General features: G+C 33.4%; 84 protein-coding genes and 2 pseudogenes (1 of these 86 only partly in view). 66 read left to right on the top strand and 20 right to left on the bottom strand.

The window, feature by feature from the left end; genetic code table 11:
* On the top strand, positions 1-638 hold the 3' end of the coding sequence (gcvPA, locus tag ACFWM3_RS10355) for an aminomethyl-transferring glycine dehydrogenase subunit GcvPA (RefSeq protein ID WP_056475079.1). The gene continues 748 nt to the left of window position 1, outside the view; 638 of the gene's 1386 nt are visible here — the last part of the coding sequence; the start codon falls outside the window, past its left edge; its stop codon occupies positions 636-638.
* Entirely contained in the window at positions 610-2067 is a 1458-nt protein-coding gene (gene gcvPB, locus ACFWM3_RS10360) for an aminomethyl-transferring glycine dehydrogenase subunit GcvPB (protein WP_390311287.1), read from the top strand. The genes gcvPA and gcvPB overlap by 29 nt, the downstream gene beginning before the upstream one ends.
* A 108-nt stretch (positions 2068-2175) precedes the next feature.
* On the opposite strand, the gene ACFWM3_RS10365 is transcribed toward gcvPB, so the two are convergent.
* Positions 2176-3732 (bottom strand): bifunctional metallophosphatase/5'-nucleotidase, encoded by a 1557-nt coding sequence (locus tag ACFWM3_RS10365; protein ID WP_390311330.1) that lies wholly within the window; start codon positions 3730-3732, stop codon positions 2176-2178.
* A gap of 766 nt (positions 3733-4498) precedes the next feature.
* Between ACFWM3_RS10365 and ACFWM3_RS10370 the strand changes: the two genes are divergently transcribed.
* The 3 genes from ACFWM3_RS10370 to ACFWM3_RS10380 all read left to right on the top strand — a co-directional run bounded on the left by ACFWM3_RS10370 (position 4499) and on the right by ACFWM3_RS10380 (position 7633).
* On the top strand, positions 4499-5863 hold the full coding sequence (locus ACFWM3_RS10370) for an aspartate kinase (RefSeq protein ID WP_390311288.1): 1365 nt from the start codon (positions 4499-4501) through the stop codon (positions 5861-5863).
* 76 nt (positions 5864-5939) lie between these two features.
* Complete coding sequence (locus tag ACFWM3_RS10375; RefSeq protein ID WP_390311289.1) at positions 5940-6434, top strand: Lrp/AsnC family transcriptional regulator; 495 nt, start codon at positions 5940-5942, stop codon at positions 6432-6434.
* Positions 6431-7633, top strand: coding sequence for an aminotransferase (locus ACFWM3_RS10380; RefSeq protein ID WP_390311290.1), 1203 nt, complete (start codon positions 6431-6433; stop codon positions 7631-7633). The genes ACFWM3_RS10375 and ACFWM3_RS10380 overlap by 4 nt, the downstream gene beginning before the upstream one ends.
* 40 nt (positions 7634-7673) lie before the next feature.
* Here ACFWM3_RS10380 and ACFWM3_RS10385 read toward each other — a convergent pair whose 3' ends face one another.
* The 8 genes from ACFWM3_RS10385 to ACFWM3_RS10420 form a co-directional block, all read right to left on the bottom strand.
* Positions 7674-8429: a sirohydrochlorin chelatase gene (locus tag ACFWM3_RS10385; RefSeq protein ID WP_390311291.1), complete on the bottom strand. Its 756-nt coding sequence runs from the start codon at positions 8427-8429 to the stop codon at positions 7674-7676.
* Positions 8430-8461: 32 nt separating this feature from the next.
* The gene (cobA, locus tag ACFWM3_RS10390) at positions 8462-9247 is read right to left on the bottom strand and encodes a uroporphyrinogen-III C-methyltransferase (RefSeq protein WP_056475097.1); all 786 of its coding nucleotides are present in this window, start codon (positions 9245-9247) and stop codon (positions 8462-8464) included.
* A gap of 16 nt (positions 9248-9263) precedes the next feature.
* Positions 9264-9482 carry a DUF3906 family protein gene (locus ACFWM3_RS10395; RefSeq protein WP_056475100.1) on the bottom strand — a complete coding sequence of 73 codons (219 nt, stop codon included), beginning with the start codon at positions 9480-9482 and terminating at the stop codon, positions 9264-9266.
* Positions 9483-9498: 16 nt separating this feature from the next.
* Positions 9499-11121 carry a nitrite/sulfite reductase gene (locus ACFWM3_RS10400; RefSeq protein ID WP_390311292.1) on the bottom strand — a complete coding sequence of 541 codons (1623 nt, stop codon included), beginning with the start codon at positions 11119-11121 and terminating at the stop codon, positions 9499-9501.
* An 11-nt stretch (positions 11122-11132) separates the two neighbouring features.
* A complete protein-coding gene (gene cysC / locus ACFWM3_RS10405) occupies positions 11133-11729 on the bottom strand; it encodes an adenylyl-sulfate kinase (RefSeq protein ID WP_056475104.1) in 597 nt (198 codons plus the stop codon).
* Positions 11730-11741: 12 nt separating this feature from the next.
* Positions 11742-12893: a sulfate adenylyltransferase gene (gene sat / locus ACFWM3_RS10410; protein WP_390311293.1), complete on the bottom strand. Its 1152-nt coding sequence runs from the start codon at positions 12891-12893 to the stop codon at positions 11742-11744.
* Positions 12894-12972: 79 nt separating this feature from the next.
* Positions 12973-13674: a phosphoadenylyl-sulfate reductase gene (locus tag ACFWM3_RS10415; RefSeq protein ID WP_390311294.1), complete on the bottom strand. Its 702-nt coding sequence runs from the start codon at positions 13672-13674 to the stop codon at positions 12973-12975.
* A gap of 120 nt (positions 13675-13794) precedes the next feature.
* Complete coding sequence (locus tag ACFWM3_RS10420) at positions 13795-13938, bottom strand: YezD family protein (protein ID WP_056475111.1); 144 nt, start codon at positions 13936-13938, stop codon at positions 13795-13797.
* Between the two features lie 339 nt (positions 13939-14277).
* On the opposite strand from ACFWM3_RS10420, the gene ACFWM3_RS10425 reads away from it, so the two are divergent.
* From ACFWM3_RS10425 to ACFWM3_RS10435, 3 genes are all read left to right on the top strand, one after another.
* Positions 14278-14703, top strand: a complete 426-nt coding sequence (locus tag ACFWM3_RS10425; protein ID WP_335486216.1) for a divergent PAP2 family protein — start codon at positions 14278-14280, stop codon at positions 14701-14703.
* Positions 14704-14839: 136 nt separating this feature from the next.
* A complete protein-coding gene (locus ACFWM3_RS10430) occupies positions 14840-17071 on the top strand; it encodes an MMPL family transporter (protein WP_390311295.1) in 2232 nt (743 codons plus the stop codon).
* 164 nt (positions 17072-17235) lie between these two features.
* Entirely contained in the window at positions 17236-17871 is a 636-nt protein-coding gene (locus tag ACFWM3_RS10435) for a peptidylprolyl isomerase (RefSeq protein ID WP_390311296.1), read from the top strand.
* Between the two features lie 89 nt (positions 17872-17960).
* On the opposite strand, the gene ACFWM3_RS10440 is transcribed toward ACFWM3_RS10435, so the two are convergent.
* Positions 17961-18284 carry a rhodanese-like domain-containing protein gene (locus ACFWM3_RS10440; protein WP_082459617.1) on the bottom strand — a complete coding sequence of 108 codons (324 nt, stop codon included), beginning with the start codon at positions 18282-18284 and terminating at the stop codon, positions 17961-17963.
* Between the two features lie 175 nt (positions 18285-18459).
* On the opposite strand from ACFWM3_RS10440, the gene ACFWM3_RS10445 reads away from it, so the two are divergent.
* From ACFWM3_RS10445 to mntR, 3 genes and pseudogenes are all read left to right on the top strand, one after another.
* Entirely contained in the window at positions 18460-19293 is an 834-nt protein-coding gene (locus ACFWM3_RS10445) for a lipoate--protein ligase family protein (protein WP_056475122.1), read from the top strand.
* Positions 19294-19390: 97 nt separating this feature from the next.
* A pseudogene (locus ACFWM3_RS10450) lies at positions 19391-19680 on the top strand (spore photoproduct lyase family protein); the annotation flags it as partial.
* Positions 19681-19928: 248 nt separating this feature from the next.
* Positions 19929-20366 (top strand): transcriptional regulator MntR, encoded by a 438-nt coding sequence (gene mntR / locus ACFWM3_RS10455; protein WP_390311297.1) that lies wholly within the window; start codon positions 19929-19931, stop codon positions 20364-20366.
* An 11-nt stretch (positions 20367-20377) separates the two neighbouring features.
* Here the strand turns inward: mntR and ACFWM3_RS10460 are convergent, their stop codons facing one another.
* Positions 20378-20773 carry an SA1362 family protein gene (locus ACFWM3_RS10460; protein WP_390311298.1) on the bottom strand — a complete coding sequence of 132 codons (396 nt, stop codon included), beginning with the start codon at positions 20771-20773 and terminating at the stop codon, positions 20378-20380.
* Between the two features lie 118 nt (positions 20774-20891).
* The gene (locus ACFWM3_RS10465) at positions 20892-21821 is read right to left on the bottom strand and encodes a DUF1385 domain-containing protein (RefSeq protein WP_390311299.1); all 930 of its coding nucleotides are present in this window, start codon (positions 21819-21821) and stop codon (positions 20892-20894) included.
* A gap of 205 nt (positions 21822-22026) precedes the next feature.
* Here ACFWM3_RS10465 and ACFWM3_RS10470 point away from each other — a divergent pair, with 205 nt between their 5' ends.
* The 29 genes and pseudogenes from ACFWM3_RS10470 (at position 22027) to spo0A (ending at position 47932) form a co-directional block, all read left to right on the top strand.
* Complete coding sequence (locus ACFWM3_RS10470) at positions 22027-22644, top strand: YqhR family membrane protein (RefSeq protein WP_390311300.1); 618 nt, start codon at positions 22027-22029, stop codon at positions 22642-22644.
* Between the two features lie 89 nt (positions 22645-22733).
* Positions 22734-23192, top strand: a complete 459-nt coding sequence (aroQ, locus tag ACFWM3_RS10475) for a type II 3-dehydroquinate dehydratase (protein ID WP_056475134.1) — start codon at positions 22734-22736, stop codon at positions 23190-23192.
* Entirely contained in the window at positions 23179-24240 is a 1062-nt protein-coding gene (locus ACFWM3_RS10480; RefSeq protein ID WP_390311301.1) for a M24 family metallopeptidase, read from the top strand. The genes aroQ and ACFWM3_RS10480 overlap by 14 nt, the downstream gene beginning before the upstream one ends.
* A 149-nt stretch (positions 24241-24389) precedes the next feature.
* The gene (gene efp, locus ACFWM3_RS10485; protein ID WP_390311302.1) at positions 24390-24953 is read left to right on the top strand and encodes an elongation factor P; all 564 of its coding nucleotides are present in this window, start codon (positions 24390-24392) and stop codon (positions 24951-24953) included.
* Between the two features lie 81 nt (positions 24954-25034).
* Positions 25035-25523, top strand: coding sequence for a DUF456 domain-containing protein (locus tag ACFWM3_RS10490; RefSeq protein WP_056475142.1), 489 nt, complete (start codon positions 25035-25037; stop codon positions 25521-25523).
* Between the two features lie 359 nt (positions 25524-25882).
* Positions 25883-26164, top strand: coding sequence for a YqhV family protein (locus ACFWM3_RS10495; protein ID WP_286131759.1), 282 nt, complete (start codon positions 25883-25885; stop codon positions 26162-26164).
* 16 nt (positions 26165-26180) lie between these two features.
* Positions 26181-27101, top strand: coding sequence for a stage III sporulation protein AA (spoIIIAA, locus tag ACFWM3_RS10500; protein WP_056475145.1), 921 nt, complete (start codon positions 26181-26183; stop codon positions 27099-27101).
* Positions 27102-27614, top strand: coding sequence for a stage III sporulation protein SpoIIIAB (gene spoIIIAB, locus ACFWM3_RS10505; protein ID WP_056475148.1), 513 nt, complete (start codon positions 27102-27104; stop codon positions 27612-27614). It begins immediately after the preceding gene.
* 12 nt (positions 27615-27626) lie between these two features.
* Positions 27627-27830, top strand: coding sequence for a stage III sporulation protein AC (spoIIIAC, locus tag ACFWM3_RS10510; protein ID WP_088072847.1), 204 nt, complete (start codon positions 27627-27629; stop codon positions 27828-27830).
* A gap of 26 nt (positions 27831-27856) precedes the next feature.
* On the top strand, positions 27857-28246 hold the full coding sequence (spoIIIAD, locus tag ACFWM3_RS10515; RefSeq protein WP_056475648.1) for a stage III sporulation protein AD: 390 nt from the start codon (positions 27857-27859) through the stop codon (positions 28244-28246).
* A gap of 21 nt (positions 28247-28267) precedes the next feature.
* The gene (spoIIIAE, locus tag ACFWM3_RS10520) at positions 28268-29437 is read left to right on the top strand and encodes a stage III sporulation protein AE (RefSeq protein WP_056475150.1); all 1170 of its coding nucleotides are present in this window, start codon (positions 28268-28270) and stop codon (positions 29435-29437) included.
* A gap of 8 nt (positions 29438-29445) precedes the next feature.
* Positions 29446-30063, top strand: a complete 618-nt coding sequence (spoIIIAF, locus tag ACFWM3_RS10525) for a stage III sporulation protein AF (RefSeq protein ID WP_390311303.1) — start codon at positions 29446-29448, stop codon at positions 30061-30063.
* 6 nt (positions 30064-30069) lie between these two features.
* Positions 30070-30762, top strand: a complete 693-nt coding sequence (spoIIIAG, locus tag ACFWM3_RS10530) for a stage III sporulation protein AG (RefSeq protein WP_082459600.1) — start codon at positions 30070-30072, stop codon at positions 30760-30762.
* 21 nt (positions 30763-30783) lie between these two features.
* Entirely contained in the window at positions 30784-31386 is a 603-nt protein-coding gene (locus ACFWM3_RS10535; protein ID WP_056475155.1) for a SpoIIIAH-like family protein, read from the top strand.
* A gap of 768 nt (positions 31387-32154) precedes the next feature.
* On the top strand, positions 32155-32640 hold the full coding sequence (gene accB / locus ACFWM3_RS10540) for an acetyl-CoA carboxylase biotin carboxyl carrier protein (protein ID WP_390311304.1): 486 nt from the start codon (positions 32155-32157) through the stop codon (positions 32638-32640).
* 43 nt (positions 32641-32683) lie between these two features.
* Entirely contained in the window at positions 32684-34033 is a 1350-nt protein-coding gene (gene accC / locus ACFWM3_RS10545; RefSeq protein ID WP_390311305.1) for an acetyl-CoA carboxylase biotin carboxylase subunit, read from the top strand.
* Positions 34034-34048: 15 nt separating this feature from the next.
* Positions 34049-34447 (top strand): Asp23/Gls24 family envelope stress response protein, encoded by a 399-nt coding sequence (locus tag ACFWM3_RS10550; protein WP_056475162.1) that lies wholly within the window; start codon positions 34049-34051, stop codon positions 34445-34447.
* Positions 34448-34630: 183 nt separating this feature from the next.
* Positions 34631-35197: a GNAT family N-acetyltransferase gene (locus tag ACFWM3_RS10555; RefSeq protein ID WP_390311306.1), complete on the top strand. Its 567-nt coding sequence runs from the start codon at positions 34631-34633 to the stop codon at positions 35195-35197.
* Positions 35198-35580: 383 nt separating this feature from the next.
* A complete protein-coding gene (gene nusB, locus ACFWM3_RS10560; RefSeq protein ID WP_088011434.1) occupies positions 35581-35961 on the top strand; it encodes a transcription antitermination factor NusB in 381 nt (126 codons plus the stop codon).
* A gap of 37 nt (positions 35962-35998) precedes the next feature.
* Positions 35999-36874, top strand: coding sequence for a bifunctional methylenetetrahydrofolate dehydrogenase/methenyltetrahydrofolate cyclohydrolase FolD (gene folD, locus ACFWM3_RS10565; protein WP_390311307.1), 876 nt, complete (start codon positions 35999-36001; stop codon positions 36872-36874).
* A 36-nt stretch (positions 36875-36910) separates the two neighbouring features.
* A complete protein-coding gene (gene xseA, locus ACFWM3_RS10570) occupies positions 36911-38257 on the top strand; it encodes an exodeoxyribonuclease VII large subunit (RefSeq protein WP_390311308.1) in 1347 nt (448 codons plus the stop codon).
* Between the two features lie 5 nt (positions 38258-38262).
* Positions 38263-38490: an exodeoxyribonuclease VII small subunit gene (locus ACFWM3_RS10575; RefSeq protein WP_082459601.1), complete on the top strand. Its 228-nt coding sequence runs from the start codon at positions 38263-38265 to the stop codon at positions 38488-38490.
* 1 nt (position 38491) lies between these two features.
* Entirely contained in the window at positions 38492-39379 is an 888-nt protein-coding gene (locus ACFWM3_RS10580; RefSeq protein WP_056475177.1) for a polyprenyl synthetase family protein, read from the top strand.
* Between the two features lie 366 nt (positions 39380-39745).
* Positions 39746-41626: a 1-deoxy-D-xylulose-5-phosphate synthase gene (gene dxs / locus ACFWM3_RS10585; protein ID WP_056475180.1), complete on the top strand. Its 1881-nt coding sequence runs from the start codon at positions 39746-39748 to the stop codon at positions 41624-41626.
* 15 nt (positions 41627-41641) lie between these two features.
* On the top strand, positions 41642-42469 hold the full coding sequence (locus ACFWM3_RS10590; RefSeq protein ID WP_390311309.1) for a TlyA family RNA methyltransferase: 828 nt from the start codon (positions 41642-41644) through the stop codon (positions 42467-42469).
* Between the two features lie 387 nt (positions 42470-42856).
* Positions 42857-43309 carry a transcriptional regulator AhrC/ArgR gene (ahrC, locus tag ACFWM3_RS10595; protein ID WP_056475186.1) on the top strand — a complete coding sequence of 151 codons (453 nt, stop codon included), beginning with the start codon at positions 42857-42859 and terminating at the stop codon, positions 43307-43309.
* A 32-nt stretch (positions 43310-43341) separates the two neighbouring features.
* On the top strand, positions 43342-45072 hold the full coding sequence (gene recN, locus ACFWM3_RS10600; RefSeq protein WP_390311310.1) for a DNA repair protein RecN: 1731 nt from the start codon (positions 43342-43344) through the stop codon (positions 45070-45072).
* A 310-nt stretch (positions 45073-45382) separates the two neighbouring features.
* Positions 45383-46492, top strand: a pseudogene (gene spoIVB / locus ACFWM3_RS10605) (SpoIVB peptidase); the annotation flags it as partial.
* A 651-nt stretch (positions 46493-47143) separates the two neighbouring features.
* Positions 47144-47932, top strand: coding sequence for a sporulation transcription factor Spo0A (gene spo0A / locus ACFWM3_RS10610; protein ID WP_056475196.1), 789 nt, complete (start codon positions 47144-47146; stop codon positions 47930-47932).
* Between the two features lie 748 nt (positions 47933-48680).
* On the opposite strand, the gene bacA is transcribed toward spo0A, so the two are convergent.
* Both bacA and ACFWM3_RS10620 read right to left on the bottom strand, forming a co-directional pair.
* The gene (gene bacA / locus ACFWM3_RS10615) at positions 48681-49481 is read right to left on the bottom strand and encodes an undecaprenyl-diphosphate phosphatase (protein ID WP_056475200.1); all 801 of its coding nucleotides are present in this window, start codon (positions 49479-49481) and stop codon (positions 48681-48683) included.
* A gap of 229 nt (positions 49482-49710) precedes the next feature.
* Complete coding sequence (locus tag ACFWM3_RS10620; RefSeq protein WP_390311311.1) at positions 49711-49878, bottom strand: YycC family protein; 168 nt, start codon at positions 49876-49878, stop codon at positions 49711-49713.
* Between the two features lie 83 nt (positions 49879-49961).
* Between ACFWM3_RS10620 and ACFWM3_RS10625 the strand changes: the two genes are divergently transcribed.
* A complete protein-coding gene (locus tag ACFWM3_RS10625; RefSeq protein WP_390311312.1) occupies positions 49962-50696 on the top strand; it encodes a glycerophosphodiester phosphodiesterase in 735 nt (244 codons plus the stop codon).
* Between the two features lie 97 nt (positions 50697-50793).
* On the opposite strand, the gene ACFWM3_RS10630 is transcribed toward ACFWM3_RS10625, so the two are convergent.
* Positions 50794-51042 (bottom strand): DUF2627 domain-containing protein, encoded by a 249-nt coding sequence (locus ACFWM3_RS10630; protein WP_114346315.1) that lies wholly within the window; start codon positions 51040-51042, stop codon positions 50794-50796.
* Positions 51043-51229: 187 nt separating this feature from the next.
* Between ACFWM3_RS10630 and ACFWM3_RS10635 the strand changes: the two genes are divergently transcribed.
* The 13 genes from ACFWM3_RS10635 to ACFWM3_RS10695 all read left to right on the top strand — a co-directional run bounded on the left by ACFWM3_RS10635 (position 51230) and on the right by ACFWM3_RS10695 (position 65248).
* The gene (locus tag ACFWM3_RS10635; RefSeq protein WP_390311313.1) at positions 51230-53302 is read left to right on the top strand and encodes a sigma 54-interacting transcriptional regulator; all 2073 of its coding nucleotides are present in this window, start codon (positions 51230-51232) and stop codon (positions 53300-53302) included.
* Positions 53303-53511: 209 nt separating this feature from the next.
* The gene (yqiS, locus tag ACFWM3_RS10640) at positions 53512-54417 is read left to right on the top strand and encodes a phosphate butyryltransferase (RefSeq protein WP_390311314.1); all 906 of its coding nucleotides are present in this window, start codon (positions 53512-53514) and stop codon (positions 54415-54417) included.
* Between the two features lie 30 nt (positions 54418-54447).
* Positions 54448-55542, top strand: a complete 1095-nt coding sequence (gene bcd / locus ACFWM3_RS10645; RefSeq protein WP_056475213.1) for a branched-chain amino acid dehydrogenase — start codon at positions 54448-54450, stop codon at positions 55540-55542.
* 117 nt (positions 55543-55659) lie between these two features.
* Positions 55660-56760: a butyrate kinase gene (gene buk, locus ACFWM3_RS10650; RefSeq protein WP_335475190.1), complete on the top strand. Its 1101-nt coding sequence runs from the start codon at positions 55660-55662 to the stop codon at positions 56758-56760.
* 19 nt (positions 56761-56779) lie between these two features.
* Entirely contained in the window at positions 56780-58201 is a 1422-nt protein-coding gene (gene lpdA, locus ACFWM3_RS10655) for a dihydrolipoyl dehydrogenase (protein WP_098428782.1), read from the top strand.
* Positions 58202-58297: 96 nt separating this feature from the next.
* Positions 58298-59302 carry a thiamine pyrophosphate-dependent dehydrogenase E1 component subunit alpha gene (locus ACFWM3_RS10660; protein ID WP_098232832.1) on the top strand — a complete coding sequence of 335 codons (1005 nt, stop codon included), beginning with the start codon at positions 58298-58300 and terminating at the stop codon, positions 59300-59302.
* Between the two features lie 16 nt (positions 59303-59318).
* On the top strand, positions 59319-60302 hold the full coding sequence (locus tag ACFWM3_RS10665) for an alpha-ketoacid dehydrogenase subunit beta (RefSeq protein WP_025671106.1): 984 nt from the start codon (positions 59319-59321) through the stop codon (positions 60300-60302).
* A 27-nt stretch (positions 60303-60329) separates the two neighbouring features.
* The gene (locus ACFWM3_RS10670) at positions 60330-61664 is read left to right on the top strand and encodes a dihydrolipoamide acetyltransferase family protein (protein ID WP_390311315.1); all 1335 of its coding nucleotides are present in this window, start codon (positions 60330-60332) and stop codon (positions 61662-61664) included.
* 317 nt (positions 61665-61981) lie between these two features.
* The gene (locus ACFWM3_RS10675) at positions 61982-62458 is read left to right on the top strand and encodes a GNAT family N-acetyltransferase (protein WP_390311316.1); all 477 of its coding nucleotides are present in this window, start codon (positions 61982-61984) and stop codon (positions 62456-62458) included.
* A 219-nt stretch (positions 62459-62677) separates the two neighbouring features.
* Complete coding sequence (locus tag ACFWM3_RS10680) at positions 62678-63928, top strand: MDR family MFS transporter (protein WP_056475233.1); 1251 nt, start codon at positions 62678-62680, stop codon at positions 63926-63928.
* Between the two features lie 117 nt (positions 63929-64045).
* Entirely contained in the window at positions 64046-64294 is a 249-nt protein-coding gene (locus tag ACFWM3_RS10685; protein WP_390311317.1) for a hypothetical protein, read from the top strand.
* Between the two features lie 91 nt (positions 64295-64385).
* Positions 64386-64697, top strand: coding sequence for a hypothetical protein (locus ACFWM3_RS10690; protein ID WP_390311318.1), 312 nt, complete (start codon positions 64386-64388; stop codon positions 64695-64697).
* Positions 64698-64810: 113 nt separating this feature from the next.
* Positions 64811-65248 carry a BrxA/BrxB family bacilliredoxin gene (locus tag ACFWM3_RS10695; RefSeq protein ID WP_056475242.1) on the top strand — a complete coding sequence of 146 codons (438 nt, stop codon included), beginning with the start codon at positions 64811-64813 and terminating at the stop codon, positions 65246-65248.
* Positions 65249-65348: 100 nt separating this feature from the next.
* Here the strand turns inward: ACFWM3_RS10695 and ACFWM3_RS10700 are convergent, their stop codons facing one another.
* Positions 65349-65546: a hypothetical protein gene (locus tag ACFWM3_RS10700; protein WP_056475245.1), complete on the bottom strand. Its 198-nt coding sequence runs from the start codon at positions 65544-65546 to the stop codon at positions 65349-65351.
* Positions 65547-65701: 155 nt separating this feature from the next.
* On the opposite strand from ACFWM3_RS10700, the gene ACFWM3_RS10705 reads away from it, so the two are divergent.
* The 7 genes from ACFWM3_RS10705 (at position 65702) to ACFWM3_RS10735 (ending at position 72519) form a co-directional block, all read left to right on the top strand.
* Entirely contained in the window at positions 65702-66184 is a 483-nt protein-coding gene (locus tag ACFWM3_RS10705) for an NUDIX hydrolase (protein WP_390311319.1), read from the top strand.
* 452 nt (positions 66185-66636) lie between these two features.
* Positions 66637-67392: a transporter substrate-binding domain-containing protein gene (locus tag ACFWM3_RS10710; protein ID WP_390311320.1), complete on the top strand. Its 756-nt coding sequence runs from the start codon at positions 66637-66639 to the stop codon at positions 67390-67392.
* Between the two features lie 97 nt (positions 67393-67489).
* Positions 67490-68830, top strand: coding sequence for an aspartate aminotransferase family protein (locus tag ACFWM3_RS10715; RefSeq protein WP_390311321.1), 1341 nt, complete (start codon positions 67490-67492; stop codon positions 68828-68830).
* 79 nt (positions 68831-68909) lie between these two features.
* A complete protein-coding gene (locus ACFWM3_RS10720; protein ID WP_056475253.1) occupies positions 68910-69569 on the top strand; it encodes an amino acid ABC transporter permease in 660 nt (219 codons plus the stop codon).
* Positions 69562-70284, top strand: a complete 723-nt coding sequence (locus ACFWM3_RS10725; RefSeq protein WP_390311322.1) for an amino acid ABC transporter ATP-binding protein — start codon at positions 69562-69564, stop codon at positions 70282-70284. Before ACFWM3_RS10720 ends, ACFWM3_RS10725 begins: the two co-directional genes overlap by 8 nt.
* Positions 70285-70627: 343 nt before the next feature.
* Entirely contained in the window at positions 70628-70972 is a 345-nt protein-coding gene (locus ACFWM3_RS10730) for a DUF485 domain-containing protein (RefSeq protein WP_056475258.1), read from the top strand.
* Positions 70969-72519 (top strand): solute symporter family protein, encoded by a 1551-nt coding sequence (locus ACFWM3_RS10735; protein WP_390311323.1) that lies wholly within the window; start codon positions 70969-70971, stop codon positions 72517-72519. The genes ACFWM3_RS10730 and ACFWM3_RS10735 overlap by 4 nt, the downstream gene beginning before the upstream one ends.
* 68 nt (positions 72520-72587) lie before the next feature.
* Here the strand turns inward: ACFWM3_RS10735 and ACFWM3_RS10740 are convergent, their stop codons facing one another.
* Entirely contained in the window at positions 72588-73112 is a 525-nt protein-coding gene (locus tag ACFWM3_RS10740; protein ID WP_056475263.1) for an acyl-CoA thioesterase, read from the bottom strand.
* A 253-nt stretch (positions 73113-73365) separates the two neighbouring features.
* On the opposite strand from ACFWM3_RS10740, the gene ACFWM3_RS10745 reads away from it, so the two are divergent.
* Together ACFWM3_RS10745 and ACFWM3_RS10750 are read left to right on the top strand one after the other, a co-directional pair.
* Complete coding sequence (locus ACFWM3_RS10745) at positions 73366-74325, top strand: aromatic acid exporter family protein (RefSeq protein ID WP_390311324.1); 960 nt, start codon at positions 73366-73368, stop codon at positions 74323-74325.
* A gap of 13 nt (positions 74326-74338) precedes the next feature.
* Complete coding sequence (locus ACFWM3_RS10750; protein ID WP_056475269.1) at positions 74339-74854, top strand: L,D-transpeptidase; 516 nt, start codon at positions 74339-74341, stop codon at positions 74852-74854.
* Positions 74855-74924: 70 nt separating this feature from the next.
* Here the strand turns inward: ACFWM3_RS10750 and prli42 are convergent, their stop codons facing one another.
* Together prli42 and ACFWM3_RS10760 are read right to left on the bottom strand one after the other, a co-directional pair.
* A complete protein-coding gene (gene prli42 / locus ACFWM3_RS10755; RefSeq protein WP_156339731.1) occupies positions 74925-75017 on the bottom strand; it encodes a stressosome-associated protein Prli42 in 93 nt (30 codons plus the stop codon).
* Between the two features lie 197 nt (positions 75018-75214).
* Positions 75215-76873 (bottom strand): M4 family metallopeptidase, encoded by a 1659-nt coding sequence (locus ACFWM3_RS10760; RefSeq protein WP_390311325.1) that lies wholly within the window; start codon positions 76871-76873, stop codon positions 75215-75217.
* Between the two features lie 461 nt (positions 76874-77334).
* On the opposite strand from ACFWM3_RS10760, the gene mce reads away from it, so the two are divergent.
* The 3 genes from mce to ACFWM3_RS10775 are packed head-to-tail and all read left to right on the top strand — an operon-like array spanning position 77335 to position 80439.
* Positions 77335-77754 carry a methylmalonyl-CoA epimerase gene (gene mce / locus ACFWM3_RS10765; protein WP_390311326.1) on the top strand — a complete coding sequence of 140 codons (420 nt, stop codon included), beginning with the start codon at positions 77335-77337 and terminating at the stop codon, positions 77752-77754.
* Positions 77741-79282: an acyl-CoA carboxylase subunit beta gene (locus tag ACFWM3_RS10770; RefSeq protein ID WP_056475277.1), complete on the top strand. Its 1542-nt coding sequence runs from the start codon at positions 77741-77743 to the stop codon at positions 79280-79282. The genes mce and ACFWM3_RS10770 overlap by 14 nt, the downstream gene beginning before the upstream one ends.
* A gap of 38 nt (positions 79283-79320) precedes the next feature.
* Positions 79321-80439, top strand: a complete 1119-nt coding sequence (locus ACFWM3_RS10775) for a M20/M25/M40 family metallo-hydrolase (protein ID WP_056475280.1) — start codon at positions 79321-79323, stop codon at positions 80437-80439.
* 444 nt (positions 80440-80883) lie between these two features.
* On the opposite strand, the gene ACFWM3_RS10780 is transcribed toward ACFWM3_RS10775, so the two are convergent.
* Positions 80884-81480, bottom strand: coding sequence for a DedA family protein (locus tag ACFWM3_RS10780; RefSeq protein ID WP_390311327.1), 597 nt, complete (start codon positions 81478-81480; stop codon positions 80884-80886).
* Positions 81481-81624: the final 144 nt, after the last annotated feature.

Below are 81624 nucleotides of genomic sequence, written 5' to 3' on the forward strand. Positions count from 1 at the left end.
CTCCAGGTGAATTCGGAGCGGATATCGTTGCAGGTGATGCTCAAACATTTGGTATTCCAACTCAATTTGGTGGACCTCACTGTGGATACTTCGCTACAACATCTAAATTAATGCGTAAAATGCCAGGTCGTTTAGTAGGGCAAACTGTTGATGGAGAAGGTCGTCGCGGATTTGTATTAACACTTCAAGCTCGCGAGCAACATATCCGTCGTGATAAAGCGACTTCAAATATTTGTTCTAACCAAGCTCTTAATGCATTAGCAGCTTCTGTTGCAATGACAGCTCTTGGTAAAAATGGTGCTGTAGAGATGGCAATGCAAAACATTTCTCGTACTCAATATATGAAGAAAAAATTAATTGAAAACGGTATCTCGGTTGTATTCGAAGGTGCTGCATTCAACGAACTTGTAATAGATGTAAAACAAAATGTTTCTGAAATCAATAAACAATTATTTACTAAGAAAATTATCGGTGGTTATGACTTAGCAAAAGTTGAACCTACTATGGAAAATCATATGTTAATCGCAGTAACTGAATTACGTTCTAAACAACATATTGATACATTTGTAGAAGAATTAGCATTATTAGTAGACGGAAAGGGGATTCAACATGCTGAAGGATCAACCGTTAGTTTTTGAGATAAGTAAAGAAGGTCGTATTGCATATAGTCTTCCTATAATGGATGTAGAAGAAATTGATATTAATGAAGTTATCCCAAGTGCTTATATCCGTAAAGAAAAAGCGGAATTACCAGAGGTTTCTGAATTAGATTTAATGCGCCATTATACTGCTTTATCTAAACGTAATCATGGTTTAGATTCAGGGTTCTATCCACTTGGATCATGTACGATGAAATACAATCCAAAAATCAACGAAGCTGTAGCTCGTATTCCAGGTTTTGCGCATATTCATCCACTTCAAGATGAGTATACTGTTCAAGGTGCATTAGAATTAATGCATGAGCTTCAACAAGAATTAAAAGAAATTACTGGAATGGATGAAGTTACTTTACAACCAGCTGCAGGTGCACATGGTGAGTGGACTGGATTAATGATTATCCGTGCTTATCACGAAAGCCGTGGTGACTTCAACCGTACTAAAGTAATCGTACCTGACTCTGCTCATGGTACAAACCCAGCATCAGCTACTGTTGCAGGTTTCGAAACAATTACGGTTAAATCAAATGAAAAAGGCTTAGTTGACTTAGATGATTTACGTCGTGTTGTTGATGAAAATGTTGCAGCATTAATGCTTACAAACCCTAATACATTAGGTCTTTTCGAAGAAGATATTTATGAAATCTCTGAGATCATCCACGCTGCTGGTGGTAAAGTTTACTATGATGGAGCAAACTTAAATGCTGTATTAAGTAAAGCACGCCCAGGAGACATGGGATTTGACGTAGTTCACTTAAATCTTCATAAAACATTCACTGGTCCTCACGGTGGAGGAGGTCCTGGTTCTGGTCCTGTTGGAGTTAAAGCAGATTTAATTCCTTACTTACCAGCACCAATCGTTGAGAAGGTTGGAGATGAGTACGTATTAAATTCAGACCGTCCAGAAACAATTGGTCGTGTTAAACCTTTCTTCGGAAACTTTGGAATTAATGTAAGAGCATATACTTATATTCGTTCAATGGGTCCTGAAGGATTAAAACAAGTAACTGAAGATGCGGTACTAAACGCTAACTACATGATGCGTCGTTTAGAGCCTCATTTCGATCTACCATTCGATCGTCATTGTAAGCATGAGTTCGTTTTAAGTGGAAAACGTCAAAAGAAATTAGGTGTTCGTACTTTAGATATTGCTAAACGCCTATTAGACTTTGGTTACCACCCACCAACAATCTACTTCCCATTAAACGTGGAAGAGTGTATCATGATCGAACCAACTGAAACAGAATCGAAAGAAACTTTAGATGCGTTCATCGATGCAATGATTACAATTGCTAAAGAAGCTGAAGAAACTCCAGAAATCGTACAAGAGGCTCCACATACAACTGTTGTAAGTCGTCTTGACGAAACTTTAGCAGCTCGTAAACCTGTATTACGTTATATTAAAGCATAAATAAAAAAAGTTCCCTCATCGAAGGGAACTTTTTTTATGGTCGAACTTCTGAGTAGTATTATAGAATCATATCAAAATGAAACTCGTGTTTTTAAACCTTCTAAAAATCTATTTAATCCGATTAATCCGACCATCAAATGCCTGGACCAATGGTAACTTTTGTTCCTTCACATAATCTTCAAAAGCATCAAAATCTGTTGGACCTTCCACTTTATTTTTCCCTGTTAGTAATACCGAGAAATTGTCACCGCCATTGGCAAGATAGCTATTTGTAGTAACAGTATAACTAGTTTGTGGATTAATTGGAGTACCATCTGTATGCATGATATTAATAACTTTTTGCCCAGAATCCTTCGTACTATCCCAAGTGTATTTTAAGCCTGATATTTGTAGCATTCGAACACTTCCATTTTCCTGCCATTGCTGATTGAGAAGTTTCCGAATTTGTTCACCAGATAATGTCATTTTAACGAGTTTAATTTTAAATGGCTGGATCGTGAACAAATCATTCAAAGTTACATCCCCTTTTGGAAGATCAGCACGGATTCCACTAAAGTTCATAAATGCGAAATCGGACTTCATTGCAATTCGTTGTGAATCTGCAATCATATCTCCTAAACTAGATTCTCCATTATGATTCTTCTTACTTAAAATGTCGTTTGCAGCTTTTCCAACGACCTTATTTACGATCGGTTCAATTTTAGATTCATAATTTTGTATCATTTTCTTTATTTCAGGATCTGGTCTAATATCATCTTGATAGACCATCTTTATACTTGCCTTTTTGTTTATGATATCTTTCGAATTTGGATCAATTTTTAACTGAATATCGGAGAAAGCTGTTCCATAAGAGTAAGATTGGACAATCAGCTTTCCGTCTACTTCTTTGTTAAGAAAAGTATGTGTATGTCCAGAAATTATTACGTCAACTTCATCATCCATTTTTTTGGCCATTCTAACGATTTCACCTGTCGCATTTCCATTTGCTTTGGACTGATTTCCACCATTATGTGCCAGCACCACGATTGTTTTTACACCTTGTTTTTTAAGTGTTTTAACTGAATCATTGATTGCTTTTACTTCATCAATAAACTTTACGCCATCTGTTTTGTTTGGTGGTGCAATCTTCGGAGTATCTTTTATAACGACTCCGATAAATCCAATCGGAACGCCATTAATATTTTTTATACTGTATGGAGGCAGGATGGTCTTACCAGTTTTATCGTCGATTACGTTGGCACATATATATGGGAAATTTGCTCCGTTAAAATAACCAGTTTTTTGACTATTTCCACCTTGGATCAACCTCATCATTTCATTCACACCACGATCGAATTCATGGTTTCCTAGTGTCCCATAATCAAAGCCCATCTTGTTTAATACTTCAATTGTAGGTTCATCCTGAAGGAATGAGGATATTGGAGGACTTCCACCAACCATGTCACCAGCATGAACTAAAATAGTATTTTTGTTTTCCTTTTTCTTTTGATTTAAATATGCGGAAAGATATTCTACTCCGCCAACATTCCTGCCGTTAAATTTTCGGGTCGTATCTAATTGTCCATGAAAATCATTAATGCCAAGTAATTGTACTTGAATGAAACGGTTCTTATCTTTCTTGGTGTTAATAGGAATGTCTCTAGCAGCCGGATTACCAGAGACCATAAATACTCCTGCAGATAATGTAGTCGTAAGAACAAAAGCAAGAACTGCTTTTTTCAATGCGTTCCAATTCAATCTATTCGCCCTCCTAATTTGCTAGTAGGTTACTCACTAAGCATAGGGAAGGATTGTTAAAGCTACTTTACGCTAGTGTGAATTTTCAGTTAAATTTGAAAGCAGATTATAAAAAGAATGTTTGAAAGCTAATCAATCGCTAAGTCAATAACGAATCGTTAAGGTGGGACGATATCTGCTTCAAGTATACAAATTTCATAGTATTACTAGATTGATCATAAAAAGCTCCCTAATTGTTAAAATAGGGAGTTTTCTTATTGTCATTGCTATTTTTTGTTCGTTTTCTTGAATTATTTATTCAACATTTTTAAAATTATTTTTATTTGCATTTTTATACAATAATTTAAAAGACCAATGGTAAACAAGGTATAAAAGAAAATTGAAGAGAGGAGGAGGGACTAAAGAGAAATAGTGTCTTTAAAACTATTAGTATACCTTTATTTCTGCTTTCTCCATTTCATGCATATACCGCCTTGTTTATTTAAACCTAAACTCATCCCTAAAGAATCTACACGTTCTTAGTGCTATTCTTTTCACTAGATTGAATAAATACCCACAACAACATCAAATTCTTTTTGTAAAATACTAAAATTTCCCAAAAAACTTATTAATTGGTGTTGATTTTTTCTCGCATAAGGAGGATAATTGTAACATTATTTTTAACTGAAAATTAACTAAATTAGGGGTAATAAAAATGAAAATCGTAAAATTTGGTGGGTCTTCATTAGCCACTTCGGAACAAATTGAAAAAGTATTTCAGATTGTTACATCAGATGTTGAACGTAAAATTATCGTTGTATCTGCACCAGGCAAAAGATTTCCAGATGATATCAAAGTTACCGATTTACTAATTAGTTGCGCACAACTTGCCCTAGCAGGAAAGGATTATTCGAAAGAATTCAATCAAATTATTCAAAGGTATTCCGAAATTGCAAATGGATTAGGTTTATCTGAGGATATTATGAATGAAATTTCACTAGGTATCGAACTTTCGATAAGTAGTAAAAAAGATCATCCTGCAAGATATATGGATGCTGTTATGGCATGTGGTGAAGATAATTGTGCGAGATTAGTAGCATCATATTTTCAGTTAAAAGAACTTGAGGCAAGTTATATTAATCCAAAAGAAGCAGGTTTATTTGTTTCAAATGAACCAGGACATGCCCAAGTTTTAGCGAAAAGCTATGAGAACTTATTTGAATTGAGAAAGAAATCTGGAATTCTGATTTTCCCAGGATTTTTTGGATATTCAGAAGATGGACATATCGTTACATTTTCTCGCAGTGGCTCAGATATTACTGGTTCTGTTGTTGCCAACGGAGTTAAAGCTACTTTATATGAAAACTTTACTGATGTTGATGCAGTTTTTTCTGTAAATCCTACGATTATTCGTAATCCAAAGGAAATTAAGGAATTAACTTATCGAGAAATGAGAGAGTTATCATATGCAGGCTTTAACGTATTTCATGACGAAGCATTGATCCCTGCCTTTCAAGCTGGTATTCCTGTAAACATTAAAAATACGAATAATCCAATAGCTCCCGGTACACGAATCGTTAAGGAACGTACGTTATCAAACGGTCCTTTAATTGGGATCGCGAGTGATAATGGATTTTGTAGTATTTATATAAGCAAGTATTTAATGAACAGAGAAATAGGATTTGGGCGTAAAATATTGCAGATACTTGAGGATTATCAGATTTCATATGAGCATCAGCCAAGTGGAATCGACGATATTTCAATTATTATTCGCCAAAATCAATTACCAGTTGAATTAGAATTTCAAATTATTAAACGGATCCAAGATGAATTAGATGCAGACCATGTCGTCGTTGAAAGAGACCTTGCTTTGATTATGTTAGTAGGTGAGGGGATGCGTCATAATGTTGGTACTACTGCAAGAGCAAGTAAAGCTTTAGCAAATGCGGGAATAAATATTGAAATGATAAACCAAGGTTCTTCAGAAGTAAGTATGATGTTTGGAGTAAAATCATACGACGAGAAAAATGCAGTACAAGTTATTTATGAAGAATTCTTCTCAAAAGTGTCATCTAACTAAATTAATAAAATATAGATGAATAGAATGAACATCTAACGTAATTCCAGAAAATGGAATACATAAGGAGTATAAGAATATGACAGAAAAAGAAATACAATTACTTCAGTGTATTGAACAAAATGGACGCTTAAGTAATAACGTAATAGCAAAAATGATTGGAGCTACAGAAGAAGAGGTAGCTGATATATTAACAAAATTTGAAAACGATCGTATTATTCTTCAATACATTACGCTTATTGACTGGGGAAAGGTGCCAGTTCAAGAAAGTATAACTGCTATGATTGATGTAAAAGTAGCTCCAAAACGTGGGGTAGGGTTTGATGAGATTGCTGAAAAGATCTATTTATACCCTGAAGTTAAATCAGTTTATTTAATGTCAGGAACATATGACTTATCAGTTGTAGTTGAAGGAAAAACAATGACATCAATTGCTTCATTTGTATCCCAAAAACTATCGACTTTAGAATCTATATTATCAACGACTACCCATTTTATTTTAAAACGTTATAAACATGATAGTATCGTATACGGTCAAAAACAAAGTGATAAGCGCATGGTGATCACGCCATGAGTAAATTTAATTTATCAAATACAGTAACTACACTACAACCATCAGGGATTCGTAAGTTTTTTGATTTAGCGGCTAGTATGGATAATGTCATTTCACTTGGGGTAGGTGAACCTGATTTTGTCACGCCTTGGAATGTTAGGGAAGCTAGTATTTATTCGTTAGAAACAGGGCATACAGCATACACTTCAAATGCTGGACTGCTAGAATTACGTCAGGAAGTAAGTCGTTATTTTGCTAAGAAATTTGATGTGCATTATAATCCAGAAGATGAATTAATTATAACTGTAGGGGCAAGTCAAGGGATTGATATTGCTTTAAGAACAATTTTAAATCCTGGAGACGAAGTAATCGTTATTGATCCATGCTTTGTTTCATATGCTCCTTTAGTTTCACTAGCAGGCGGTGTACCAGTTCATTTAGCAACGACAGGAGAAGAAGAGTTTAAAATCAATCTTCAAGCGTTGAAGAAGAAGCTTACACCGAAAACAAAAGCGATCTTACTTTGTAATCCTAATAATCCAACGGGTACTTTACTGGAAAAAGAATTATTAGAGGATTTAGCCGTATTTGTTAAAAAACATAATTTAATTGTTATTTCTGATGAAATTTATGCTGAACTTGTTTATGATGGCGAATATACAAGCTTTGCAAATATCGATGGAATGCGAGACCATACAATTTTAATTTCTGGATTTTCTAAGACTTTTGCAATGACAGGATGGAGACTTGGAATTGTAGCAGCACCTTCGGACATTATTTCCCATATGCTTAAAGTTCATCAATATGCAATTATGTGTGCACCTACTATGTCACAGCATGCTGCAGTTGAAGCACTTCGAAATGGAGATCATGATGTAGAAGAAATGAGACGCAGTTATATGCAACGTCGTAATTATCTTGTGCAATCTCTTCAAGAAATTGGATTATCATGTCATCTTCCAGGTGGAGCTTTTTATGTATTCCCATCAATACAGAATACAGGCTTAACATCTGAGGAGTTCGCTGAACAATTATTATTAAAAGAGAGAGTAGCGGTCGTCCCGGGAAATGTTTTTGGAGAATGTGGTGAAGGGTATATTCGATGTTCTTACGCAACTTCATTAAATCAATTAATTGAAGCTACAAAAAGGATTGATCGATTTTTACAAACTCTTCCAACTTACCAACCAACTAATTTTATAAAAGTTGAAAGTAAATAAAAATAAAGCTCTTGTTCTCTATTTGAGGAAACAAGAGCTTTTATTTTATTGCAGTAATTAATTCCTTTGTTTGAGTTTCAAGTATTCTTTCAGTAAAAATTGATGTAATTAAGTCATCGTACCCTAAGGTATCACATAATATCCAGTTATGTTGCAATTCTACAGGTAGAGCTTTTATTTTATCTTGTAATTCATTCATAAGAGTTCCTGAAAAAAATAAATACGGAACGATTATTACCTGATGATTTTTTTCAGTCAATAGTTGATTCCAAGTTTCTTGAATCGACGGCTTTGAAACTGCCATAAAAGCGGGGAGAACAGGATACTTTAATTTTGCTTCAAGTAGTTTAACGATTGAATTGAAATCATCTATCGTTAATGGATCACTGCTTCCACGACCAACTAGCAGAATTTTAGTTGGCTTTATCAAATGCTTAACCTTTTCATTTATTCTTTTTTTGATTAATTCGATCATGTTTTTGTGAATTCCGATTGGAGTGCCAATCTTTATTTTTATGTGTGGATATTCATTTTGAAATTTCGCGACTTCAAGAGGAATATCCACCTTTGCATGATTTGCAGAAAGGAGTAAAACCGGCAATACAGTTACCGATTTTGCTCCTTTACGCAAACAATTCTCTAATCCTACTGAAATTGATGGTTCAGCGAGTTCAATAAAACTAATTTCTTGAATAGGGTAATCAATTTGTTTTTGTACTTTTTTAACAAATTGTATGGCTGAATGGACAGCCGATTTTACACGGCTTCCATGACAAACATATAAGATTGCATCCATTCTAAATCACCTCGTTTTTTCTAGGCGAGAATTTAAAGAGAGGAATAATTAATGTTTCTATGTTCATTCATAGAATTATAATTAGTCTCAAACCATTGTAATTGATGGTGTAAATTAACTACTTCTCCAACGATAATCATACTAGGATTGGATACTTTTTCTTTTTCAACGTCTGATATTACATTTTTTAATGTACTAATAATCGTTCGCTGTTGTTCAGTAGTACCATAATGAATCAGTGCAACAGGGGTGTCTTGGTGTTTTCCATTCGATATTAGTTGATGACGAATATATGGTAAGTTATTAACTCCCATATAAATTGCTAGTGTGTCAATGCCTTTAGCTAAAGAGGCCCATTTAACCGTATCCTCTTCTTTGCAATGACCTGTTACAAAAGCAAAGGAACTACTATAATCGCGATGGGTGACAGGTATACCAGCATAAGCTGGAGCTGCTATACCTGATGTAATGCCAGGAACGATTTCAAAGGAGACACCACGTTCTACAAGATAAGTTGCTTCTTCACCACCACGACCAAAAATGAAAGGATCTCCACCTTTTAATCGAACTACGTTTTTTCCTTTTTTTGCATACTTCACTAAGAAAGCATTTATTGTTTCTTGTTTTAATGCATGGTAGTTTGGGAGTTTACCAGCGTATATTAACTCGACAGATTCTTTTGCATACTCTAATAGCTCTTTATTAACTAGTCGGTCATATATAATGACATCTGCATTTTGAATGCACTTTAGTCCTTTTACTGTAATTAGATCAACATCCCCTGGTCCAGCACCAACTAAATAAACTTTTCCAATCATTCCACACACCTCGTCATCATCGTTTACTTAAAACTTCTATATCTAAAACAAATCCACCACTTTGACTTACTTTCTTCTTTTCATACATTAGTAGTTCTTTAACGTCCGGTTTTTTTACATAAAACTTTTCAAGTTCTGTATCAACAAGCTTAAATGCTTTTTCATCATCACTTGCTAATATAACAATAGGAACTATACGGCCTTCGATTGATGCTTCAAATCGATATAAAAACATATGTCACCGACTTTCTTTAAGATGCTTTTACAGTTTCAAGAATGGAAGTTAAATATGTTTGTAATTCTTCAATTCCAACTCTTGCTACATAATCTAAAAAGGCTTCTGAAGGGAGTTTATTTTCCTTAAAGTGCTGCAAGAATTTTTCTAATACTAGGTGAAGGGCAGGGGATTCAACCTTCCCTTTTAATTTTTCATTTAATTTACCACCGTTGGCTAATGTACCACCTACATAGATCTCAAAAGCCTCTACTAATTCTTTTTTCTCATTACGAGCCTTGATTCCTTGAAGTCCTATATCAGCGATTGCTCTTTGACCACAAGAGTTAGGGCAACCAACCATATGAATTCTAACAGGTACATCTAAAGTGATTTTTTCATCTAAATAAGAAGCTGTTTCCTTCATACGAGCTTTCGTTTCGACTAAAGCTAAATTGCAGTATTCATTTCCTGTACAAGCAACAGAATAACCAATAAATTTTGGCGGTATTGGTGTGAATTTTTCAAGTATTGGTTCTTTCAATAATTCATCAATATTTTCTGCTGGAATATTTGGCAAAATTAAATTTTGTGAATTACAATTGCGTATTTCACCATTACCGTATTTTTTTACAATTCTAGCTAACTCAAAAACTTCCTTAGAATGCAATCTTCCAACAGGGATACTTAATCCAACATAATTTAATCCTTCTTGCTTTTGTGGTTGTACCCCATAAAAATATCCTGCATTCCATGACTGTTCAAAGCCAGTTCCTTTTGTTAATAGCTTACCTGTATATCCTTCTAAAACTTCTTTAAACTTTTCTACGCCCCAATCAGCGACTAAAAACTTTAAACGAGAGTGATGGCGTTTCTCACGGTAGCCATAATCTCTAAAGATTGTTGTAACGGCGATTGCAACTTCCTTCACTTGATGTGGTAACAGGAATACATCCAGTTCTTGAGCTAAATGTGGAGCGGAAGATAGCCCGCCACCAACTTTTAAATGGAAACCAGAAGTTTCTTTGCCGTTAATTTCTTTAATAGCCGGAACAAATGAGATGCAGTTAATTTCTGCATTTGATGCATTATTTTTATTTGTACTGATTGACATTTTATATTTTCTAGGTAGATTAGAGAATTCTTCATTAAACTGAAAGAATTCATAAATTTCCTTCACGATAGGTGTAGTATCAAATAATTCATTTGAATCAATTCCTGCAAGTGGATTTCCAACGATATTACGTGTAATATCACCACATGCACCAGCACTAGATAGACCAACTTTTTCTAAACGAGTGAAAATATCTGGTATTTGATCAATTGTTAACCAATGAAATTGGATCGCTTGTCGGGTTGTAATATCATATACATCTCGACCATAATCACGAGCGATTTCTGCTAATGTTATAAGCTGTTCATGTGTTAATATGCCAGACGGAACATTAACTCGCATCATAAAATAGCCGGCTTCCTTTGGTTTTTGTAAATAGCATCCAGCCCACTTGAATATATCCCATTGATCTTTTGGAATTGATTCAAACCCATTTTTAGCATAGTAGGGGATGTCATCGTAAATTTTAAGTCCATCCTTAACGAGTTTCTTTTTTTCAGTTTCATTTAGCTTAAGATTGTCTTTCCATTTTTTCTCAAATGCCATCGAACATCACCTTACCCAATATAATTTTTACTCTTTAAAAATTGCAATATTGTTTCAACACATTCTTGTACAGATTGCTTATCAGTATTTAATGTAATTTCTGGATTTATTGGTGCTTCATACGGAGAGCTGATGCCCGTAAAGTTTTGAATTTCACCATTTTTTGCTTTTTTATAAAGTCCTTTCGGATCTCTACTTTCACAAGTTTCAACGGAGCATTCTACGTAAACTTCAATAAACTCATCTTGTTCGACTAATGACCGAACGATATTTCGATCAGCAATAAATGGGGAGATAAAAGCCGTTAAGACAATTTGCCCATTATCAACAAAGAGTTTTGCTACTTCACCAATTCGTCTTATGTTTTCAGTTCGATCATAATCAGTGAATCCTAGATCTTTGTTTAAACCGTGACGAATATTATCACCATCTAATACGTATTGTTGAACATTAAGATGGAATAGTGCTTTTGCAACCTCGTTAGCAATCGTCGATTTACCTGAAGCAGATAAACCAGTAAACCATAAAATACAGCTGTGGTGATTGTTTTTTTGACGACGGTCTTCTTTTGAAATACTAGCCTGATGCCAAACGATATTTTTAGACATTTAACTTTACTCCTATTCTACAGAAATTGATTCAGGTTCTTTTAAACCTTCAATTAGTACTTCAACAACTTCTTTTCTACTAAAAGCAGAAGGAGGAATTTCACCTTTTTTTAGCATTTCACGAACCTTCGTACCGGATAACGTTACGTGATGCTCGCTACTATGCGGGCATGTTTTGGTAGATGCCATATTTTCGCACTTTGAGCAATAGAAACTATTTTCAAAGAATAGGAGAGAGATACCTAATTCGTCTTGTGAAAACTTTTGAAAGATTTTTTGTGCATCATAAGTTCCGTAATAATTACCAACACCAGCATGATCACGACCAACAATAAAATGCGTGCATCCGTAATTTTTTCTAACAATCGAATGGAACACAGCTTCTCTTGGTCCTGCATATCGCATTGCGGCAGGGAATACGGCTAAAAATACACGATCTGTTGGATAATAGTTTTGGAGTAATACTTTATAGCTTTTCATTCGGACTTCTGCAGGAATATCGTCCGATTTTGTTTCTCCAACTAATGGGTTTAAGAACAAACCATCCACAATTTCAAGTGCGGTTTTCTGAATATATTCATGGGCACGATGAACTGGATTACGAGTTTGAAACCCAACTATTTTCTTCCAATTTAATGATGCAAATTTTTCTCTCGTTTCTTTTGGACTTAAATAATGTTCAGTGAATTGAGTACGATTAATTTGTCTAATAACAGTTACTTCGCCACCTAAATAAACATCACCACGAGAATACATTTTTGCTACTCCAGGGTGGTTTGTGTCAGTTGTACCATAAACAAACTGAGCCTCAAGTAATTTGTTAGGTGTATAAATATCATCAATCTTTAATAAGCCATATACATTATTTTCCCAAGTCAGTTTAACTAGTTCTCCTAGTTTTAGATTGCTAGCTAATTGTCCACTAACAGGAAGGGTAATTGGAATACTCCACACATTCCCGTCTTTTAATCTCATTGTGCTTACGACTTGCTCATAATCATCCTTTCCTAAATAACCAGTAAGGGGACTATAAGCTCCATTTCCAATTAACTCTAGATCACTTAACGCAATTAAATCTAAAGGAATTTCCTTCAAACCATCTTTAACAGTAACTTCTGGATTAAAGCGATTAATTAAGACACCGCCATGAGGGGCTAAACTCATTTCTAAACACTCCTTCAATTTTCCTATTTTAATAGTTAGTAAGAATAAACTTTCATTTTTTAGCATCTATTATAGACAACTAATCATGTAACCCACATTCAGTTTTTTGTGATCCAGACCAACGACCAGAGCGACTATCTGAAGAACTTGAAGCAGGTAATGTACATACCTCACAACCAATACTCGGGTACCCTATATCGTGTAAAGGATTGTACGGTAGATTTTTGTAATAGACATATCGCCAAACTTCCTTCCAAGTCCAATGGATTAACGGACAAATTTTAATTGAGCTGAACTTATTATCTAGATTAAGAAATTCTGTTTTTTGTCTTGAAGGAGATTGTTCCCTTCTTAAGCCAGACACCCAAGCTGGAGCCCCCTTTAGAGCTTCTTGAAGCGGTAGGATTTTGCGAATATTACAGCACTTATTCGGTTCACGTTTCCATAACTCATCTCCATGAATACTAGCTTGCTCTTCTAAAGTCAGACTTGGTGTTTTCTTTTCTATTTGTAAGCTTGGATATTTAGCTTGCACGCGGTCTATTAATTCATAAGTTTCCTTGAAATGTAGGCCGGTCTCTAAGAAAACAACCTTTGCATCAGGTTTTACTTTTGAAATTAAATCAATTAATAAGATTCCCTCAACTCCAAAGCTGCAAGCATAAACTAGGTCATCACCATAGGTTTTGTAAGCCCACTCTAGTACTTCAAGTGCACCTTTTGTTTCATTATCAATCGAAAAGTCAGGAATGCCTTTCACGTTCCAATTTTCAAATCTCATTTTCTTTCCTCCAATTGACTATTGAAGCCAAGTTATCCTAAAAAGAAAAGGCAGCTCAAATCTACATTTTCATACGTAGACTTGAGCTGCCTCTAGTTTTTCTAGTCAGCAGGAACATATTTACTTTAATCGTATTTTTTCTTGCTTTTCTACTTGAATAATTCTCCCATCTTGAACGACTAATGTGATTGTTCCAAATCTTAAACCATTAAGTAACGATTCCACGACCTCAATGATGGGTTTTAAGTCGTTGGTTTGGCTCATGAGCTTCCTCCTAGAATTTAATTACAACTAAGTCTATCAGAATTATATGGATTGTCAATTTCAAAAATGATAATTTATTAAAAATTTATATATTTCTTAATTTTGTATGATGTGATTAAAGTTCTCCAAGATATGTCAAATATATGGAAATTATTAGTAAAATCCATTATGATAAATAAAACAGTGAACTAATAAGATTGTTCCAAAAGTAAAACTCTGTTTTGCAATTTAATATTTAACAAAAATTATTTTGTTCTTATAAGCTATTAATGAATATACAATTATGTAAGAAAGTATAATAATGGAATAACAATTATTTACACCAAAAGGAGGCACGTTTTGACGATTCTTCATAACGAACCATTAATTTCAGCCGTAATAGCGTGGTTTATTGCGCAGTTTTTAAAAGTCATTATTCATTTATTTAAAGAAAAAGAATTTGATATATCTAAGTTTTTTGCTTCTGGTGGTATGCCAAGTTCACATTCTTCAACAGTTACTGGATTAGCATTAAGTGTTGGATTAACAGAAGGATTTGAAAATGTTACTTTTGCAATCTCCGCAATTTTTGCAACGATTATTATGTATGATGCTTCTGGTGTAAGATTGGCTGTTAGTAAACATGCAAAGTTATTAAATGATTTTTTTCATGGAAGAATTAAAAATTATAAAGCATTAAATGAACTTGTAGGTCATACTTCATATGAAGTTGTTGTTGGAGCATTAATTGGAATCATCATTGCAATCATAGTTTCAAGATTTTAACGCTCTAATATAAATCAAATTGATTTATATTATGGGCGTTTTTTTACATGTTTTCTGACTCAAAATATAAATCAATAGGCGAATTTACATCAGTTTGATAAGATATTGGTAGGATATGTAAATAAGGAGTGGAAAAATGAAAAGTACAGTAAGTGAAAATAGTGCTTGGAAAAAGGTGGGTCGAACGATTTATCAATTCCGATATTTTGTTATTGCAATTTTAGCTGTATTTTCAATTATTCTGGGTATTTATTCGAAGCATTTACCTGGCATTTTAGATGGAGATGGTTTTAGAACACCTGGAGAGTATGAAAAAGCTAAGAATGTACTTGAAAAAGAATTTGAACAATCGCCAGATTCACTCATCATTTTACTTGAGCGAAAAAAGGGTGCCACAAGCGCCGAATTCCAATCTGACATTGAACGGATTGTGAAGGAAGTTCAAAAAGAAAAGAATATAAAACAATTTCATGACCCTCTAACGAATCCGGGGATGAAAAAAGTTAATATTGCTTACACGTCTCTTTTATACAATGAGAAGGATCACGATAAGCTTGTTAATCTAAACAATAAATTTGCAAAAAAAGTAGAGTCATTATCAGATGATACAGTAAACGTAGGGACAACTGGATTTACAATCATTAGTGATGTAATGAATAAAACTAGTCAAGAAGACTTAAAGAAAGCAGAAATGATTGGTGTTCCGATTGCGTTTATCGTTCTATTTTTTGCGTTTGGAAGTTTAGTTGCATCTGCTATTCCAATCATAATCGGTATGATTAGTATTTTAAGTACATTTGGAATTCTATTCTTTATAGGTAAGCATGTTGATTTATCAATCTTTGTCTTAAATGTTGCACCAATGATTGGATTAGCATTATCAATCGATTTTGCGTTATTATTCGTAAGCCGTTATAAAACTGAATTACAAAATCATTCAACAGTGAAAGAAGCAATTAGTGTAACGTTTGCAACTGCAGGAAGAGCGATTATTTTTTCAGGTATTTGTGTATTTATTGGATTATCAGCCCTGTACTTCATAAATATTGATCTATTTAGAAGTGTAGCAATAAGTGGGGCAGTAGTTGTATTAGTTAGTTTGTTTTTATCATTAACTTTATTACCAGCAGTACTTTCAGCTCTTGGTAAAAATATTAATAAAGGTACGTTAAAATCGATTGCGAATCGAAGCCAAGACCAACAACAAGCAGTTTGGAGAAAATTTGCAAATTTCGTTATGAAAAGACCAATCATCATGGCACTAACATCATTAATCATTTTAGGTCTTTTCGTCATTCCAATTAGGGATGTGCACCTAAATATACCGACAATTGATGCACTACCAAAGGATGCAACGTCGCGAATTAATTATGAAAAATATCAAAAAGCTTTTCTTCCGGAAGCTCAAAAACACGGAACAATCTCAATTGTTTTAGAATCCAATACTGATTTTTTAAAGCAAAATAATGTTAATGCATTAGATAAAATACAGAAAGAGCTTGAAGATGACAAAAATGTTTATGAAGTTAAAAGTGTATTGAATGCAGTTAATTTAAACGCTCAGCAATTATTACCTGCTTTAAAATCCCCAAACGCATCAAAAATTCAGCCTGCGATTGATGCCTATATTAAAAAGAATAAAACTTATATTCAAGTATTCTTTAATTCTGATCCTAAATCAGAAAAAGGAAAGCAATGGGTAAGGGATTTTGAACATAAATATAATGGAAAAATTGAGGGACTTGATTATACTGTAGGTGGCCAAGTGAAATTTGAACAAGAATTATTTGATGAGATTACAGATAATATTGTATACGGTTTACTTGTGATTATGGTTAGTACTTTTATCATACTAATGATTGCATTTAGGTCCATTATCATTCCAATCAAAGCGATATTAATGAATATATTATCTTTAAGTGCAACGTTTGGAATCATTACTTGGCTATTCCAAGGTGGTAATTTTGGCCTACCTCAATCTGATATCATGTTGATTTTACCAGTGTTTGTCTTTGGATTAGTTTTCGGTTTAAGTATGGACTATGAAGTATTTTTAATGTCGAGAATGCAAGAGCTATATTATGAATCGGGAGATAATACTTATTCAACAAGAGAAGGATTAGTATCGACGAGCCGAATCATCACATCAGCAGCATCCATTATGATTGTTATTACAGGAGCATTTGCTTTTACGGATATGGTACCTGTTAAACAGATGGGAATCGGGATTGCTATAGCCATTTTCTTGGATGCTACAATCGTTCGCTTAGTTTTAGTTCCTAGCTTAATGCAGTTATTTGGAAAATGGAATTGGTGGTTTCCATTTGCAAAAAATAAAATTGAGGAACCAACTGAACGAGTTGGATAATTCAATTAAAGGAAACTGTTATTCAGTTCATATTTGAATAACAGTTTTTTTATATTTTAGTGAAATAACTCGGCCTGTGTAAAAATTCCCAATTTTTCGAAACTATAGATAATACATGGTCAAATTTGGTAAACTAAAGAAATGAAAGAGGGGGAGAAGGGAAAATGTTAAAAAGATCGATTAGAGCAATTTTAATAAGCTGTCTTGTATTAACGCTCAGCTTATTAGCAGCATGTGGAAACAATAATGAAAAATCTGCAAATGGTAAAAAACATGGGAAATTACCAATAGCAACGATAAAGGTAAAAGAATATGGTGTTATTAAAGCTGAATTATATCCTAATATTGCACCAAACACTGTAGATAATTTTATTTCACTAGCAAACAAAGGATTTTATAATGGATTAACATTCCATCGAGTTGTTAGAGACTTCGTAATTCAAGGTGGCGATCCTCAGGGAACTGGTGGCGGTGGTCCAGGATATGCAATTGATGGCGAATTTACATCAAACGGCTTTAAAAATAACTTAAAACATACAACAGGTGTACTATCTATGGCAAGAACTGGTGATCCAAATAGTGCTGGAAGTCAATTTTTCATAATGGCGAACGATACTCCTGACCTTGATGGACAATATGCTTCATTTGGTAAAGTGACTGAAGGAATCGATATTGTTAAGAAAATTGACGCAGTTGAAGTGGATTCAATGGAAAAACCTGTTACTCCAGTAATCATCGAGTCTATAAAAGTAGATACAAAAGGTGAGAAATACGCTAAACCAAAAACTCATAAAGAATAATGAGTTTTTGGTTTTAATGGCTCCTACATAAAACGCAAAAAACTACTTCACAAAAATGAAGTAGTTTTTTCATTTAAATTAAATGTGGATTATAAACCTTTTTTTATTTTACCAGACCAAAGTTTGTAGCCGCCTTTAAGTTGGTAAAGTTCTGTTACACCTTGTTTACGTAAAATACGTGCAGCTTGTCCAGGACGAACGCCCATTTGATCATATAAATATACTGCTTGGTCTTTACGAATTTCTTTTGAACGCGTTTTTAATTGTGCGAACGGAATATTACGAGCACCTAATATATGGCCGTTCTTAAAATCTTCTTGATCTCGTAAGTCAATTAGCTGAGCTTTACGGTAGCCAGCACGAAATTCTTCCTCACTTAACGTTTTAATTAAACGTTTTTGGTAGAAATACATAACTATTGAGTATACAATGATACCTAGTACGACAAAAATTATTGGTAAAAACTGACTCAAATTTTTCAACACCTTTCAATTACCTACTTATCTTATTATAATTCTCTAGTAGGATTGTGCAAGAAACTTTCATTAAAAAAGTAAAAAATTATCGAAAAATGAGGAGATTTTCAACATGACAAAGACAAAGTGGAATTTTATTAATAGCGGAGTAAAATCAGGTAGCTATAATATGGCTCTTGATGAATGTTTAATCAAGTGGCAAAGTGAAGAAGGTTTTCTTCCAACACTTCGTTTCTATGAATGGGAAAATCCTACTGTAACAATCGGATATTTCCAAAAAAACCAAGAAATAAGTTTAGAAGCATTAAAAAAATATAACGGTGATTTTGTAAGACGCCAAACTGGTGGAAGAAGCGTACTTCATCACGATGAATTAACTTATAGTGTAATTGTCCCAGAAAGCTACCCAAATATGCCGGTATCAGTTACAGAAGCATATCGAGTTATTTCAATGGGAATTTTAGAAGGGTACAAGCTACTTGGTTTAGATGCATCTTTTTCTGTACCAAAAACTGCTGAAGAAAAAAATCAATTAAAAAACCCAGCAAGTGCCGTTTGCTTTGATGCTCCATCATGGTATGAAGTTGTTGTAAATGATAAAAAAATTGCTGGAAGTGCTCAAACGAGACAGAAGGGCTCAATTCTTCAGCACGGTTCAATTCCTTTAAATATTGATGTTGATATGCTATATGACCTATATATTTTCTCTTCAGACGCAGTGAGAGATAGAATGAAAAAACGATTCTTAGATCGTGCAACATGGATCAATGCAGAAAGTACTACTCCTAAAACAATGGCTGACTTGTATGAAGCATTTGAAAAAGGCTTCGAAATGGGCTTAGATATCGAGTTGGTGCCTTATGAATTAACAGAGGCTCAAGAGAAGGAAGTACAGGAATTAGCTGCTACTAAATACAATACTGAGGAATGGAATTTACGTAAGTAGTTTTTTATTGAAAGCCTTTTTGGCTTTCTTTTTTTTGCATTGAGGAGGGCGAATAAAAGAAGAAGAGAGCAAATAAATCTGAGAGACTGCAAATTATGCAGGATATCCTTTTGGCTTTATTGTTGTGCTCCTATTTATATGCATGAAGATTGGGTAGTGGGCCATGAGGAGCTTTTTATTCGTTTAAAGGATGCATTAGGTGAATTGGCAAATGAGAAGATAATGTTTGAACTTATTCAACATCGTTTTACTAAGCCTGCCAAAAAAGTGATTTTAGAGAGGTATCCTCATACTAAACTTGAAATGGATGAAGAGAAAAGGAAATATAAATGGGGAAAATACGGAATTGGAAAATATGTTTATCAAAAAGAAGAAGCTGCTTCAATTTAAGAGACAATTTCTGGTTTTATAAAAAAGTATTTTCCTAATGGAGAAATTCAATATTTTAAATAATGAAGTGTATCTATTTCATAGGTACACTCTTATTATTTTCATCATACTCTTATACAGAATGACGATCTATTAACATTTAAATGAGTTCACCTTAATTGCACTTTTGGTTTATGTGTTGTATCATTTTATTTGATGCTTATTGTGACGGAATAAAGTTTGAATGACTGTATTGGAGGAAGATCATGCCCACACCAAGTATGGAAGATTATATTGAACAAATTTACCTTTTAATTGAAGATAAAGGGTATGCTCGCGTATCTGATATTGCCGAAGCATTATCTGTACACCCATCGTCAGTGACCAAAATGGTGCAAAAACTAGATAAAGACGATTACTTAATTTATGAAAAATATAGAGGGTTAATCCTAACACAAAAAGGTAAAAAGATGGGAAAAAGACTTGTCTATCGCCATGTATTACTTGAGCAATTCTTAAGAATTATTGGGGTAGATGAAAACTTAATTTATCAAGATGTTGAAGGAATGGAACATCATATGAGTTGGGAAGCGATTGATCGAATTGGAGAACTAGTGCAGTACTTTGAAGAAGATAAAAATCGAATCGAAGAATTAAAAAATATTCAAAAGTCGAATGAAACCCAATCGAATTCGAATAATTAAAAAGACCGTGCTTAGTAGGAAGCACGGTCTTTCTTTTTGCCCTTTTCACCCTCAATCACAGTTAAGTGACTTGCATCCTTTGTTCGTTTTTTTAACAAAGGTGTGGAGGTACTTTTTCTTGAAGTGGGCTTTGATTTGTTAATCGATTTTTTTAACGAGCTAGATTTTTGAGTGTTATATTTCTTTATAGTTTGTTTTGCAGCCTTACGATAGGAGTCCTGATGGCTTCTTTGGCTGTTTGAAGATGAAAAAACTCTATAAATAAAATAAATAATTAAAAGGATTAATCCAATAAACAAAAACCGTTGTAATAATTTTGCAGGATCGTTTATCAACTGAGCAATTAAGCCAAAAAGTGCTAATGCTATTATTCCATAAAATATTGATGAGTACACTTTTTGATTCACTTTAAGCACCTCCTAAGTGAAGAGTAAATTAGTTATTAAATGTATTAGAAAAATATTGTTTCTTATAGTTTATTACATTTTATCCAATAAGTTGATATTTTTTACAAAATTCTGTCAATTAAATCTTGTTATTTTTTTCCACTTCTAAAAGTCGGTTAAATGAAGCGATGGATACTTCAACTTGATCATCAGTCGGCTCTTTAGTTGTTAATAATTGAAGCCATAATCCTGGGTAACCTACCCATCTTAATATAGGAATATTTCGAACTTTATTTGTTAATTGTAGAACCTCAAACGAAACGCCTATAACAACTGGGATTAATAAAAGTCGATCCACAATTCTTAGCCAAAGTGGGCTTGTTGGAACTAAGAAGTATATGAACATACCAACAATTACAGTAAATAGAATAAAGCTACTTCCACAACGATAATGTAGTCGAGATTGTGATTGGACTCCTTCGATCGTTAAAGGAATATTGTTTTCATATGCATTTATCACTTTATGCTCTGCACCGTGATACATAAATACTCTTTTTATAAATGGAGTCAAGGAAACTAAGTAAATATAAATTAATAAAAAACATAGTTTTAAGACACTTTCTATTATGACTTGTTGAAAATCGGTTTCAAAAATTGGTTTCAATGTTGCAGCCAGAAGAACTGGTACAAGTGTAAAAATAACTTTACCAACTAAAAATGATAAAACGGCTAATAATGAAAGTCCGAGATAAGTTGCAAGCGTACCTTTTTGTTTTTCACGCTCAATTGCAATTTTCTCATCATCTTGTGGATCAATCCCGTATCTTTCAGTTGAGTAATTTAAATGCTTGGATCCATTAATGCTTGCTTGTATAATCGCGACTACACCACGGACGAAAGGGATTTTCTTTAATTTTTGCATTGTCCGATTTATATGTATCGGTTCTTCATAATATTGTATTTCTTCATTTGACCTGCGGATTGCAGAGACTGTATGTGTTTTGCCACCAAACATTACGCCCTCTACGACTGCTTGCCCCCCATAAACTGCTTTATTTTTCTCTCTCATGTTGCACCAACCTAAACTTGTTTTTTATCTATTACTATCTATTGTAAATGTAAGCATAATAATGGTGCAAGTAAGAAGTAGGAAAATGGTGTAATAATCGCAATATTTTTAATTTTCTAATAAAAATTTAGAATCACATTAAAGATTTCTTTGTTGGACATAATACTCAGAGATATTTAGCAATGTATGGAAAGGGAAATGATATATGCCAGATAAAGATAAAGATAAAGAACAAGAAAAGGAAATGCAGGATCAAGAAAACAATCAAAATCAAGATCAAAATCAGAATCGAAATCAGGATCAGGGTCAAAGTAAAAATCAAAATGAATACCTAGTGCAAGGTGGCGATGCTGATGCAAAAGAGAATAAGAACTTTAATAAGATTGCTAGTATTGGGTTTTTCGGTGGTATATTTTGGTCTACTGTTTTATTAGTTCTTAGTTATTTTGATTTTACTCAAATTGGTCCAAATTTTGTTTTAGAAAGAATCAAACTTGGAAAATGGGCAAATGGTTATATTGAAAACTTAATTTCTATAGTTGGTATAGGCATTATTTCGATCATTATTGCATTTGTATTTTATTTTATCGGTAGAAAATTTAACGGAGTTCTGCCAGGTATATTTTTTGGTGTGCTCCTTTGGGTTATTGTTTTTATTGTCCTTGGTAAATTAGCATTCGATTTAAAAGCAATTAAGAATTATTCGTCTGATACGACAGTTACTACAATCTGTTTATTCATTTTATACGGAACTTTTATTGCATATTCTGTTTCTTTTGCATTTCAAGAGCAAAAGGCATATTTGCGTGGCTATTCAAAATAGTCTGGCCTATGATAAAATAAACCTTGGGTATTCCAAGATATGTTTGTTTGGGATAAATATGCGAAAAATGATGGGTGGAGACTTTTAAAATGGCTAAGTTTTTGTTATTGAATGGACCTAATCTAAATATGCTCGGTCAGAGAGAAGTTTCTATCTATGGTTCAACTACATTAAAGGATATTGAGGATCATTTAGCATCGCTTGCACATGAAGATGGGGATACGATTGATTGCTTTCAATCGAATCATGAAGGTGAATTAATCGATAAACTGCATGCAGCAAATAATGTCTATGATGGGATTCTGTTTAATCCTGGCGCATTTACTCATTACAGTTATGCAATTCGTGATGCAATTGCAAGTATTACCGTGCCAACTATTGAAGTACACATTTCAAATATACATAAAAGAGAAGAGTTCCGACATACTTCAGTATTAGCTGCAGTAACTGTAGGGCAAATCGTTGGTTTAGGTGTGTATGGATATGATTTAGGTTTAAGTGCGTTAAAAAACATAAGTAGGGGAGAGCAAAACAATGGAAAAAATTAAAAAGTTACGTGAAGCTTTAGTAGAAAAAGGATTAGATGCATTATTAGTAACTAGTACATACAACAGACGTTACATGACGAACTTCACAGGTTCTGCTGGTGTTGCTTTAATTACTCAGGACAAAGCTTTATTCATTACTGATTTCCGCTATATTGAACAAGCTACTAGCCAATGTGAAGGTTATGAAATCGTTAAGCATGAAGGTTCAATTCCAGCTGAAGTTGCAGCTTTAACAGAGAAATTAGGCGTATCAAAACTTGGGTTTGAACAAGATCATGTTACGTTTACAGAATTTGGTTCTTACCGCAAAGTAGCAAAAGCAGAATTAGTTCCTGTAAGTGGATTAATTGAAAAATTACGCTTAATTAAAACAGATACAGAGATTTCAATCATTAAGGAAGCTGCTAAAATTGCAGAATCTGCTTTTGATCATATTTTAGGATTTATCCGTCCAGGTGTTACTGAATTAGAAGTATCTAATGAGTTAGAATTTTTTATGCGTAAATTAGGTGCTACTTCATCATCATTTGATACAATCGTTGCTTCTGGTACTCGTTCTGCCCTTCCGCACGGTGTAGCATCTGAAAAAGTAATTGAAACAGGTGATTTTGTAACGTTAGATTTTGGTGCATACTATAAAGGGTATGTATCAGATATGACGAGAACAGTTTCTGTTGGTGAGCCTCATTCTGATTTGAAGAAAATTTACGATATCGTTCTTGAAGCTCAATTACGTGGTGTTAACGGAATTAAAGCAGGAATTACTGGTAAAGAAGCTGATGCTTTAACTCGTGATTATATCACGGAAAAAGGTTATGGAGAATATTACGGACATGGAACTGGCCATGGTATTGGTTTAGAAGTACATGAAGGACCTGGCGTATCATTCCGTTCTGATACAGTATTAGAGCCAAATATGATCGTAACTTGTGAACCAGGTATTTATATTCCAAATCTAGGTGGAGTTCGTATAGAAGATGATTTAATCGTTAAAACTGGTGGTAACGAAAACTTAATGTCTTCACCAAAAAACCTAATCATTTTATAAGTTTTCATTAGATTAGAAAATAGAACTACACAAAAAGCGTATTTTACTTTATGATATAAAGTTGTAAAAGAAATTCATGGTAAGAGAAATGGTTCTTTTTTACACAATACATACTTATAGAACCATTTCATTTTTTAGGAGGATATTTAATGATTTCAGTAAACGATTTTCGTACAGGTTTAACAATTGAAACTGACGGTGGGCTTTGGCAAGTAATCGATTTCCAACACGTTAAACCTGGTAAAGGTGCTGCATTCGTACGTTCAAAACTTCGTAACTTACGTACAGGCGCTGTACAAGAAAAAACATTCCGTGCTGGTGAGAAAGTAGCAAAAGCACATATTCAAAACCGTAAAATGCAATATTTATATGCTAATGGTAACCAACATGTATTCATGGACAATGAGTCATATGAGCAAATTGAATTACCAGAAGCAAATATTGAACGTGAATTAAAATTCCTTAAAGAAAATATGGAAGTTTATATCATGACTTTTGAAAGTGAAATTTTAGGTGTTGAATTACCAAACACAGTTGACCTAAAAGTAGTTGAAACTGAACCAGGTATTAAAGGTGATACTGCTTCTAACGTTACAAAACCAGCTACAATGGAAACTGGTTTAGTAGTACAAGTACCAATCTTCATTAATGAAGGCGAAGTATTAATTATTAACACAACTGAAGCTAGCTACGTTTCACGTTCAAAATCTTAATTAAATGTAAAAAATGGAGGCACTTATTTAACAAGTGTCTCTTTTTCTTATTAACAAATTTAAATAAGTAAGGGTGATTAAATGGTTACATCAATTGTTCTTTGGACATTGATTATCATTTGTTTTGCATTGGCGTTTATTGCGCTAATCAAACCAATAATTCCAGGTGTACCAGTATTATGGGTAGGGTTTTTAATTTATTATTTTGGAATTAATAAAAGTAATTTAAATATGTCGTTTTGGATTATTATGCTGATTTTTACAGCTGTTATTTTTCTAGCGGATATTCTGGCTAATAAATATTTTCTTAAAAAATACGGTAGTACAAAAACTGGTGAAAGAGTAGGTTGTTTAGCTGTAATCGTTGGCTCGTTTGTTTTTCCTCCCTTTGGCTTAATTATTGTCCCATTCGTTTCTGTATTTATAGCTGAGAAATTACAAGGGAAGAATACGAAAGATTCGATTAAATCTGCATGGGCGACAGTTGTCTCATTTATTAGCAGCTCATTAGCAAAAGCGGTATTACAAGTTATTATGGTTATAATCTTTTTCGTTTATATGATATTTTAATTTGCATTAAAGAAAGTATGGTCATGTTAATTTCCATTACAGGATGCGCGCTTTCCATGGGGCCGGACCTTTAGCCTTCCGGTATCTCACATAGGGGTCGAGCATCTTTTTCATTCCAAACAACTTATTAAAATTGATAAATTAATCTATGAGTAAGTAATTTTAAGGATTAAGCCTAAATAGTGACTTATGAACCCTTTTAATCCAATATTGACTATGTAATATGCAAACAAGCTAAGAGAGAAGTTATACGACTTCTCTCTTTTTTTGTGCTTTCTAATTAATGTTTGTCTTCTGAAATGGACATGTTCAGCATATTAGTAATAAAAAAGAATGAAAAAAGGAAAAGGTGTGTAGCTATGAAGGATTGGATTGATTCAATGGATCGAGCAGTTCTAAGTATGGGAATGCTCAGAGTTTTTGGTGGAAGTGTAGAATTGATTGCTGCTTTTACAATTTTATATTTAAACGACATTAAGAAGGCATTAGCAGTAAATAGTGTTTTGGCAACAGTTGGACCTATTATTCTCATTTCAACAATGGCTATTGGGATTATAGGTGTTGCATCTAAATTAGATCCTATTCGATTAGTTTTAGTAGTTTGTGGTGTGTTTTTAATCATGTTGGCAGTTTTTAAATGATAGGATGTGACCTTTTATGGAAGAGGTTTTCAATGTATTGCCTACATTAATTAAAGAAAAGCTACAGCGTTCATATGGAGACCTACAACAAGTAGAGGAATTAAGGTTAAGGATCGGGCGTCCAGTTGAAGTAATTTCTAATAATCAATCAAATTTTATACCTTATATCCTAACAGAAGAAGAAGGCGGGCAGATTCTTGGGAAGCTAAGTCAATTTTCAATTTATACGATTGAGGAAGAATTGAAAAAAGGCTATATCACAATTAAAGGTGGTCATCGAGTCGGGTTAGCTGGTCGCGTTGTAACTGAAAACGGAATGGTTAAAATGATTCGAGATATTAGTTCTTATAATTTTCGTATTGCAAAAGAAAAAGTAGGAATAGCTAATCCATTTGTAAAGTATGTTTATGAAGGAAGATGGAAAAACACTATGCTGATTGGCCCGCCACAAGCAGGGAAAACAACATTACTTAGGGATTTTGCTAGAGTGGTGAGTCAAGGTGATGCCATGAGGGGAATAAGGCCTGGGAAGGTCGGTATTGTTGACGAGCGATCTGAGATAGCTGGTTCAGTTAAAGGGGTACCTCAATATACATTTGGTGAAAGAATTGATGTATTAGATGCATGTCCAAAGGCTGAAGGAATGATGATGCTTGTAAGGTCGATGAGTCCTCATGTCATTCTTGTAGACGAAATTGGAAAAAAGGAAGATGTAGATGCGATTTTAGAAGCAATCTTTGCCGGTGTTCAATTAATAGTGACCGTCCATGGCTATTCACTAGATGAAATAAGAAAACGCCCTTCTCTTTTGCCTTTGTTTCAAAATGGGACATTTGAACGATTTATCGAAATTTCAAGTTTTCCTTCACCTGGTACTGTTACAGACATTAAAAATAAGGATTGCTCTAGTTTATTTCATCCAAGGGCGGTGTTTTAAATGAGGTGGATTGGAGCGCTTGTTATCATTTTTTCAACAAGCTGGCTTGGATTTTATTTTGCACGTAGATTATCAGAACGGACAAAAGAATTAAGGGGCTGGAAGTTGGCTCTTCAATCTCTTGAGGCAGAGGTAATGTATAGTCAATTGCCACTGCAAGAAGCGTTTAGAAGAATTTCGAGTCAATTAAAAGGACCGATTAATAGCTGTTTACAAGATTTTGCAATTCAACTTGAAACGAGTGCATTTTCAGCGAAAGAAGCCTGGGAAAATTCATTAATGAAATATGCTAAAACTGTCTCGATTAAAGAGTCTGACATACAAGTATTATTACAGTTTGGTGAGACGATTGGTATGCATGATAAATATTCACAACAAAAACAAATCATTTTAGCATTAAAACATTTGGAAAGAGAAGAGCAAGAAGCAATCGATTCGCAGGGCAGTTATGAACGAATGTCTAAAATGCTAGGAGTTTTAAGTGGAATATTAATCGTTATATTACTCTTGTAGGAGGGATTTAGATTGATTACAAATTATGCCCTTATGTTTCAAATAGCTGGGATTGGAGTAATTGCTGCAATTATCCATGCGGTTTTAAAAAAAGCCGGACAAGAAGAGTTTGCTACATGGACGATTATAACTGCATTCATTATCGTATTTCTTCAAGTTATCACAAAAGCTGGTGATCTATTTAATAAAGTTCGGGATGTATTTCTATTTCATTAGATTAGGGGTGAGAGTCTTTGGAAATCATCCAAATTGTCGGCATTGGGTTAGCTGCCACATTTGTCATTCTTTTATTAAATCAATTTAAAATGAATAATTTTACTTTAGCAATAACTGTTTTTATAAGCTGTGTATTATTTTTATTTTTATTGGATAAGGTGCAATTCTTATTGGAACAAATTCAAAAGCTAGCAAATCAGGCGAGTATTAAAAATGTGTATGTTGAAACTTTATTAAAAATAATTGGGATCGCATACATAGCTGAATTTGGAGTTCAAATTACGAAAGATGCTGGCCAAGGAGCAATTGCTTCCAAGATTGAATTAGGGGGCAAAGTACTTATTTTGGTTCTTGCAATACCGATTTTAACAGCTTTAATAGAAACAATTTTAAGTTTTTTACCAAAAATTTCTTAGATGTAAGGAAAGGAGGACATTATGTCAAAAAGGATGAAAGTTTTTCTTCTTTTCTTTGCTCTCTTTTTTTTAGTACCAAGAATTGTACAAGCTGCTCCTCCACCTGCTGAAATAGTAAATGAACAAATACAAAAGTTAGGGATCGATGATGTGCAACAATATTGGGATGAAGTAGTTCATCAATATGGTGGTTTTTTACCCGAGAGTCAAAAAGGGGACTTTATCCAATTTATTAAGGGAGAAAAGAAATTTTCATTACAAGAATGGTTTATTGCATTTGCTAAATATATATTTTTTGAGTTATTAAGTAATGGAAAAATATTAGGGATCTTAATTATGTTAGTTATATTTAGTTCTTTACTCCAATCATTACAAAATGCATTTGAGAAGAGTACGGTCAGTAAGATTGCAGATAATGTTGTTTTTCTAGTATTAGTAGTTTTTGCATTAAATAGTTTCTATATTGCTACGCAGGCCACCCAAGATGCAATTACAGTCATGATTGATTTTTTACGAGCATTAATACCTATTTTACTAGCTTTGATTGCGACATCAGGTGGTGTCATATCTGTTGGCGTTTTCCATCCAATCTTAATATTTTTAATGCATACAAGCGGATTACTAGTGACGTATTTTGTACTACCTTTAATTCTTGTATCTACAATTTTAAGTATTGTAAGCATTATCAATGATGAGTTAAAGGTAACAAAATTAGCTTCTTTAATAAGAAATGTTGCTGTAGGTGTACTAGGAATCTTTTTAACTATTTTTTTAGGCGTGTTAAGTGTACAAGGTTTGACGACTGCAGTATCGGATGGGGTAGCAGTAAAAACAGCTAAATTTGTGACAAGTAATTTTATTCCAGTTGTTGGTAAAGTTTTTGCAGACGTTACAGATACAGTTATTAGTGCATCTTTATTGTTAAAAAATACAGTTGGGATTGTAGGTTTAGTTACTTTATTAGCAATCGTTGTATTCCCAGCTATTAAAATATTGGTTTTAGCTTTAATTTATAAATTCTCAGCGGCGATCTTACAACCAGTTGGAAGTAAAAATATCATTAGCACGATTGATACGATCGGAAAAAGTGTAACTTATTTATTTGTTTGTTTATCAATCGTTTCATTAATGTTTTTCTTAAGTATGACTTTAATAATAGCGGCAGGAAACATTGTCGTCATGTTTAGGTAGGTGAGAAAATGGAATTCTTTATACACTGGGTTTCAAATATTATCGTCTATATATTAGTTGCAACCGTCATTATGATGTTAATTCCAAATACCGGCTTAGCAAAATATGTACGATTTGTAGCGAGTCTATTATTAATTGTCATGATGCTCCAACCAATTTTTCAATTATTCAGAGTAAATATACAAGAAGTGCTAGCAGGGTACCAGTCTAAAACGTATGAAGCAAATGGCGAAATAAAAAATGAAATAAATAATAAGAAAAATGAAATACAAGAAGCAGAACGTGCATATATATTAAAACAAATGGCTGTCCAAATGAAAAAGGACGCTGAAAAAAGCTTTTCAAAAGAATTTGAACAGGTCATTACAAATGTGGATTTACAAGTTAAAGATGGAGTTACTACAGTAAAAACAGCACAAGATCTATCTAAAGTAATCGTTTACGTAGGCCCTAAAAAAGATGAGACAAGCAATGTAGAGCCTGTTCAAGAAGTATCAATTAATTCCGATCAGCCTGTTCAGACAGACGATGAAAAAATTAAACAACAAGAGTTACAAACTTTTTTAGCAAATAAATGGGAGCTTGAGGACAAGCAAATCGAAGTCAAAATGGAAGGAGGGGAGTAATGACAAATGAAGAAAAAGATTCCACCAATAAAATTAGCAGACTTTCTAAAAGGAAATGGCGATGACAAAACCTCTTCTGACAAAGAAAAAAGTCCATTTAAACTAACGAGAAAATATGTACTAGCTCTACTGGGACTCGGGATTTGTTGGATGATTGCTAGCAATCTATTTGCTAATACAAATCAAAAAACGAATTCAATGCTTTCACCTATTTCGACAGAAACGAGTGGAACACCAAAAAATAATGAAAAAGCTGTTGAGACTCTTGGAAGTGATGGTGGAAAATCATCATCAAACAAAATGGAAGAATATGAAACTAAATACGAACAGCAGCTAACAGAAACATTAAATAATATGGCTGGTGTAAGTAATGTAAAAGTAGTAGTAAATCTTGAAGGTAGTGGAAAGAACGTTTATCAAACAAATAAAACGAATCGTACTCAAGAAACTGAGGAAACAGATAAACAAGGTGGAAAACGAAATATTGATGATCAATCACAAGAAGAGCAAGTAGTCATTATTGATAACGGTGATAAACAAGAACCTGTTGTAGCCGAAACTGAAATGCCAAGAATTAGAGGTGTACTCGTTATTGCTAAAGGCGCTGAAAACCTTGAAGTAAAGTCAATGATTCGAGAAGCTGTAACGCGATTACTTGATGTACCAAGCTATCGTGTCTCTGTACAACCAAAAAAATAAGAGGAAGAAGGTAAAATTTAAATGAAAAAACAAACGATTTGGTTATTAACAATGTTAAGTTTAGTTGTTGTATTATCAGTTTATTATGTTACGACACCTGATAATTTAAAAACAACAAGTTTTATGAACATGAATAACAATACAAATACAGATTCATTAGACTCAACTCCTAAAGATACTAAGAAGACAGATTCTAATACTGATTCTAAAACAAATACTTCTAAAACAAATACTTCTAAACAAAACGGTAAAGAAACTGCTTCTCAAGAAAATTCTACTAGTGAAGTATTCTTAAAACAGCGTATGGAACAAGAAGATCAAAGAAGTCAATTAATTGATGAATATAAAGCTACTGTTGACTCAGCAACTGCATCAGCAAAAGAGAAGAGTGATGCATTCACTAATATGAATGAACTTCAAAAATTAACTGCATTAGAATCAGATGTAGAATCTATGATTAAAGAAGCTGGCTATAAAGATGCACTAGTTCGTTCTGACAAAGATGAAGTAAAAGTAGATGTAACGTCAGCAAAACCAAGCAGAAAAGCAGCGAATGACATCATTCAAATGACAAGAAGTGTCTTAGGTGAAAAACTAGTAGTTGTAAAATTCCAAGTTAAATAATTTTTTGAACAAAGCCAGTAGAAGTTTACTCTACTGGCTATTATTTTTTTTAAAAAGGAAGCCCGCGTGAGGTTGATTTCCATTACAGGATGCTCGCTTTTTCGTGGGGCGTGACCAGAGCTTCTCTAACATTAACTATATGGCAAAGTATTAGGGGTATCTCAAGAGAACTATTCATTTATAGTTTAGAGTATTGATTTATTTTTTTATAAATTAGGAGAGTTTTATGTGATTTAGTATGAGTTGGAGCACATTTTGCTAGTTTTTTCGTTTTAAAGTATTTATATATTGTACAATTTTTAGGCATAATACCCTAACCAGTATAAGTAAATATTAATTTTATTTGCGATTCTCTTGGATTTAATTGCAGTTTTGCTAATTTTAATTGCGATTTTCAGATTTATTTGCAGTACACTGTTTTTTGCAAACTCTTCAATATAGTTGGACTTCTTATTTGCCTTTTGCAGGGCTATTTGAACGAGGTTCCCATCAACTTTGACTTTTGGAACGTCCCATTTCATTTTTTTTAATATGCTTATTAATAATTAATGTGAATTTTAGGATTATTCCTAATTCCTACGCACTTTCTGTCTTTGGTTTTCCCTGTTATAATAGTTTATATTGAATTATTTTTGGTAAGGAATAATAAATAAATAATCCTTGTAAAATAGCTAAAAATAATTAGGAAATACTTAGGTTAAAATAATTTGTTGAAAAGTTTAGTATTAGGTTATAAGATTAGACTATATGTCTTAAGGGGTGAACAGAATGAAAATTCATGAAATTAGAGAGTTAATTAAGTTAATCGATCAATCAACAATAAATGAATTCGAATTTGAGGATAATGGTGCTATCGTTAAAATTAAAAAAGGTGGACAAACAACTGTAGTTACATCTACACCAGTTGTACACCAAGAGCTAGCTCCTGTTGTTACATCTGCTCCAGTTGCAACTTTAGAAAGACCAGTTGCTGCAGAAGTTGCTGCACCTGTAGTGGAAAAAGAAGATACAAGTAACTTACATAAGATTACATCACCGATGGTAGGTACATTCTACGCATCTCCATCTCCTGATGCTAAAGAATACGTATCAATTGGCGATCGTATTAAAAATGATTCAATCGTTTGTATCGTTGAAGCAATGAAGCTATTTAATGAAATTGAAGCCGAAATTGAAGGCGAAATCGTTGAAGTACTTGCTAAAAGTGGTCAATTAGTAGAATACGGTCAACCATTATTCTTGGTAAAGGCCTAAGTATCTACAAAATTAACAGTACTTTACTAGAGAAGGTGAAGAAATGAAAAAGGTTTTAATAGCGAATCGAGGAGAAATCGCCATTCGTATTATTCGAGCATGTAAAGAATTAAATATTGAAACAGTTGCTATTTACTCTGAAGGAGATAAAGAAGCATTACATGTTCAAATGGCTGATGAAGCTTATTGTGTCGGTCCTAAATTATCAAAAGATAGTTATTTAAATATGACTAATATCATTAGTATTGCAAAATTAACTGGATGCGACGGAATCCATCCTGGTTATGGTTTCTTATCAGAAAATGCTAGTTTTGCAGAATTATGTACAGAGTGCAATGTGAAATTCATTGGACCAACGGCTGATTCTATTTCTAAAATGGGTACAAAAGACGTTGCTCGTGAAACAATGAAAGAAGCAGGTGTACCTGTAGTACCTGGTTCACAAGGTATTATTCAAAGTATTGAAGATGGTAAAAAGATTGCTGCAGAAATCGGCTATCCAGTTATTATCAAAGCTACTGCTGGTGGCGGAGGTAAAGGAATCCGTGTAGCAAAAGATGAAAACGAACTTGAAAAAGGTATACAAATTACTCAACAAGAAGCTCAAACAGCTTTCGGTAATCCGGGTGTGTATCTTGAAAGATATATAACAGATTTTAGACATGTTGAAATTCAAGTTTTAGCAGATGAGCATGGTAATACGATTCATCTTGGCGAACGTGATTGCACAATTCAGCGTCGTCTTCAAAAATTAGTAGAAGAGGCACCATCGCCTGTTTTAGACGAAGAAACTCGTCAAAAAATGGGTCAAGCAGCTGTTCGTGCAGCTGAAGCAGTAAATTACTGGGGTGCTGGTACTGTTGAGTTTATTTATGAACCACATACTAAAAACTTCTTCTTTATGGAGATGAACACACGTATTCAAGTTGAACATCCTGTAACTGAATATATTTCTGGTATTGATCTTATTAAGCAACAAATATTAATTGCTAAAGGTCATCCGTTAAAAATAACTCAATCAGACGTATCTTTAAAAGGATGGTCAATTGAATGTCGTATTAATGCAGAAAATCCAGATAAGAACTTTATGCCGTCTCCTGGTAAAATCATTACGTATTTACCACCAGGTGGTCCGAATGTTCGTGTTGATTCTGCTGTATATAGCGGGTACACAATTCCGCCATATTATGATTCAATGATTGCGAAAGTTATCGTGCATGGCAAGACAAGAGAAGAAGCAATTGCTATAATGATAAGAGCACTTGAAGAATTTGTGGTAGAAGGAATTTACACAACAATTCCATTCCATTTAAATTTATTGCAAAATGAAATCTTCGTAAAAGGGAAGTATAATACTAAATTCCTTGAGGAGCATGCGCTTGTTAAAGGATAAAGTGGAGGGATCTGTATGAACGAAAATCAAATTTTAGAAATGGGTACTGCGACATTAGGTCGAGTAGAAATCGCACCTGAAGTAATCGAAGTAATTGCTGGTATTGCAGCTGCTGAAGTTGAAGGTGTTTCAAGCATGCGTGGAAACCTAGCATCTGGTATTTCTGAAATTATCGGTAAGAAATATCATGGTAAGGGTGTCCGAGTTGATTTATCAGAAGATCGAATTACAATCGATGTATACATTCTAGTTAAATTTGGTAAGTCAATCCCAACTGTAGCAGGTAATGTACAAGACAATATTCGTCAAGCATTATTAACGATGACAGGTCTTGAATTATCTGAAGTAAATGTTCACGTAGTAGGAGTTCAATTCGATACGAAACCTGAGCAAGAAGCTCCAATTGAACTTTAATATTTTAAAAAGAGTCTCTATCTAATAGGGGCTCTTTTTTTGTTTTGCTAGATAAGAAGTTTGTTTTATGCAGTTCATTCATTTTGGTTTATTCTTCGTCCAGTTCTTATGTAACTGCTTTTATGGAAATATTTTGAAATGCGTTAAAATTTATTTGTAAATATAATAGAAATAGGTGACAATATGAACTTAAATTTGAGCACAAATAGAACAATCTTACGTGAATTTGTTGAAAGTGATTGGCAGGAAGTACATAAATATGCATCACAATTAGTTGTATGTCAATTTCAGCCGTGGGGACCGAATACTGAAAGTGAGACGAAGGAATTCGTTCAAACTATACTAGGAGATATGAAACAAATAAATAGGACTCGATTTGCATTTGCAATAATAGAAAAGGAATCTGGTGAATTAATCGGATCGATTGAGTTTAATATTAGGGATGAAATCAATCAAATAGGTGAAATAGGGTATATAATTCATCCGAACTATTGGGGCATGGGATTTGCTAGTGAAGCTACTAAAGAAGTAATATCATTTGGATTTAAAAATTTTAAGCTCCATCGAATTTTTGCTACATGTGATGTTAGAAATATTGCATCAGCAAAAGTACTTGAAAAATGTGGCTTAAATTTAGAAGGTAAAATGCGTGAAGATTTATTATTAAGAGACGGCTGGAGAGACACTTTTTTATTCAGCATACTGGAACATGAATGGCTTAGGAGTCAGGAAGGACAGGGAAGACAATAAAAACTGGTAATAGTTAGAAAGTTTTTTTATGTTCTTAAAATCTTTTACAATCCCATTAATCCCGTATTTTCTTAAACTTCCTTTTTGAATGTTCGTGTTTTGCTGTATAAATATTATTTTAAAGTAAGAAAAAGGAAAAATATTTAAAAAAACACAAACATTGTTCTGTTATTTTATTGGATTTTAAGTTAAAATGTAGAAAACAGTTTAAAGTATTGAGTTTGCTTAGAAACGTTAATAATAATAAAAATTAGAGTTAATACAGACAGTCGTTGGAACTTATTAAAAAAAATGGTAAAATAACGTGTTACTATACAAAATTAGAATTCGTTATTACCTATGCAACGAATGATGAATTTAGCTTAAAGGAGTTTATTATTTTGATGAAACGTAGAAAAGCAAGGGAACTTGCATTACAAACATTATTCCAAATGGATTTAAGTGAAGCAAATGCTTCAGATGCATTAGAGCATGTATTAGAAGAAGCTGAGGAAAAACAAGATGCATTTTTAGATGCAATTGTAACAAATTTTGTTAGTCATAAAGAAGTGATTGACGAACAATTAGCTTCAAATATCGAAAGCTGGACGATTGATCGTTTAGGTAACGTTGATCGCAATATCCTTAGAATCGCTCTAGTAGAAATTAATTACTTAGAGGATGTTCCAAAAAGTGTAGCAATCAACGAAGCGATTGAAATTGCTAAAGTTTACGGTGATGATGATTCTAGTAAATTTATCAATGCGGTATTATCAAAATTCTAAATAGATAGATTGTTTATATGCATAGGGGGAAACTAAAATGGTAGCAACATTAATTAATGGTAAAGAAATTTCAGTATCAATTCGTGAGGAATTAAAGAATGGTGTTTCAGAATTAAAAAATCAAGGTGTTACACCAGGTTTAGCAGTTGTTTTAGTTGGAAATAATTCTGCTTCAAGAACATATGTGAATTCGAAGCATAAAGCATGTAATGAATTAGGAATGTATTCTGAAGTAATTGAATTACCTGAAACAGTTACTGAAAATGAGTTATTATCCGTTGTAAACAAATTAAACGATGATCAGTCAATTCATGGTATTTTAGTTCAGTTGCCATTACCTGCTCATATCTCAGAAAAGAAAGTAATTGAAACAATTTCTCCATTAAAAGATGTTGATGGATTTCATCCAATTAATATTGGAAGAATGATGACGAATCAAGATTCATTACTACCTTGTACTCCTTTTGGTATATTAAAATTAATAGAAAATACAAATATTCCGATTAGTGGTAAACATGTCGTTGTTATTGGACGTAGTAATATTGTAGGGAAACCGGTTGGACAACTATTCTTAAATGAAAATGCAACGGTTACTTATACACATTCACGTACAACTAATCTAAAAAATATTACAAAGCAAGCTGATATTTTAATTGTTGCTATTGGTGTAGCAAAATTAATTACAGCTGATTATGTTAAAGAGGGAGCAATTGTAATTGACGTCGGCATGAATAGAGACGAAAATGGCAAATTATGTGGAGACGTAAATTTTGAAGATGTTAAAAATATTGCTGGTTATATTACTCCGGTACCAGGTGGAGTAGGACCAATGACAATAACAATGCTACTTCATAATACGTTAAAAGCAGCTTCTCAAATTGATCATAAATTAAATTTGAGTACTAACCTTTAATCATTTTGCTTTGTAAGAATGAAAGAAGGGCTATGCATGACGGAAAAGCTACCAGTTACTGTTACCGCATTAACTAAATATTTAAAAGCAAAATTTCAAGCGGATCGTAATTTGCAAAATATACTTCTCCGTGGAGAAATCTCAAATTTTAAACGTCATTCATCTAGCGGTCATTATTACTTTACGTTAAAAGATGATGGTGCTAGAATTGCAGCGGTCATGTTTCAATCCTATAATGCAAATATCGCATTTCAACCAACCGATGGTATGCAGGTTATCGTACAAGGTGAAATAAATGTATACCCAGGATCTGGTAGCTATCAAATCTACATAAGAGACATGCAACCTGATGGTGTTGGCGGTCTCTTTGTAGCTTATGAACAATTGAAGAAAAAACTATTAGAAGAAGGACTCTTTGATCAGAAATTTAAGAAAAAGATTCCTTCTTTTCCTAGTGTAATCGGGGTTGTTACTTCACCAACCGGTGCGGCAGTTCGAGATATTATTACAACGATTCAACGAAGATACCCGATTGGGAAAATTGTTGTCATTCCGACTCTTGTACAAGGTGAAGGGGCGAAAGCGTCGATTGTGAAGTCAATTGAAACTGCTAATAGAATGAAAGAAATAGATGTGTTAATAGTCGGACGAGGCGGAGGATCAATAGAGGAACTGTGGGCCTTTAACGAAGAGATAGTAGCGAGAGCAATCTTTGAATCAAGAATTCCAATCATTTCCGCAGTGGGTCACGAGACTGATACGACAATTGCGGATTATGTCGCTGATCTGAGGGCACCTACACCAACGGCTGCAGCAGAATTAGTTTCGTTAAGTCAAAGAGAAATACTTGAGCAATTCACTGTTCGAAAATCAAGACTTAATAAAGCGATGGATACGATTATTGAACGAAAACAAGCGCAACTAAAGGCAGTTCAAGATGCTTATGTTTTTAGATATCCTAATTCACTATTCCATCCAAAACAAGAGCAATTTGACCGGATTAACGAGCGTTTACATACATCAATAAAAGAAATTGTTAAGTCTAAAATAAACAAGCATAAAGAACTAAATTCGTCACTACTAATACATCATCCAAGTAATAGAGTTCAGCTTGAAAAGCAAAAGCACCAGCAATTACATATGGCTTTGCAAAAAGAATTTAATCGGCTAGTTACCCAGAAGAAATTTGAAATGGAAAGAATACTTCATACACTTGATGCACTTAGTCCGTTAAAAGTTATGGCTAGAGGTTATTCATTAGCATATAAAAATGATAACGAATTGATGAAATCGGTTAAACAGGCAAAAAGCGGAGACCGATTCCAATTACAAATGACCGATGGGAAATTAAATTGTGAAGTACTTGAAGTAAAAGGAGAGTGAATCAATTGTCACAAAATGAGCGTTCTTTTGAAGAAGCAATAAAAGAAATTGAAGTGATCGTACAAAAATTAGAGCAAGGTGACGTACCACTTGAAAAAGCGATCGAATACTTTCAAGAAGGTATAAAGCTATCTCAAATTTGTCAAGAGAAGCTTACAAAAGTTGAAAAACAAATGACTTCTATATTAAATGAACAGGGTGAACAAACTCCTTTTACTGTTGAGGAGGAATAATATGAACACTTTCAAAGATTTTATGGAGTATTCCAGTAGAATAGTAAATGATGAAATGATTAAATCGGTTGAAAGATTAAAAGCACCAGAAAAATTAAAAGAATCTATGTCCTATTCATTGCAAGGTGGAGGGAAAAGAATTAGACCTCTTTTACTTTTCGCAACTCTAGATGCATTTGGTAATGACCCATTAATAGGGATAAAACCTGCATGTGCTTTAGAAATGATTCATACTTATTCATTAATTCATGATGATTTACCATGTATGGATGATGATGATTTTCGAAGAGGAAAACCGACAAATCATAAAGTATTTGGCGAAGATCTTGCGGTATTAGCAGGTGATGGCTTATTGACATACGCATTTAAATTAATTACAGAAATGAATGATTTTCATGTGTCTGATCAAGTGAAAATACAATTAATTAGTGAGTTAGCTATTGCTGCAGGTCCTGAAGGTATGGTTGCCGGTCAGGTAGCAGATATGGAAGGTGAAAGTAAAGAGCTTAGTGGAGAAGAGTTGCAATATATCCATGAAAGAAAAACGGGTAAGATGCTAATGTATCCAGTAATTGCAGGTGCAATTATTTCAAAAGCAACAGCAGAACAATTATCTCACCTAACGCAATTTGCTTATAAACTTGGTATCGCATTTCAAATACAAGATGATATTTTAGACGTAATAGGTGATGAAGAAGTACTCGGTAAGCCAGTTGGTAGTGATATAGAAAATGATAAAACTACCTATGTAAAGTTATATTCTGTCGAGGGTGCTAAAGAAAGGCTTCATACTTTTATTACTGAAGCTAAACAACATGTTCGAGCATGTGGGATTAAAGATGATTACTTAATCTCAATTTGTGATTTTGTTGAAAATCGTAGTTTTTAATTATCTTTGATTATGTAATTAATTCCATGACCATTGAATAGATTTATTCATTTATGTATAATGTAACTACTTTATAAACGTGTTAATGTTGTTAATAAAATATACAGAAATGTAGGCCGTTAACACATATGTGCTAGCGGCTTTCTTTTCATTTTGCTTAAAAAATATCGATAATTTTATTCTATAAAAATAAAAAACATTAAACAGATTTTAATAAAAATGGTATTATGATACATGGTGTTAAGAGTTAGTCATTTAAGAAACTAGCGTTTAACTACAAGTATGGTAAAATCATTTTATAGATAAAATTACATAATAATGAATTATTTATATAGATTTAACATCTAGGAAGGTGAGTGATCCAAGATGGATCTTACGACAATTGAAAATCCGTGCTTTTTAAAAAATAAAACGAACGGTGAATTAGAAGTATTAAGTGAAGAAATTCGTAAATTTCTTATACAACAGCTTTCTGAGACTGGGGGTCATATTGCCCCAAATTTAGGAGTTGTTGAATTAACGATTGCATTACATAAAGTCTTTGATTCGCCTAAAGACAAATTTTTATGGGATGTAGGACATCAATCATATGTTCATAAAATATTAACTGGTCGAGCGAAAGAATTTACAACACTAAGACAATTTAAAGGATTATGTGGCTTTCCTAAACGAAATGAAAGTGAGCATGATGTATGGGAAACTGGACACAGCTCGACTTCACTATCTGCGGCAATGGGGATGGCTATTGCTAGAGATATAAAAAAAACTGGTGAATACATTATTCCGATTATCGGAGATGGTGCATTAACTGGTGGGATGGCACTTGAAGCAATGAACCATATTGGTCATGAGCAAAAAGATGTCATCGTTATTTTAAATGATAATGAAATGTCTATAGCTCCGAACGTAGGTGCTTTACATAGCATTTTAGGAAGACTGAGAACAACTGGGAAATACCGTTGGGCTAAAGGTGAACTTGAAGGTGTGATCAAAAAAATTCCTGGAATCGGAGACAAACTATCAAGTACATCAAAAAAATTAAAAGATAGCCTTAAATACTTAGTTACACAAGGGATGTTTTTTGAGGAAATGGGATTCACTTATTTTGGACCAGTTGATGGTCATAATTTTGAAGACTTATTTGAGTCCCTTGAATATGCTAAGAAAACTAAAGGCCCGGTAATAGTACATGTTCTAACGAAAAAAGGAAAAGGATACAAGCCAGCAGAAAGTGATGATATTGGAACTTGGCATGGCACAGGTCCTTATAAAGTAGAGTCTGGTAAGTTAATTAAGCCGGATAAAGCACCACCAGCATGGAGTAAACTTGTTAGTGATACTGTATTAAAATTAGCTTTAAAAGATGAGCGAATCGTAGCGATTACTCCAGCGATGCCTGTAGGTTCAAAATTGGAAAACTTCCAAGCTCAATTACCTGACCGAATTTTTGATGTCGGTATTGCAGAGCAGCATGCGGCAACAGTAGCAGCTGGATTAGCAACGCAAGGAATGAAGCCGTTTTTAGCAATTTATTCAACATTCCTTCAAAGAGCATACGACCAAGTATTACATGATATTTGTAGACAAAATTTAAATGTATTCATTGGAATCGATCGTGCAGGTTTAGTAGGTGCGGATGGTGAAACTCATCAAGGTGTGTTTGATATTGCCTTCCTACGTCATATACCAAACTTAGTTTTAATGATGCCTAAAGATGAGAATGAAGGCCAACATATGGTAAACACTGCAATTCAATACGACGATGGCCCAATTGCGCTGCGTTTCCCTAGGGGGAATGGTATAGGCGTACCAATGGATGAGCAATTAAAAGAAATTCCGATTGGATCATGGGAAGTATTAAAAGAAGGTTCTGATGCAGTTATCTTAACTTTTGGTACAACAATAAAAATGGCACTAGATGCAGCGGATGAGTTAGAGAAGGAAAATATTTCTGTTAAAGTAGTAAACGCAAGATTTATTAAACCGATGGATACTGCAATGTTAAATGATATCTTTAAGGACGGAAAACCGATTTTAACAATCGAAGAAGCAGTATTACAAGGCGGTTTTGGAAGTGCTGTTTTAGAATTTGCAAGTTCAAATAATTTTCAAAACGTCCGTGTAGAACGTATTGGTATACCGGATTTATTTGTTGAACATGGTGATGTTGATAAATTACTTGATGAAATTCATTTAACAAAAGATGAATCGGTTAAGAAAATCCGTGAAATGGTTTGTAATAAATAAGAGGATGACATATAAATGGCAAAAAAGGAACGAGTAGACGTACTTTTAGTAGATCGTGGTTTAATCGAAACACGTGAAAAAGCTAAACGAGCAATTATGGCAGGACTTGTCTATACAAAGGAGCAAAGATTAGATAAGCCTGGTGAAAAAATAGATATTGAACTCCCTTTACAAATTAAAGGTGAAGTTATGCCTTATGTGAGCCGTGGAGGGTACAAATTAGAAAAAGCGATCAACACATTTGATCTATCAGTTAAAGATAAAATTATGATTGATATTGGATCTTCAACAGGTGGATTTACAGATTGTGCCCTTCAAAATGGGGCAAAAAAATCATATGCACTTGATGTTGGATACAATCAACTTGCTTGGAAATTAAGGCAGGATGAACGTGTTATTGTAATGGAACGAACAAATTTTCGTTATGTTAAACCAGAAGATTTAATTGAAGGGTTACCTCAATTTGCTTCAATTGACGTATCATTTATTTCGTTACGTTTGATTTTACCAGTCCTAAAAACATTATTAGTACCTTCAAGTGATGTTGTCGCGTTAATTAAACCCCAATTTGAAGCTGGTAGAGAGCAAGTTGGTAAAAAGGGTATTGTACGCGATCCAAAAGTGCATGAACAAGTTATTGAAATGATGACCGATTTTGCGCTTCGCCAAGGATATGATATAAAAGCTTTAACTTTTTCTCCTATAACTGGTGGAGACGGTAACATTGAATTTTTAATTCACCTTCATTGGGAAGGTTCAAAGGAAATTGGAAATAGCGAGTTAAATCGATTACCAATGGAAATTGTAAATGAAGCACATAGTGAATTAAAGAAGGTAAAATAATAAAAAGGAAACCAAATAGGTTTCCTTTCAATTTGTAGACAAAGTTCTAAAAACCTGATTTTCAGACTGATTGCAAGCGCTTGTCTTTCGAGGCGCGAAGCCCGGTGAGGAGCGGAGTTACCCTGGACGGTAATGAGCACCGCAGACGGGCGAAGCAACGAAGAAAGCGAGCGTTTGTCAACAGTCTGAAAGGAAACCAAATAGGTTTCCTTTTCTCCTTTTTCAAATTAAGAAATTAGGATTCGAACATAATAAAAAAGAAAAGAAAAAATATGCTCAAAAAATGCATTTTATGAAAACGTTTAAAAAAATATATACAATAACCAGTAGATTAGTTAAGATAAACTTTAAGTAAGATATTTGTCGGAATTTGCAAAGAGGTGTATTATGAATAAAGGTCAGCGTCACATAAAAATACGAGAAATTATCGCAAAAAATGAAGTCGAAACACAAGATGAATTAGTACAATCACTAAGAGACTTAGGGTTTAAAGTAACCCAAGCAACGATTTCACGTGATATAAAAGAACTACATCTAGTAAAAGTACCGTTATCTGATGGTCGATATAAATATAGCCTACCTGCAGATCAACGATTTAATCCATTACAAAAATTAAAAAGACTTTTAATTGATTCATTTATTAAAATTGACAGTTCAAGCCATTTAATTGTAATGAAAACTTTGCCAGGTAATGCAAATGCAGTTGGTGCATTAATAGATCATTTAGATTGGTCAGAAATTATGGGTACTATCTGTGGTGATGATACGATCTTAATCATTTGTCGTACACCTGTAGATGCTGATGATTTAAAAGAAAAATTTATTGACATGCTTCAATAGGAGAATGGTTTTAAAAAGAGGAGAGAAACTCATTGTTATCTGAAATTATCATTAAAAATTTTGCAATCATTGAGGAAGTTTCCATTTCATTTGAAAAGGGTTTAACTGTACTAAGTGGTGAAACAGGAGCGGGGAAGTCGATCATTATTGACGCCATCGGTCTGTTACTTGGTGGTCGTGGATCTGCAGAATTCGTAAGATATGATACTGAAAAAGCAGAAATTGAAGGCTTATTTCATATCGAAAATGAGAATCATCTAATTTATTCTAGATGCAGAGAATTAGGCTTTGACATTGAAGATGAAATGATCATCTTAAAAAGAGATATTACTTCATCTGGTAAAAGTGTATGCCGTATCAATGGGAAATTAGTGACAACTTCTATACTTAAGGAAATAGGTGGCTTACTTGTTGATATTCATGGGCAACATGAGAGCCAAGATTTAATGGACCAAGAGCATCATTTACCGATGTTACAACAATATGATGAGAAAGCAATTGCTCCTTTGAATACTGAATATCAAAATATATTTAATAACTATACAGACTTAAAAAAACAGTTAAAGCAATTAACTGAAAACGAACAACAAATGGCTCATCGGTTAGATCTAATTCAATTTCAGCTAACAGAAATACAAAGTGCGAATTTGCAAGAAAATGAAGACGATCAATTGATGGAAGAAAGACTCAAAATTTCAAATTTTGAACGCATATATAAATCTTTAGTTGAAGCATATCAAGGTTTATCACAGGATGGATCAGGGTTAGATTCGGTCAGGTCGAGTATGTATTCTTTAGAGTCAGTAGCGAATATTGATAATGACATTAAAGAAATGCATGAAGGAATCAGTAGTAGCTATTACCTATTAGAAGATATATCGTATCGATTACGTGATTCCATTGAACAAATGGAATATGATCCAAATCGATTAAACGAAATTGAAACTCGTTTAAGTGAGATTTCTATGTTAAAAAAGAAGTATGGCCATAGTGTTGCTGATATCTTAAAATACGCAGAAAATATCGAACAAGAGTTGGATACTATTCAACATAAAGATATGCATATAGAGAAGTTACAAAAAGACTTAGATAATGTAACAATCAAGCTAATTAATGCGGCTTCGGCTCTTTCAAATAAAAGAAAAGAATTAGCAATCAACTTGACTGCTGATATACATAAAGAATTAAAAGAGCTTTATATGGATAAAACAACCTTTGAAATTATGTTTGATGTTGAAGAAGGACAAGAATCAGATCCGAATGTAGATGAAAAACATATTAGATTTAAAAAAGATGGATTTGATTTTGTTGAGTTTTATATTTCAACAAACCCAGGTGAGCCTTTAAAGCCATTAGCAAAGGTTGCTTCTGGTGGAGAACTTTCAAGGATGTTCTTAGCATTAAAGAGCATTTTCACGAAGCATCAAGGGATTACGTCAATTATATTTGATGAAGTTGATACAGGGGTTAGTGGAAGGGTAGCACAAGCAATAGCGGAAAAAATACACAAAGTATCGATAGATTCTCAAGTGCTTTGTATAACTCACTTACCACAAGTTGCTTCTATGGCAGATACGCATTTATTTATCGCCAAATTAATTGATGGAAATCGAACGAAAACTTCTGTTACACCATTACGGAATGATCAAAAAATTAATGAAATTGCACGAATGATCGCTGGAGTTGAAATTACAGATGTAACGATTCAACACGCTAAAGAATTGATCGATCAGGCAGCTTCTGCAAAATACCAATCTCAATGAACGTAAAAGAGAATGTTTGATGATAGAATTTTTTTTCTATACATTAAATATTCTCTTTTTTTTATGGGAATTATTGATAAATTAGTAATTGGAAAATGCTAAATGAAACATACTAATACAACATTATACGTTAAAGAATCTATCATATTTTTACAATCATATTTTGCTTTTACAAAGCTAACATTAACTACATAGCCACGAATTAAAAAAAATGAAATTTGGCGCTAAGGAGAGTGATTCGCTTGTGAAAAAAATAAATGTTCAACGAATAATAAAAATTCTTCTCCTTTTATTTATAGTTGGTATTGGCGTGTTTAATATAAATCAAAATAATGTATTTTCATCTACCATAAAAAATAAAGATCAACAAGAAATTGTTAATGTAGCACTTGGTATGAATGAATTACCAAGTAAAAAGGTGGATGTAAAAGTATTAAACAGTTTAAGAATAATACCAGGAGGACAATCAATAGGAGTAAAACTTAACTCAGTAGGTGTTTTAGTAGTTGGACATCATTTAGTAAATACTAATTTAGGACAAAAGTCTCCAGGTGAAATTGCCGGTATTAAAGTTGGAGACATGATTATAAAAATGAATGGTAAACAAATCGAAAAAATGTCTGATGTATTACCATTTATTCAAAAAGCAGGAAAGTATGGAAAGCCTATAAAAATCACTGTAAAACGCGAGGGTAAGTATTACACAAAAATGTTACAACCTATTCGTGATCAAGGTCATAATAGCTATCGAATTGGATTATATATAAGAGATTCGGCGTCTGGTATTGGCACGATGACATTTATTGAACCTAATTCATTAAAATATGGTGCACTAGGACATGTTATCTCTGATAGTGATACGAGAAAAGCCATTGAAGTAGAAGATGGGCATATAGTCTATTCAACAGTTACTGCAATTGAAAAAGGTGCAGATGGTTCACCAGGAGAAAAAATAGCGCATTTTGCACTAGATCGTGGAACAATTGGTAATATCACTTCAAATAGTCCATTTGGAATATTCGGTAAGGTTAACAATAAAATTGACAATGGGATCATGTCTCAACCATTACCCATTGCATTATCAAATGGAGTGAAAAAAGGTCCTGCTAAAATACTTACCGTAATACATGATAATAAAGTAGAAGCATTTGACATAGAGATAGTAAGTAGTATTCAACAAAAATTCCCATCAACTAAAGGGATTATTTTAAAAGTAACTGATAAACGTTTACTTAAAGAAACAGGCGGGATTGTACAAGGAATGAGCGGCTCACCAATCATTCAAAATGGAAAATTAATCGGAGCAGTTACACATGTTTTTGTAAATGATTCCACTAGTGGATATGGAGTTCATATTGAATGGATGCTTGATGAGGCTAAGGTACCGATTTATGATTATCAAAATAAAAAGGCTTCTTGATTTAAAAAATACACCTATCAAATTATGTAGGTGTATTTTTATGTGTTTTAGTTTATTTCCCTTACAGCATAATCGATTTCTGTGAGACGATCATTAAGGGGCTCAGGAGGCCTCTATTGCAGCTCCTACAAGTGTTAAATACCATCGTTCAAAGTAACTTACTCATTAAATGAAGAGCACGTAAAGGCACTTTAAAATACCCTTTTGTGAATTGGTTTATAGCATAAGATAACAATTTATATTTCAGTACTGAAAAATACACATATTAAATTTTGTCGTGTATTTAGTTAAAATTAAGTCAAAATAGGAAAAAAATGGTAATATACTATTAGCACAAAGAAAAATTAAAAAAATTTTAATGTAGAGGATGATTGATATGACGGCTAATGTTACAGAATTGTAAATTTATATTAAAAATTATAAATTTACATACTATTTAATTTTTTATATAATGAATTATATGTATAATTCGACTTAATACATAGTAGTTTTTAAACCAATCGTCGAATGCTAGAAGAAATTGAAGAAAACTATCTATATTAATAAAAATATTCAGAATTTATAATAAAAACAGGAAATAAATTTTTATTGTCGAAATTATCGGTAATAAGTAATGAAAATTCACTATAGAGGATGTAGGGAGGAACGGGCGTGGAGAAAATTAAAGTATTATTAGTTGATGATAATAAAGAACTTGTTATTATGTTAGAAAACTACATTAACGCACAAACAGATATGGAAGTGGTTGGTGTTGCGTTTAATGGACAAGACTGCTTACCTCTAGTGAAAGATAAAAAGCCAGATGTACTAGTCTTAGATATTATTATGCCTCATTTAGATGGATTAGCGGTTTTAGATCGTTTACGCGCTGGCTTAGTTGAAAAAATTCCAAACGTTATTATGCTAACTGCATTTGGTCAAGAAGATGTTACTAAAAAAGCTGTTGATCTTGGTGCATCATATTTTATCTTAAAACCATTTGATATGGAGCATTTAATCAGCAATATCCGTCAAGTAGTAGGAAAGGGTAGTTCGGTAACTAAACGTAATTCACCTTCTCTAGTTTCAAATTACGAAAGCAAGCCACGTAACTTAGATGCTAGTATCACAAGTATCATCCATGAAATTGGGGTACCTGCACATATTAAAGGATATATGTACTTACGTGAAGCGATTTCGATGGTATACAACGATATTGAGCTTTTAGGTTCAATTACAAAAGTTTTATATCCAGATATCGCTAAAAAGTTCAATACAACAGCTAGCCGAGTTGAACGTGCAATTCGACATGCGATTGAAGTAGCATGGAGCCGTGGAAATATCGATAGTATTTCTACATTATTTGGTTATACAATTTCAATGTCAAAGGCAAAACCAACAAATTCAGAATTTATTGCAATGGTAGCTGATAAATTACGTTTAGAGCATAAAGCTTCATAATTTATTTTTATTATTAATTATTTAAGAAAAATTCAATCCCGATTAGCTTCTGACAGTGATTCCACAGACATTTCTCTTAGCGAATAACTTCTTACGAGATCTTCGGTATTTTTTCGCATTAGCAATTATACTTTTTCAAAAGAAAACGTTGTCTTTAGTAGACAACGTTTTCTTTTGTTGTTGAAAATGAGTTTATCGATTTATTCCCAAATTTTCGTAAAAGCTGTTAGTTCAATAAGCTCTATAACAACGAAATTCAAAATTTTACTTTGAAAAAATGTAAAGTACGTTTCCGTTGTTTTTTCTATCTAATAAAAAATGGTTTGCGTAATAATTTTTATTATGCTATAATATTTACTGCGCCACTGAAACATTTAGAAAAACGATATTATTACTACGAAATTTGGAAGAAAATTGGACGTATTCCATGACGCGTCAGCTATTTCAACCTTGTTTAAAATTAGTAGTAGTGTCTGTTAGTGAAGATTGTTGTGAAACAAGCTGCCTAATGGAACGGCCCTGGAGCCGAATTGCGAAAGAGAGGTAGGGCTTTCGCCAATAGACAACAATTTTTAAATTTAAATAACTAACATATATATTACAAAGGCTATTCGTATACGTTGTACGAATAGCCTTTTTCCATTTGTAAAATAAGCTGATTAAAATGGAGACTAGAGTATTGTTGTATACAGCAATAAAAAAATAGGACATCCCTTTAATGGTTGTCCTATTTCTTTATAGTTTTTAATTAGAATATAAATACAATCGTGAAAACAATTGCTACAATAAAACGATAAACTGCAAAACCTGTTAATTTTACTTTCTCTAATAATTTTAGGAAAGAAACGATCGCAAGTAGTGCTACAACGAACGCAGTGATGAATCCAGTTGCGAATAATGGTAAATCTGAAGCACTTAAAATATCGATATTTTTAATTAGATCTAATCCACTTGCAGCGATCATCATCGGTACTGCTAAAATAAAAGTAAATTCTGCAGAAGTTTTTCGATCTAAACCAAATAATAATCCCCCAGCTATTGTAGAGCCTGAACGTGAAAATCCTGGCCATAGAGCTAACATTTGAAAGCATCCAATAATAAAAGCTTGTTTATATGAGATATGATCTAAATCGGATGATTTAGGTTGTTTAGAGACTTTTTCAGCAACAATTAATAAAATACCGCCGGCTACTAATCCGATTACAACAGTTTTAGGTGAGAATAAAACATCTTTAATGAAATCATGGAATATAAGCCCAACAATTCCGGCTGGAATAGCACCGATAATAATATGAATTAAGTTGAGGTTCGTTTTTCTATAACCATCTGATTTAACTCCTAGTACTGACCATAGTCGTTTCCAAAAAACAACCACTACTGCTAGAATTGAACCAAGTTGAACAATTACTTCAAAAAATGAAGCCTTCTCACCCGTGAAATTTAATAAATCAGCAACTAAAATCATATGACCAGTAGAAGAAACAGGTAAAAATTCTGTTAATCCTTCTACCATCCCCATGATCAAACCAATTAACCAATCAGGTAACATTTAAAAATACCTCCATAAATACTTTTCGTTATAAAATATACACAATACATTACATTTTACTTGAAAACTTATTAATATGAAAGGAAGTTTAAATTAAATTTAGCTCATAATTGTTAATTATTTGTACAATTTTACATAAAAGTGTAATTTAAAGATAGAATTAAGAAAAAAGGTGCATAAAAAAAGAAGTAGAAAAACTACTTCTACCTTCTTTATTTATGCTAAATTACTATTTAGATTGGTTATCCTCAGATGCTTCTTCGTTTTTAGTCGAATCTAATTCCATCAACTTTTTCATTAATATATGCTGTGGCATATGCATAATTTGTTCTAAAGGAACGTTTAATTTCTTAGAAAGTAAAATTGCCGTTTCGGGCGAAATTTGCAATGGTCGCATAATAATCCTCCTTAGTTTCGTAAAATTAGTATACAATAAGAAAAAGAAGAAAGTACATATTTTCTCACATAGGGGGAATTTCAGTGGTCGATATTATTGGTCATAGAGGTGCTGCAGGAACCTACCCAGAAAATACAATGGTTTCTTTTATGGCATGTGAAGATTTAGGGGCAGACGGAATTGAATTAGATGTACATTTATCAAAAGATGGTGAAATTGTTGTTATTCATGATGAAACAATAAATCGTACAACTAACGGTAAAGGTTTCGTAAAAGATTATACTTTAGCTGAATTAAAGCAATTTGATGCTAGTTATCGATTTAAACGCCAATTTAAAGGGTGTACGATTCCAACCTTAAAAGAAGTTTTTGATTGGGCAAAAGGAAATAATTTTAGTATCAATGTTGAACTCAAAAACGATAAAATCGAATACCATGGACTTGAGGAACGTGTAATAAATTTAATCCGTTCATATGAATATGAAAAAAGAATCGTTTTATCTTCCTTTAATCATAAAAGTATGCTTAAATTCCACTTAATGGCACCAGACATTGAAACCGCAGTTCTTTTTAATAGAAGAAGTAAAGAGCCATGGAAAATTGCTGAAGATTATAAAGCAAATGCAATTCATCCTAATTATCGCATTATTACTGATGAACAAATAGAAGAAACAATGGAACATCACATAGCTGTAAGACCGTATACAATTAATGAACCATCTGTTATGAAACGGTTATTTGAAGTCAAGTGTACGGCGATTATTACTGACTATCCAGAGCTTGCTTTCCAAGTCAGAAGTCAGCTTCTTAGCAAATAAAAAAAGTGCTTACATTAGCACTTTTTTTGTTTTGTTATTTATCTTTTGGTTTTAATGAGTCCCCGCATAAGCAAATGTTACTTTACGCTCACAAAAATTATCTTTTTAAAAATTTACCTTGGACTTTGTTTCGTTTACGATCTCTAAATAATACAAAGCTTCCGACTAAATAAAAACCGACACCTAATGAAACAAGTCCGATTAATAATTGCAATGGAAGATTCGGAATCCCAAAAGAATGGATTAGAAATACCGTATCACGAAGTAATTTAATTCCGATAACTGCTAAAGCTATTGGTACAACAATCACAACGAATGCTAACATACGTGTAAATGATTCTTTCATGTTAATTAATTCCTCCGATAAAAGTAACAATAAAGTATAAAATTACGAAATTCTCTTTCTTCATAATCTTATACAAGTATAGTGTTGTCAAGACTTATAAAACATTTGAAATAGACGAAAGAATAACTTTATATATATAATAGTCTAATGTGTTTAATAATTTGTTGAAATTAGTAGGTGAACTAAGATGAAACAAAACGTAATGATCATCGGAATGGGAACAGGTGGTACAGCTGTATTAAAACTTCTATCACATTCTGATTTATTTCATGTTGTTGCAGTAGTAGATATGATAAAAGAGGCTAAAGGTTTAGAATTTGCTAAAAGCTTACATATTCCAATACTAAAGGATTGGAAGTCGAATTTAAACGATGAGATTGATGTTGTCATAAATACTACTGGAGATGAAACGATATACAAGGAAATAAACGAGTATAAAGCCAAGCATACTATAGTCATTCCAGGTTCAGTTGCAAAAATGATATCTGATCTTGTTCAAGAAAAAGAATCACTTTTTAATTTAATTAATAATAAAAAAAGACAACAGGAACTAATTTTGGACAACACTCACGATGGAATGATCGTGGTTGATAAGTGGGGAAAAATACTTTTATTTAATCGCTCTGCAGAAAGAATGCTACATACTGATAAAGATACTGCGATCGGTAGGTATATATTGGACGTTGTTCCGACTAGTAAATTACCTCGAGTTCTTCAAACGAAAAAGAAGGAAATTAATCAAGAGCATATTTTAATAAATGGAAGTAAGATTTTTACGACTCGTATTCCAATCTTTCGAGAAGATGGTGAACTTGAAGGTGCAATTTCTGTTTTTAAAGATGATACTGAGGTAATCGATTTAGCAGAAGAGGTTACTAATTTAAAAGAAGTTTATAGCATGCTTGAAGCAGTCATTCAAAGTTCGGATGAAGCCATTTCAGTTGTAGATGAAAAAGGTAATGGAATTATTATTAATCCGGCATATACAAGATTAACTGGTTTTTCGCGTGAACAAGTTCTTGGTAAACATGCAACAATCGATATTGCTGAAGGTGAAAGTGTTCATTTAAAAGTGTTAAAAACAAAACAAGCAGTTCGTGGAGTACGCATGAAAGTCGGAAAGCAAAATCGTGATGTACTAGTAAATGTAGCTCCTGTAATCGTAGACGGAAAATTAAAAGGCAGTGTTGGGGTAATCCATGATGTTTCTGAAATTTCACAGTTAACGAATGAACTACATAGAGCACGTCAAATTATTAGAACATTAGAGGCGAAATATTCATTTGAGGATATAGCTGGTGAATCAGAGGGGATCAGTTTAGCAATCATGCAGGCTAAATTAGCTGCGAGCACTCCTGCTACCGTATTACTACGTGGGGAATCTGGAACTGGTAAGGAATTGTTTGCTCATGCGATTCATAATGAAAGCGATCGCAAATATAATAAATTCGTTCGAGTGAATTGTGCTGCGATTTCTGAAACTTTATTGGAAAGTGAATTATTCGGTTATGAAGAAGGTGCTTTTTCTGGCGCAAAACGTGGTGGGAAAAGAGGACTTTTTGAGGAAGCGAATAATGGTAGTATTTTCTTAGATGAAATCGGAGAATTATCACCTGCGATGCAAGCCAAACTATTAAGGGTCCTACAAGAGAAAGAAATAAGACGTGTTGGTGGGACAAAATCGATTCCTATTAATGTGCGAGTGATTGCTGCGACAAATGTTCATCTTGAGGAAGCAATTATTGAAGGAAAGTTTAGAGAAGACCTTTATTATCGTTTAAATAAGCTTCCTATTATTATTCCTGCATTAAAAGATCGAATTGAAGATATTTTACCAATTGGTGAGAGACTATTAGCAAAAATAAATCAAGATTACGGTCGAAATGTTGAAGGGATCTCATTATCAGCATTAAATAAATTAAAAAGTTACAATTGGCCAGGTAATGTTAGGGAATTGGAAAATGTGTTAGGAAGAGCGGTTATATTCATGAAATTTAATGAAAAACAAATCTTACCTGAACATTTATCTGCGATCGTACAAGTTAAGCAAGAACAAACTGTTAATCATAAAGAAGTTCATATTGAAGAAATAAGCTCCCTTGATGAAATGGTTATAAATTATGAAGGTGAAATTATTGAAAAGATATTAATGAAAAATAATGGTAATAAAACAAGGTCAGCAAAAGAGCTTGGAATATCAGTAAGGAATTTGTATTATAAATTGGAAAAATACCACACTGCAAAAAATAGCACGCAATAATTTGCGTGCTATGAATATTTTTGCATACAATTACTGTCATTTTTCAAAATATTGTTGTAGAATAGATTTATTGGTGTTACTAGTACCTGGTACTAGAATGTTGGTAATGTAAGGCTTTTCAACTATTTTTAAAATAGTTCTATCCTTTTTTGAAAGTTGGCACGCTAATTGCTTTATATAGTGCAAGGGGATGAAAGGAAGGGCTTTCAATGAATTTAACAGATATAATGTTACGTGCGAAAAATCATTCTAGGCAAACTGTTGCTGTAGCTGTTGCTGAGGACTTCGAAGTAAAAGAAGCAGTTTCAATAGCGTTAGATAATGATTTAGCAAATTTCTTACTTTTCGGAAATGAGCAAGCTATCTATGAAATGTATGAAGATTTATTAAAAAACGAACAATTTGCAGAAAGAATAAAAATTGTTCATTCTCATTCAAACAAAGAGGCTGCTAAAAATGCAGTTGTAGCTGTTCGCTCTGGTGAAGCTTCAATTGTAATGAAAGGTAATCTTTCATCTTCAGTTCTTCTAAAAGAAGTATTGAACAAAGAATATGGTTTAAGAGATAAAAGTGTTTTATCACATGTTGCAATATTCGACGTACCAGGTAGAGAAAATGCAGTAATCATAACGGATGCTGCGATGAACATAGCACCTACGTTAGATCAAAAGGTGAAAATTATTGAAAACAGTGTTGAAATTGCAAGGAAAGTAGGATTAGAAACCCCTAAAGTTGCTGTACTGGCAGCTGTCGAAGTAGTAAATCCTGCAATGCAAGCAACGCTAGATGCAGCAACACTAACTGTCATGAATACAAGAGGACAAATTAAAAATTGTATTGTTGATGGACCATTAGCGCTTGATAATGCCATTTCTGTTGAAGCAGCAAAACATAAAGGCTTAACTGGAGAAGTTGCTGGGCAAGCTGATATTTTATTAGTTCCTACAATAGAAACTGGAAATATTTTATATAAATCTTTAGTCTTTATGGCAAACTCAGAAGTGGCTGCACTTATTGCTGGAGCAAAGGCACCGATTGTTTTAACATCGCGTTCTGACTCTGCAATGACAAAATTATATTCATTAGCATTAGCTATATGTAATTCTAAAAACTAAACTTACACAATTTAAGGGAGCTGTTATTACATGGAAATCTTCAAATACTTAGAAACTTATGATTATGAGCAAGTTGTTTTCTGCCAAGATAAAGAATCAGGATTAAAAGCAATTATTGCAATCCACGATACTACATTAGGTCCAGCTTTAGGTGGAACAAGAATGTGGACTTACGAATCAGAAGAAGCAGCAATTGAAGATGCTCTACGTTTAGCAAAAGGTATGACTTATAAAAATGCTGCTGCTGGCTTAAACTTAGGTGGAGGAAAAACTGTAATCATCGGTGATCCACGTAAAGATAAAAACGAAGCAATGTTCCGTGCATTTGGTCGTTATATCCAAGGCTTAAATGGTCGTTATATTACTGCTGAGGACGTAGGTACTACTGTAGCAGATATGGATTTAATCCATGAAGAAACTGATTATGTAACTGGTATTTCACCATCATTCGGTTCTTCAGGTAATCCATCTCCAGTTACTGCATTCGGTGTATACCGTGGTATGAAAGCTGCTGCAAAAGAAGCATTTGGTACTGACAGCTTAGAAGGTAAAAAAATTGCAATCCAAGGTGTTGGTAATGTTGCTTACAGCCTTTGCGAGTACTTACATGAAGAAGGCGCTCAATTAATCGTAACTGATATTAATAAAGAAGCTGTACAACGTGCAGTAGAAGCATTTGGTGCTACAGCAGTAGATCCTGATGATATTTATGGAGTAGAATGTGATATTTATGCGCCATGTGCTTTAGGTGCAACAATTAACGATAAAACAATCCCACAATTAAAAGCTCGAGTTATTGCAGGTTCTGCAAATAACCAATTAAAAGAAACTCGTCATGGTGATTTAATCCATGAATTAGGAATCGTTTATGCTCCTGACTATGTAATCAATTCTGGTGGAGTAATCAACGTTGCTGATGAGTTATATGGATATAACTACGACCGTGCAATGAAAAAAGTTGAAGGCTTATATGATAACATTGCAAAAGTTATCGAAATTTCTAAACGTGACGGTATTCCAACATATTTAGCTGCAGACCGTTTAGCTGAAGAGCGTATTGCTACAATGGCAAAATCTCGTAGCCAATTCTTATCAAATGGTCACAACATTTTAAGCAGAAGATAATTGACTAAATAAAATTTAATTAACATTCCTTTATTTTTTAGATGGAAAGAAAGAGTGAAGTAATAGTACCTCTTTCTTTCTATCTATAAAGGTAAGGTAAACTTAGAAGGGAGAGTGTTGACAATGCATCGTATTTTAGTAATTAATCCTGGCAGCACATCCACAAAGGTTGGTGTATTTGATGATGAAAAACCAATTTTTGAACAAACAATACGCCATGACGATGAAGAATTAAATAAATACAAAACAATAATTGATCAATATGAATTTAGAAAAAATGTTATTTTAGAGGTATTACACAAAGAAGGCATTAACATTTCAAAATTAAGTGCTGTATGTGGTCGAGGTGGACTACTTAGACCAATCGAAGGTGGAACTTATGCTGTAAATGAAATCATGTTAGAAGATTTGAAAATTGGCTATAGTGGTCAGCATGCTTCAAATCTTGGTGGGATCATTGCTAATGAGATTGCACAAGGATTAAACATACCAGCATTTATCGTTGATCCAGTAGTAGTAGATGAATTAAATCCGGTTGCAAGAATCAGCGGACAATCACTTATGGAAAGAAGAAGTGTTTTCCATGCTTTAAACCAAAAAGCTGTAGCACGAAAAGTGTCAAAACAGTTAGAACAGTCATATAACGATTTAAACCTTATTATCGCCCATATGGGTGGAGGTGTGAGTGTTGGTGCTCATAAAAAAGGACGCGTAATTGACGTAAATAATGGTTTAGATGGTGAAGGACCTTTCAGTCCAGAGCGAGCTGGAACTGTACCAATTGGCGATTTAATAAAACTTTGTTACTCTGGTGACTACTATATTAACGAAGTTCAAAAAATGATGGTTGGTCAAGGTGGATTAGTTAGCTATCTTGGAACGGCTGATGCAATTAAAGTCGAAAACATGATTGAAGATGGTGACGAAAAAGCTGCTTTAGTATATGAAGCAATGGCTTACCAAGTCGCAAAAGAAATTGGAAGTGCAGCAGCTGTACTTGAGGGTAATATTGATGCAATTATATTAACTGGTGGAATTGCTTATAGTGATTTTATTGTTAATGAAATAACAAAAAGAGTTAAATGGATGGCACGTGTAATTGTTTTACCAGGTGAAAATGAACTTCAAGCTCTTTGTGAAGGTGCACTTCGCGTACTTCGAGAAGAAGAAGAAGCAAAAATCTATCCTGGAGAATTTGCAGTTAAATCTTTAGTATAAATGTGAGGAGAATTTCATCATGGCAACAGAATATGATTTAGTCGTACTCGGTGGCGGTACAGGTGGCTATGTAGCTGCTATTCGTGCTTCTCAATTAGGATTAAAAGTAGCAGTAGTAGAAAAAAATAAACTAGGTGGAACTTGCTTACATGCAGGCTGTATCCCAAGTAAAGCATTATTACGTAGTGCAGAAGTTTTTTCAACTGCTAAGAAAAGTGAAGAGTTTGGTGTTGAAACATCAGGCGTAACATTAAATTTTAGCAAAGTACAACAAAGAAAAGAAAATATCGTTGCCGGGCTTCATAAAGGTGTTGAACACTTAATGAAACAAGGGAAAATTGACGTATACGACGGTTTAGGACGTATTTTAGGTCCTTCAATCTTCTCTCCAATGCCAGGAACAATTTCAGTAGAAATGAACGATGGTAGCGAGAACGAAATGCTAATTCCTAAGAACGTTTTAGTCGCAACTGGTTCAAGACCAAAGTCTTTACCTGGATTAACTATTGATGGTGAGCATGTAATGTCATCTGATGAGGCGTTAAAAATGGAGTCACTTCCTGCTTCAATTATTATTGTTGGTGGCGGTGTAATTGGTATTGAATGGGCTTCAATGTTAGCAGATTTTGGTGTTGAGGTAACAGTAATCGAGTATAGTAAAACTATTTTACCTTTAGAAGACGAAGAAATTTCTAAAGAAATGACTAGATTATTAAAGAAAAAAGGTATTAAATTAGTTACTGATGCGAAAGTTTTAGCTGAAACTTTAGTAATCGATAATGGTGTAAGAATTAATGCACTTCATAAAGATACTGAGAAATCTTTCACTGCTGAAAAAATGTTAGTATCTGTTGGTCGTCAAGCGAATGTTGAAGGTATCGGATTAGAAAATACTGACATCGTAGTTGAAAATGGTTTTATCCAAACAAATGCTAATTACCAAACTAAAGAATCACATATTTATGCGATTGGTGATGTAATTGGTGGCCTACAATTAGCACATGTTGCTTCAAGAGAAGGTACAATTGCAGTTGAGCATATTGCAGGTAATTCACCACTTCCATTAGATCCAACAATGGTAAGTAAGTGTGTTTATAGTAATCCGGAAGTTGCATCTGTTGGTTTAACTGAGCGTGAAGCAAAAGAAAAAGGCTACACAGTTAAAAAAGGTAAATTCTCGTTCCGTGCAATTGGTAAAGCTTTAGTTTACGGTGAGCATGATGGTTTTGTTAAAATAATTGTTGATGAAGAGACAAATGATCTTCTGGGTGTTCATATGATTGGACCTCATGTAACTGATATGATCTCTGAAGCTGGTTTAGCACGAGTATTAGATGCAACTGCATGGGAAATTTCTCATACAATTCACCCACATCCTTCATTATCAGAAGCAATTGGTGAAGCAGCACTTGCTGTAGAAGGATTAGCAATTCACTCTTAATTTAAAATAATGAAATGTAGAGAGTAAATCTCTACATTTCATCACTATAATGATTTAAAACGCTTCCACATCGTATGTGGTAAAAGGGGGATATTTATGGAAAAGGTTACAACTTCAAACCGTCATGAACAGCTTGGTTTATCAAATGATGACGTTCTTAGTATGTATGAAACAATGCTAATGGCGCGTCGTATTGATGAGCGTATGTGGTTATTAAATCGTGCTGGTAAAATTCCGTTCGTTATTTCTTGTCAAGGCCAAGAAGCAGCTCAAGTTGGATCAGCTTACGCATTAGATAATACAAAAGATTACGTATTACCATACTACCGTGATATGGGTGTTGTTTTACAATTCGGAATGACAGCAAAAGAATTAATGCTTTCTGGTTTTGCTAAAGCAGAAGATCCAAACTCTGGTGGACGTCAAATGCCAGGTCATTTTGGACAAAAGAAAAATCGTATCGTTACAGGTTCATCTCCAGTTACAACTCAAGTACCTCACGCTGTTGGTGTTTCTTTAGCTGCAAAAATGGAAGGTAAAGATATCGTTTCTTGGGTTTCATTTGGTGAAGGTTCTTCTAACCAAGGTGATTTCCATGAAGGCGCAAACTTTGCTGGTGTACATAAGTTACCAGTAATTTTCATGTGTGAAAATAACAAATATGCTATCTCAGTACCGATTGAAAAGCAATTAGCATGTGAAAAAGTATCAGATCGTGCAATTGGATACGGAATGCCTGGTTTCACTGTTGATGGAAATGATCCATTAGAAGTTTACCGTGTAACAAAAGAAGCAGTTGACCGTGCTCGTCGTGGAGAAGGTCCAACATTAATCGAAGCTGTATCTTATCGTTTAACTGCACACTCTAGTGATGATGACGATCGTATTTACCGTTCTCGTGAAGAAGTAGAAGAAGCAAAAAGCAAAGATTGCTTATTTACATTTGCTAAATACCTTCATGAAGTTGGTGTGTTAACAGAAGAAATAGAAAAAGAATTAGATACAAAAATTCGTGCGATTGTTGATGAAGCAACTGACTACGCAGAAAACGCTCCATATGCAGCACCTGAGCATGCATTGAAGTTTGTTTACGAAGAATAAGAGGGGGTAGGACAATATGGCAGTAATGTCTTATATAGATGCAGTAACTTTAGCGTTAAAAGAGGAAATGGAACGCGATCCAAAGGTATTTGTATTAGGGGAAGACGTTGGATTAAAAGGTGGAGTATTTAAAGCGACTCATGGTCTGTATGATCAATTTGGTGAGGATCGTGTATTAGATACACCACTTGCAGAATCTGCAATTGCGGGTGTTGGTATTGGTGCTGCAATGTACGGACTTAGACCAGTAGCTGAAATGCAATTTGCTGATTTCATTATGCCTGCAGTAAACCAAATTATTTCTGAGGCATCAAGAATTCGTTATCGTTCAAACAATGACTGGACTTGTCCTATTACGATTCGTGCTCCTTATGGAGGCGGTGTACACGGTGCACTTTATCACTCTCAATCTGTTGAGAAGGTATTTGCAGGTCAACCAGGTTTAAAAATTGTAATGCCTTCTACTCCTTATGATGTTAAAGGATTATTAAAAGCAGCAATTCGTGATAATGACCCAGTAATTTTCTTTGAACACAAACGTGCTTATCGATTAATTAAAGGTGAAGTACCTGAAACTGATTACGTACTTCCAATTGGTAAAGCTGATGTAAAACGTGAAGGTGAAGATATTACAATCATCACTTACGGATTATGTGTACACTTTGCACTTCAAGCTGCAGAAAAGTTAGCTCAAGATGGCATTTCTGTACATGTTTTAGACTTACGTACAATTTATCCATTAGATAAAGAATCTATTATCGAAGCTGCTTCTAAAACAGGAAAAGTTTTATTAGTAACTGAAGATAATAAAGAAGGAAGTATAATGAGCGAAGTTGCAGCAATTATTGCTGAAAATTGCTTATTTGAATTAGATGCGCCAATCGCTCGCCTTGCTGGCCCTGATGTTCCGGCAATGCCTTATTCTCCTACAATGGAAAAATTCTTCATGGTTAATCCAGACAAAGTAGAAAAAGCGGCTAGAGAACTTGCAGCATTTTAATGGCACTGTTTGAAAAAGGGGGACATAATGATGATCGAAAATATTAAAATGCCTCAATTAGGTGAAAGTGTAACAGAAGGTACAATTAGTACTTGGTTAGTAAAAGTAGGGGATCACGTAAATAAATATGATCCACTTGCTGAAGTTATGACAGATAAAGTTAATGCTGAAGTACCATCTTCATTTTCTGGAGTGATTAAAGAATTAATCGCAAATGAAGGGGAAACTTTAGCTGTTGGTGAAATCATTTGTACGATTGAAGTTGAAGGAGCTTCTGGTGAAGTAGCTGCTACAACAATCGAAGAAACTAAACCAGCTGAAAAAGCTGCACCTGTAGCACCAGCACAAACTCCTGTAGCTGCTGCACCGGTTCAAACTATTGATAAAACTGATGAGTCTGGTAAAGTACGTTTTTCTCCAGCTGTACTTCGTTTAGCACAAGAAAATAATCTTGATCTTTCATTAATTCCTGGTACAGGAAATAATGGTCGAGTTACTCGAAAAGACGTTTTAAATGCAATCGCAAATGGTGTACCTCAAGCGGCACCAGCACCTGTTGCAGTTGAAACTCCTGCTCAACCAGTTGTAGCACAAACTGCTCCTGCTGCCCAAGTAGTTAAAGCACCTGCTGCAGCACCAGCACCTGTTATTCCTACAGCAGTTGGTGATATTGAAATTCCAGTTACAGGCGTACGTAAAGCAATTGCTTCAAATATGTTACGTAGTAAACATGAAGCTCCACACGCTTGGATGATGATCGAAGTAGATGTTACAAACTTAGTAAATTACAGAAACAGTCTTAAAGATTCTTTCAAGAAAAAAGAAGGTTTCTCTTTAACATTCTTCGCATTCTTTGTTAAAGCTGTAGCGCAAGCACTTAAAGAATACCCAATGATTAATTCAATGTGGGCTGGAGACAAAATCATCCAAAAGAAAGATATTAACTTATCGATCGCTGTTGCAACAGACGATGCATTATTTGTTCCAGTAATTAAAAATGCTGATGAGAAAACAATCAAAGGTATTGCACGTGAAATTACAGAATTAGCTACAAAAGTTCGTACTGGTAAATTAAAATCAGACGAAATGCAAGGTGGTACATTCACAGTAAATAACACTGGATCATTTGGTAGTGTTCAAAGCGCGGGTATCATTAACTACCCACAAGCTGCAATTTTACAAATTGAAAGCATCGTAAAACGTCCAGCTGTAGTAAACGGTATGATTGGCGTTCGTGATATGGTTAACCTATGCTTATCACTTGATCACCGTGTACTTGACGGATTCATTTGTGGTAAATTCTTAGGAAGAGTAAAAGAAATCCTAGAAAATACAACAAAAGAAAATACGAACGTATATTAATTCTTAAACGAAAGAGGTTGTCTTAAGGTGGCAACCTCTTTTTTTATGTTTAAAAATAGATTTGTTGCTGAGGTAGTGAAAATTAAAATCAGAGTAAAAATTAGTGATGAAATATGCTAATTATCTATAAAAATAGACACATAAAATCACGCATAATGAAAAACGCCACCGAGATACCCCTCAACCATGCAAAGGTAATAAAAAAGGACATATGTGTTTCCTCTTTCCTGAATTTATAAAATGCCCTTTTGTAATGACCTGTGATAAAATTAAATAATTATAAAATTCTGTATTTTATTAAAAAAGGGGTGGGCATTATGCTAGTTGAGCAAAACGGCTATTACATATCAACTAATAAAGAATTATTAAACAGAGAAGTTATTTATCATTTTTTAGACAAAGATTCATATTGGGCAAATGAAATTCCTTATGAGTACATTGAGCGATTTATCAAAGGATCTTTCTGTTTTGGTGTTTACAAGGGGAGTCCAGGAGAAAATGAACCAACACAAGTAGGCTTCGCTAGAGTAGTTTCAGATGGCGTCACATTTGCTTATTTAGCAGACGTATTTATTCTCCCAGAATATCGTAAACAAGGCTTATCAAAATGGCTAATGGAACAAATCATGAGTTATGACAAACTCTCAACTGTACGAACATTCATGCTTGGTACAAGAGATGCTCACAACTTATACCGCAAATTCGGCTTCGAAGTGATTGATAATAGTAAAAACCGATTCATGGCTATATTAAAAGACAATCTTTATCGTGATACGAAAATCAATAGGGAATAGGATGTCATTCCTCTTCTCTATACCCCTTATGTCTCCATGCAATACCATTTCCTAAAATAACTTTAGCATTGGCTTTATTAGAAGCTTTCCCCCCTTTCCTAAGTCTTTTACGCAACCTCCAGTTCACTTTTAGGTCCCTGAACTAAAACCTTTACAAACTGTAACATTTGTAAGATAATTTACAAATATGTGACATCTTAGAGAAATAGGGGGGATAAGATGTTTAAAAATTTATCTGCCGTACATCCTGTTGCTTGGAATATCGTTATAGGAACTTTATTCGTTAGGTTTGCTAGCACAGTAAGTATGCCGTTTTTAGCTATTTATTTAACTTCAGTTAAACATATCTCACCTGCAATGGTTGGGCTCATGTTAACAGTTTCATCTTTTTTAGGGGTACTTTTCAGTTTCATTGGAGGAACTCTTTCTGATCGTATTGGAAGAAAAACTATTTTATTATCGAGTATTTTCTTATGGTCTATTACATTAGTTGGTTTTGGACTAGGAAATTCTTTCGTCTGGTTTTTCGTGCTGAACTCGATCTTAAATATTTGTTCATCATTTTTCGAACCTTCTTCAAGAGCATTACTTTCTGATTTAACCGACGAAAAATCAAAACTGTTAGTCTTTAATTTGCGCTATGCTGCGATTAATGTTGGAGTTGCAGTAGGTCCTTTAGTTGGTTTATATCTAGGAAGCTCTAAAAGTACATTGCCATTTGTATTATCTGGAATTGTGTACTTTTTTTATGGTTTAACATTATTATTTATGTTATCAAAATATAAAATTGGAGAAGGAAAGTCTGCTTCAACAACTAACAAAGTTACGATGAAGGCGTCGTTTTCAATTTTACGTAAGGATATCATCTTTGCTTTAACGATTCTAACAATCTGTTTTTATGGGCTTGGTTATTCACAAAGCTTTTCAACAATGTCTCAATATTTCGCGAATGCACCACAGTTTCATAATGGAGTTAAACTGTATGCGTATTTAACAACAATCAATGCAGTAACTGTAGTAATACTTCAATTCCCAATTGTAAGTAGAATGAAGAATTTTTCACCTACTGTATCTATGATGATTGGAAATGTGATTGTTAGTTTAGCGGTTGCTGGATTTGGGTTATTTACTAACTTTTTCTTATTAGCAATCGTAATGATTGTGTTAACTGTAGGAGAAATATTTGCATTTACATTTACAGATGTATTTGTCGATCAGCTTGCTCCTGAAGAATTAAAGGGTACTTATTTTGGGGCAATGGGATTCTCAAAGCTTGGCTTCGTTTTCGGGCCAGCGCTTGGTGGAAGTTTATTAGCTTACTTCGGATATGAAAATGGCGGCCGTGGTTTTGTTATTATTAGTGCAATCGCTTTTATAAGTTTTCCAATGATGTATTTTGTAAATCGACTTTTTCAAAAAAGAAATGCAGTCAAGGTTGAATCGGATACAAAATTAACGGTTAATTCTTAAAAGAACGCAAATAAGCGTTCTTTTTTTGTTAGAATAAATATTTTTTCCATTCATTTCCAGTAACTAATTGTGATACATTTAAAGTAAGAATAAAAATAGCGAGGATGGGGAGTTATTTTGAATAAATATGGTAGGCTTTCTTTAATGATGGTTGGTATCAGTATAGTTATAGCTCTTTTTATCCATGATCACACTCAACAACTAGGCATATTCCTTTTATGCTTTTTAATCTTATCAATAACAGGGGTAATTTTTGCATTCCTCTCAAAAAAACTTACAAATATTATTCTTGGCGTCGTCTTAAATGTTGTCACATTTATTTTTTTCTTCTTATTAGTATTGGCGTTCGGTATTGGTGAAGCTTAATTATTAGAGTTTTTTCATTTCATACTAAAAAAGTATGCTTTCGTTCATTTCCTCATATATTTGTATAAACAAACGATATGGAGGGAGAGATATGGACGAACTTCTTTTTGATCAGTTTAAGTTATTAAGTTGGGACTGTATAATATTAGAAGGTGCTAGTGAGCAAGAAGAAGAACTAATGAAAAATGTATTATCCACGTTACATTCAGTCGGATTAAAAAATAAGATTGATGCAAAAGTTTTATTTATTGCAGGAAATGTGGAAAAGATTGATCAGTTTGTCATAAAAAATCCATTCGTAACCGTAATAAGAGTTGTTGAAGAATTAAATGAAGATTACCAATACGCCATATCTACTTTAGCTCATTTGCCGAATGTAATCGTAGAGTTAGTGAGTGATTAATTAATGCGTTAAAAAGATTCATTTGAAATAATAAAACTAACAGGTTCAAAAGCTTGAATTAATAGCCGCTTAATTGGTAAGATGAAAAAAAGAGCATGTAAGGAGTAGATGAAATGAATATGAATTTTAATTTTTTTATGAATGATGTTGTCCATACTGCACGTCAAGAAATCGTAGCGGCTGGTTATGCAGAGTTAAAAACACCTGAGGACGTCGAGCAAGCACTAGAAAAGAAAGGCACTACACTTGTAATGGTAAACTCAGTATGTGGTTGTGCTGGTGGTATTGCGCGTCCTGCAGCAGCACATTCAGTGCACTATGATGCAAGACCAGACCAATTAGTAACTGTGTTTGCAGGGCAAGATAAAGAAGCTACTGCGAGAGCACGTGAATATTTTACAGGTAAAGCACCATCTTCTCCATCGTTTGCACTTTTAAAAGATGGTGAGCTTGTTGCGATGGTTGAGCGACATGAAATCGAAGGCCATGATCCAATGCAAGTTATTCAAAAACTTCAAAATTACTTCGATCAATTTTGTGAAGAAATTTAAATAAAAAAGTACAAAAATTTATGGGGGAAATTCCATAAATTTTTGTACTTTTTTTGTGCATAATAATATTATTATGTAAACTGAAATGAAATGAACCGTTCTAATTAATGGATAGTTTGTAAATAAAATAAAAAATAAAAAAGAAAGATAGTGCAGCTAAGGAGCATGTAAAAATTAATAGCATTAATGCATCCTTATATGCTGTTTCGTCATATTTTACTCGAAAAGCGAAAGATTCTAGTTTATGTTTTTTGGATTTTCTATATTGGTTTAAATCGATAATATTTGATTGATCCACAACACACCTCTCCTTTGTAGTACTAATATATTATTTAAATTTTAAAATATTCTAAAAAATTAGTAAAGTTGTTTTACAAACAAATAAATAGCAAATTATGCCATAATTAATAGAGATAAAATATACTAATATGCTTGAAAGGTAAGTGGGAATTTGTGAAATATACTTTATGCTTTATCAAACGAAATGATGAACTATTAATGTTAAATCGTATAAATGCTCCTACAATGGGAATTTGGAATGGTGTTGGTGGAAAAATAGAAAATGGGGAAACAATCGAAAGATCAGTGCAAAGAGAGATTGCAGAAGAAACTGGAATTCATATTGAGTTGAAAGATATTACTTATAAAGGGAAAGTGACCTGGCATGAAGAAGATGTGGATTTCGGAGGTATGTATGTATTTCTGGCCGAGGTTTCTAATAACCTAAAATATGATACGCCTTTAAAAACAGATGAAGGAATTTTAGATTGGAAAAAAATAGATTGGGTAATAGATGAAAAAAATCAAGGAGTAGGAGAGTGTATTCCATATTTTCTTCCTATACTATTAAAAAACGAGCGGAATCATCATTATTCCTTTTATTATAAGGAGAATAAGGTTGTTAATGTAGTAATAGAAGAGGAAGTTTTAATATAATAAAATAATTTATAAATGAATAATGTAATCATTTTTATGAAAATACCATTTCCATAATGGTATTTTTTTTATGAATAAGCATGAAAACGCTTAAATTTGGGGGAATTTATGTTTTTGGTAATTTAAAATGCAGTAATATGCGAGATTTGTCGAAAACTTTTTGAATGATTTGAAAAGTGTAATAACAATACTATCATTCACCTAGATGAATAAATATATAAACATAATGAATATTAATGAAAAAAAATTTTAAATAATATCCTTGTAAAATTAGGCTGTATCTAATTTTTTTGTCGAAAACCTGAAAAATATAGTTGCATATTTATTAGTATGTGTTAAAATTCATTTTGTGGAATAATTATTCATTCGAAAAAAATGGTTGTTTAATAGAATACTAAAAAGATAATATAAATAATAAGTTTGAATTTTTAAAAAATTAGGGGGAAGCATTAATGAAAAAATTAGTCGGAGTTTTAGCTGCATCAGCATTATCAATTGGAATGTTATCTGCTTGTAACAAGTCAGATGATAAAACCTTAATCTTAGGAACAAGTGCGGATTATAAGCCTTATGAATTTATTGACACTAAAGAGGATAAAATAGTCGGGTTTGATGTTGATTTAGCTAAAGCGCTTGGTAAAAAAACTGGTTACACTATTAAAGTTAAAGACATTGATTTTAATTCATTAATTACTGCGATGAATGCAGATAAAGTAGATTTTATTATGGCAGGTATGAAAAAGACACCTGAGCGTGCGAAAAATGCAGATTTCACTCAACCATATTTCACTGATCAAAATGAAATAGTTGTAAATAAAGATTCAAACATTAAAAGTGTTAAAGATTTAAAAGGAAAAACAGTCGGTGTACAAGCTGGTTCAATTCAAGAAACAAAAGCAATTGATGTTTCTAAAAAAGTTGGATTTAAAGTTGAAAACCGTAACCGAATCCCTGAGATGGTAGAAGAATTAAAAGCTGGAAGATTTGATGCTGTTGTTATCGAACAATCTGTAGCAAGTGGCTATTTAAATAAATTACCTGAAATGCAAGGCGAATTAATGCAAGATTTCTTTGAAACATCTGGTTCAGCAGTAGCTCTTCCAAAAGGTAGTAAATTAACACCTAAATTTGATAAAGCACTAAAAGAATTAAAAGAAGATGGAACTATTGATAAATTAGTTAAAAAATGGTTCGGAGAATTGAAGTAATACGTAAGTTTTTAATAGATTAAAAGATAAAGCTATAGGGTATGGCAGAAGATATTGAAAATGATAAGTTTTGTTGTAATCAGGGGAGGAATTATTGATGGAGAGAGATTGGAGTCACTTATTAGAAAAAATGCCTTTACGTCTTGCGCCAAGCATGGCAAAGGATCATCCTAACTTACCGGTTGTAAAGGAAGAAGGCTGTTACTACTATGGTGTAGATGGTAAGGAGTACTTAGACTTTACATCTGGCATTGCTACTACAAATGTTGGGCATCGTCACCCAAAAGTAGTACAGGCAATTAAAGATGGTGCTGATTCTTTAGCTCATGGTCCGTCGGGTGTTATTATTTACGAATCGATTTTAAAGCTAGCAGATGAGTTGGCTGAAATTCTTCCTGGTAACTTAGATACTTTCTTTTTTGGTAATAGTGGAACTGAAGCAATTGAAGGTGCTATTAAGTTAGCTAAACATGCTACTAAACGTCCATATATTGTTTCATTTATTGGTTGTTTCCATGGCCGTTCTATGGGAGCATTAAGCGTTACGACATCAAAAAGTAAGTATCGAAAATTTTTACAACCAACAGGCTCTTATCAAATACCGTATGCAAATGTTTCAGAATGCCCTGAAGGTTATGATGAAGAACAATATGTAGTAGAACAATTAGAAAAAGATTTTAAACGTTTATTTAATCATCAAGTAACACCAGAAGAAGTAGCTGCAGTTATTGTAGAGCCAGTTCTAGGTGAAGGTGGATATATAGTACCACCTAAAGCATGGTTAAAGAAAATACGAGAAATCTGTGATAAAAATAATATTTTACTAATTTTTGATGAAGTTCAAACTGGATTTGGTCGTACAGGAGATTGGTTTGCTGCACATACTTTTGATGTAACGCCAGATATTATGGCAATTGCAAAAGGGATTGCAAATGGTATTCCTTTAAGTGCGACTGTAGCATCAAATGAACTAATGAAACAGTGGCCACTAGGTAGTCATGGAACAACATTTGGAGGAAATCCAATAGCTTGTTCAGCTGCACTGGCTGTTTTAGAAATTATTAAAGAAGAAAAGCTTTTAGAAAATACGAAAGAAGTTGGAGCTTACGCTGTAGAAAAACTGAATGCACTAAAAGTAAAGCATCCGGTAATTGGAAGCATTCGCTCAATTGGGTTAATGATCGGCATTGAAATCATTAATCCCGCTACAAAAGAACCAGACGGTGATGGATTATTTAAAATTCTTGATCTGGCTTTGGAAAAAGGTGTTTTATTCTATTTCTGTGGTAACAACAGTGAAGTCATTCGAATGATTCCACCATTAACAGTTACGAAGAATCAAATCGATGATGGGTTAGCAATCTTAGATGAAGCATTAACTGAATATGAGCAATCCATTGGATATGAATTATATGAAACAAAGGGCATTGGTTTCTAAACCAGTGCTCTTTATCTAAACAGACTTTGTCGAATAAACTTGGCAATTTAAAAGACAAATAGTAAAGGAGTACTACAATATGAACTTAGATTTTTCTCAAATTGTCCCTTCAATTCCATATATATTGGCCGGATTAAAATTAACACTTCTAGTAGTTGTTTGTTCAATTTTATTAGGTCTTGTTTTAGCAATATTACTTGCATTAATGAAAATTAGCCGTGCAAAATGGCTAGTTGTAATAGCAGATTTTTATACATCAATTTTTCGTGGAACACCGATGGTTTTGCAATTAATGATTATTTATTATGGTTTACCACAATTAATTGGTGTCGATATCGAAAAGTTTCCTGCAGCCGTATTGGCCTTTGGATTGAATTCAGGAGCTTATGTATCAGAGATCATCCGTGCAGGTATACTAGCAGTAGATAAAGGTCAACAAGAAGCTGCATCAGCTTTAGGGATCCCTTATCGTAAAATGATGTCAAAAATTATTTTACCTCAAGCATTTAAAAATATTTTACCAGCTTTGATGAATGAGTTTATTACGTTAACGAAGGAATCAGCAATGGTAACAGTAATTGGTGCATCTGATTTAATGAGGAGAGCATTCTTAGTTGGTGGAGAGACTTACTCATTTATGGAGCCACTTATTTTTGTAGCTGCAATCTATTACATTATCATTATGATTTTATCACTTCTAGGTAAATCTGTTGAAAGGAGAATGCGTACAAATGATTAGAATTACTAATTTAAATAAAAGCTTTGGAAATGTTCATGTATTAAAAGGAATAACAACTATAATTGAGCAAGGATCTGTTGTTGCTGTAATTGGCCCATCTGGTTCTGGAAAGTCTACATTTTTACGTTGTATGAATTTATTAGAAACTCCTTCAAATGGTGAAATTTGGATGGATGATATTGAAATTACAAATCCTAAAAGTAATATAATGAAAATTCGTGAAGATGTAGGTATGGTATTCCAGCATTTTCATTTGTTCCCACATATGACAGTTCTAGAAAATATTACGTATGCTCCGATTAATGTAAAAGGTATGAGTAAGGCTAAAGCAGAAGAAAATGCGAAGGCTCTACTTGAAAAAGTTGGTCTTCTTGAAAAAGCAAACGTATATCCTCCTAAACTTTCAGGTGGTCAAAAACAACGTGTAGCTATAGCAAGAGCACTTGCAATGGAACCTAAAGTAATGCTATTTGATGAACCAACATCAGCTTTAGATCCAGAGATGGTAAAAGAAGTACTTGAAGTAATGAAATCATTAGCTCATACTGGTATGACAATGGTCATCGTTACACATGAAATGGGTTTTGCAAAGGAAGTTGCAGATCGAATTCTATTCCTAGACGAAGGAAATCTAGTTGAAGATGCAACGCCAATCGAATTATTTACAAAACCTAAAACAAATCGTGCAAAGTTATTCTTAGAGAAGGTTTTATAAGACATTTAATCACTTATAATATGAAGAATCCCTACTTTTCAGTTGAAAAGAGGGATTTTTTTATTGACAAAAAATTCTTTGATTTGGTTTTAACTTGTCTAATTATGTTTTCAGTTTGTAAGTCAGCGGAAGTTTTTTGTATTTCAAGTTGATCTTGAGTTTTAATTCTACAAAAAATAATTTAAAAATTAGAACTTGTTAATTCTTGTCTATCGAAAACATTTATTAAAGTGTTTCTAAATGAAATACAATTATCTTAGTTTCTGAATATTCTTTCATTTGTTTTTAGCAATAATATTTTCAAATTTATCAAGAAATAAAAACTTGAAAGGGGAGTATGATGATGGAATTGGACCAAAACTCTAGTACGAGTATGAGTGAAAGCAAATACTCGGAAGTTGCAAAATCTCATGAGTTTAAACAGTTACTGAAAGCAAAAAGAAAGTTTATCCTACCAATGTCTTTATTCTTTTTTTGTTTTTACATTGCATTACCTTTAATGACTTCTTATTCTAAAGCACTGAATACAAAAGCAATTGGGGAGGTCACATGGGCGTGGATATTTGCATTCGCTCAATTTGTTATGACATGGGTACTATGTATGATGTACAGTAAGAAAGCTGCATCCTTTGACAAAATGGCAGATCGAGTATTGGAAAAGTTAAATAAAGGAGGGGAGGAAATTTGAATACGACGGCATTTACTTTATTTTTAATTATCGTACTTGGAACGCTAGTTATTACATATTTCGCTTCTAAAAAAACAAAAGACGCGAAAGATTTCTATACAGCCGGCGGTGGGTTAACTGGATGGCAAAATGGATTTGCAATTGCAGGAGACTATATGTCAGCGGCATCCTTTTTAGGAATTGCAGGTGCGATCGCTTTAACTGGATTTGATGGATTCTTTTATAGCATCGGATTTTTAGTTGCATATTTAGTCGTTTTATATTTAGTAGCTGAGCCTTTACGAAATCTTGGTAAATATACGTTAGCAGATATGATTGCAGCGCGATTTGATCAAAGAAAAGTAAGAGGGGTAGCCGCGTTAAACACAATGACAATTTCAATCTTTTATATGATTGCACAACTAGTTGGTGCTGGTGCACTGATTAAATTATTACTAGGAATTGATTATACGACTGCTGTTTTAATAGTAGGTATATTAATGACTGTTTATGTAATATTTGGAGGTATGAGGGCTACTAGTTGGGTTCAAATTGTAAAGGCAATACTTCTCATGCTTGGAACATTAGTTATTTCAATCATCGTATTTGCTAAATTTAATTTCAACATTAATGAAATGTTTAGCCAAATGAGAACTGCAACTCCACTAAAGGACTCATTTTTAAATCCAGGTGTAAAATACACAAATGGATTAGACACAATTTCACTTAATTTAGCACTTGTTCTTGGAACAGCTGGATTACCTCATATACTGGTCCGTTTCTTTACAGTCCGTGATGCGAAAACGGCACGAAAATCAGTCGTATATGCAACTTGGTTAATCGGAGCATTTTATATTATGACGATTTTCCTTGGATTTGGGGCAGCTGCCTTTGTTGGAAATTCTGAGATTATAAAAGCAAATCCAGCAGGAAATATGGCGGCGCCACTTTTAGCTGAAGTATTAGGTGGTAACTTTTTATTTGCTTTTGTTTCAGCTGTAGCATTTGCAACTATTCTTGCAGTAGTAGCAGGGCTTGTACTAACTGCTGCATCTGCTTTTGCACATGATTTTTACAATGAAATTTTAAAACAAGGTAAAGCAACTGAAAAAGAGCAAGTATCAATGGCTAGATATGCCTCGATTGGTGTTGCTTTAATCTCAATCTTACTTGCAATATTTGCACAAACATTAAATGTTGCCTTTTTAGTATCTTTAGCATTTGCTGTTGCTGCAAGTGCGAACTTACCAGTCATACTCTTTACAATCTATTGGAAACGTTTTAATACGACGGGCGCAATTACTGGTATGTTAACGGGATTAATATCTGCCATCATACTAGTAGCAATAAGTCCTAATATTTGGAGTCCAATTGAAGGAAAAGCCATTTTTGTTGGAGAACCATTAATAAATTTAACGAATCCAGGGATTATATCGATTCCTTTAGGATTCATAGCTGCATATTTAGGCACAGTTCTTTCAAGTAAAAAAGAAAATGAAGCTAAATTTGATGAAATTCTTGTGAAGTCTAATACCGGCCATGGTGTATCTGGTATTTCTACGCATTAATCATAATTAGAAAAAAAGAAACTGAAGAAAATTCCTCAGTTTCTTTTTTATTTAGGAAACAAATTAATTTACTCATCACTTTGTTTTAATTTTAAAGGTTTTGTAGAGATAATTGTTTCAATGTTTTTACTGATTAATTTATTATTTTTACGATTTTCGATTCTTGCTTTTGCTATTTCAGCAAGTTCTCGTTCTTCTTCAGTTTCAAGAATGATAGTTGGAACTGGTACCGTTTTATTATCTTTCATTCCAACAAATGTTAAAAATGAAGTAGCTGCAACGCGGCGATTGCCTGTAATCAAGTTCTCTGCAATCGCTTTTACGAAAATGACCATAGATGATGTTCCTGTAACTACGACAAAGGATTCATAAGAGATACAATCCTCTTCTGTAACAGGATGTAAGAAGTCTACATGGTCGATCGAAGCAGTAACACATTTCAATCTTGAATGTTTAGAAGCAGTAATTGAAGCAGTCATATCCATGTCAGCAAGAATTTTTCCACCAAATAAAGTTTGGTGATTGTTTAAGTCAGTAGGGAAAACTCGAACAGTTAAAGCTGACCGAGACTCATGGCAATATTTTGAACTCATAAATTCACACCTTTTATTAGAATAATGATATTTTTACCAATCTATTTATTATTAAGCGTAAATATGAGATGAAATTTTCATTAGATATATTTGAGAATGTGCCCTATTATCGTAAAGATTGAACGTACGCTTTAATGGAGCTTAGGCAACGTTGTTTTTATCAATCCTGATCATATTTTTATCTTTTCTTAACTTTAACCTATTAAATGAATCAAATAGCTCATAAAGTAGAACATAAATAATAGGTGATCTTATGTATAGAATTGGTTCAAGGATTGTTAAAACGGCGTTAGGGAGTGCGGTTGCAATTTTTATTGCACAATCGGTGGGAGTTCATTTTTACGCGTCTGCTGGAACATTAACAATATTATGTATACAAACAACCAAAAAGCGTTCATTAGATACAGCATTAAGAAGGTTCTCTGGATGCTTACTAATCATACTTTTTTGTATTTTTTTCTTTCATATTTTTGGTTATACACCTTTTGCGATTGGATTATTACTTTTATTTTTTATTCCAAGTTTAGTAAAACTTAAAATTCAAGAAGGAGTCATTTCTAGTACGGTGATCATGCTACATCTATATGGTCTTAAAAAAATTACAGTTCCGATTATAGTAGATGAAATAACTGTAATTGTAATAGGAATTGGTGTAGCTTTACTTTGCAATTTATATATGCCTAGTTTAGATGATCAAATAAAAAACTATAAAGTACAAATAGATTCTAAATTTTGTTTTATTTTTGAGAAGATTTCTATTTTTTTAAAAGAACCAGCTAATAAGTGTTTTTTAGAAGAATATGATGAAACAGTAAAATTGCTTCAAGAAGCGAAAAGAATTTCTAAATTAGAAATCGATAATCATTATTTTAAATCTTCGAATGATGAAGATTATGAATACTTTTTATTAAGAGAGAGGCAACTTGAAATTATTCACCGTATTATTGACACGGTTTGTGACATAAAAGTGAGTAACGAACAATCTCATATTTTATCCAAATTTTTTAATGACTTAAGTTTTTCAATCAATCCAATTATAAGTGGCGTTATATGCTTACATCAGTTAGAAGAAATCTATCATATGTTTCGTGAAATGCCACTCCCACAAACATCTGATGATTTTGAAACAAGAGCAGCGGTTTTAACAATCATTAATGAAATGGAAAGTTTTTTGATTATGAAATCAAAGTTTAAGGGAAAATACGTTAAGTGAAATTAAAAAGGAGTTGCTTTATTTGCTTAAACTAGTTCTATCACTACTTTTAGTAATTGGTCCAGTATGGCCACTTGGCCAAAACCCGAGGGTAGGCGAACCATTTATTATCATTAACAAAGAAGTTAATAATTTAGCATATATAGAAGATGGTAAAGTCCTAAGGATCTATCGAATTGCTACCGGAAAAACAGCAGATTTAACTCCTGAAGGTATTTTTAATATTACTTATAAAGCCAAAAATCCATATTGGCGCAAAAAGAATATTCCAGGAGGCGATCCTAAAAATCCTCTAGGAACTAGATGGATTGGTTTTGACGCATTAGGTACAGATGGTTCGATTTATGGTATTCATGGAAATAATGACCCTTCAACAATTGGTAAATATATATCAAATGGTTGTGTAAGAATGTACACAAATGATGTGAATGAACTTTTTGATAAAATCCCATATGGAACGAAAGTATTAATCACAACATCAACAAATTCATTTGAACAACTAGCTCGTGAACAAGGTGCGATCAGATAATAAAGAGGATCCACCATCAAAATCTCAAGATCTTGATGATGAATCCTCATTTTACATATTCTTTTTTCTTTTATAACATAGCAGCGATACCTGCAAGTAAAGTAGTAGCAAGCATTGAAATTAACATAATCATAACGACTACTTTTTGTGTTTTTTTTCTCATGTGATTACCACCTTATATTAAAGAATTACTATTTATTAATCATTATAAGAATAATACAAGTGTTGTCCTATTTTAGCATAAGTATGATTATTTTTACAGTATTAGCAATATATCAACGAAAATCACACATTTATTCAAATAAAAAGGTCTCATAAGCATTTATAGCTTACGAGACATCCCTTTTTTTACTTGGAATTTTACTTAATTCCAACCGCATCAAATGCTTTGTTTACTGTAGTTACTTCGGAGCTTGTACCGTAAAGGTCAGAAGCTGCTTTAACACATGCTGCACGTGCTTGGCTGAAAGTAGAGGAAGCTGTTAAGTAAACAGTATTTGCACGATAGAAAATTTGAGCTAGTTTATCATTTCCGATTCCTGTAACAGTCACGCCGTATGCAGTTCCACCTTTAGCAATTAAATATGCAGCTTTATTAATAATACCGCTATTTGTATGAACTCCTCCATTGTCAGATGTTCCAGTGTAACGTTTTGAATAGTTGTCTGGATCTCCATATTTAGTTGGATCACTCATCGAACGAAGTGCATCACCTGCAATTTTTGGCGTATAAATATCTTCACCAATCTCGTAATCAGGGTTTTTATTATTATAGAACTCTATTAATGTACCAAAAATATCAGAAATTGCTTCGTTTAATGCACCAGATTCATTCTGATAAGTTAAATTTGAGCTCTTTTCTGTTACTGCATGAGTTAACTCATGTGCTACTACGTCAATACCACCTGATAATGGAATAAATGTTGTACCATCACCATCGCCATAAACCATTTGCGTACCGTTCCAAAACGCATTGTTGTAATTACGGCCATAATGGACACTCGATTTTAGTGCACCGCCTTTAGTATCATAGGAATTACGTCCAAAAACATTTTTATAATAATCAAATGTTAATCCAGCAAAATAATGTGCATCAACTGCAGCGGCATCATAAGTACTATTTAGAAGGTTATCTGGACTCGTCCAAAGTGTACCTGCAAGACGTGTTTTGTTAGCCGCATCATAAGTGAAAATACCACCTGAGGCTCTAGTATTATCTTGTAAATAATAAGATGAACCTGATAAGGTCATGTTTAGTGTTTTTGAATCACCAAGCACGCCAACTCCTGTTCCAGTTGTATTCGTACTACTCGCTGTACCGCCCGGTTTTGCAGCAGGGGCACTACTATCTGCTTCATCTAAATTATTATAGCTATTTAATATTTTTCCTGTTGATGCATCAATGAAATAATTAAAGTTACCAGGTTTAGGAGAAAGGAAGTTTAAGTTTACAAGGTAAGCGTAAGTAGCTTCATCACCATTTGTATAAACTACTAGATCAGCTGTAGGGTCTTTTTCATATGTAGGAGTATAACCAAGATCGGCTTCTGCAATTTTAATTGATTTGTTGGCATTTACTTTCTTTTCAGATTTAAGTCCTTTTTTCGTATCTAGATTAGGAGCTACCGTACCAGAGAAAACTGTTAGAACACCATCGTCTGCAACTAATGCTGTTTGAGTAGAACCCCAAACGGGTACACCATTATATACTTGTTGCAGTCTAAGAGCGGTGCCTAACATATCTTTATTGCTAGACTTGATGATGAATGATTCTTCTGAGGATTTTGAATCGAGTTTGAATTTATCTTTGTTAGCATTGAGATAACCATGTACAATGCCCTCGGGACTTTGAGTTGATGACTTTGTCAGCTGACCTGAAACAAATTCAGGAGATCCTACAGATTCATTATACTTGTAGCTAGATAACACATTTTTTGGTGCAGCATATGTATTTGTTACTGAAAAACTACTTGCTGCTAAACCTAAAGATAACCCAACTGCCAAAACTTTTTTGTTCACTTAAATTCCTCCCTAGTTAACAAATAGTGATAACGTGGTAATAGTATCATGTAATCTAGTAAGTTTACAAACTACAAAAAACTGCATTAATTGCACTTTTTTTTGAAAAAATAAGTCTTTTATATCGTGTCTATTTAACCTCTCGATTGTTAAGTAGACATATTGTTGTAATAAAAGAGAAAAGTGAGAAGAATGCCGTCGAACTTTTTTTGCATACTTTAAATTTTGGTTTTTTGCTTAAATCATGGTATTTTTTTTCCTCTTTAAAGGAGCAGAATCTAATCGTTGTTCTAGGTTTCAATATTACATCTGCATTGTTATCGCTACGGTTTTAATCATGTTTGTCCACTTTCTTGAATATTGTTTAAATAATAGCTTATGTACTTTTGAACAGATTACAGTACATAAAAAATCTCATATGTTTCTAAAAAAAGCATTGATTTGAAGGAGAGGGCAAAAAAATGTTCACAAATATAGATCATATGGCAATCTGTGTAAAAAATTTAAACGAGAGTATTAAAAAGTATGAGGGTGATTTAGGTTTATCATATTCATACCGTGAAATAGTGGATGACCAAGGTGTAGAAGTCGCGTTTTTTAAAACAAATAAAATTAATATTGAATTAATCCAACCACTTTCATCTACGAATCCTGTACATAAATATATTGAAAAAAAAGGGGAAGGGTTGCATCATATTGCTTTTCAAGTAGATGACATCGAAAAATCATTATTAGAACTAAAAAAACGACAATTCAATTTAATCCATCACTCACCACGTAATGGGAGTGAAGGTTCAAAAGTTGCCTTTATACACCCTAAACAATTCGGAGTATTAATCGAAATTGTTCAAAAAAGGGGGGAGTTTAATGAGCAAGTATGATGATTTATATAAACTATATGAAAAGAAATCTGAAATAGAGCAAGGCGGAGGATTTGAACGGATTGAGAAACAACATGAACGTGGAAAGTTTACAGCACGAGAAAGAATAGACATGCTATTAGATGAAGGTAGTTTTGTTGAGTTATTTAGTTTCGTCCAGCACCGTTGTTCAGATTTTGGAATGGATGAACAAAATGGTGCATGTGATGGAGTGGTCACAGGTTACGGAAAAATTAACGATCGAACGGTCTTTGTCTTTTCACAAGATTTTACTGTGTTCGGTGGTGCATTAGGTGAAATGCATGCGAAAAAAATAAGTCAATTAATGGACATGGCAGTACAGTGTAAGGCTCCGATTATTGGATTAAATGATTCAGGTGGTGCGAGAATCCAAGAAGGTGTCCTTTCTTTAGATGGTTATGGACATGTGTTTTATCGAAATACGATTTATTCTGGGGTAGTACCACAAATTTCGGTTATTATGGGGCCTTGTGCAGGTGGTGCTGTCTATTCTCCAGCAATTACAGACTTCGTTATAATGGTTAATGGTACTAGCCAAATGTTTATTACTGGTCCTAAGGTAATTGAAAGTGTAACAGGTGAAAAAATCTCAGCAGAGGATTTAGGTGGAGCTAAAGTCCATAATGAGATCAGTGGGAATGCCCATTTCCAAGCTGAATCGGAAGAAGAAGCTCTTAAAATCGTTCGAAATTTAATAGAGTATTTACCGGCTCACTGGGAAGAAAAAGCACCTACTAAAATGAAAACTGAAAAAGATCTTGATGATTTAATGGAGCTTATACCTGATGAAAGTAGTCGACCTTATGATGTTAAAAAAATAGTAGAAATGATTGTAGATGATGATTCCTTATTTGAGGTTCAAAAATATTTCGCTAAAAACTTAGTTGTGGGATTTGCTAGATTAAATGGTGAAGTAGTAGGACTAGTTTGTAATCAACCTAAATTTATGGCTGGAGGTCTAGATTTACATTCAGCTGATAAAGGGGCAAGATTTATTCGTTTTTGTGATAGTTTTAATATACCAATCATCACGTTTGTTGATGTGACGGGGTTTTTTCCTGGTGTAAAACAGGAGCATGGAGGTATAATAAGGCATGGTGCTAAGCTTTTATATGCGTACTCTGAGGCAACAGTTCCAAAAGTTACAGTCATTACGAGAAAAGCATTTGGTGGAGCTTATGTTGCATTAAATAGTAAATCGATTGGAGCGGATTTAGTATTTGCATGGCCAAACGCTGAAATCGCTGTAATGGGTGCTGCAGGTGCTGTAAATATCTTATACGGAAAAGAAATCTCTCAAAGTAATCGTCCAGATGAGTTAAGATCTGAATGGATGGATCAATATAAAGAGAAATTTTCTAATCCTTACGTTGCTGCAAAATATGGTCTAGTTGATGATGTTATTGATCCAAGAATGACTAGAAAAAAGCTTATTCAATCTTTAGAAGTATTAAAAAACAAAAATGAAAAGCGCCCAGCTAAAAAACATGGTAATATACCTTTGTAGACAATTTTTTACATATACAATTTGGAGGCATGACAGAAATGATTAATGAACAACGTATAGTCGATGAATTTTTAGAATTAGTACAAGTAGACTCTGAAACTAAGTTTGAAGCTGAAATTGCAAAGGTTTTAAAACAAAAATTAGAAGCTCTTGGAATGAATGTTTTTGAAGACGACACGATGGGTGTTACAGGTCACGGTGCTGGAAATATTGTTGCTACAATTCCTGCTACTAAAGAAGGCGTTGACGGTATTTTCTTCTCTTGTCATATGGATACAGTAACTCCAGGTAAAGGAATCAAACCATCAATCAAAGATGGATACATCGTTACTGATGGAACTACAATTCTAGGTGCAGATGATAAAGCTGGTATCGCAGCATTTTTAGAAGCCGCAAAAATCATTAAAGAACAAAATATTGAGCATGGTGAAATCCAATTCATTATCTCAGTTGGTGAAGAATCTGGATTACATGGTGCTAAAGCAATGGATCCAAAATTAATCACTACTAAATTTGGATATGCATTAGATAGCGATGAAGAAGTAGGTAACATTATCGTAGCAGCTCCAACTCAAGCTAAAGTAATTGCTACAATTTATGGTAAAACTGCACATGCAGGTGTTGCACCTGAAAAAGGCGTTTCAGCGATTACGATTGCTTCTAAAGCAATTGCAAGAATGCCACTTGGTCGAATCGACGAAGAAACGACTGCTAATATCGGACGTTTCGAAGGTGGTAGTGCAACAAATATTGTATGCGATCAAGTGAATATTTTAGCTGAAGCTCGTTCATTAATCGGTGAAAAAATGGAAGCTCAAGTAGCTAAAATGAAAGCTGCCTTTGAAGAAGCAGCTACTGAAATGGGTGGACGTGCTGAAGTAGAAGTACAAATTATGTACCCAGGATTTAAATTTGGTGAAGGAGACCACGTTGTTGAAGTTGCAAAACGTGCAGCAGAAAAAATTGGACGTACTCCTGCATTACAACAAAGTGGTGGAGGATCTGATGCGAACGTATTCGCAGGTCACGGTTTCCCAATCGTAAACTTAGCAATCGGTTATGAAGAAATCCACACTACAAATGAAAGAATGCCAATCAAAGAGTTAGTAAAAACTGCTGAAATGGTCATTGCAATTGTAGAAGAAGTTGCAAAATAATTAAGTAAAAAAAGGGCTGTCTTATCTGTCAGATTAACTGACAAATAGGCGCCCTCTTTTTAATTTTAAACATAACTAATATATAGAATCTACTAATGAGAGGGGTATCTCATTAGTGCCATTGATTTTTATATGATTTGAACTTTATTTTTAAAGATAATTAGCAGCTTTTTATACAATTTTTAATCGAATTAGAGCAAATTTGCTAGTTTTTCATTTGAAAGGATCAACTATTGTACGATTTTTGGCTTTAATACCTTAACGAGTATGAGTAATTATTTATTTGCGATTCTTTGGAATTTAATTGCGATTTTCAGATTTACACCGGGAGTCGAGTAACATTCGCTCCAATCAACTTATCTATCAAAAGAAGACGAGACACTATTATGTCTCGTCTTTTTTGTGTTATTACATATGTATTTCTCAAGACTCTAAAAGCCTACTCTAATTTGTAGTTAATCGTTTTCTAAATAGGAAAAAGAATAAAATTGCTATCAATAAGGCAGTTGAAAACATGACTAAACTGTACTTTGCAAAAATAGTGGCCACTTTATCCCATTGTTCACCTAAAATTTTTCCTAATGTTATAAAAGTGAATCCCCAAAGAATTGCTCCAACAAATGCAAACGTTGCAAATTTTCTAAAGGAATATTTATTAATGGCTGCAAAATAAGCAGTTAAATGTCTGATTCCAGGAATAAAAAATCCTATAATAAGAATATACGGTCCAAATTTTGAGAATAAGTTTTTTGTGATATCAATTTTTTTCTCTGTAATATGAACTTTTGGTCCGTATTTATTTAATAAAGGTAAACCAAATATGTATCCGAGTAAATAACTTAAAGAGATTCCACAAATGATTCCGATAAAAGCACAAGCTAGAGAAGGTAAATATGACATTCTACCTTGAAATACATTATAACCTACGTATGTTAAAAGAATTTCATCTGGTAATGGCAGACCTATTATTCCACCTATTAATGCTAAAATGATGCCAATATAACCATAGTGACTAATTAATCCGTTTAAATGATGAACCATTAATAATACACATCCTCGATTTTTTCCGCTTAAATTAGATTGTGATAATATCATTGTGTACAAACAAATGTATTTTATAGCATTTTCTTTAATATGGCAATTCAAAATTCAAATAATTTTATTATTATTAGAATAATTTAATAC

The sequence above is a fragment of the Gottfriedia sp. NPDC058432 genome (assembly GCF_042721555.1).
In the GTDB taxonomy this organism is placed as follows: domain Bacteria; phylum Bacillota; class Bacilli; order Bacillales; family Bacillaceae_G; genus Gottfriedia.

What these genes read in the sequence shown, in the direction of transcription:
- ACFWM3_RS10635 (WP_390311313.1), top strand. Translation starts at nt 51,230, where the DNA reads ATGAAACAAAACGTAATGATCATCGGAATGGGAACAGGTGGTACAGCT.
- ACFWM3_RS10375 (WP_390311289.1), top strand. Translation starts at nt 5,940, where the DNA reads ATGACAGAAAAAGAAATACAATTACTTCAGTGTATTGAACAAAATGGA.
- prli42 (WP_156339731.1), bottom strand. Translation starts at nt 75,017, where the DNA reads ATGAGAAAAAAAACACAAAAAGTAGTCGTTATGATTATGTTAATTTCA.
- ACFWM3_RS10665 (WP_025671106.1), top strand. Translation starts at nt 59,319, where the DNA reads ATGGCAGTAATGTCTTATATAGATGCAGTAACTTTAGCGTTAAAAGAG.
- ACFWM3_RS10695 (WP_056475242.1), top strand. Translation starts at nt 64,811, where the DNA reads ATGAATATGAATTTTAATTTTTTTATGAATGATGTTGTCCATACTGCA.
- ACFWM3_RS10780 (WP_390311327.1), bottom strand. Translation starts at nt 81,480, where the DNA reads ATGGTTCATCATTTAAACGGATTAATTAGTCACTATGGTTATATTGGC.
- efp (WP_390311302.1), top strand. Translation starts at nt 24,390, where the DNA reads ATGATTTCAGTAAACGATTTTCGTACAGGTTTAACAATTGAAACTGAC.
- ACFWM3_RS10725 (WP_390311322.1), top strand. Translation starts at nt 69,562, where the DNA reads ATGATTAGAATTACTAATTTAAATAAAAGCTTTGGAAATGTTCATGTA.
- ACFWM3_RS10620 (WP_390311311.1), bottom strand. Translation starts at nt 49,878, where the DNA reads ATGCGACCATTGCAAATTTCGCCCGAAACGGCAATTTTACTTTCTAAG.
- ACFWM3_RS10775 (WP_056475280.1), top strand. Translation starts at nt 79,321, where the DNA reads ATGATTAATGAACAACGTATAGTCGATGAATTTTTAGAATTAGTACAA.
- ACFWM3_RS10415 (WP_390311294.1), bottom strand. Translation starts at nt 13,674, where the DNA reads ATGAGATTTGAAAATTGGAACGTGAAAGGCATTCCTGACTTTTCGATT.
- ACFWM3_RS10580 (WP_056475177.1), top strand. Translation starts at nt 38,492, where the DNA reads ATGAACACTTTCAAAGATTTTATGGAGTATTCCAGTAGAATAGTAAAT.
- ACFWM3_RS10365 (WP_390311330.1), bottom strand. Translation starts at nt 3,732, where the DNA reads ATGGTCTCTGGTAATCCGGCTGCTAGAGACATTCCTATTAACACCAAG.
- ACFWM3_RS10710 (WP_390311320.1), top strand. Translation starts at nt 66,637, where the DNA reads ATGAAAAAATTAGTCGGAGTTTTAGCTGCATCAGCATTATCAATTGGA.
- ACFWM3_RS10680 (WP_056475233.1), top strand. Translation starts at nt 62,678, where the DNA reads ATGTTTAAAAATTTATCTGCCGTACATCCTGTTGCTTGGAATATCGTT.
- gcvPB (WP_390311287.1), top strand. Translation starts at nt 610, where the DNA reads ATGCTGAAGGATCAACCGTTAGTTTTTGAGATAAGTAAAGAAGGTCGT.
- ACFWM3_RS10395 (WP_056475100.1), bottom strand. Translation starts at nt 9,482, where the DNA reads ATGTTTTTATATCGATTTGAAGCATCAATCGAAGGCCGTATAGTTCCT.
- ACFWM3_RS10480 (WP_390311301.1), top strand. Translation starts at nt 23,179, where the DNA reads ATGGAAAAAATTAAAAAGTTACGTGAAGCTTTAGTAGAAAAAGGATTA.
- ACFWM3_RS10720 (WP_056475253.1), top strand. Translation starts at nt 68,910, where the DNA reads ATGAACTTAGATTTTTCTCAAATTGTCCCTTCAATTCCATATATATTG.
- ACFWM3_RS10420 (WP_056475111.1), bottom strand. Translation starts at nt 13,938, where the DNA reads ATGAGCCAAACCAACGACTTAAAACCCATCATTGAGGTCGTGGAATCG.
- folD (WP_390311307.1), top strand. Translation starts at nt 35,999, where the DNA reads ATGGTAGCAACATTAATTAATGGTAAAGAAATTTCAGTATCAATTCGT.
- ACFWM3_RS10370 (WP_390311288.1), top strand. Translation starts at nt 4,499, where the DNA reads ATGAAAATCGTAAAATTTGGTGGGTCTTCATTAGCCACTTCGGAACAA.
- ACFWM3_RS10380 (WP_390311290.1), top strand. Translation starts at nt 6,431, where the DNA reads ATGAGTAAATTTAATTTATCAAATACAGTAACTACACTACAACCATCA.
- bcd (WP_056475213.1), top strand. Translation starts at nt 54,448, where the DNA reads ATGGAAATCTTCAAATACTTAGAAACTTATGATTATGAGCAAGTTGTT.
- cysC (WP_056475104.1), bottom strand. Translation starts at nt 11,729, where the DNA reads ATGTCTAAAAATATCGTTTGGCATCAGGCTAGTATTTCAAAAGAAGAC.
- spoIIIAF (WP_390311303.1), top strand. Translation starts at nt 29,446, where the DNA reads ATGGAATTCTTTATACACTGGGTTTCAAATATTATCGTCTATATATTA.
- ahrC (WP_056475186.1), top strand. Translation starts at nt 42,857, where the DNA reads ATGAATAAAGGTCAGCGTCACATAAAAATACGAGAAATTATCGCAAAA.
- xseA (WP_390311308.1), top strand. Translation starts at nt 36,911, where the DNA reads ATGACGGAAAAGCTACCAGTTACTGTTACCGCATTAACTAAATATTTA.
- ACFWM3_RS10470 (WP_390311300.1), top strand. Translation starts at nt 22,027, where the DNA reads ATGCCAGATAAAGATAAAGATAAAGAACAAGAAAAGGAAATGCAGGAT.
- nusB (WP_088011434.1), top strand. Translation starts at nt 35,581, where the DNA reads ATGAAACGTAGAAAAGCAAGGGAACTTGCATTACAAACATTATTCCAA.
- ACFWM3_RS10385 (WP_390311291.1), bottom strand. Translation starts at nt 8,429, where the DNA reads ATGGATGCAATCTTATATGTTTGTCATGGAAGCCGTGTAAAATCGGCT.
- cobA (WP_056475097.1), bottom strand. Translation starts at nt 9,247, where the DNA reads ATGATTGGAAAAGTTTATTTAGTTGGTGCTGGACCAGGGGATGTTGAT.
- accC (WP_390311305.1), top strand. Translation starts at nt 32,684, where the DNA reads ATGAAAAAGGTTTTAATAGCGAATCGAGGAGAAATCGCCATTCGTATT.
- ACFWM3_RS10400 (WP_390311292.1), bottom strand. Translation starts at nt 11,121, where the DNA reads ATGGCATTTGAGAAAAAATGGAAAGACAATCTTAAGCTAAATGAAACT.
- ACFWM3_RS10495 (WP_286131759.1), top strand. Translation starts at nt 25,883, where the DNA reads ATGAAGGATTGGATTGATTCAATGGATCGAGCAGTTCTAAGTATGGGA.
- ACFWM3_RS10535 (WP_056475155.1), top strand. Translation starts at nt 30,784, where the DNA reads ATGAAAAAACAAACGATTTGGTTATTAACAATGTTAAGTTTAGTTGTT.
- ACFWM3_RS10730 (WP_056475258.1), top strand. Translation starts at nt 70,628, where the DNA reads ATGGAATTGGACCAAAACTCTAGTACGAGTATGAGTGAAAGCAAATAC.
- dxs (WP_056475180.1), top strand. Translation starts at nt 39,746, where the DNA reads ATGGATCTTACGACAATTGAAAATCCGTGCTTTTTAAAAAATAAAACG.
- spoIIIAE (WP_056475150.1), top strand. Translation starts at nt 28,268, where the DNA reads ATGTCAAAAAGGATGAAAGTTTTTCTTCTTTTCTTTGCTCTCTTTTTT.
- spoIIIAG (WP_082459600.1), top strand. Translation starts at nt 30,070, where the DNA reads ATGAAGAAAAAGATTCCACCAATAAAATTAGCAGACTTTCTAAAAGGA.
- mce (WP_390311326.1), top strand. Translation starts at nt 77,335, where the DNA reads ATGTTCACAAATATAGATCATATGGCAATCTGTGTAAAAAATTTAAAC.
- ACFWM3_RS10430 (WP_390311295.1), top strand. Translation starts at nt 14,840, where the DNA reads ATGAAAAGTACAGTAAGTGAAAATAGTGCTTGGAAAAAGGTGGGTCGA.
- ACFWM3_RS10630 (WP_114346315.1), bottom strand. Translation starts at nt 51,042, where the DNA reads ATGAAAGAATCATTTACACGTATGTTAGCATTCGTTGTGATTGTTGTA.
- ACFWM3_RS10745 (WP_390311324.1), top strand. Translation starts at nt 73,366, where the DNA reads ATGTATAGAATTGGTTCAAGGATTGTTAAAACGGCGTTAGGGAGTGCG.
- accB (WP_390311304.1), top strand. Translation starts at nt 32,155, where the DNA reads ATGAAAATTCATGAAATTAGAGAGTTAATTAAGTTAATCGATCAATCA.
- bacA (WP_056475200.1), bottom strand. Translation starts at nt 49,481, where the DNA reads ATGTTACCTGATTGGTTAATTGGTTTGATCATGGGGATGGTAGAAGGA.
- mntR (WP_390311297.1), top strand. Translation starts at nt 19,929, where the DNA reads ATGCCCACACCAAGTATGGAAGATTATATTGAACAAATTTACCTTTTA.
- ACFWM3_RS10440 (WP_082459617.1), bottom strand. Translation starts at nt 18,284, where the DNA reads ATGTATTTCTACCAAAAACGTTTAATTAAAACGTTAAGTGAGGAAGAA.
- ACFWM3_RS10435 (WP_390311296.1), top strand. Translation starts at nt 17,236, where the DNA reads ATGTTAAAAAGATCGATTAGAGCAATTTTAATAAGCTGTCTTGTATTA.
- lpdA (WP_098428782.1), top strand. Translation starts at nt 56,780, where the DNA reads ATGGCAACAGAATATGATTTAGTCGTACTCGGTGGCGGTACAGGTGGC.
- ACFWM3_RS10660 (WP_098232832.1), top strand. Translation starts at nt 58,298, where the DNA reads ATGGAAAAGGTTACAACTTCAAACCGTCATGAACAGCTTGGTTTATCA.
- spoIIIAA (WP_056475145.1), top strand. Translation starts at nt 26,181, where the DNA reads ATGGAAGAGGTTTTCAATGTATTGCCTACATTAATTAAAGAAAAGCTA.
- ACFWM3_RS10490 (WP_056475142.1), top strand. Translation starts at nt 25,035, where the DNA reads ATGGTTACATCAATTGTTCTTTGGACATTGATTATCATTTGTTTTGCA.
- ACFWM3_RS10770 (WP_056475277.1), top strand. Translation starts at nt 77,741, where the DNA reads ATGAGCAAGTATGATGATTTATATAAACTATATGAAAAGAAATCTGAA.
- ACFWM3_RS10445 (WP_056475122.1), top strand. Translation starts at nt 18,460, where the DNA reads ATGACAAAGACAAAGTGGAATTTTATTAATAGCGGAGTAAAATCAGGT.
- yqiS (WP_390311314.1), top strand. Translation starts at nt 53,512, where the DNA reads ATGAATTTAACAGATATAATGTTACGTGCGAAAAATCATTCTAGGCAA.
- sat (WP_390311293.1), bottom strand. Translation starts at nt 12,893, where the DNA reads ATGAGTTTAGCCCCTCATGGCGGTGTCTTAATTAATCGCTTTAATCCA.
- spoIIIAB (WP_056475148.1), top strand. Translation starts at nt 27,102, where the DNA reads ATGAGGTGGATTGGAGCGCTTGTTATCATTTTTTCAACAAGCTGGCTT.
- ACFWM3_RS10590 (WP_390311309.1), top strand. Translation starts at nt 41,642, where the DNA reads ATGGCAAAAAAGGAACGAGTAGACGTACTTTTAGTAGATCGTGGTTTA.
- ACFWM3_RS10690 (WP_390311318.1), top strand. Translation starts at nt 64,386, where the DNA reads ATGGACGAACTTCTTTTTGATCAGTTTAAGTTATTAAGTTGGGACTGT.
- aroQ (WP_056475134.1), top strand. Translation starts at nt 22,734, where the DNA reads ATGGCTAAGTTTTTGTTATTGAATGGACCTAATCTAAATATGCTCGGT.
- ACFWM3_RS10675 (WP_390311316.1), top strand. Translation starts at nt 61,982, where the DNA reads ATGCTAGTTGAGCAAAACGGCTATTACATATCAACTAATAAAGAATTA.
- ACFWM3_RS10740 (WP_056475263.1), bottom strand. Translation starts at nt 73,112, where the DNA reads ATGAGTTCAAAATATTGCCATGAGTCTCGGTCAGCTTTAACTGTTCGA.
- ACFWM3_RS10550 (WP_056475162.1), top strand. Translation starts at nt 34,049, where the DNA reads ATGAACGAAAATCAAATTTTAGAAATGGGTACTGCGACATTAGGTCGA.
- ACFWM3_RS10715 (WP_390311321.1), top strand. Translation starts at nt 67,490, where the DNA reads ATGGAGAGAGATTGGAGTCACTTATTAGAAAAAATGCCTTTACGTCTT.
- ACFWM3_RS10555 (WP_390311306.1), top strand. Translation starts at nt 34,631, where the DNA reads ATGAACTTAAATTTGAGCACAAATAGAACAATCTTACGTGAATTTGTT.
- ACFWM3_RS10465 (WP_390311299.1), bottom strand. Translation starts at nt 21,821, where the DNA reads ATGAGAGAGAAAAATAAAGCAGTTTATGGGGGGCAAGCAGTCGTAGAG.
- ACFWM3_RS10670 (WP_390311315.1), top strand. Translation starts at nt 60,330, where the DNA reads ATGATGATCGAAAATATTAAAATGCCTCAATTAGGTGAAAGTGTAACA.